Below are 112,574 nucleotides of genomic sequence, written 5' to 3' on the forward strand. Positions count from 1 at the left end.
CCGTCCTGGCCCTTTTCCCCCCTGCGCAACGCCTCCACTCGGCCTGCACAAGTCGCGTTCTGCGTCGCCTGCACCCTCGCGCATGAAAAGCAGAGCAAAAGCTGTTGCTGTTGCTGTTGCTGTTGCTGTTGATCTTCTACGCAAATATCACAGACGACACAGATCGCGACTTGGGCGCAGGCCGAGTGGAGGTGTCGCGGAATCGGGGAGCGAGGCAGGGATGCCGAGCCAGCGCCGCTGGGCCAGGGACGTGTTTACGCCCATTTTTGTCTGTTCGCGGCTGACCGGCTGGGCCGCNAGAGATGAATCAAAAACGGCATTATTAAATCGGCTGTCACGATCTGCTTTTACCATCGACCCCTTGCCCTTTGCTTTTCACGTATTCGCCATTGATTTAAGGACGAGCTCTTCTACGCAAATATCACAGACGACACAGATCGCGACTTGGGCGCAGGCCGAGTGGAGGTGTCGCGGAATCGGGGAGCGAGGCAGGGATGCCGAGCCAGCGCCGCTGGGCCAGGGACGGCCCATCGGCGCGGCCCGATGGAGTGGCGCCGGAAGGAGGGAACCCCGCAGGGGCCCAGCCAGGAGCAAACGGTTTGGTTACTTTGCCAAGACAAAGTAACCCGGCCCGAAGAGGGCCGGAACCCCTCTCACAGACCAACCCAGCCAGCCCAGACAACCCAGCCGCCAGCTACGGCTGCGGCTGTAATCAGACCTGACGCTGGTGCCGGTCGATCTGCTCGTGGCGTTCCTGGGCTTCGATGCAGTAGCGGGTAGTGGGGCTGATCAACAGGCGCTTGAGGCCGATCGGCTCGCCACTGTCATCGCACCAGCCAAACGTATCTTCAGTGATGCGCGTCAGGGCCATTTCCAGTTGCGGCAGCATGCGCTGGTCGCGCTCGATGGAATTCACCAGCCAGTGGCGCTCCTCCTCGACAGATGCGGCATCGGCTGGGTCGGCCGGGGTATCCAGGCTCTCGATGGCAATACGGCTCTTCTCGATACGCTCGTGGATCTCGACCTTCATGGACTGCAACAGCTTGACGAAGAAAGCTTGCTGCTCGGCGTTCATGTAGTCATCGGCCGGCATGGCCAGCAACTGTTCCTTTGTCATTGAGTTCTCTAATAAAAAACGTGCATTTAGCCGGTCAGGAGAGTGTCGCGGGCAGGCTTTGTCAGCCTCAGGGCTGCAGGGCGCTGCGGCGCACTCCGTTCACGAGGGGCGGCAGTCTAAGGCCGCCTTGCAGACTCGGCAACCCACTGGGGCGCCTAATGTCGAACAATTGCGGGAAAACCCCCAAAAACCGAGGGTCTTTCCCCATCAGAACGCAGGCCTCTGACCGGATCGATGCGATCCGGTTCCCGGTCCTGTTCTATAAATGAAAGCGTCCCAGCATCTCCTGCAAGGCGCTGACCGTGCCACGCAAGGCATTGACCGAACGACCGGTCTCAGTGGACGCCTCCGAAGTACGCACCGACAGGTCGCGAATATTGACCAGGTTACGGTCGATTTCCCGCGCCACCTGGGCCTGCTCTTCGGCAGCGCTGGCGATCACCAGGTTGCGCTCGTGAATAGACACGATGGACTGGTTGATCTCTTCCAGCGCCTGCCCGGTGGCCTGTGCGCTTTGCAGGGTGTCGTCGACCTGGCGGGTACCGCCCTGCATGGCCTGCACGGCCAGTTGGGTGCCGTTCTGGATGGTGGAGACCATCTGCTCGATTTCCAGCGTCGAGGTCTGGGTGCGTCCGGCCAGCGCCCGCACTTCATCGGCGACCACCGCAAAACCGCGTCCGGCGTCGCCGGCCCGGGCCGCTTCAATGGCGGCGTTGAGCGCCAGCAGGTTGGTCTGTTCGGCAATGGCGCGGATCACATCCAGCACCTTGCCGATCTTCTGCGATTCCTCGGCCAGCTCTCCGATATTGGTCGAGGCCTGCTGCATGCCCTGCCCCAGGGTACGGATGGTCGCCAGGGTGTGCTGCACCTGCCGGTTGCCACGTTCGGCAATGCGCTGGGAGTCATCGGACACCTGCGAGGTGGACACCGCATTGCTGGCCACCTCCTCCACCGCCGCGGTCATCTCGTTGACCGCCGTGGCGGCCTGTTCGATCTCGTCATGCTGCTGGGCCGTCTCTTTCAGGCTGCGCTGGGTAATCTGGCCAACGTCGTTGCTCGACTGGCCCAGTTGCACGGCGGTCTGGTTGATCAGGCCCAAGGCTTCGCGCAGGTTGTCCTGCATGCGCGCCAGGGCCTCGATCAGTTGCGCCGGCTCATCGGTGCCCTGTGCCTGCAAGCGGTGAGTCAGGTCACCATCCGCCACCGCACGCGCAAGCTCGATGGCTTCGCGCAGCGGCCTGACGATGCTGCGGATCAGGCCCCAGGCCAATACGCAGGTCAGCACAAGGGCCAGGACCAGCACCAGGATCGACCACAGCCGCGTGCTGTCATAACGCTCGGTGGCCTGGGCCGTGGACGCTGCGCTTTGCTCGATATTGATGCGCAGCAGTTCGGAAAACAGCTCGCCGGTCTTGTTCGACGCGTCCTGGATGCCACCATTGAGCAAGCCGCGCATCTCGTCGAGGCGGTTCTGGTTGGACAGGTTGCGGTACTCGTCCAGCAGGCGCCGGTAAGTGGCCAGGGTCGTCAGCATCTCGTTGAAGGCCGACTGGGCCTGGGGCGTAACCACCTTCTGGTAACTCTGCATCGAGGTGTCCAGTTGCCCGATCAGTACCTCCAGCCGTGCCAGGGTCGGGGTCAGCACCGCCGGCTCGCGGTTGAGCATCATGCGCAGGGTGATGACCCGGATGCCCAACTGGTTATCGCGAATCTGTGCCAGTGAACGGCTGCCGGCCAGCGTAACCTCTTCGGTCTGCACCAGCGCACCGCGAATGTTCGAGGCGTTGTACATGCCAAACAGGCCGAGAAACACGACCAGGGCGGCGATAAGCCCGAAACTCAGGCACGCCCGGGTGGCGATGTTCATGTGATTGAGGCGCATGGCAGATCCTTGTGAAGCACAGAGGGAGGATGCTTCTGTATCGGGAGCTGCCGTTCAGGCTTTAACAGCCAGCGGCCTCATAGTTGCGTTTGTGGGCGAATATCGCCCCGTTTGCAAGGGCCCCGCAGGCGCGGCCGGGGCGATACGCCTTGGCCGCGAAAAGGTCATGAACGTCAGGCCTCTTCGCGGCTGAAGCCGCTCCAACGTTTCAGCGCTTGGCCTTGCGCTTGTTGCGGTACTGGTCGACCACCACGGCCACGACAATGATCACCCCCTTGATGATGTCCTGGATGTACGCATCGACCCCGACAAAGGTAAAGCCGCTGGCCATTACGCCCAGGATCAGGGCGCCGATCACCGTGCCGGTGATGCGTCCCACGCCACCGGCCAGGCTGGTGCCGCCGATCACGGCCGCCGCAATGGCGTCCAGTTCATACGACATGCCCATGCCGGCCTGCCCGGTGGCGGCACGCGCCGAGGCCACGACACCGGCCAGGCCTGCCAGCAGACCGGCGAGACTGTAGACGATGACCAGGTGCCGCTTGACGTTGATGCCCGAGGTGCGCGCCGCCTGCATGTTGCCGCCGATGGCGTAGGTGTACTTGCCGTACTTGGTGTAGCGCAGGGCGATATGGAAGATCACCGCCACCACCAGGAAGATGATCACCGGCATGGCGCCCTGGCCAATGGCCGTATAGGAATCCGACAGCATGCTGACCGGCTGGCCTTCGGTGTAATAGCGGGCCAGGCCACGGGCCGAGACCATCATCCCCAGGGTCACGATAAAAGGCGGGATGCCGGTGATCGCAATCAGGCTGCCGTTGATTGCGCCGGCCAGCAGACCAACCCCCAGCCCCGCGGCCACCGGTATCCACACCGGCAGGTCGGTCAGCGATGGAAACACCGCCCGGGAAAAATCAGAGGTCTGCGCCAGGCTGGCCGCCACCATCGCCGACAGCGCCAGCACCGAGCCTGAGGACAGGTCGATACCGGTGGTGATGATCACCTGCGTCACCGCAATGGCCAGAAGACCAATGATCGACACCTGCAGGATCATCAGCACCAGGCGCTGGGAGTTGAGCAGAAAGCTCTGGTCGCGCACGATCCAGCCGAACACCTCGAACACCAGGCCGATGCCGATCAGCACCAGAAAGATACTGAGTTCCGTGGGAATCCGGCGCTTGGCCTTGGCCGGCGCCAGGGCCGGTTTGTTTTGTGAAATCACATTGCTCATCTGCTGTTCCTCTTGTTCTTGTAAGGCCTGTTCCTGTACGGATCAGCGCCTGGATGACTCAATGAACCGAATGGCCCGACGCCAGGTGCATGACTTTTTCCTGGGTGGCCTCGCTGCGTGCCAGCGTGCCCATCAGTTCGCCTTCATGCATGACCATGACCCGGTCGCTCATGCCCAGCACTTCAGGCAGTTCGGAAGAAATCATGATCACCGCCATGCCTTCGCCGGCCAGCAACGAGATCAGGCGATAGATCTCGGCCTTGGCGCCCACGTCGATGCCGCGGGTCGGCTCGTCGAGAATCAGAATGCGCGGGTTGGTCATCAGCCAGCGGGCCAGCAAGGCTTTCTGCTGGTTGCCGCCTGAGAGCGTGTCGATGCACTGCTCCAGCGACGGGGTCTTGACCCGCAGCTTCTTGCACATGTCTTCGCACAATGCCCGCAAGGCCTTCTGCTGGATGAAACCGCCGCCGGCGTAGTTCGACAGCACCACCATTTCCATGTTTTCCATCACCGACAGGCACGGAAACAGGCCGGTGAGCTTGCGGTCTTCGGTCAGCAGGGCAAAGCCTTTGCCGATCGCCTGTTGCGGGTCGCTGATGCGCACCGGCTGGCCGTCCAGGAAAATTTCGCCACTGCTGCTTGGGCTGATGCCAAACAGAGTTTCAGCGATGTTGGTACGGCCCGAGCCCATCAGGCCCGCGATGCCGAGAATCTCGCCGGCATGCAGCTCGAACGACACGTCCTTGAAAATGCCGTCCAGGGTCAGGTTGCGCACCGACAGCATCACCTCGCCGATGGGCTTTTCGCGCTCGGGGAACAACTGGGTCAGTTCGCGGCCGACCATCATCGAAATCAGGCTGTCGCCGTCCATCTGCTCGGCCCGCTGCAGGCCGACGTAGGTGCCGTCGCGAAAGATCGCGACTTCATCGGCGATCTGGAACACCTCGCTCATCTTGTGGGTGATATAGATGATGCCTTTGCCCTGGGCCTTGAGGTCGGCAATGATCGAGAACAGGTGCTCGACCTCGCTTTCGGTGATGGCCGAGGTCGGCTCGTCCATGATCAACACGTCCGAGTCGTACGACACGGCCTTGGCAATCTCGACCATCTGCCGCTCGGCGATGCTCAGGTTGCCCACCAGCTCTTCGGGGTCCAGGCGGATGCGCAGGCGCTCAAGCAGCTCGGCGGTGCAGCGGTGCATCTTGCCGTGGTCGACCATGTGCAGCCCGTTGAGCTGCTCGCGGCCGATCCAGATGTTCTCGGCGATGCTCATGAACGGCATCAGGTTGAGTTCCTGGTGAATCATGGCAATGCCCGATTGCAACGCGGCCAGGGGGGTGGCGAATACGACAGGCCGGCCGTGCAGACGGATCTCGCCCTCGTCGGGCTGGTAGATGCCGGCAATGATCTTCATCAGGGTCGACTTGCCGGCGCCGTTCTCGCCCATCAGGGCCAGCACGCTGCCGGGACGGACCCGCAGCTGCACATCATCGAGTGCCACGACACCCGGGAAGCGCTTGCTGATGTGGGCGATTTCCAGCAGGTATTCGCTCGAATCGGCGCTGAAGGCCGGCTGGCTGTCGCGCAAAGCATGACGGGCAGCGGTAGCGGAATCAGACATGATGACAAGCTCCTTATGCAACAGTCTGCGGGGGGGACTCAAGGGCACCTCTGGAAACGGACTGCGTGCAGCCCGGCCAACGCTCCAGAGGCGCCTTCCAGGCCAGAATCCCCCCGGCCTGTACGTTGTCGTTTTGGGTTTTATTTGAACGTATCGACGTTTTCGGCGGTGATCAGACGATACGGGATCACCATCATCTGCGTATCGATTTTCTCTTTCTTGACCATCTTCACGGCGGTCTCGATCGAGCCGTTGGCCTGACCCTTGGCGTCCTGGAACACCGACACGGTGAGCATCCCGGTCTTCACGGCGCGCAGGCCGTCCTGGGCACCATCGACACCTGCAATCACTACATCACCGGGCTTCTTGCCGGCCTGCTTGAGGGCCATGGCCGCACCGATGGCCATCTCGTCGTTATTGGAGACCACGGCATTGAATTCGCGGCCCTGGGTCAGCCAGTCGTTGGTGATGTCCATGCCGCGCTGGCGCTGCCAGATACCGGTCTGCTCCTGGTCGATCTTGATGTCCGGGTACTTGGCCAGGATCTCCTTGACCCCGTCGGTGCGGTTGCGGGTGGCGTTGTTGGCCAGGTCGCCCAGCAAGACCACGATCTTGCCCTTGCCGCCAAGCTTGTCGGCCACGTATTGCATCTGCAGGCGGCCAGCCTCTTTCTCGTCAGAGATGACGGTGGCTACGCCTTCGGGCAGCTTCGGATCATCGGGGCTGCGGTTGACGTACACCAGGGGAATGCCGGCGGCGAGCGCGGCCTTGGTGATGGCGGCCGTGGCGGCGGTGTCCACCGGGTTGACGATCAAGGCGTCGACCTTCTTGCCGATCAGGTCATGCACCTGGTCGAGCTGCTTGTTGACGTCGGTGCGTGCATCGACAAACTGCAGCTTCACCCCGTCGGGCATGCTCTTGGCCTTGGCTGCCATGTCCTCGCGCAGGTAGGTCAGCCAGATGTCATCGAACTGCGGCATGAGCACGCCGATATTGATGTCGGCCAGCGCCGTGCCGCTGCCGAGCATCAGGGTCAGGGCCAGGGAGGTGAACGTGGTCTTGATCTTCATGAAGGTCTGTCTCCGGATTCTTGTTGTTGTGTGCAGCGGGCACGCCAGAGGCATGGCGAGGCCGCCGGGCATGGGCAGGAACAATCAGCGTGGGATACGAATGCCGGCGGCGCCCGGCATGCTGAACAGCAGCCAGTTCTTGTGCTCGACGCACATGCCGCGACCGATCAGGGTCAGCAGGCGATCGGCAAGGGTGCTGCACAGTGACAAGGCAGTGGCGGTGACGCGAGTGGCCCGGGAGCCAGGCATGGAGGCTTTCATTGACGGTACCTATCTGAGTTTTGTTTTTGTTGGCTTTACCCTGGCGCTGTAGGAACAAACCTACAGCGAAGGTGATTCGATAGTCGGCAACCTGAAAACGACTTTATTGGAAATTTTTTTCCAATTCAACACATTTTAGAATTTTATTCCGTTTAATTTTCTGTTTCTTGACCGACGCAAAAAGGCCCGCTTCTCCCGGGGAGAAACGGGCCTTGCCTATGATTGAACGACCCATGAACGTCGCGATTCAGTCCGCCGCTCAGAGCGTCACGACACACCCCTTGCTGGCACTCTGCCGCGCCGCATCCAGCACCCTGGTGGTGTTCAAGGCCTCAAGCGGATCGACCGGATTGGCCGCACCGGTGTCAACTGCCATTTGCAACTGCTGGTAATAACGCAGCCAGCAACCACGCTCCGAAGGCACCCGTTCGCGGTGCTCGCCATGCTCGAACCAACCCCAGCGCCGGTGCTCTTCAACCCCCCAGTTGTCACCGATACTGAGCGGTGTGTGACCAGCCAGCGCCTGTTCTTCCTGAACGTCCAGCCCATCGACCGTGTAACAGCCGTTGCTGCCACTGATCCGGAACCTGGGCCTTGGGCAGTTCTGCAGGCAACTGCCGGACAGGTGCGACACCACCCCGCTGGCATGGGTCAGGGCGACAAAGAAGCTGTGATCGACCTCGTGGTGCGGCGTGGCGTATTGCAGCTCGGCATACACCTGCTGCACCGGCCCGAACAGCAGCTGCGCCTGGTCCACCAGATGGCTGCCAAGGTCGCGCAGCACCCCACCGCCGCTCAGCTTGCCCACCGAGGTCGGCGAATAGCGCTCCACACTGGACTCGAAACGCGCGACCCGGCCCAGGGCGCCGCTGTCAATCAGCTTGCGCACCGTCAGAAAATCCGAATCCCAGCGTCGGTTCTGGTAGACGCTGAGCAACACACCACGCTGCCGGGCGGCTTCGATCAGCTCGCGGGCCTGATCTTGATCCTGAGCAAAGGGCTTGTCGCTGACCACTGAAACGCCCAGCTCGATGGCTTCCAGAATCTGCCCATGCCGGGCCGCCAGCGGTGTGGAAATCGCCACGACATCGACCCCGGCGGCCACCAGTTCGCTCAGGCTGGCAAAAGCCTGCACCTGCGGGTAGTCACAGGCCAGTGCCTGGCGACGCTCCGGTGAACGGGTCACGACCCCGACAAAGGTCGCGTCGGTCAGACTGGCAATCAACGGCGCATGAAAGAAACGCCCTCCTTTTCCATAACCCACCAATCCGATGCGCATGGTGTTCTCCTTTGAGTCGATGGCGCGGGTCCATGATGGGTTATCTGAGCAGTTCGCGGCTCACCCGTTCCAGCATGAAGCGGCTGGACTCGTCGGCGCGCTCTTCCCAGGCGAACACCGCCACGGTGGCGATACCATCGAACTTGATGTCGCGCAGGGTCGAGAAGAACACCTCCCAGTTGACGTCACCCTGGCCGATGTCCAGATGCTGGTGCACGGTGGCGGTCACGCCTGGCGGGTTGACGATGTAGCGCAGGTTCGACGAGGCACGGTGATTGAAGGTGTCGGCGATGATCAGATGGGTCAGCTTGTCGCCGGCGTACTTGAGCATCGAGGCAATATCGCCCACGCCGTCGTCATAAAAGAAGGTGTGCGGTGCCGCGTACAGGTAATTGAGCCAATCACAGTCCAGGCCGCGAATGATGTCCACCGACTCGTTGTTGCGCTCGCAGAAATCATACGGGTGGGCCTGGATGTCGAGCTTGATGCCTTCGCGCTCGAAGTGCGGAATCAGCTCGTCCATCGACTTCATGAACTGGTTTTCACACACCAGGGCGTTGTCCGACTGGCCGCTGAATTCGGTGTTGATCAGGTCGCAGTCCATCTCCACGGCGACCTGGATGGCACGTTTCCAGTTGCGCACGGCAGCGATGCGCAGGTCTTCGTCGGGCGCGGCCCAGTGGTACAGCGGCAGCAACGACGACAGCTTGACCCCGGCATCGCTCAGGGCCTTGCGAAACTCCTTGATGCGCGCCCGGTCGACGCGCGGGTATTTATAGAACGGCATGAAATCTTCGCGCGGCGAAAGCTCGATGTACTCGTAGCCCAGCTCGGCGGTCTTGTCGACCATCTTGCCCAGGGGCAGATGGCGGTACATGTAGGGGTCAAGCGCAATTCGCATGGTGGTTTCCTTTTATAGTTGTCAGCCACGCAGGTCACAGTCGCGCCCTTGAGGCGCGACCTTCAGGCAAGCCGGTTATCAATCATAGAAAGCCGGGCGTGCGCCCAGGGCGACCTTCTCGATGGCGCCGCTCTGCTGCGCCGCCACACACACATCAGCCGTCACCGCAGCCGCATAGCCGTCCCAGGCCGACGGACCGCCGACCTTGCCGGCCGCGACGCCGTCGATAAAGGCTTGCAGCTCGACATCGTAGGCACCAATGAAGCGGTCCTTCCAGTCGGTAAGGATGGCATTGGACAGTTTGGCTTCGCTGCGCAGCTGCACCTGCGAAGGCTCCGGCAGGCGGGCAATGCCGCTCTCGCCCACCACTTCGCACTGGATGTCGTAGCCGTACTGGCAATTGACGAAGATCTCGACGTCGATACGCGTGCCACGGGCGGTCTCGAACAGGACGATCTGCGGGTCCTTGAGGTGAGCAAAGGCCTTGCCGGTCTTGCGCGGGAACACCACCTGCACCGACACGTAATCGTCATTGAGCAGCCAGCGCAGCACGTCGATCTCATGGATCAGTGTGTCGGTGATGGCCATGTCGGTCTTGTAGTTCTCGCCCACGGTCGGGTTGCGGTGGGCACAGTGCAGCATCAGCGGCTCGCCGATGGTGCCGGCGTCGATCACCGATTTGAGCGCACGGTAGCCTTCGTCATAGGAGCGCATGAAGCCCACCTGCACCAGGCGCCGGCCAAAAGCGATCTCGGCATCGACAATGCGCCGGCACCCCTCGGCCGTCACCGCCAGGGGTTTTTCGCAGAACACCGGCTTGCCGGCGGCAATCGCGGCCAGTACATATTCTTCGTGGGTCGGGCCCCAGGAGGTGACCAGGATCGCCTCCACCTCCGGCGCCTGGATCAGCGCGTGGCCGTCGGGATACACCTCGGCGGTCAGGCCAAGGTCACTGACCACCTGCGCAGCCTGTTGCAGATTGATATCAGTCACGGCCACCACCGTACTGCCCAGCAGGGTCTTGCTGCAGCGACGGATATGATCGCGGCCGATTGCACCGGTACCGATAACACCTAATTTCAACGCCATCTCAATGCTCCTTGAATGTGGGGGATTGCCGCTTGCACGCCGTTGAAACCGCAGGATCGGCCAGGCGGTGATCCGCTTTGTCCGGGTATAAAGGCACACCATGATTTCGTGGCGCGCCATTCGCGGCTCAAGCCGCTCCTACGGGTTCTGAGCGTGCGGCCTCAGTACTGGCGGGCCTTGGCCAGTTGTTTGTTGAGCTGTTCATGCACCTGCGCGGTGGTGCCGACGGTGGACACTTCGGCCACCCCGACGCGCCACCACGACAGGTACTTGTGGATCATGGTCTTGGGCAGCACCTTGATGTCGATCAGGGTCGCCACGCTTTGCCGGCGTGCATCGGCCAGCGCCTCGTGCAGTTGCTCGAGAGTGCTGACCTTGTAGGTCTTGCAGCCGTAGGCCGCCGCGCTCATGGCGAAATCCACCGGCACGAAGCCGCCGTCCAGACGCCCGGTTTCCGGGTTGCGATAGCGGAACTCGGTGCCGAAGCTGTTCATCCCGTGTTCCATCTGCAGGTTGTTGATGCAGCCGAAGGTCATGTTGTCGAGCAGGATGATGTTGATCTTGCGCCGCTCCTGAATGGCCGTGACCAGTTCGGAGTGCAGCATCAGGTACGAACCGTCACCGACCAGCGCATAGACCTCGCGCTCCGGTGCTGCCAGCTTGACTCCCAGCGCGGCATTGACCTCGTAGCCCATGCACGAATAGCCATACTCGACGTGGTAGGTGTCCACCCCGGTGCTGCGCCAGGCCCGCTGCAGGTCACCGGGCAGGCTGCCGGCGGCGGCGACAATCACCGCGTCCGTCGGCAGGCTCTCGTTGAGCACGCCCAGCACACGGCTCTGGGTCAGGCACGAACCGGTCAGCTCGATAAATTCGCGTAACACCGCAGGGTCGAGGTGGTCATTGATTTCCGGCACAAAGTCAGCGGCCTGGTAGTCGACGGCATAGACCCGGTCGACCTCGGCATCCAGCTCGGCCCGGGCCCGGGCCGGGTGTTCGCCCCAGGCGCTGGACCAGTCGCTGCCCTCAAGCGCGGACAGCAACGCCTCCAGCGCTTCCCTGGCATCGGCCAGAACCTGCACGCCGTCGAGTTTCTGTACATCGAAGGCGCCGACATTGAGGTTGAGAAACTGCACGTCGGGGTGCTGGAACAGCCATTTCGACGAGGTGGTGAAATCGCTGTAGCGGGTGCCGATACCAATGATCAGGTCGGCTTCCTTGGCCAGCTGGTTGGCCGCCAGGGTGCCGGTTTCACCCAGCCCGCCCATGTTCAGTGGATGCGCCGAGACCACCGCGCTCTTGCCGGCCTGGGTTTCGGCAAATGGAAGGCCGAAGCGCTCGGCCAGCGCCAGCAGCGCCTGGGCAGCGCCCGAGTAGCGCACTCCGCCGCCACAGACCAGCAACGGCTTGCGCTTGGCCTTGAACAGGGCCACGGCGTCGTCGAGCATGGCGCGGGTCGGCGGACGCCGGTCAATACGGTGCACACGGCGTTGCAGGAAGCTGTCGGGGTAATCGTAGGCTTCGGCCTGTACGTCCTGCGGCAGCGCCAGGGTCACCGCGCCGGTTTCGGCCGGGTCGGTCAGCACGCGCATGGCACTCAGCGCGGCGCTCATCAGTTGTTCGGGACGGTTGATACGGTCCCAGTATTTGCTCACGGCCTTGAACGCATCGTTGGTGCTGATGCTCAGGTCGTGGAACTGTTCGATCTGCTGCAACACCGGGTCCGGCTGGCGGCTGGCATAGACGTCGCCAGGCAACAGCAGCAACGGGATGCGGTTGGCCGAGGCGGTGGCTGCGGCGGTCAGCATGTTGGCCGCGCCCGGGCCGACCGAGGACGAGCAGGCGTAGATCTTGCGCCGCAGGTGCTGCTTGGCAAAGCCGATGGCGGCGTGGCACATGCCCTGCTCGTTGCGGCCCTGGTGCACCACCAGGTCGCCGCTGTCCTGCTCCAGCGCCTGGCCGATGCCCAGCACGTTACCGTGGCCGAAAATGGTGAAGATGCCTTCGACGAACTTGGTCTGTACGCCGTCGACTTCAACGTACTGGTTGTCCAGGAACCTGACCAGGGCCTGGGCCATGGTCAATCGTGTAGTAGTCATGCTCGCCCCTTGTGGTGGTGAGAAAACGGCCCGGTCGCCGGCCGGCTAGCCGAACGATTTCTGCAGATGGTCCATGCTGCTGACCAGCGCCTGCTGAATGTCGTCCAGGGCGTGTACGCTCTCGGCGAAGGGTTCGAACGACAGGTAGCCGGTGTAGCCGCTGGCCAACAGGCGCTCGATCTGTGGCGCATTGCCGAGAATGTCACCCTCGCCCACCAGTACCCGGTGACCGTCGCGAATGGTGTTGAGCGGCGCCTCGGCGTCCTCGACCCCGGAGATGTGCACCAGCCCGGTCAGCTCGGGAAACATTTCCACTTCACCGGCCAGGTGATGGTGGAAGGTGTCGTGCACCAGGCGGAAAACGTCCAGCCCGCCGACGGCCTTGATGGCCTCGACCGCCTGGCGCTTGAGGCGCAGCGAGCACTCTTCGAAGCCCAGCGGCTCGACGAAACCCAACAGGCCGTGCTCGCGCAGGATCGGGCCCAGGTGGGTCAGTGCGGTGCGCAGGCCGGCGGCGCGCTGCGCGGCATTGCGGGTGTCGCCGCGATCATTCAACGGGCACATCACCAGGCCTTCGGCGCCGCAGTCACGGGCATAACGGGCCAGGCGGGTGGCCTGCTCACGGCGTTCTTCGTTCCAGACATCAAAGGGATACAGGGCGTTGATCGACAGCACGCGAATGCCTTTGGCCTCGCACAGTTCACGCACCGTCTGCGGCGCGGTGCCATCCTCGATTTCAATGCCCTTGAGGTCGTTGCGAATCTCGATGGCATCGGCCCCCAGCTTGACCGCCAGTTCGATGAACTCAGGCAGCGGCAGGCGCGGGGCAACCATACGGTTAAGGGCAAAACGCAGGGGTTGACTCATTATTGTTCTCCGCAACGCATTGAATGATTGAATGTGGCTGTATGGGGGTGCATGAGCCGCCACCGTTCGGGCACAACCTATAACGTGCAGACACACCGCAGGAGCGACCAACGGTCGCGAATGCTGTATCTCAGGCAATCAACAGCCTGCCTGTTCCGCCCTTTCGCGACCGTTGGTCGCTCCTACACATGGTTTTTTTGCACAAAAGGGTTATTTGGCCGTAGGCATACTGAATTCAGCGCCCTTGGCGATGCTGTCCGGCCAGCGCTGCATGACGCTCTTGTAGCGGCTGTAGAAGCGCAGGCCTTCTTCGCCATAGGCGTGGTGATCACCGAACAGTGAGCGCTTCCAGCCGCCGAACGAGTGCCAGGCCATCGGCACCGGGATCGGCACGTTGATGCCGACCATGCCGACCTTGATCGAGCGGGCAAAGGCGCGGGCCACGCCCCCGTCGCTGGTGAAGCACGACACGCCGTTACCGAACTCATGGGCATTGATCAGCGCCACGGCACTGGCAAAGTCCGGTACATGCACCAGGCCCAGCACCGGGCCGAAGATTTCTTCCTTGTAGATCTGCATGTCGGTGGTGACATGATCGAACAGCGTGGCGCCCACGAAGAAGCCGTTCTCGGCGCCGGGCACCTTGAAGTGACGGCCATCGACAATCAGTTTTGCCCCTTCCTTGACGCCCTGGTCGATATAGCCTTCGACCTTGGCCTTGTGCACGGCCGTGACCAGCGGGCCCATGTCGCTGTCGGGCTGCATGCCGTTGCCGACCTTGAGCTGGTCGATGCGCGGCAGCAGCTTGTCGATCAGTTTCTGCCCGGTGTCACCGACCACCACAGCAATCGAGATGGCCATGCAGCGCTCGCCGGCCGAGCCGTAGGCGGCGCCGATCAAGGCATCGGCGGCCTGGTCGAGGTCGGCATCGGGCATCACGATCATGTGGTTCTTGGCGCCACCCAGGGCCTGCACACGCTTGCCGCGGGCGGTGCCTTCGCGGTGGATGTACTCGGCGATCGGCGTGGAGCCGACGAACGATACCGCTTCGATGTCCGGGTGCTGCAACAGGGTGTCGACCGCCAGCTTGTCGCCCTGCACCACGTTGAACACACCATCGGGCAGACCGGCTTGCTTGAGCAGGCGCGCCATCAGCAGGCTGGCCGACGGATCGCGCTCGGACGGCTTGAGGATGAAGCAGTTACCGGTGACCAGGGCCATCGGGATCATCCACAAAGGCACCATGACCGGGAAGTTGAACGGGGTGATGCCGGCGCACACGCCCAGGGGCTGGCGCAGGTTCCAGTTGTCGATGCCGCCACCGATGTTGTCGGAAAACTCGCTCTTGAGCAGGTTCGGCGCGCCGCAGGCGAATTCGACGATCTCGATGCCGCGCACCACCTCGCCCTTGGCGTCGGAAAACACCTTGCCGTGTTCGCGGCAGATGATTTCGGCCAGTTCGTCATGATGACGGTCCAGCAGTTCCTTGAACTTGAACATCACTCGCGCCCGGCGCAACGACGACTGCTCCGACCAGGCCGGGAACGCCGCGCGGGCAGCGGCAACGGCCTGCTCGACGGTCTGGGCGCTGGCCAGTGCCACACGCGCCTGGACATCGCCAGTGGCGGGGTTGAAGACATCGCTGTAGCGCTCGGCGGCGTCGTTCAGCTCGCCGTTGATGTAATGGCCGATGACCGGTGAATCACTCATGACACTGACTCCGTATTCTTGTTGGACGATTGTGGGTGGTCTGCAACACCCTGCGGGCTGGCGATACGGTTCACAGGTCCATCAACCAGCTGTGTTGCGGGTCGTTGTGAAATTGCCAGGCGCGCTTGGGGCCGGCCATCACGTTGAGGTAGTACGATTCGTAGCCATAAGGCACGCTGACCGGGTGATAGCCCCTGGGCACGGTCACCAGGTCGTTGTTTTCCACGGCCATGGCCTGGTCGATGCTGCGGTCGTCGGTGTAGACGCGCTGGAACACGAAGCCCTGCGGCGGGTTGACCTGGTGGTAGTAGGTCTCCTCCAGAAAGCTCTCATGCGGCAGGTTGTCCTGGTCATGCTTGTGCGGCGGATAGCTGGACGAATGCCCGGACGGCGTGCGCACCTCGACCACCAGCAGCGAGTGGGCCACCTCGGTGTCCGGCAGGATGTCGCACACATAACGGGTGTTGGCGCCCTTGCCGCGTACACTGCGCTTCATGCTTTCGGGCCGGATCAAGCGTGCCGGCAAACCCTGGGCACGGTCGCCAGGGGCCGCGCACACGGCCACATGGGCAGGTCCGCGAGCCGTGAACAGCGCCTGGCTGTCGGCCGGCAGGTAGATGGCAAAGGGTGACTGCTCTTCGAACACCGACTGGCGACCACCGATGTTGTCCCAATCAAAGGCCCCCTGCCCCGGTGCCTCGCCGCTGACACTGACGTGCCCGGCCAGCAGCACCACGCACAGCTCCTTGTCGCCAGCGGCCAGCGGCAGTTGTTCGCCCCCCTCCAGGCGGTAGGCGGCAAAGCCCACGTAGTCCAGAACGCCCTCTTGCAGCGCGACAATGTCACGGCCCTGGGGTTTGCTCTTGGTCAACAGATTCATGGTCCAGCCCTCCTTTCTCAGGCAACGCTATGGTTGTTATCGAACGTCGGCCAGCAATTGGCGCAACGTGTCGTAGCCCTTCTTGGCGTACGCATAGCTGGGCGCAACGGCCGGGTCCTGCTCGGCCTCGACCACCAGCCAGCCGTGGTAACCGGCCTGGCGCAAGACGTTCAGCAGGGCTGCAAAGTCGATGTCGCCGTCGCCCGGCACGGTGAAGGTGCCGTTGATGATGCAGTCCGGGAAGCTCCACAGGTTATTGCGCGCCAGTTGCACCACGGCCTTGCGCACATCCTTGAAGTGCACATGGCAGACCCGCCCGATGTGCTTGCTCAGCACCGCCAGTGGGTCGCCACCGCCCATGTAGCAGTGGCCTGAATCGAACAGTAGCCCGACTTCATTGCCGGTCAGGGCCATCAGTTGATCGATGTCGGCCGGCGACTCGACGTAGGCGCCCATGTGGTGGTGATAGGCCAGGCGCACGCCGCGTGACAGGGTGAAACGCGCAAGCTCTGTGAGTTTGTCGGCGTACTCGCGCCAGGCCGCCTCGGTATGAAAGCGCGGACGCTCGACCAGCGGGATGCGCAGGCCCTGGATCGAATCGGCGACCTCACCGTAGACCATCACCGTGGCGCCGTTCTGCGCCAGGATGTCCAGGTGCGGACCGATGGCTTCGATTTCCTCGGCCACCGAGCGCCGTGCCAGCTGGCTGGAGTACCAGCCCGAGACCAGCGCCAGGCCATAGGGGCGCAAGACATCGCCTACGCCCTTGGCGTCTCTGGGAAACTTGCCGTTGAGTTCAAAGCCTTCGTAGCCGATCTGCTGGCCCTCGCTTAACGCCGTGGCCAGCGGCGTCTCGCCGCCCAGCGCCGGCAGATCGTCGTTGCTCCAGGAAATCGGGTTGATGCCAATGCGAATAGAGGTGTCGGAAACAGACATGGCTGTACCTTTTTGTTGTTATCGCTGAATCATTCGTTAAGGGTGTGCTTCAGGCGCGGCTGGTGCGCCAGGACTCGATCAGGCCGCTGAAGATGTCCTGCACCCGGGCAATCAGGCCTTCATCGTCGATCTCGCCGTTGAGCCAGGCGCGGCTGGGCTCGCGAAAGATCGTGCGACCCACGGCAAAGCCGCGGCAGGTCTGACTGTCACGTGCCTGGGCAAAGCCTTCGGCCAGCGCCTGCACCGGTGCATTCAGGCCCAGCAGCACCACGCCACGGCAGTACGGGTCGCGTTCCTGGATCAGTTCATCGAGCTGGCGCCAGACGTCGGCGTCCTGCGCCTCGATCTTCCACCAGGCCGGGTAGATGCCCAGGTTATAGAGGCGCTTCAAGGCGCGGTACATGACATCGGGATGGGTGGACGGATGATCCTTGGGCGGGATGATTTCCAGCAGCAGTTCGTGGCCGCTGGCTTTGGACGCCTCGTACAAGCCCTTGATCTGCGCTTCCTGCTCCAGGCGCAGCAGTGGCTCGTCATCGGGGTGGTATTGCACCAGGCACTTGATGATCTGCTCGGCCGGCCAGTTGATCAGGTTGCTGCCGATCGAACGGCCATGCTCGAAGGCCAGCGGCCGCGAGCCTTGCACTTCCACGGGACGGGCCACCCACCAGCCACGCCCGGTGGCGGCATTGAGCGAGTCCTGGCCGAAACGCTGGTCGGCCAGCAGCCCGACATCAGCCTCGATGCCACGCCGGGCCAGGTCGGCTTCGACCCGGGCCACGGCCTGAATGAACAGTTGCTTGAGGTAAGGAATGCTGCTCAGTTCGCGGCCGGCCTGCTGCGCCAGCTCGACCAGTTGCCCGCGGTGGTCGAAGGCAAAGATGAACAGTTGCTTCCATTGCTTGCGCGGCACACTGACCTGATGCAGACGTTGCAAGGCCACGTCCTGGTCGGGCCGGGTAATCGGCACCGGGCTGTTGAACAGGTAATCGAGTTCGGCCGGGGTCGGCATCGCCGGGGCGCAGGCATGGCGCGACACCACCAGGCCGCCGCAGGCATTGGCCAGCTGGCAGCAGCGTTCATCATCGGCGTCCTTGAGCCAGCCACTGAGAAAGCCGGACATGAAGGCATCGCCGGCGCCCAGCACATTGAGCACCTCGACCCGAACGCCTGGATAGATCGCGCCGTCTTCCAGGCGCGCCGGAATGGCGCCGTGAATGACCGTGCAGCCTTGCGGACCAAGCTTGACCACCAGGGTCGCGGCGCTCAGTTCGCGCACCTTGCGCAAGGCCGTGAGCAAGTCGGTGCTGCCACCGGCAATCAGAAACTCTTCTTCGGTGCCGACGATCAGGTCGAAGCGCGGCAGGATGCGCTGTACATGCTGGCTGACCTTCTGGTCGGCCACAAAACGCGTCTCGCCATCAGCCTTGCCGGCCAGGCCCCACAGCACCGGACGGTAATCGATGTCCAGCACCCGCCGTACGTTGTGCTTTTCGGCATAGTCGAGCGCCTGGTTGCTGGCGCGGAACACCTGCTCGGTGGAGAAGTGCGTGCCGGTGATCAGCAGCGCCTTGCTGGAGGCGACCAGTTGCTCGTCGATGTCTTCGGCGCGCAGCGCCATGTCGGCGCAGTTCTCGCGGTAGAACACCAGCGGAAAGGTCTCGCGGTCTTTCAGGCCCAGCAGCACCATGGCGGTGAGGCGCTCGGGGTCGCAGCGGATACCGCTGACATCGCAGCCTTCGCGAGCCAGCGACTCGACCAGAAAGCGGCCCATGTGATCGTCGCCCACCCGGCTGAGCATGGCTGACTTCAGGCCCAGCCGGGCTGTGCCGAAGGCGATGTTGGCGGACGAGCCGCCCAGGTATTTGGCAAAGCTGGACACATCTTCAAGGCGTGCGCCGACCTGCTGCGCATAGAGATCGACGCCCAGGCGTCCGAGGCATATCAGATCCAACTGACGCCCAGTGGCAAAGCGAGTCTGGCCCATGGTGGCTCCTGTTATTTTTATCAGCCTGCATCACGCACAACTGCCGCGCGAAATGTTCTTGGTGTGGGCAGACTAGAACGTCTCGCCCCACCAATCAATATTTATTCTATAATTTTTTCTATTGGAAAATTTATTCCACAACCAGCCAGGCGCCCCGCTGCCCGTCGAGGTGGGTTAAAGTGGCCAGGGGCTTTGCCTGCCCACCGTGGTTGCCTGGGCCGTGATCGATCGGGTTTGCCTGACGAAACGCGCGCCATAGAAGAACAAGCAAGAAGGATTGAAGTCATGTCCAGCATCGAGCCGCCGTCCCAGCCAGACACCGTCGCTGCCGTTCCGATCAGCGCCGACGACCTGTTGCGCATGATCACCGAGCAGTACGAAGAATTGCCGCGCCAGCTCAAGCGCATTGCCAGCTACATGAGCCAGCAGAGCGGGCGGATCATGGTCGATCGCATCAGCGATATCGCCCGCGAGTGCGAGGTTCACCCTTCGGCCATCGTGCGGTTTTCGCAGCGCTTCGGTTTCAGTGGCTTCAGCGAAATGCAGGCACTGTTTCGCGATGCCTACACGCACAAGACCACGCCGGTGCAGAACTACCAGCAACGCATCCGCAGCATGATCGCCGACAAGGCGCACAAGGCCGGGGCCGGTGACCTGGCACGCGAATGTGTGAATGCAACCTTGTCTGGCCTGGAGCGCCTGAGCGACGACCTGGATGACGAAGCCTTCGAGAAAGCCGTCGACCTGGTGGTCAACGCTGAAAACATCTATGTGGTGGGGGTGCGCCGCTCGTTCGCCGTGGCGGATTATCTGGTCTACAACCTGCAGCACACCAACAAGCGCATCCATTTGATTTCCGGGCTGGGCGGCGGCTATCGCGAGCAGATGCGCAGCATCCGTTCCACCGACCTGCTGATCGCCATCAGCTTTACCCCGTACGGCAAGGAAACCCAGCACTGCCTGCGCATCGCCCAGCACAACCAGGCCAAGACCCTGATCATTACCGACAGCAACCTGTCGCCGCTGGCCAAGCGGGCCAATTCGGTGTTGCTGGTCAATGAAGGCAGCTCGTTCGCCTTCCGCTCGTTGAGTGCCACCTTGTGCCTGTGCCAGGCGCTTTTTATCGCCGTGGCGTACCGGCTGGAATTGAAGGTCGACGAGATTCACGAGCAGGTGGATCTGGAGGATTGAATGTCCGCGTCAGGCAGCAAGTGCCACTATTGCCCGAGGCCGCGTCGAACGCGGCCTTGGGCTTTCTGTACCGGGCCTTTCCCTTCTGTCGGCGGCTGACAAATGGGTTGTACAAAAATCAGGAATGCCATCTATAGTGCCATCACTGCACAGGACAGCATGTGTGCCTGCTCCCAGCCCCACCGGGCGCCCCAGGATCCGGGCCAGGTACATAGAAGACATGGACCGAAACCGTGTGCCATCTCTTTGCGAGTCATACCATGATGCTATTCAATTCCAATAAGAAAGTCCTCGCCGCCCTCCAGCAGACCATCGACCAGCAAGCGTGCCTGCTGGAAGCCATCAATCGCTCGATGGCCAGCGTCGAGTTCGACCTCAATGGCAACGTCCTGCACGCCAACGAAAACTTTCTCAAAGTCATGGGCTATCGCCTGGAAGACATCCTGGGCAAGCACCACCGGATCTTCTGCACCGCCGACGATGTACGCAGCCCCGAGTACGACAAGCTCTGGACCCGCCTGCGCGCCGGCGATTTCGTCAGCCAGACGTTTCACCGGGTCGGGCGCGAAGGCCGTACCGTCTGGCTCGAGGCCAGCTACAACCCGGTGCGCGACAGCACCGGCAAGGTGTTGAAGGTCGTGAAGTACGCCACCGATGTCACCGCCCGCATAGAGGAGGCCAATGAAGCGCGCAACAAGCTGCACGCCATTGACCGCGCGATGGCGATCGTCGAGTTCGACCTTGAGGGCCGCATTCTCAAGGTTAACGCCAACCTGAGCCAGACCATGGGCTACAGCGAGGCCGAACTGATCGGCAAGAATCACAGCATGCTGTGCCCGAGCGAGGTGGCCAACAGCAGCGAATACGCCGACTTCTGGCGGCGCCTGAACAAAGGCGAATTCTTCAGCGGGCAGTTCAAACGTGTAGGCCGCCATGGCCAGGTCCGCTGGATGGAGGCCACCTACAATCCGGTGTACGACGCTGATGGCAAACTGCATCGTATCGTCAAGTTTGCCTCCGACATCACTCCGCGGGTCGAGGAGCACGAACGCGATGCCAGCAGCGCCGCCCAGGCCTACCACATCTCGGTAGAGACCCGGAAAGTCACCGAGCACGGCACCGAGGTGATCCAGCAGGCGGCCAGTGAAATGCGCCAGATCTCGATGAACATCGAGGACTCTTCACGCATCGTTGCGCAACTGGGCGCCCGTTCCGAGCAGATCACCGCCATCGTCAACACCATTCGCAGCATTGCCGACCAGACCAACCTGCTGGCCCTCAATGCCGCCATCGAGGCCGCCCGCGCCGGCGATCAGGGCCGCGGTTTTGCAGTAGTGGCTGATGAAGTAAGGCAGCTGGCCGGTCGCACCAGCCGTTCGACGGCCGAGATCTCCGAAATGATCGGCATGATCCAGACCGAAACCCGCCAGGCCATCGACAGCATGGACAACACCCGCAGCAATGCGATCAAGGGTGTCGACCTGGCGGACCAGGCCGGCTCTGTGATCGTCAAAATCAGCGAAGGCACCAACAATGCGGTGGACGCCGTAAAGATGTTTGCCCGGCTGGGGCATTGATTCACCGCCGGGGGACTAGTCCCCCGACTGGCCTTGCGTTTTCTCGCGGTTTTTCGCACTGATGCGCTTGGCGCTCTTCTCCAGCACCAGGTACACCACCACGGCGAGCATCAACGGCAACAGGAAGTAGATCGCCCGGTAACCGATCAACGCGGCCAGCAAGGTGCCCTTGGAAAACTGGTGTGCCAAAAGCGTAATGAACACGGTTTCCAGCACACCGAGCCCGGCCGGAATATGGGTGATGACCCCGGCAATGCTGCTGATCAGCAGCACGCCCAGAATGGCCGGGTAAAAGGCTTTTTCCGGCAGCAGCGTGAAAATCACCATGGCCATCAGCGACCAGTTCAGCGCGCCAAGGCTGGCCTGGATCAGTGCCTGGGTGAGCGACGGCAGGGTCAGTTCCTGGCCACGGATCGTCCATGAACGCCGCTTGGAAAACCGGCAGGCCAGCAGGTACGCCAGACACACCGCCAGCAAGGCCACACCGATCAGTTGCAGGCTGCCGCTGCCAATGGACCACTCCGGTGGCAACTTCAGAAAGCCCATGGCAAACACAAACCCGGCCAGCAGCATGTAGCCCAGCCAGTTGGTGATCAGGCTCAGGCTCAGCACCCGCGTAATGGTCGGTACATCCAGCCCCAGTCGCGAATACAGCCGGTAGCGCAACGCGATACCGCCGACCCAGGAACTGAGGTTGAGGTTGAAGGCATAGCAGACGAACGTCACTGGAATGATCTGCGCGACGCTCAGCTTATGCCGGGTGTAATACCGCGCCAGAATGTCGAAGCCGCAGTAAGTCAGGTAGCTGGCCGCCGCCACCAGCGCCGCGATGGCCAGGGTACTGGCCTTGTAGGATTGCAGAGCCTTCTTGACCTCCTGCCAGTCGATGTTCTTGATCAGCATGAACAGCAGTATCGGCACGGCAATGAAGAAAAACAGCTTGAGCAGACGCTTGGCCCATACCCAACGTGGCGAAGCCTGACTGGAATCTTGCGTAGCGCTGGCCTGGCTCATGATGGTTTCTCCTGGCTGGGCATTTCCTGAACCGCATCCTGTTGCTCCTTGATGACCTTTGCCTCCGGCATGATGTCGGCCGCCCGCAAGGGCTTCAGGCGCAGGCCATGGACCGGGAACAGACCGGCAATCGCCGGAAAATGACGCAGGAAGTGAAAGCACAGAAAGATCATCGGCGCCCGCCACCATTGCCCGCGCGCCGCGCCCTTGAGCGTGATCGGCACACTGTGCGCAGCGGCCAGCCCCAGCAGGTGATCCTGCAGGTGCTGGTTCAGGGCCGCATCACGAATGAACAGGTTGGCTTCCAGGTTCAGGGCCAGGCTCAAGGGGTCCAGGTTGCTGGAGCCCACGGTGGACCATTCATGGTCGATCAGCGCCACCTTGCCGTGCAGGGCACGCTGCTTGTACTCGTGGATCACCACGCCGTCGCGCAGCAGGTAGGTGTAGGTCAGGCGCGAGCAGACCCGCACGAACGGCATGTCCGGCTTGCCTTGCAGAATCAGCGTGACCTTGACCCCGCGCCGGGCGGCATTGCGCAACTCACGCAAAAAACGGTAGCTGGGAAAGAAGTAGGCGTTGGCCAGGGTAATGCGCGATCTGGCCTGGCGAATGGCCTTGAGGTACTGCTCTTCGATGTCGGTAGTGTGCTGGCGGTTGTCGCGCTCGGCCAGCAGCATGCGCGCGGTGCCGGCACGCTCGAGGGTCAGCGGCACCGGCTTGAGCCCTTCGCGAACGGTCTGGCTGAGCATCTGCAGGGTGCTGCGGTGAATGTCAGCCAGGATCGGCCCACGCACCCGTACGGCATAGTCCTGCTTGGCAGTCAGCCCGGTGTCGGTCATGTGGTCGACGCTGTAGTTGATGCCGCCGATGAACGCCTGTTCGCCGTCGATCACCACCACCTTGCGGTGCAGGCGGCGAAACAGGTTGGTGCGCATGCCCATCAGCCGTGGCTGCGGGTCGAACAGCTGGATCTGGATGCCGGCATCGATCATCTGCTTGACGAACACCGAACTCAAATCGCAGGTGCCGTAGTCGTCGACCGTCACCACCACCTGCGCGCCGTTGTGCGCCGCCTGGATCAACGCCTGTTGCAGCGCTTCGCCGACGCGGTCTTCAAAAATGATGAACGTCTCCACCAGCACTTGTCGACGCGCCTGACGCATGGCGTCGAACACCGCACTGTAGAAATCCTCGCCATTGATCAGCAACTCCACCGAGTTACCGTCGCACCATTGTGCTTCACTCATAAAGTCACCTCCACCGCCAACGGTGCATGATCGGAAAGATGTGACCAGGGCCGGTTACTCAGCACGTGTGGTCTTCTGGATGTGGCATTGGCCACGTAGATACGGTCCAGCCGCAGCAAGGGCCAGCGGGCCGGAAAGCTTTTGGCCGGTGCCCCGGCATGACGCACGAACACCTCATGCAAGCCGGTGCCCTCAAGCAAGGCATCGGCGCGCTGGCGCCAGTCGTTGAAGTCGCCGGCCACGATCACAGGCTCCCCTTCGGGCAGACGCCTGACCAGTTGCGCCATCAGGCCGATCTGCTCTTCGCGGTGTTTTTCACGCAGGCCCAGGTGCACGCAGATCGCATGTACATGGCCGCAACCAGGCACATCCAGCACGCAATGCAGCAGCCCGCGCTGCTCGGTGCCATGAATCGAAACGTCAAGGTTTTCGTGGCGCACGATCGGGTATTTGGACAGCAGTGCATTGCCATGATCGCCGTCCGGGTACACGGCATTGCGCCCGTAGGCGAAGTCGCTCCACATGCTGTCGGCCAGAAACTCGTATTGCGACAGCGTCGGCCAGCCTTTGACGCGACTGGCATGGCGCTGGTGCTCACCATGCACTTCTTGGAGAAACACGATGTCGGCTGACACGCTGCGCACGGCATCGCGCAACTCCGGGAGGATGAAGCGGCGATTGAGAAAGCCAAAGCCCATGTGCATGTTCATGCTCAGTACATTGATCGAAAGGGCCGATACCGGCTGTGGGTGGCCGACAGGCGTATTGGCTCGGGTCAAGAACGCTCACTCCTTATCTCGTCCGGCGGCGGCAAACAGGCACCGGGCGCCACATTATTCAAAGCATATGAAGCCTGTCGAACGGGCAGGTTCCGTGCTGAATAACCAATGAATACAGGCAACCGCCGGTCAACCGGGACTGAACTTTTCGAGGCCGCCAGGGCTCAGCCGGATACGGGTCCGCAAGAGCGCAGACCCATCAGCGATTGAGGGATCGATCATGACTAGCGAGTCTGCGAGCAACGAACGCCTGACCAGTCGCGACCCCGGCCAAAACCCGCCAACCCTGTCTGGAGGGGCGAAGATCATTACCTTTACTACGACGTCGAACCGCAGGTCGGGACTTTGAGAGCAATCGAACAGCAGGCTCAGGTTCGAAGGGATTGTGAAAGCAACCGCGGCACTCTCAATCAATTGCTCAAGCCTGTGCAATCATCAGCCAGGACTCAGGCATGACGCTTGCTTGGGATTACACAACAATTCTTTTCATGGCGCTTTGCTGACCACAAGGACCCTGCCTTGGCTGATTTGCCGACTCACCATTATTCTCGCAGGGCTCGCTGGCTGCACTGGCTCATGGCCGGCCTGGTGGTCCTGGCCTATTGCCTGATCCTGAGCCGCATCCAGTTCACCCGGGGGTCGGAGTACCGCGTACTGGTGGTGCAGAGCCATTACTGGACCGGCCTGCTGCTGCTGGGCTTGGCTTTTTTCCGCCTGGCCGAGCGCCGCCGCCATGCACCACCGGCCATTACCCCGCCGCTGCAGGGCACCTTGCGCCGCGTGGCCACCCTGACGCATTACCTGATGTACGCTTTTCTGTTCGTCCAGCCGGTGCTGGGCCTGTTGACGGTGATGGTGGAAAAAGGCGCCCTGCCGATCCTGTTCACCGACGCCGCCATTCCCTGGCCGCTGCCGACGTCAGGGCGGACGGCGGAGTATTTCGAAGACCTGCACAAGCTGTTTGCCACCCTGTTCTATTATGTCGCCGGTCTGCATGCAGCAGCGGCGCTCTGGCATCACTTCATTCGCAAGGACGATACGCTCAAGCGAATGCTGTAAAGCGGGTGGGAATTTTCGACACATGCAGGCGCACGACTAAAACCGCAGGCTATGATGCGTGCCGACCTGTTTCACCTCTCTTTTATTCTGCCTTTGAATTCAAGGACATTTCATGCGCACGCGGTTGTTGACTGCCCTGATTGCCGGCTCCACCTTTGCCACCGGCGCTTACGCCAGCGGCGATGATTCATGCTACCCACGCTGGTCAATGATCAAGGAGGACCTGTCGATCTGCAGCAGCCTGGCCTTTCTCAGCCCAGGCAACGACAGCCAGGTCAACCTGCGCCTGCTGCTGGCCGACAAGGGCGCGCTGGCACTCAAGCCGCAGCCGTTGAATGCCACCGATCTTGAGCAAGGCTATGGCCCGGTGCCCTTCCCTGCTTCGCGGCTCTACCCGGTCGCACCCGCCGCCGATCAAGCCGCCGTCGAGCGCCCCGATCCTCTGGTCGCTCCTTTGCAACGCCTGGGCCTGACCGTACCGCAAAGCACCGCAGGCGCCGACCTGCTCAACGGTGAAGGCAGCCGCTGTCGCAGCAATGATCGCGACAGCGCCGCGGCATTCATCGGCCAGGTGCTGGACAGCACCGACACCTCGGACAGCGAGCGCAAGGCACTGGCCGACAGCCGCCTGCAAATGCTCGGCGCATGCCGCTGGACGCCTGAGCAACAGGCCAGCCTGATGCCGACACAGTTGTCATCGGCCAGCGCCCAGGCGTTCGCCACTTACCTGCGTGCGGCCAGCGATTTCTACAGTGGACGTTTTAACGAGGCGAGCCAGGGCTTTGCCAGCCTGGCCAACAGCCCCCAGCCCTGGCTGCAACAGACCGCCACCTACATGGGCGCGCGCACGGCACTCAATTATGTGCAGGAAACGGCCTTCAACGAATACAGCGAGCTTGACCTGGCGCGCGTGGACAAAACCCTGCTGCAACAGGCCGAACAGGGGTTTGCCCACTACCTGAGCACCTGGCCCGACGGGGCCTATGCGGTGTCGGCCAAGGGGCTGTTGCGCCGTGTGCACTGGCTGGGCGGCAACGACCCTGCGCTGGCCGACGATTACGCCTGGCAGCTGGCGCAGGCCGATGATCAACGGCGTAACCTGAGCCTGGATGAACTGGTCAACGAGGTCGATATCAAGCTGTTGATGCGCAGCACCGGCCCATTGCAGGACCCGATGCTGATGGCCGTCAGCGACCTGATGAAAATGCGCGAGCAGGCGACCCCGCCCTTGACCCTGGCCGACCTGCAGGCCCAGCGGGCGGTGTTTGCCGACCAGCCTGATTTGTACGAATACCTGCTGGCCGCCCATGCGCTGTATCGCCAGGACGACCCCGGGCAAGCCCTCAAGCACCTGCCGCCGGCCCCGACGCCGGACGAACGCCTGGATTACCTGGGCTTGAGCCGGCACATCCTGCGCGGCCTGGCGCTGGAGGCGCGCCAGGACTGGAAAGGCGCACAACAGACCTGGCTGGACCTGCTGCCCAAGGCGCAGGCGCCCTTGCAGCGCGAACAACTGGAACTGGCGCTGGCCATGAGCTTCGAGCGCGACGAACAACTGTCCCGCGTCTTCGCCAGTGACTCACCGATCACGTCGCGCCAGGTACGCAATATCCTGCTCAGCCACGTCGCCGATGCCGACCTGCTGCGCCAGCAGGCCAGCCAGGGCCTGGATGCCAGCGAGCGTAATCTGGCGCTGTTCGTGCTCCTTTATAAGGACCTGATGCGCGGTCGGTATGCAGACTTTGCCGAAGACCTCAAACGCCTGCCCTCGCCCCTGCCCGATGAAAAGCTCGGTTACGGCCTGGGCTACGTCTATCAACCCGGCCCGTCGCTGGCACTGTTTCAGTGGCAAGGCGACAAGGCCGAGTCGGGCTACACCTGCCCGGCCATCGTGCAAACGGCAGCGACATTGCAAACCGATGCGAAAAACCCGCAGGCGCTCAACTGCCTGGGTGAATTCATCCTGCGCAACCGCCTCGATGGCATGCCGCTGGACCAGCGTCGTGACGCCGACACACTGGGCGGCAGCGCACCGGGTTTCAACGGACCGGTGTTCTCGCGACTCGACGGCTACCGCCTGGTGATCGCCAACCCCAAGGCCGCCGCCGCTGACAAGGCCTATGCGCTGTTTCGCGCCATCAACTGCTACGGTCCGGCCGGCTACAACAGTTGCGGCGGCCAGGAGGTCGAACCGGCCGTGCGCAAGGCCTGGTTCAAGCAACTGAAAAGCAGCTACGCCACCACGCAGTGGGGCAAGACCCTGCAGTACTACTGGTGATCGCCTACAAGGCCTGGCGCTGGCTGGCCCTGTTCGGCCTGCTGGGCACGCTGCCCGCGCAGGCCACCGTCGATGCCCGCGACTACGATGCCTTCTGGCTGTGGGGCGGCGTCGCCTCCCAGCCGGTGCTGGCTAAGGCGCGCACGCTGTATGTGCTGCAAGGGCAGATCAGCCAGTCGCGCCGCGATCCGCAGGTGCGCTTCGTCGCCCAGGGCCCAAGCGTGGCGCGCCTGCCGCAGGCGCAACTATGGATGGTGTACCGCGCCCATACCCTGCGCTGGCCGGACTCGGTGTACCGCCAGCTGTTCGGCCAAGTCGAACGCTGGCGCCAGGCCGGCAACCCGGTGATGGGCATCCAGATCGACTTCGACGCCCGCACCCGTTACCTGGACGAATACGTGGCCTTCCTGCGTGACCTGCGCCAGCGCCTGCCGGCCGACTATCGCCTGAGCATCACCGGCCTGATGGACTGGAGCAGCAACGCCGACGCCAGCACCATCGGCCAGCTCAAGGGCGTGATTGACGAAGTGGTGGTGCAAACCTACCAGGGTCGCCACAGCATTCCCGACTACGGCGCCTACCTGCCGCGCCTGAGCCGACTGAGCCTGCCCTTCAAGGTCGGCCTGATCCAGGGCGGCCAATGGCAAGCCCCGGATTACCTACAAGACAGCCCGGGGTTCGAGGGCTATGTGGTGTTCCTGCAGAACCGCTGATCAGCGAAAACCGGTTTTCTGCTTAAGCACATGAAAAATCTGAAAAAAAGATTTGCATTGGCAAGGACCTTCGACTAAATTAGCGCGCCTCGGCAGACACAACATGTGACGCGAGATACGGTGAGATGTCCGAGTGGTTTAAGGAGCACGCCTGGAAAGTGTGTATACGAGAAATCGTATCGAGGGTTCGAATCCCTCTTTCACCGCCATATTAGGCAAACAAGAAAGCCCTGATTTCGATAAGATTTCAGGGCTTTTTTGTTTCTGGCGTTTGAGCCCAGGCTCCGTTCAAGGCCGAAATAGCGCCTTTGCACCGCGGCCTACCCACCTGCACCGCCCCCATCCCTAGGCTCTGCCAATACCTGATGAGCAGGCCGCCAGCCATCCCATCCTCCAGCCCCACCAAAAATCCGGAACACAGCCCATGAATGACAAGAAATTCGTAGACGCCCTGTTCTGCGAGCTGTTCGAAGCAAACTTCCTGCACTACAAGACGTCACTCACTCAACCTGCCGACAACCAGCAGGATGCCTATGGCAAGGCACGAAATGCGCTGGCGTCATTGAACGACTCGCAAAGAATGGAGGTCATTGATTTTCTCAAGATCGTGATGGCAGACAGTGCGTCCGTGATCCTGGGAACACTGGATGGCGTCCATTTCCCCAATGATCTGGAAGGTGAGTTCACGCTGAGCATGAATGGCGAGGCAATCGAGGGCGATTTGCAGGACCTGTTCATTGAAAAGGCCCAGAAGGACAATGTCTACGGCTGATTCGCCTCGCTTACGGTGGCGGATACAAACAATCCCTTGCTGCGCGAACGCTGCAAACAGCATCATCGCTCGGCTTTTTCTTCGTCCTGATGGGTGTACCGATGTCCCACAGCCCCGCCCCCTTCCCCTCGAACGAGGATGAAAGAGCCCTTTCGCTGGAACATTTGAGGGTCTTGGACTCGGCACCCGAGGCAGAATTCGACGATATCGTGATGCTCGCCAGCGCGCTGTGCGACACCCCTATCGCGCTGGTCTCGCTGGTGGACCGGGAGCGCCAGTGGTTCAAGGCGTGCGTTGGGCTGGACGCCAGGGAAACGCACCGTGACCTGGCGTTTTGCGCGCATGCCATTCTGGCGCCGACCGATGTCCTGATGGTCGAAGACGCACGGCTGGATGCACGCTTCCAGGAAAGTGCGCTGGTGCTCGGCCCGCCTTATATTCGTTTTTATGCCGGCGCTCCGGTTATCGACGACCGGGGCCATGCGCTGGGCACGGTCTGTGTCATCGATACCAGGCCCAGAACGCTGACGGACGCGCAGCAGAGCGCATTGCAGGCACTGGCTCGGCAGACCGCCTCGCTGTTGCAACTGCGCCTGCTTCGGGATCAACGAGAGCATCGGGCAGAGCGGCTGGAAAAGGAACTCGCTCAGGCCAAGGCCCTTAACCAATTGACCGAACAATCCCTGAATCATGCCAAACGTGTGTCCTCGCTGGGGATGGTGACGGCCAGCATTGCGCATGACTTCAACAATATCCTGCAGGCCCTGAGCGCCAGTTTGCAGATGATCCGTTTGCGGGCAAGGCGGCCGGAAGATGTCGAGCGCTTCAGCGACACCGGATTGCAAGCGGTCGACCAGGGCCGTCAGCTTGTGGGCCATCTGCTGGCCAGTGTCCGTCAGGACAGTCCCAATCTGGTCTGTATCGACGTCAGTGCCCATATCGATGCGATGCGTGGTGTGTTGTCGCGGGCGGCCACAGACAGAGTCAAGCTGACGTTCGATCTGCTGGCCCCCAACACGGTGGTACTCTGCGAAGAGGCGCAACTGAATGCCGCGATGCTGAATCTGCTGAGCAATGCACGCGATGCCATGGGCGCTGCAGGCCGTGTCCGTATCGCCACCCGCCTGGCGTTTGTCGAGGATGACGTTTCGCTGTCCGCAGGCGATTATCTGGCGCTCAGCGTTACCGACGACGGACCCGGCATGCCTGCTGATCTTGCCCATAAAATCTTCGAGCCTTTTTTCACCACCAAGGAACGAGGAAAAGGCACAGGTCTTGGCTTGTCCCAGGTGCGCGAGTTTGCCGAAACCGCAGGCGGTGCCGTCAGGCTGCGAACCGCAACTGGCGCAGGTACGACGGTCACCTTGTACCTCAAGGCGCTGGGGCACATCAAAGAATAGCCACGGCAGTGCCTGTCATTTCACGGTCTGGATCGATCCCGCATTCACTGAATAACGCCAATGAAGGCTATGTATTACCTTCATTCGGCTCCCGACAGGTTTTATTTCTGAACATTATTGGTCTGAAAACGGTCCATGCTCTGTAAGGCGAACGATCGCCGCAGGAACGGTACTGGCCAATGAGCAGCTCAGAACGATTATTGAAGTGGCATTCGCTTTGGCAGATCGACCGCGGCATCGTGATATGCAGGTCCTGTCGGGCCCAGCAGCTTGAAGCCGAGAAGACATCCTCTTTCATCCATATGAAGGGATGCCGGTGCGTAGAACCTTACACCTTGCCCTGGGGTGATCTGGACCGGATCGCGGCGGGATACAGCCCGGCATCAAGGACCTGAAACCAGACGCTTTTCAATGACCTTCAGGGCCTGCACGGCGCAGGCCATTCTCCTGTTCGTATGCCTGGGTTAGCATGCCCACCCGCCCCAACGTCTGATAAGTACCGATGAAGAACACCCTCTTGCTTGTGCTGACCCTGCTGTTGACCGGCACCGCCCATGGCGCGGGTGATGTCGAATCAGGACAGGCGGTGTACAAGCGACTGTGCTCGGGCTGCCACAAGATAGGCCCGGCCGCACGCGCAGCTTTCGGCCCTCAGCTCAATGGCGTCATAGACCGCAAGGCCGGGCAGACCGATGACTACAAGTACACCGATGCTTTGCACGCTTCAGGCATTGTCTGGAGCCGTGAAAACATCGCGCGCTTCGTCAAGGACCCGGATGGCGTCATTCCGGGCACCCGTATGAAGCTGTGGTGGATTGGCAATGATCAGCGCATGGAAGACCTGCTCGAGTATTTGCAGGCCAACCCATAAGGCTTATTTCTCTGGCTGGTCATAGGGCGGGTAATCACCCTTCGGTGACTCTTTCTCAGGGGTCTTCGCAGGTTCTGTCGGATCAACTTGCGGGTCCTCGAGATCCGGCGATTCAGGATCAAAGCCCACGTCACCCTTTTTCTGGTCCTGGGGTCTTGTAGCAGTCATATGCACCTCCGTGACAGGAATAAAACCTCTGTGCCAAATGGGAACCGTCCCAGAGACGAAGGTGCACCCGGACAGACGAACGGTGCCGGCGCCATCGTACAGCCACCACCTGCTCAACAGACTTGCCAGACGGCGCCGGTCATTGATAATGGCGCCTTTTCAATGCCTGCCGCGATTCGCGCCCGCGCATCCGGTCGCCTGTGAGGAGCCCCGCAATGAACCTGGATCAATGGCATCAAGCCGCCCTGAGCAAATACCTGGCGAACCATCCCACGCTCAAGGATGAGATCAGCCAGCTCAGTGCCAAGGAACAGCAACAGCAAGTGCAATGGGCGTTTGAAGACAGCGCTGAAGAACAGGGCATCGAGCCCTGGGAGCTGGCGCTTGAACTGATCGCAGAGTCTCCCGAGCAGCTCAAGAGCATGCGCCTGGAAGCGCACCGCCAGGTGGCCGAAGCCTTGGGCATGGAGTGGGAAGAGTATTGCGGCTTCAACGATATCGAACCTTAAGAGCGCCCTTGAGAACACCTTGCAGACATGGCTCGCCAGGCGGGTCATGACCGGTGAGTCAGTTCTTTACCTGCCTGCGCCGGATGGTTAACGTCTGCGCTCGCTCACGATCACAAGGAATTGCGCCATGACCGACCTGGTCTCGTATCACCTGCAAGACGGCATCGCCACGCTGACCCTGAACAACGGCAAGGTCAACGCCCTGTCACCGGCGGTGCTTGACGCCCTCGATGCAGCACTCGATCAGGCCGTGCAGGACCGCGCCGTGGTGATTCTCACCGGGCAGCCGGGCATCCTCTCGGGTGGCTATGACCTCAAGGTCATGACTTCAGGCCCCCAGGCCGCCATCGACCTGGTTGCACAGGGCTCGACCCTGGCACGGCGCATGCTGGCCCATCCCTTCCCCATCGTGGTCGCCTGCCCCGGGCATGCCATTGCCAAGGGCGCGTTCCTGCTGCTGTCGGCCGATTACCGGATCGGCGTCGAAGGGGCTTTCAATATCGGCCTCAACGAAGTCCAGATCGGCATGACCATGCATCACGCAGGCATCGAGCTGGCACGTGACCGGTTGCGCAAATCGGCCTTCAACCGGGCGGTCATCAACGCCGAACTGTTCAACCCGCAGCAGGCGCTGCAAGCTGGCTTTCTCGATCAGGTGGTCGACAGCCAGGCGCTGCACGAGACGGCCCGCCAGGTCGCTGCCCACCTGCAAAAGCTCAACATGAAGGCCCACGCGCAGACCAAGCTCAAGGTCCGTGACGCCTTGCTGCACACCCTGGATGCCGCCATCGAAAAAGACCGCCAGCGGCTGATATAAGGCCTGCCCTCACAGGGTGAACAGCTCCAGTATTTAGAGGTGCCCACCCGAACTCATGACCGGCGCCACAATCTGATCAACGAGCGCACAGACCTCCCTGGCGCCGAGACCCTCTGGAAGAAGCGATATACGTATGGGCCGAGTCGTGGCAGCAGCGGTTTACAGTGCAGGCCGCAAAGTCAGCAATATCACCCTGGATGAAGGTGCAGACTGGGCGGCCAAGCCCGGCCACTTTGTCTGGATCGGCCTGGAAAAGCCCGACCCGCACGAACTGGCCAGCCTGAAAAGGCAATTCAACCTGCATGAGCTGGCCATCGAGGACGCCCTGGAGGTGCACAGCCGGCCCAAGCTGGAAACCTTCGGTGACGCCCTGTTTATCGTCACGTACGCGCCCATCCGGGAAGAAGGCCGGCTGCTGTTCGTCGAAACCCATATCTTTGCCGGCAAGGGTTACGTCATCACTTCACGCAACGGCCACTCCAAGTCTTACAGCGTGGTCCGGCAACGCTGTGAGGCGCGGCCGCTGCTGCTCGAGCACGGTGAGGATTTCGTGCTGTACGCCTTGCTGGATTTCGTGACCGAGAACTACCAGCCGGTGACCGAGGCCATTCATACCGAGCTTGAAGCGCTGGAGCAAAGCGTGCTTGGGGGCGTCATGAGCGATTCGCACATTCATCGCATCCACAGCCTGCGGCGCGACCTGCTGCGCCTGTGGCGCTACCTGGCGCCAATGGTCGAGGTGGGCGAGGAGTTGCAAAAACTCGACTTCCCATTCATCGACAAAAATATGCGCCCCTACTTTCGCGATGTCGAAATCCACGTCAAACGGCAGATGGAAGACATCGCCAACCTGCGCGACATCGCCAGCCAGACCATCGAGATCGGTTTGTTGCTGGAGTCATCGCGGCAAAGCCTGGTGCAGCGCAAGTTCGCCGCCTGGGCGGCGATCCTGGCCTTCCCTACCGCCATCGCCGGTATCTACGGCATGAACTTCGAGAACATGCCGGAGCTGAAGTGGCATTACGGCTACTTCATGGTAATGGGCGTTATCGTTGGCGGCTGTGCGGCGCTGTTTGCAAGTTTCAAGCGCTCAGGCTGGCTATAGAGTCAACGGCCAGCTCAGGCTTGTAGGCCACAAAACGCATCATCCATTCGGCCACCGTGGTGCCATGGTGGTCATGCTCCAGGCTGGCCAGCGCCGTGCGGTACAACGCTTCGCCCAATGATTCCTGGCGAATGTGCATCAGCGCCCTTGAATAGTCATGGATGAATTCCGGGTGCCCCTGGAAGCACAGCACCTGGTCATTGATGTGGTAGGCCGCAAACGGGCAGAAGTCACTGGATGCGATGACAGTGGCGTTTTCCGGCAGGCGCGTAACCTGGTCCTGATGGCTGATCAGCAACGTCAGGTCATCCAGGTTCGGTGTCATCCAGGGCGCCGCGGCCTGCAGACGATAGTGGTGGATACCCACACCCCAGCCGCCATTGGCCCGTTCGGTCTGGCCACCGAGCAACAGGGCCAGCAACTGATGGCCGAAGCAGACGCCCAACAGTTTTTCACCACGCTCATAGAGCTTGAGCAGGTAGGCCTTGAGCACCTGAATCCAGGGATCGCTGCCAAACGAGTCGGCCTTGCTGCCGGTCACCAGCCAGGCGTCGAAGCGCTCGTCTTCAGCCGGATAATCCCCTTGCATGACGTTGTAGATAACGAACTGCGCTTCGATCGGCTGACTGGCAAACAGCCGCTCGAACATGCGGCCATAGCTCTGATACGGCTCGACCAGTTCTGGACGCAGCACATCGGTTTCCAGGATGCAGATACGTAACGACATGAAAAAGACCTGAAACGGTAAGGGAGGGTAAATGACGCGCCAAGCCTGCCCTGATAACCCTCGCAAATCAAGGTGCAGGGCATCGACCCCGGCTGCGCTCACAGACAAAGCACTGTCGCAGGCAAGCCTGTTTGCCTCTGGCTTTTGCGCCACCCTGTACACCCTGTGTAGCAAGTCACATTCTGACAATGCTGACTGACGAACGGTCAGGCAGGTGCACGTTGCAGTCAAGGCGTCTAGTCAAGGGGTCGGCAAGGCAAAAAGTACGCGCTGATAATTTTTTGAGATTAGCCAGCAGCTTTAGATACCAAAGGGTTCTAAGCCTTATGAAACAAGGCCTCTAAGGTTAAATCTGTATCTGGGCAGGGGCGCAATAATGATTTTCATAGCGCTGCCACAACCGGCCCGATCACCAGCCGTGCCACCTGCTGATGGCTTCACCCTTTGCCAGCCCGCCGATTCCAGACAGGAAGCCGGTTGGCTGATGTCGCTCGGGAATAACAACAAAAGGCAGTCAGCCATGCTCAATGATTCGAAATTTCGTCAGGCGGGGATTATCCTGTTTGCAACCATACTGGTGCTGATCGTACCGAACCTGAGTCGTCTGTTCGGTTGAGGCATGCAACGCGCCATGGCGCGCCACCAGTTCTTTGCAGGTGATCAAGGAGATCGGTGCATGCGTCAATGGATAGCGCTTGCCTTGCTAGGCTGCAGCGTGGTGGCACAGGCCGGCGTGGTCGACCAGGCCGGGGCCGTGATCGCGCTCAAGGAAGGCAAACTTGCCGTAGATGTACGCAGTCAGATCGAGTACGACGCCGGCACCGTATTGAATGCGGTGCGCGTCGATGATCGGCGGCTGGTCAACCAGATGAAACTGGTGCTCAACGATCGCAATTCGGCTTTCGTGATTTTTTCCAGCAGTGATGAAAAAGCCAGTCGCGCCCAGGACAAGTTGCGCAATGCCGGTTATTTCAGCGTGATCAACGGCGGTAACTACGAAGAGCTGCACAACGCCCTCTACGACACTACCGACGATCCTGCCGAATGACCTGCACCGCACGCGAACAAGGCTGAAAGGCCAGGGATCATGCCCCCGGCCTGCCCTGCGCTACTGATGCTGCTTCTGTGACTGTTTCTGCGCTGGAATCTGAACCTGGGTTTGCGACTGAGTCTGCTTTTGCACAGGGGCAGGCTCTGCCGGTTCGACCACGACCCGCGCATGCATCTGCTCGAAGCCGCCACCACGGCGCATACCGCGTACCGGACAAGCATCCAGGTAGTCCAGGCCGACGGCCACTTTCAGGTGGCGCTCCGGCATCGCCAATTGATTGGTCACATCGAAGCTGTACCAGGCATCATCGATCCAGGCTTCGGCCCAGGCATGGCTGGACAGATGGTCGCTGTCTTCACTGCACAGGTAACCCGACACATAACGCGCCGGAACCCCCAGGCTGCGCGCGCATGCCAGGAACGCGTGGGTATGGTCCTGACACACGCCACTGCGACCGGCAAAGGCCTTGGCAGCGGTGGTGTCGACCTCGGTGGCCCCCGGCGTGTAGATCATGTGCTGGTTCAGGGCGTGCATCAGGTCGATCAACCCGTCCCGGTTCGTGCGCTGCTGGCTCTGGCTGGCGGCAAACTCACGCAACGCGGCGTCCGCCTCGGTCAGGTGCGTGGTGCGCAGAAACGGCAACGGCGACTGGCTTTCGTGCTCGCACTCGCGGTCGGGGTCGATTTCGACCTGGCCGCGCGCACTGATCTTGATGGCTTCATGCGGCTCGTCCAGGGTCAGCACATGCAGGATGTTGCCATACGGGTCGATCTGGGCGCGCACCGGGCGCGGCAGGCTCAACTGCCAGCTGAGGATCGTCTGGCGCTCGCTGTCGTGAGGTGTCAGGCGCAAATACTGGATGCTGGCGCGGACCTGGGCTTCGTAGCAGTAGCTGGTCTCGTGGCTAATGGAAAGTCTCATGCAGCCTCCAGATAAGATGTGTGAATGGCATCGCCCAGTCGGGCCACCAGTGGCAGGAAGCCGTTCAACCATTCATGCAGCCCGGCATCGAGCACCTCGTCGATGCCGGTAAAACGCAAGCGCGCATGCAACTCTGCCGCCAGGCGCTGGGCCGGACGGCCGTTGTCGCCGGGCAGGCTGGTGAGGATCTCGTCGATCTCCTCCAGGCAAGCCAGCAACGAGCGTGGCGTATCGGCACGCAACAACAGCAGTTCGGACACATGCCGCGCATCCGGCGCGTCGCGGTACAGTTCGGTGTAGGCCTCGAAACAGGAAAGCGCACGCAGCAAGGCGCTCCACTGGTAATAGCCGGCGGCGGAGTTGTCGGCGGCGGCATTGGCATCCGAACCACGCAGCTCAAGCATGTCGTAGCGGGCATCAAGCATGCGCAGGGTGTTGTCGCTGCGCTCGATGAAGGTGCCCAGCCGAATGAAGCGGAAGGCATCGTTGCGCATGATGGTGCCGTAGGTGGCGCCGCGGAACAGGTGCGAGCGCTCCTTGACCCATTCACAGAAGCGACTCAACCCATAGCGGGTCAGCCCTTGCTGGGCAATGCCGCGAATCTCCAGCCAGGTGGAATTGATGTTCTCCCAGATGTCGGCGGTGATGCGCCCGCGCACCGCGTGAGCGCAACTGCGCGCCGCGCCCAGGCAGCTGTAGATGCTGGCCGGATTGCTGGCGTCCAGCGCAAAGAAATGCAGCATGCGCTCGGCATGCAAGGCGCCATGGCGCTCGACATAGGCGTCCAGGGTGCCGGTGATCAACAACGGCATGGCGATTTCATCCAGCCCGTCGCCGCGTCCATCCTGGGGCATCAACGACAGGGAATAACTCACGTCAAGCATCCGCGCGAGGTTCTCGACCCGCTCCAGGTAACGCGACATCCAGAACAGGTCTGAGGCAGTTCTACTAAGCATAGGCAGGCATCCTTAATCCTCGACCACCCAGGTGTCCTTGGTACCGCCACCCTGGGACGAGTTCACCACCAGCGAGCCTTCACGCAAGGCCACCCGGGTGAGCCCGCCGGGTACCACGCGGGTTTCGCGGCCGGACAGGACAAATGGACGGAGGTCGATGTGTCGCGGGGCGATGCCGTTCTCGACGAAGGTCGGACAGGTCGACAGGGACAACGTAGGTTGGGCAATGTAAGCGTGCGGCTTGGCAATCAGGCGCGCGCGGAAGGCTTCGATTTCGGCAGCCGTGGAAGCCGGACCGACCAGCATGCCGTAGCCGCCGGAGCCCTGGGTTTCCTTGACCACCAGGTCCTTGAGATTGGCCAGCACATGAGACAGCTCGGCCGGCTTGCGGCATTGCCAGGTCGGCACGTTCTTCAGGATCGGCTCTTCATCCAGGTAGAAGCGGATCATGTCGGTCACGAACGGATAGACCGATTTGTCGTCTGCCACGCCGGTGCCGATGGCGTTGGCCAGCACCACATTGCCGCTGCGGTAGGCCGATAGCAGGCCCGGCACCCCGAGCATCGAATCGGGCTTGAATGCCAGTGGGTCGAGGAAGGCATCGTCCAGGCGCCGGTAGATCACATCCACCGGCTTCGGGCCGGAGGTGGTGCGCATGAACACCCGGTCGTCACGCACGAACAGGTCAGCGCCTTCAACCAGCTCGACGCCCATTTCCCGCGCCAGAAAGGCATGCTCGAAAAACGCACTGTTGAAGCGTCCCGGCGTCAGCACCACGACACTGGGATTATCCAGCGGGCTCGAACTTTTCAGGGTGTCGAGCAGCAGGTTCGGGTAGTGGTCGATCGGCGCAATGCGCTGCGCGGCAAACAGCTCAGGGAACAGCCGCATCATCATCTTGCGGTCTTCGAGCATGTAGCTCACACCGCTGGGCGTGCGCAGGTTGTCTTCGAGCACGTAATAGGTGCCGTCGGCATCACGGACCAGGTCGACCCCGGAGATGTGCGAGTACAGGTCCCGGTGCAGGTCCAGGCCCTGCATGGCCAACTGATACTGATCATTGGCCAGCACCTGCTCGGCCGGAACGATACCGGCCTTGATGATGCGCTGGTCGTGGTACAGGTCAGCGAGAAACATGTTCAGCGCCTTGACGCGCTGAATGCAGCCGCGCTCGACAATCCGCCATTCACTGGCCGGAATGCTGCGCGGAATCGTATCGAAGGGAATCAACCTTTCGGTGCCCTGCTCGTCCCCATAGAGCGTGAAAGTAATACCGGCGCGATGAAACAACAAATCGGCCTCACGGCGCCGTTGAGCCAGCAGCTCTGGCGGCGCGTCCCCCAGCCAACGGGCAAATTCCCGGTAATGCGGGCGAACCAGGCCGCCAGCATCGTACATCTCATCATAAAAGGTGCGGATCATGCCGTACTCCTTGTCACCCAGGGCACACAGGCCTTCGCAAGCCTCGTGCCACCGGCATAAACCCTTTGTTATCAATTATTTACGAATGAGCAAGACATTTAACGCACCATCCCTGTGCACAAACCGGCCTGAAGATTCACGGACGCCTCATTCGCAGGCATTGCGCACGTAGAATCTATGACCCGCATAGAGAGAGTTGATTATCGGGGTGGCCATTAGTTCGCCATAATCGCCCTACGCAACTACAGAAGGCATCGGCCCTCCCCGACCGATTCTGTGTTGCACCCGATTGTTGACCGGATTCCCTTTTGAGCCACTGCTTGCAGTGGCTTTTTTTTGTCGCCTGGTTTTACCACTGCACCGTCAAGGTGCTTTGCCCTTGCCCGGGCATTGTGCCGGCCCCTGAGCGCTGGCAGGCCGGCCGCCATATTGCAATAGACCTCCTTGTTCAGTTCAGACGCCTGAGTTCGTGCTTGACACCCCAGCCCTCGACTTCGCCATCCAGCGGCAGGACCACGGTCTGCAGGTCTTGCTCGAAATCACCAATGCCGTCGTAGGTTGCGTACATGACCTTGCTGACCTGCAAGTGCCAGGCACCGTCTTCACGTTCGTTGATCTGGGTATTGAGCGATTCGCCGCGAAACTGCTGCGCAGCCTGGCGAGCCCGTTTTTCATCGGGGAACACAGCGTAGAACTCGATGGGATGGATGCGGGCGAAATCAAAACCGCCCTCTTTCATACAGCGCAGCACGTGGGTGCTGAGATCTTCCGAATGGGCTGTGCTCATGAAACGTCCTCCTATGCAACGATAGATAGAGTTTCAACGCTGGCGGTACGCCTTGGCGGGGCCTTGCGCACCGCTGGCAATCAAGCATGAAGCGTGGCGATTCCGGGCTGCACCAGACCGGACATCGACAGAAAGGGGCCTTGTAACCGGCCCCGCTTGCAGAGTAGTCCTATCGTGAGTCACCTGCCAAGAGGCATGTTTGATCAGATCACTCAGAGACTTCCTTGATGGAAATGATCTGGACGCTGTTATGGTCCTTGAGGGTCTTGAGCGTAGGTTCAGCCGTGCGCCCGTCCAGGTCGTTGAGGTCGAGCTCATCGGTCACCGGAAAGAGTTTATGGCGCAGCAATTGGGCAGCCTGCTCAGGTGTCGGGAGCTGCTGCGAATCGACATTCAAGCATTGCGCTACACCATCTTTATCGAAATACGAAACGGCCCATTGTTTCATCAATGCCTCCACAATCAGCCAGACGTTGGCTTACCAGATCTTGACCAAAAAGCACGCGGGTTCGTTCAAATCCAGTACCGAGGTTTTATACCGGCAAGGCACTGAAGTCGTGACCGGTCATTCTTGCACCGGCAAAAGGCAGGAATCTGCGCCTGACGGCGATCAGTCCGTGCCAGGCCACTTTGTCCTGGCAAAGCAAGCCCGCCTGAAGAGGGTCGGAACCTCTCTCCCGGAAACACCACCATCAGCCAGCACAACCCCGCCTGATGAAGAACAGTACAGACCTTGGGTGGCTGGCCTGAAGGAACGGATCAATCTTTTCTGAACGCCAATGAAAAAGGCCCCGAAGGGCCTTTTTCAACGCAAGGTCAAACGCCGGTCAGTTCTTGCTGGCTTCGACGCCTGCCGAGTTGTCCAGCAGGCTCTTGGTGGCAGTCTGCAGGAAGCTTTCAAGCTTGAGCTTGAGCGCTTCGGCATCCGCCGCATCGGGCACCAGCTCGGCGGACGGTTGCGCGCCCAGGCGGTAGGTCAGCACCTTGGCCGGCATGTCCACCGCCTCGATCAGGATCCGGTTGCCGCTGATGATACCGACCACCTGCTCGCTGCCCGACGGCTTGATCACACCAAAGCCCTTGTCGCCCTCAGGCAGGTTCAACAGATCGCGTCCCCAGCACTGGTGGCGCGTCGCACCACCCAGGCGGCCCATGATGGTCGGCACCACGTCGACCTGGGTGCCCACGGTGCTGCTGCGCTTGCCGAACTTGTCCTGAATGCCCGGGGCAATCAACAGCAGTGGCACGTTGAAGCGACCCAGGTCCATTTCAGTCAACTGGCGGTTGTTACCAAAGCCGTGGTCGCCCAGCACCACGAACAGGGTTTCGTTGTAGTAAGGCTCTTTCTTGGCTTTTTCGAAGAACTGGCCCAGGGCCCAGTCCGAGTAACGCATGGCGGTCAGGTGTTCATCCAGCGAACCATGGCCGGTCACGCGCTCGACCGGCAGTTGCTCGGGCAGCGCATACGGGGTGTGGTTGGACAGGGTCTGCAGCAAGGCATAGAACGGCTTGCCGCCCTGGCGGGCCTTGAGTTCCTGGGCGCCACGATCAAACATGTCCTGGTCGGAAACACCCCAGGTCGGATCGGAGAACACCGGGTTCACATAGTCGCCACGGCCAATGAAGTTGGTCATGCCCTGATTGCTGAAGAAGCCCGACTGGTTGTCCCAGGCGAAGTTGCCGTTATAGACGTACACGTCATCGTAGTTGCGACCGGCACTGAGCAACTGTGGCAGGCCGGACAGCTTGTGGCTGCCTTCGGGGGTCTGCATCAGGTATTCGAAGCCGGGCAGGTTCGGGAAGCAGGCCATGGTGGCGAACATGCCCTGGTGGGTGTGCGTGCCGTTGGAAAAGAAGTGGTCGAACAACAGGCCTTCCTGGGCCAGCTTGTCGAAGTACGGGGTGATATTGGCATTGCTGCCCAGCGCGCCCACCGAATGGCCGGCGAAGCTTTCCATCAGGATCACCACCACGTTGCGGATCGGCAGGGTGTTCTGCGCCGGTGGCGTGAAATCGCGACGTACGGCCGCCAGGCCGGGTTCGACCAGTTTTTCGTGGGGGGTCAGCAGCATGTCGCGTACGGTCTGCTGTGCCTGATCCTGCGCCAGCGTGGCTTTCCAGATATTGTCACGGTCCTCGGACATGCGGCTCTTGGCAGCGGTGATCAGCGTCAGGGTGCCGTTGAGGCCCAACTGGTTGGCGAAATTGGAATCAGTGGTATAAGCGTCGCCCCAGCGCAGCGGCGGGCCCTGACGCAAGGTGCCACGCGCAGCGACGACGGCGACCAGCAGAATCACGAAGAACACCATGGCCCGTGTATACCAGGGCGCGGCCGAACGACTGCCGACGCTGGAGAACGTGCTCTGGCTGGGACGCGTCAGACGGTCGATGCCCTTGAACACCAGGCTCAGCAACCAGGTGACGGCCACCCACGCCAGCAGGTAGCGCACCACCGGAAAACCGTACCAGAGCATGCTCAGGACGGTCTTGGGATCTTCCTTGATGTACTGGAAGACCAGGCCGTTGAGGCGCTGGTGGAATTCACGATAGAAGTCCATTTCCACCAGGCCCAGAAACAGCGTGATGCTGCCGACCAGGGTCAACCAGAAACGAAAGAACCCGCGCGCACTCATGGCCCGGACGCTGAACACCGCGAAAAACAACGGAATCAGCAGGTAGATGGTCAGACGCAGATCAAAACGCATGCCATTGAGCAGTGCTTCAAGGAACGTCGACATCGGCGTTTCGCCGATCATCTCGCGGTTGTAAACCAGCAGGCCGATGCGCAACAGGGTGTACATCAGCATCAAGGCCAGGCCGCTGAGCAGGGTGTAGACCAGATGGGCCTTTATTGTAGGTTTATGCAAGCGAGACAAGGCATGCCGAGCAGAGGCGTCCGTTTTGGCCATGGGTCGTAGGATCCGTAGGAATCAGGTTATTTGAAGTGAACAGGAAGTGTCGCGCGCAGCCATGAACAGGTTTCAGGCGCGCCACGCCACCCCTCCATGGTGTATTGCCGCCGCACTCGGGCGGGCGGCAATGATAGCCGGGGATGATGAGTCAGGCGATGTGAAAATTACGTGGAAACATAAAGGCTTACGGTAACGGGTCATTGCAACGCCGCTACAGGGGTTGCAAGGTGGGCGTGCGCGTGGCGCCGACCTTGCAACCAGCGGGTCATTTCAGTACCGCAAATGGCCCCGCGGACCGGCAATGGCCCAGATGATCAGGCCCAGCACCGGCAACAGTGCAATCAGCAACACCCAGAGGATTTTCATGCCGACCTCGGCACTGCTTTTGAGCACATGCAGGATCGCCCAGATATCCAGTGCCAGAATGATCAAGCCAACCAGGCTATTGAACGTCGCACCCATGATGCTGCTCCTGAAAAGTCGTTGATACAGGCGTCGGGATCGAGGTCTGCCGGAGGCCGTCGACCTGTTCCACTACAGAACCCGAAGGTGACAAAAGGTTTCCATTGAACCAAACAGGCCGCGCAAGGCTCCGAAATCGAGATTCCACGGGCTGCGCTTGCCCTCCTGATTCGTGAATTTGTGAAAGGTGTCTTTCATGCCTACACCCGCTCCATCGCGCACGCTGCGCTCGACCTGGTCTGCGCAGGTGCAGGCTGCCCCGTTGCTGAGCCTGGGCTTTGCGCTGATTCTTGTCATGCTGGTCGGCCTGGGCATCGCCAGTATTTACAATGCGTTCAATGGCACCAACCGCGTCAATCTGGAACATGCCCTGATCGGTGGCAGCGCCGGCTTTGTCGCCACGGCCCTGGGCGCGATCATGGCCGTGGTGTTTCGTGACATTGCCCAGCGTACCCAGGACATCATGCTTGGCTTTGCCGCCGGCATGATGCTGGCGGCCAGTTCGTTTTCATTGATCCTGCCCGGACTGGCCGCCGCCCGCGAGATTACCGACAGTGGCGCGCTGGCGGCGGCTACGGTGGTGGCCGGGCTGGCACTGGGCGTAATGCTGATGCTGGGCCTGGAAAAATTCACCCCCCACGAGCATGAAAGCGTCGGTCGCCAGGGTCCGCATGCCGAGCGTATCAACCGGGTCTGGCTGTTCGTACTGGCCATTACCCTGCACAACCTGCCCGAAGGCATGGCGATCGGCGTCAGCTTTGCCGGGGGCGACATGAACGTGGGCCTGCCCCTGACCAGCGCCATCGCGATCCAGGACATCCCTGAAGGGCTGGCCATTGCCCTGGCCTTGCGCACCATCGGGCTGTCGCCACTCAAGGCCATGGTGATTGCGGTGGGCTCCGGCATGATGGAACCCCTGGGCGCCATGGTCGGCCTGGGCATTTCCAGCGGCTTTGCCCTGGCCTACCCGCTCAGCCTGGGGCTGGCGGCCGGTGCCATGCTGTTCGTGGTGTCCCACGAGGTGATTCCGGAAACCCACCGCAACGGCCACCAGACCTCGGCCACGCTGGGGCTGATGGGCGGTTTTGCGGTGATGATGTTTCTGGACACGGCGCTGGGCTGAACTCAGGCGTTCTGCAAGGCCTTGAGCGCCGGCGCGGCATGGATGCCTGCGCTGGCGGCCAGTTCCACGACGCGTTGCTCGTCGCAACCGTATACCAGCACAGCCTGCAGTTCGTCATCCAGTGGCTGGCTGAAATTCATCAGTACATAGCCGCCCATTTCCTTGTTCATGCTGCTCAACTGGATCTGGATGCGGTTCAAGGCTGTCAGCGGCTCGGTCTTGGCCAACTGTTTGGGCTTGATGTTGAACGACACTTGCGGGCCGAACGAGGCCATGATCTGGCTGAACAGGTCCATGTAAGTGTCGGCCTGGAACAGCACGGTCTCTGGCAGGCTGCCGACCACCACCCACTCGCCCAAGGGAATGGGGAAGCTGTCGTCGTAGTTGATCTCGGGATTGGCCGCCAGGAAGGCCGCCGGGTCAGCGAAGGCCTGGGTGGCTTCGTCGGCGATCTGCAGGATTTCCTGTTCGCCCAGGCAGCCGGAGCTGACCTTGGTGATGAGTTCGACGAGTGAATCTTTCATGGGCGATCCTTGGACAAGCAAAAAGAGCCGCGCAGGATAGCGGGAAACCCGGCGCGGCTCTATCGTGCGTTGTCACCTCAGCGCTGCATCGCGGCCAATTGAGCGGCCGTATCTGCCGCCCCCATGGCCTGCGCGGCGCCCAGGGCCGTGACGCCACGGGCATCGCAGGCCTGTGGATTGGCGCCGCGCTCGATCAGGTAATCGACAATCGCCGTGCGATTGAACATCGCCGCCATCATCAAGGCCGTGCGACCGTCGACTGAAGCCCCTTCCACGTTGGCGCCGGCCTCGACCAGTGCCTGGACCACTGCCAGGTCACCCTTGAAGGCCGCGCCGGCAATCGGGCTCTGGCCGTTGTCGTTACGGATTTCAGGATCGGCCTGGTGCTTGAGCAACACCTGCACGGCCGACAGATGGCCATGATAACTGGCCAGCATCAGCAAGGTGTCACCCTTGTGGTTACGCAGGTTGACAGGCAAGCCCTTGTCCAGCAGACGCTCGAGCATCAGCGCATTGCCCTGGCGGGCGACGTCGAATACCTGTTCGGCAAACTCGGCGGTCTCCTCATCGGTCATTACTTGAGGGGGATTACGATGGGCATCGGTCATGAAACACTCCTGATAACTCGAACAAGCGAGGCGTAGCTGATAGTGACCGTCAGTCTCTCCAGCGGTTCGACGCCAGTCAAAGCAGCACGATCTATGACGTTGATAGATAAATAAACACGGCACTTTTTCTTGGGGACGGTGGTCCTACGACCGGCAAAATGCAGGATGCACGAGGGGCATTCATGCATTTTGCACGAGAATGAAAAATCGCCTTATTTATAAGTTATTGTTTTATAAGCTATTTTTTAAATACCTCATGCTGGCACAGACACTGCAATCACTAGGTCACGCTTGAAATACCATGACCTATGGAGCCGCCAGACATGACTTTTATCCAGGAAAAATTCGCCTCGGTCTTTTCCGACTATGTTGTTACCACTCAGGCCCGCCCTGATGGCGGCGTTCTGCTGACCCTGCGCGACCACGACGGCAACCAGACCCGTCGCTGTGTGTCCTACGCCCAACTGCACACCCCGGTACAACTGGAATGGCTGATCAGCGCCATCCGTCGCGACCTGGCTGCCCAGGCCAGTGAGCTGCCAGCGATCACCATGCTGCAAAGCCAGCACCGTTTCGACCTGCCGACCTACCACACCCGTTGAACCTGCATGGCCGTCAGTGACGGCGTTGCACTTCTGCACCCTGCTCCTTCGATCTCGCCGTGATCGCCCTGTGCTTTCACGGCATTTTTTTGCCTGCCAGAGCCTGTTGTCGCTGCACCGCAGCTGTGCTGAAACGGCTAGCCTATCAATCCGCGGCACAAGGCCTCGCCCACTGCCTGTGCCCGATTGGCGACGCCCAGCTTTCTGTAGATGGCCTTGAAGTGATACTTGATTGTTGCTTCGCCGACTTCACGCATCGCGGCGATTTCCCAACGAGTCTTGCCCTCTCGCGCCCAGCGCAGGATTTCCAGCTCGCGGTCGGTCAGTCCATGCGCACGCAATTGCGCGCCGTGCCCGACCATGTGCAACACCGGCACCAGGCTGCTCAGCAGGTATTTGTCTTCGCTGCCTGGATTTCGGTTCAGGCCGGCCAGGGTGCAGACCGAGACGACCCCGTTCATGCCCCGGCAATGGCTGGTATAGCCATAGGACTGCGCTGGCAGCAACGCGCAGCGCTGAGCCATGTCCTGGCAGGCGGTGGATGCCGGGTACTGGCGAAACGCATCACGCCAGTCGATGAAGCCCATCCGGTTGCGGTAACAACGGATGACCGGGTCTTCGGTCAGCATCTGGCCTTGCCGGTAGAAACGACTCCAGGCGTCATCGACGTTGGAGGTCACCAGGGTCAGTAATGACGCACTCTTGAACTGATAGAACAAGGCCCGTTCGCAACGGCATTCCTGCCGCAGCCACTGAAGTGCGTTTTCGATGGCCACGCGGCCATCACGTTCGGAGATGTTGCTCACCATTTGCTGTATCAGTAAGTTCATGTCGTGTCTGGCACTGCGTTGGGCTGCCATCGCGAATCACAGCGTCCGGGCAGCCTTGATGTAAGGGATGCGACTGGGTTACAGACATGAACCTACACCAATAAACACGCTGAAAACCCTGGCGCGCAACAAACAGGAAAGACTGACCTCCAGACAGATCAGGTCCTACCGGCGCATGGGATGTCACTGACATCCAGGCGCCTGGAGGCAGCAAAAAGTCAGTCGTCGAGACCTGCGAAGCGGCTGGCGATGTCATCGCCGGTCATGCGTGCCACACCCCCTGCCGAACTGAAGATCCGGATCACCACCAGATGCGGATGCTCCCCCAGATCGAACCAGTGGCGCAGGCCGGCCGGCACCGAGACCACATCGTTGCGCTCACACAGCAGCGCATACACATAGTCATCCACGTGCAGGCAGAACAGGCCACGACCGCTGACGAAAAAACGCACCTCGTCGGCCTCGTGAAACTGCTCTTGCAGCCACTGTTCGCGCAGCTCGGTCTTTTGCGGATGATCGCGGCCCACGCTGATAACCTGCGGCAACGCCTCATTGCCAGCGGCGCCCCTGAGCCCGTCGATCTGCGGCTGCAGCGCGGTGATCACGGCCTGCGCCTCGGTACCGGGGACGATCGGCACGGGCACCTGCAGGCGCGCAAAGGTCACGCCTCGCTCGGCCAGGGTGGCGGCGATGTCTTCCTGGTGATTGAGCACCTTTTGCGGCATCTCCGGGCAGTCGGTGTGGTAAACGAACAGGCTGCTCATAGGGGCAATTCCTTATAGGTTGCAGGCCGTGATCAGCAGGAACCGCTGCGGCTCTTAATGAAAGGTTGGAGGTTCGCCAGGCGGCGTCTTGCGCGCAGCAACAATCAGGCAGGCCGCCGCCAGGGCGGCCAGGCTGGCGATGGCAAAGGTCCAGGCCGGACCCAGGGTGTTCCAGCTGTAACCTGCATACAAGGCGCCCAGGGCACCGCCCGTACCAGACAGGGCCGCATACAACGCCTGTCCCTGACCTTGCTGGCGCGCTCCGAAACTGCGCTGCACGAAGTGAATCGCGGCGGCATGAAAGCTGCCAAAGGTGGCGGCGTGCAGCAACTGGGCAAACAGCAGCACACCCGGGTATTCGGGCCATTGGCCGAGCAGCAGCCAGCGCAATGCCGCCAGCATGAAGCTGACCGCCAGCACCTTGCGCACGGAAAAACGCTGCAGGATGCGGCCCATGACCATGAAGATCAGCACTTCGGCCACCACACCCAGCGCCCAGAGCAGGCCGATGGCGCCACGCCCATAGCCCAGGTGCTCAAGGTGCAGGGTCAGGAAGGTGTAGTAAGGCCCGTGGCTGAGCTGCATCAAGGCCACACAGACGTAAAAGGCCAGCACGCCAGGGCGGGTCAATTGTCGCCACAGGCCGCCTTCATCGATGCGTACGGGACCGGACACCGGCTGGGCATTGGGCACCAGCCAGCTGCTCAAGGCGATACCGGTGATGATCGCCAGCAATAGATAGGGGTACAGGTCCAGGCTGAAGTGCTGCAGCAGTGCGCCCAGCCCCACCACCGCCAGGGTAAAGCCGACCGAGCCCCAGACCCGCACCTGGCTGTAGCGCCAGGGCTGGTCACGCAGGTGCGCCAGGGTGATGACTTCGAACTGTGGCAGCACGGCATGCCAGAAGAACGCATGCAAGGCCATGACCATGGCCAGCCAGACATAGGTTTTGTCGACCAGGATCAGGGCGAAGGTCACTAACGTGCAAGCCGCGCCGAAACGCACGATTGCCAGCCGACGCCCGGTGACGTCCCCCAGCCAGCCCCATAGATTGGGGGCAATGCAGCGCATCAGCATCGGAATGGCGACCAGTTCGCCGATGCGCGCACTGGAAAACCCCAGGTGACTGAAATACAGCGCCATGAAGGGCGCCGTAGAGCCCAGCAAGGCGAAATAGAACAGGTAGAACCCGGACAGCCGCCAGTAAGGCAGCTGTCCGCTGGCAACCGGCGTCACGCCGTGGCTCTTGGGCCGGCGGGTGTCACAGCTGGCCCAGCACCGGGGTGGTGACCTGCACATCGGCGTTCTGACCGCGATGGCGCAGCAGGTGATCCAGCAGCACGATGGCCATCATCGCCTCGGCGATCGGCGTGGCACGGATGCCGACGCACGGATCGTGGCGCCCCTTGGTCACCACTTCGGTCGACTGGCCGTCCACATCGATGGAGCGACCCGGCGTGGTGATGCTGGAGGTCGGCTTGAGCGCCAGGTGGGCGACAATCGGCTGGCCCGAAGAAATGCCGCCGATGATGCCGCCGGACTGGTTGGACACGAAGCCTTCGGGGGTCAGTTCATCGCGATGCTCGGTGCCGCGCTGGGCCACGCAGGCGAAGCCGGCGCCGATTTCCACGCCCTTGACCGCATTGATGCTCATCAGCGCATGGGCCAGCTCGGCGTCCAGACGGTCGAAGATCGGCTCGCCCAGGCCGGGCATCACGCCTTCGGCCACGACGGTGATGCGCGCGCCGACCGAATCCTGGTCGCGGCGCAACTGGTCCATGTAGGCTTCCAGTTCCGGCACCTTGTCCGGGTCGGGCGAGAAAAAGGCATTCTGCTCGACGCTGTCCCAGGTCTTGAACGCGATGGGGATCGGGCCCAACTGGCTCATGTAGCCGCGCACGGTGATGCCCAGGCTGGCCAGGTATTTCTTGGCAATGGCGCCGGCCGCCACGCGCATGGCGGTCTCGCGCGCTGAACTGCGACCACCGCCACGGTAGTCGCGGATACCGTACTTGTGATGGTAGGTGTAATCGGCGTGTGCCGGGCGGAACTGGTCCTTGATTGCCGAGTAGTCCTTGGACTTCTGGTCGGTGTTGCGAATCAACAGGCCGATCGAGGTGCCGGTGGTCTTGCCTTCGAAGACGCCGGAGAGGATCTCCACTTCGTCGGCTTCCTGACGCTGGGTGGTGTGCCGGCTGGTGCCAGGCTTGCGCCGGTCCAGGTCGCGCTGCAGGTCGTCCAGCGACAGCTCGATACCCGGCGGGCAGCCATCGACGATAGCGACCAGCGCCGGGCCGTGGCTTTCACCGGCGGTGGTGACAGTGAACAGCTTGCCGAAAGTGTTGCCGGACATGCGAGGGCTCCGAGAAAAACCAGTTCGAGAAAAGCAGGCGCGCAGTATACGCAGGCTCGTCGTACAGTTCACCCACGAACCTTCGCAGGCGCCGCGCGTCCAAGCGATACCTCCCTCATGATGGCCTTGTGATGCACCCTGGAATTTCCCTGAATCGCTCCTTGCCCGCCCTGCTCTGCCTGGCCCTGACGTTTCTGGCCGGCCTGGCCCAGGCCGCCGCGCCCAGCGTGCTGCAACGCCCCATCAGCCTGCAGACCGGCAATGGCACGCTGTATGGCACCTTGCTGCTGCCACGCTCGGACCAGCCTGTGCCGGTGGTGCTGATCATCGCCGGCTCCGGGCCGACCGACCGCAATGGCAACAACCCCGAAGGCGGTCGCAACGACAGCCTCAAGCAACTGGCCATCACCCTGTCGCGGTACAACATCGCCAGCGTGCGCTATGACAAGCGTGGCGTGGCCGCGAGCAAGGCAGCCACGCCCGACGAACGCAACCTCAGCGTCGAAGGTTATGTTGACGACGTGCTGGCCTGGTCGCGCCAGCTCAAGCAGGATTCGCGCCTGGGCCCGCTGATTCTGCTGGGGCACAGTGAAGGCGCACTGATTGCCTCACTGGCGGCCAGCCGGTCGCAAGCCGCGGCGATCATCACCGTGGGCGGCACCGGGCGCCCCGTGGATCAGGTGCTGCGCGAGCAGTTGCAGGAGCGCCTGCCGGAAAACCTGCGCCAACGCAGCGATGAATTGCTCGACACACTCAAGGCCGGGCGCACCGACCCGCAGGTGCCTGATGACCTGAAGGTGGTGTTTCGCCCCAGCGTGCAGCCTTATCTGATATCGCTGTTGCGCCAGGACCCGGCCGCCGCGTTTGCCAGCATTCAAGTGCCGGCGCTGATCGTGCAGGGCCGCAACGACATCCAGGTCAGCGTCGAGGACGCGCAGCTGTTACAACAGGCACGGCCTGAGGCGCAATTGGCGCTGATCGACGGGATGAATCACGTACTGCGCATCGTGCCCAATGACCTGGAGCAGCAACTGCGTTCCTACCGCAACCCCAAGCTGCCCCTGGCCAGCGAACTGACCCGGCATATCCTGGCCTTCATCGCAGAGGTGACGTCAATGCAACAGAATGTTGGCGTCAATCCGACCAACGCCCCTTAAGAGTCGGGCGAACCGGCCGATAGCGAGGCACTGGCTGTGTGTGCGCTGTGCACGGCCGTGGACAGGATTGCCGTGAATGACCCAAGCCACTGAAACCGCTGAAAAACCCGCCACTGAAGAGCCCGCCGCACCGCCGCAGCCCTGGGAAGACGTGCTGCCCGAGCATTTCCAGATGCTGCGCCTGGCCCCCTTGCCCACCGATCGCGCCACCGGCGGGCGTCCTCTGCGCTTCGTGCAGTTCGGCCGCGCCGAACGCCACAGTCGGGAACTGAGCCTGCTGCGCCTGAATATCCAGCTGCCGGGGCAACGCGTGCGCCGTGAGCAAAACCACCTGGACGTGTGGGCTGATCACCAATTGCGCGTGGTGCGATTCGGGCCTGAATCCGGTCTGCAGGTCGAGCCGTGGAACCGGGGGCTGGGACGCTTTCTGATCGCCCACGCCATTCACTGGGCGCAAAAGCGCTGGTCGACCTACAGGCTCGAAGGCGTCGAACTGGCCAGCAAGGACGGTTTGAACCCGGACACCCGCAATCGCCGCGACCATTTCCTGCGCACCCAGGGCTTTGAAGTCGTCTACGAAGACACTCAGCACATGAAGGGCAGCATCAAGGCGGTGCAGGTCGGCAACCTGCAGAACACCTGGAACAATGACAAGGTGCAGATCGTCGAGGTTATCGACGCCGCGCACATGCTGGAAAAGGCCGAGCAGAACCTGGCGGCGCAGGAAGCCGAAATCCGCAAGCATGAACAGAGGGTCAACAAATACAAGCGTGACGACAGCAGCCTGCGCTTCACCATTGCCTGCCTGGTCACCTTTGCGGTGTTCCAGGCCGGGCTGTTGATCTGGATCGCGACACACCGGTAGCACCCGGTGCGCCGGGCCGGCTTAAACCTGCGACTTGAACAAGGCCTGGTGCGTGCGGCACTGCTCGGCACTGAGCATGAACACACCATGGCCACCGCGCGTGAAGTCCAGCCAGGTGAAGTCGACCTGCGGGTACAAGGCCTGCACGTGCACCTGGCTGTTGCCGACCTCGATGATCAGCAAGCCTTTTTCGGTCAGGTGGTCGGCCGCCTCGCCAAGCATGCGCCGCACCAGGTTCAGGCCGTCGTCGCCGCAGGCCAGGGCCAGCTCCGGCTCGTGCTGGTACTCGTCGGGCATGTCGGCAAAGTCTTCGGCATCGACATACGGCGGGTTGGACACGATCAGGTCGAAGCGCTGACCAGGCAAACCTGCGAAGCCATCGCCCTGCACCGTATAGACACGCTCGTCCAGTCCATGGCGCTCGATGTTCTGGTTGGCCACTTCAAGGGCGTCGAACGACAGGTCGGACAGAACGACCTCGGCTTGCGGGAAGACCTCGGCGCAGGCAATGCCGATGCAACCGGAGCCGGTGCACAGGTCGAGGATGCGCGCAGGTTCCTGGGCCAGCCAGGGCGCGAAGCGTTCTTCGATCAGTTCGGCGATGGGTGAGCGCGGGATCAGCACGCGCTCATCGACGATGAACGACATGCCGCAGAACCAGGCCTCGCCCAGCAGGTAAGGCGTGGGCACGCGCTCGTCGATACGGCGCTTGATCAGGCGCTGCAATTCGCAGACTTCATCGACTTCCAGCCGGCAGTCCAGGTAGCTGTCGGCGATCTCCCAAGGCAGGTGCAAGGCACCCAGCACCAGTTGCCGGGCTTCGTCCCAGGCATTGTCGGTCCCGTGACCGAAAAACACATCTTCCTCATGAAACCGACTGACAGCCCAGCGGATATGATCGCGCACGGTGCGCAAGCGGGAAGTGATCATGGGCAAGCTCCTGAGAAAACGACGCCAGATTCTAACAGCAGTGAGTGACGGAAAGCTGCAGAGTGTCTACCATTGCACCCCTTCCATCAAGGCAAACAGCCATCATCCAGTGCTTGTTCCCCTGTCCTGCAGGCCGCTAAAACCGCGGCTTTCAATTGTGGCGATTCACAGAACCGCTCGACCAGAGGACAATGTGACAAAAGCCCCACTTGAAGGAGCCCCTGATGCCCTCTCTTAAGACCATGTTTCAACTCAGCGGACGGGTGCATGCCCGGGCCAGCCTGAGCAATGCCACGCTGATCATCATCGACGCCCAGAAAGAGTACCTCAGCGGTCCTCTGGCGCTGAGCGGCATGCAGGAGGCACTGGCCAATATCGGCAAGCTGGTCGAAAAGGCCCGTGCGGCCAAATGCCCCATCGTGCACATTCGCCACCTCGGCACGGTAGGCGGCCTGTTCGACCCGCAGGGCGAACGCGGCAAACTGATTCCGGAGCTGCTGCCACTTGAAGGTGAGCATGTGATCGAGAAGCGCCTGCCCAACGCCTTCAATGGCACCGGCCTGCACGAGCTGTTGCAGAGCCTTGGCCATCTGGACCTGATTGTCTGCGGCTTCATGAGCCACTCGAGCATCAGCACCACGGTGCGCGCCACCAAGGACTACGGCTACCGCTGCACCCTGGTGGACGACGCCTGCGCCACCCGCGACCTGCCAGGCCCCGACGGTGTCGTCAGTGCACAAGTGGTACACCGCACCGAGATGGCCATCATGGCTGACAACTTCGCCACTGTGGTCGTGACCCAGGACCTGATCTGATCCCTTCGGGCTGTTGACGCTGCAACAGCCCGCCCAAGGCCCCTTATGCCAGACGATGACTTTTCCCTCTTTCACAACGAAATGCGCGGTGTGAAACCGATCCGGCATGCACATGCCGACCTTGGCAAGCCCAAGGCCGACCGCCGTCAACTGGACAGACTGCGCCAGTCGGCCGTGGCCAGCACGCAGACCCTGACCATTGACGGCCTGTCCGACCAGTTCGTCATCGATGTGGGCCCCGAAGATGTGCTGCACTGGGCGCGTGATGGCGTTCAGGAAGGGCAGATGCGCAAGCTCAAGCTGGGTCAGATTGCCTTCGAGGGCAGCCTGGACCTGCATGGCATGAACGTGGAGATGGCGCGCGAAACCCTCTGGGCGTTTCTTGCCGAAGCCACGAAACTGGAAGTGCGCTGCGTGCGCGTGACCCACGGCAAGGCGCAGCGCCTGGACGGCAAGCGGCCGATGATCAAGAGCCACGTCAACACCTGGCTACGCCAGCACCCGCAAGTGCTGGGCTTCTGCTCATGCCAGGCCCGGCACGGGGGTGCCGGTGCCCTGTATGTGCTGCTCAAGCGCACCATGCTTGAGGGGCGCGACGAATAACACACCCCTTGCCAGGCTCAGCGCGGCCCCGGGCCACCACCGCCTGGGCCACCGCCAGGACCGCCCTGATGGTGACCGCCGCCCCCGCCACCCTGCCCACCATGACCGCCCGGCCCCCAGAATGGCCAGCAACCGGACATTGACGACAACACGACGACAAACAGGGCTGTTTTTGCGACTCGACTCAACATGGGCTTTCCACTCTCCGGCAATAATCAGGATGATCTGCACCTGAGACTGCCCGAGCAGGCAAAAGTAGGTAGCGTTCTGGTCGCTGCATGGTAAGCAAACCGATACAAACCCGGCGTTTCACAAGCGGCCATACACCTGCCCGCATGGGTCGGGTAGTATGTGCGCCTGATCGCTCTCCATACGGAAACACATTCCCGTGACACTGGAACACAACTACACCGCCATCCTTGGCCAACTGGGCGAAGACGTTGCCCGTGAAGGCCTGCGCGACACGCCCAAGCGGGCGGCCAAAGCCATGCAGTACCTGTGCCGTGGCTACCAGCAGACGCTCGAAGAAGTCACCAATGACGCGCTGTTCAGCTCCGACGCCAGTGAAATGGTCATGGTCAAGGACATCGAGTTGTACTCGCTGTGCGAACACCACCTGCTGCCCTTCATCGGCAAGGCCCATGTGGCCTACATCCCCAATGGCAAGGTGCTGGGGTTGTCCAAGGTTGCACGCATTGTCGACATGTACGCCCGCCGGCTGCAGATCCAGGAAAACCTCAGCCGCCAGATTGCCGAAGCCGTGCAACAGGTGACCGGTGCACTGGGCGTGGCCGTGGTGATCGAAGCCAAGCACATGTGCATGATGATGCGCGGTGTGGAAAAACAGAATTCCTCGATGATCACCTCGGTGATGCTCGGCGAGTTCCGCGACAATGCCGCGACACGCAGTGAATTTCTCAGCCTGATCAAATGACAGGCACCGGTGCCGGGCGCTCTGCCCTGGCGCCGGCCCCGCCCCAAAGAGGTACGCCCGTGCTCATGAAAGCCCTTCGGGTTGGTCTTGGCCAACTCATCGTTCTTGGCGATGCCGTTTCCCGTCCGGCCCGCAAGAAACGCAGCGCCGAGGCCCAGGCCGAGGTCGACAAGGCCGCCCGGGACCTGACCCTGTATCAGTTCCATGCCTGCCCGTTCTGCGTCAAGACCCGCCGCACCCTGCACCGCCTCAATGTGCCGGTGGCCCTGCGTGATGCCAAGAACAACGAGACCGACCGCCAGACCCTGCTCACCGAGGGCGGCCGGGTCAAGGTGCCCTGCCTGCGTATCCAGGAAGGCGACAAGGTCACCTGGATGTACGAATCCAAGGTCATCATCGCCTACCTCGACCAGCGCTTCGGCGCCGTCTGATCCACGCGTTCAGTCGCCCCTGCCGGCGTTGCGCCGCCAGGGCGGCTGGTACTGTCCGCGACTAATGCACCGCACGAATGACCGCCGCCAGGCGTCTGAGACCTTCATCCAGGCGCGCCGGATCGATATGGCTGAAATTGAGCCGCAAGTGGCCATGATGGGCCTGCGGATCGGCAAAGAACGGCTCGCCCGGCATGAACGCCACGTCCTGCGCCAGTGCCGCGTCAAGCAAGGTGCGGGTATCGAGCGGCCGCTTGAGGGTCAGCCAGAAAAACAGCCCGCCCTGCGGCGTGTTCCAGTTCGCAAGGTCGGCAAAATGCGTTTGCAGGGCCACCTCGAACGCATCGCGGCGCTCACGGTAGAACTGGCGCAGCACGCCCAGATGGTCGTTGTAACGTGCGCTGCCGATCCACTGCAGGGCCTGCCACTGGCCGATACGGTTGGTGTGCAGGTCGGCCGATTGCTTCAGGCGCAGCAGGTGCGGGAACAGGTCGGGGCTGGCGATCAGGTAACCGACGCGCAGGCCCGGCAGCAGGGTCTTGGACACCGTGCCGGTATAGATCCAGCTTGAACGACGCAGCCGCGCCACGATCGGCCGCGCGCTGGCACCATCGAATGTCAGCTCGCGGTAGGGTTCATCTTCGATCAGGGTCACGCCGAATTCATCAAGCAAAGCGGCCACCGCCTCGCGCCGCGCCTCGCTGTAGCGCACCCCGGACGGGTTCTGAAAGGTCGGAATCAGGTAGGCGAAGGCCGGCGAGTGCTGTTCGAGGCGCTGGCGCAACGCCGCCAGGTCGGGACCTTCGGACGCTACCGGTACAGTCAGGCAATCGGCCCCAAACAACTGGAAAATCTGCAGGGCGGCCAGGTAAGTCGGGCCTTCCATGAGGATTTCGGTGCCTTGATCGATGTACAGCTTGGCGGCCAGGTCCAGTGTCTGCTGCGAACCGCTGACCACCAGCACCTGGCTGGCCTGGCAAGCGATGCCCAGCGCCCGGGCTTCGGCAGCCAGCGCTTCGCGCAGCGCCGGCTCGCCTTCGCTCATGCCGTATTGACCAAGACTGACCGGCATGGCCGACCAGTCCATCGCCGGCAGCATCGACTCGGCAGGCAGGCCACCGGCAAAGGACATGACCTCCGGGCGCTGGGCAGCGGCCAGGATCTCGCGGATCAAAGAACTTTTGAGGCGTGACACTCGTTCAGAAAAAGCCATGACAGTTCACCGGTAGCCGAGCAGAAGGAAAATACGTCAAACTCGTTGACCAAACTACGTGGCCAGCGGTAGATACGTCAATATGCTTGACCTTAAAAACTGTTCCAGCCAACAACTGGCCATGGAGGCTTTCTTCTTCGGCTACCAGGCATTCACGGCCAAGGCCGACGAGATGCTGGCCCGCCGGGGCTTCAGCCGCGTGCACCAGCGCATCCTGTTTTTCATCGCCCGCCACCCGGACCTGAGCGTCAAGGAATTGCTCGGCGTACTGGGCGTCAGCAAGCAGGCGTTGAACATGCCGTTGCGCCAGTTGCTGGCCATGGACATGGTGCACAGCACCGCGCCCGAGACCGACAAGCGCAAGCGCCTGCTGAGCCTGAGCGCTGAAGGGCAGACGTTCGAGCAAGCCTTGCGCCGTGAACAGGTCAAGCTGTTGCAGCGCGTGTTCGCCGAAGCCGGGCAAGAGGCGGTCGAGGGCTGGTTGAGTGTCAACCAGGCGCTGGGCAAGACCCTGCAGCCGGGCGCGGCCGGCAAATGAGTGAACAACTGTACGGCCCAATACGCCCTTCGCTGTATCGTAACGCCGTGTAACTGCCGGGTTTAGGCTGGGCGCCTTCGTCATTCGTATGTTGCAAGGAAAGCCCCGCATGCCCCAGACCGCCCTGAAAACGCCCCTGCGCCCGTTGGCAGATTCTTCGCTGTCATCGGTGGTGGCCGGCTTCATTGCCATGATGACCGGCTGCACCAGCTCGCTGGTGCTGATGTTTCAGGCAGGACAAGCCGCCGGTTTGAGCGGTGGGCAGATTTCTTCGTGGTTGTGGGCCTTGTTCATGGGCATGGCGCTGTGCAGCATCGGCCTGTCGCTGCGCTACCGTACGCCGATCACCGTGGCCTGGTCGACGCCGGGGGCGGCGCTGCTGGTCACCAGCCTGGGCGGGGTCAGTTACCCCGAGGCCATTGGCGCCTTTATCACCTGCGCGGTCATGGTCACCCTGTGCGGCCTGACCGGCAGTTTCGAGCGCTTGGTGCGCCGCCTACCGGCATCGCTGGCCGCCGCCCTGCTGGCCGGCATTCTGTTCAAGATCGGCAGTGAAATCTTCATTGCCGCCCAGCATCGCACCGGCCTGGTGCTGGGCATGTTCTTCACCTACCTGATCATCAAGCGAATCTCGCCCCGTTATTGCGTACTGGCCGCCTTGCTGGTCGGCATCGGCCTGTCTGCCGCGCTGGGCCTGCTGAACTTCAGTGGCTTTGCGCTGGAACTGGCCACACCGGTCTGGACCACGCCGAGCTTCTCGCTGGCCGCGACCATCAGCATCGGCATTCCGCTGTTCGTGGTGGCCATGGCCTCGCAGAACATGCCGGGAGTGGCAGTGTTGCGGGCCGACGGCTACGACACGCCCTCCTCGCCCCTGATCAGCGTGACCGGCCTGGTTTCGCTACTGGCGGCCCCCTTTGGTTCGCACGGCATCAACCTGGCGGCCATCAGCGCCGCGATCTGTACCGGCCCGCATGCGCATGAAGACAAGAGCAAGCGCTATACCGCTGCTATCTGGTGCGGGGTGTTCTACGCCGTTGCCGGCCTGTATGGCGCCACCCTGGCGGCGCTGTTCGCGGCCTTTCCCAAGGAGCTGGTGCTGTCGATTGCCGCGCTGGCGCTGTTTGGCTCGATCATGAACGGCCTGACCGTGGCCATGCAGGAACCCGGCGAGCGGGAGGCGGCGCTGATCACCTTTATGGTTACCGCCTCGGGCCTGACGCTGTTTTCGGTAGGATCGGCGTTCTGGGGGATCGTGGCGGGCGTGCTGACACTGCTGATCCTCAATGCTCGAGGACGGTAGGAGCGCGCTCTGCCCGCGACCGAGTGCGCAGCGCTCGCAAAATCTGCGAAACGCCACAAATTTACGACTGCTAACGCAGCCGGTCGCGGTGGTCCGGCATTCCGGCAAGCGCGCTTGCCGGCGACAGCGTGCCGCCTTGGCGCGGCGCCAAGGCGGCGGGTAATCGCCTACAACCGGAAATGCCCGACCATGCCCTTGAGCTGGGCGCCCAGGGCGGCCAGCTCGACGCTTGAGGTGGCGTTGCCCTGCATCGCCAGGGCCGACTGGTCGGCACTGCTGCGAATGCTGGTGACGCTGCGGTTGATCTCTTCGGCCACCGAGCTCTGTTGTTCGGCGGCCGCCGCGATCTGCTGGTTCATCTGCTCGATGGTCGAAACCGCCGTGGCAATGCTTCCCAAGGCGCTTTCGGCCTGCCGCGCATCGCCGACGGCCAGCCTGACCAGTTCGCTGCTGCTCTGGATCTGCTCCACCGACGTGCGCGCACCGTTGCGCAGGCTGGCCACCAGTTGCTCGATCTCGGCCGTGGACTGCTGGGTACGACGCGCCAGGGCCCGGACCTCATCGGCCACCACGGCAAAGCCACGCCCCTGCTCGCCGGCGCGGGCCGCCTCGATGGCGGCGTTGAGGGCCAGCAGGTTGGTCTGCTCGGCCACACTCTTGATCACGCCCAATACCTGATCGATGTCCTGTACCTGGGCGCTGAGGTTTTCAATGCTCTGGCTGGCAGCCGAGGAGGCATTGGCCAACTGCTCGATACGCTGCAGGCTCTGGCGCACCACCGCCTGGCCGGTGCCGACTTTCTCATCGGCACTTTGGGCCGCCAGCGCGGCCTGTTCGGCATTGCGCGCCACATCGTGCACAGTGGCGGTCATCTGGTTCATGGCCGTGGCCACCTGCTCGGTTTCTTCTTTCTGGCTGTTGACTTCCAGGTTGGTGTGCTCGGTCACCGTCGACAAATCGTGGGCCGAGCTGGCCAGTTGTTCAATTCCTGCCTGCAGGCCACTGACGATCCGGCTCAGGCCGTTGCTCATCTGCTGCATGGCCTGCATCAGTTGGCCAATCTCGTCCCGGCGCTCCACCTGGACACTGCCGCTCAAATCGCCGGCAGCAATGCGCTGTGCCTGGCCGATCACCTGGCGCAGGGGCCCCACGATCAGACGGGTGATCAGCCAGGCCGCCATCAGGCCGACCAGCAACGCCAGCACCGAGCCGGCGAGTATCTGCCAACTGCCAAGATTGATCTGTGCCTGCATCGACTGGTCTTCGGCGGCATACACCTGGCGCACCTGTTCCACCACCTGGCGGGCATTGGCGGCCAGTTGCCCGGCCACTTCGGCCTGCCGGGCCAGCAGGTCGGTGTATTGCTTGAGCTGGTCGTTGAAATTGGCAATGTGGCCACTGACTTCGTTGATCACCGTCTGGTAACCAGGGTCGCTGATCGCGCCCTTGAGCTCGTCGGCCAGGGCACGGGCCTGTTCGGCCTGTTCGATAGTGCCGGTGCGTACCTCCTCGCCCGCGCCGGTGCGGCGGCTCTTGTCCAGGCGCACACGGGCTTCGTCCATGGCCTGCAGCATCAAGCGGGAGACCTGGCTGACCTTGCCGGCCTGCTCGATGAACGCTGCACCCTCCTTGCCCTGAGTGTCCTTGAGCGTCCAGGCGCCATCGTCGGCCAGGCCGTTCTGCAGCACTTCAAGGTTGTTGGCGACGCTGGAGACCGACCAGTTGGCCATTTCCAGCGCCAGGTCCTTGCTCTGGTTGATGTCGACAAAGGCATCGAACGAGCGGCGATAGTCGACCAGCCCCTGACGCACCTGGCCCATTACTACCGCATTGGCCGGGGACGCGGCCGCGAGTGCCTCGGCACGCGCAGTGAGTGCATCGACCTCGACCCGCAGGCGCTCGGCGACCTTGGGGTCGTTATGCAGGGCATAGTCCTGCTCAAGCAGGCGCACGTCAAGCAGGCTGCTGTTGAGCGCTGACATCTGCTTGAGCCCGTCGAAATGCTGGTTGACGCGTTGCAGGGACCACACGCCCAGGCTCGCAACCAGTGCCGTCAGCAGCAACACCAGGCCAAAACCCAGGCCCAGTTTTTTTGCCATGCCCAGATGAGTAAATCCGGTCGACCTCATAGCATCCCGTTCCCATTAGAAAGATGTGCTACAGCAACATTCAATATCCGTGCAGGGTCGCAACGGACAAGCAGCCATACAAGCAGGGAATGCAGGAGTAGTAGCAATAAGCTATATGGAGGTCGTTTCCAGAATGTTTCAGGCCGGTGGCGGGCCCCGAAAACGGCTCGCCACCTTATTACGGTCTGTTCAGGCGCGGGTGCCGGCACTGACCCATAAGGTGCCAGCATCGGCATCCAGCACCGCTTCGGTGCCCAGCGGCAGGGCCACATTGACGCTGCCGTGCCCGACAGGCAAGCCGCCAAGTACCGGAATGCCCAGCTCGCCCAGCCGCTCGAGCAGCACCTGTGCCGGGGTGATGCTGCCGGCAGCCTGCTCCGGCACACTGAAATCACCGAGCGCCACGCCGGCCAGCCCTTGCAGCACGCCGCAGTTGCCCAGGTGGGTCATGAGCCGATCGACCCGATAGGCCGCTTCGCCAACGTCTTCGAGCAGCAGGATGGCGCCGCTCAAGTCGGGCATGAACGGGGTGCCGATGCAGGTGCTGAGCATGCTCAGGTTGCCCCCCAGCAGCAGGCCCCGGGCGCTGCCGGCAGTGCACACGCTGCCGGTGCCGGCGCGTGGATCCGCCTTGAGCTGCACAGGCTCGGTGCTCATCAGGGCCTGCCGCAGGCCGGCGGCGAGTGTCGGGCTGTCGCCAATCTGATTGGCCACCGGGCCATGTACACAGGCCAGCCGTGCCTGGGCCCAGAGCAATCCGTGCAAAGCGGTGATGTCGGAGAAGCCACTGACCAACTTCGGATCGCGGCGCACGGCCGACAGGTCGACGCCTGTCAGAATACGCTGCACGCCATAGCCGCCCCGGTTGCAGATCACGGCACGAATCTCGGGGTCGTTCAGGGCCTGGTTGAGGTCGGCCAGACGGTTGGCATCGGTGCCGGCATGGAACGAATGCCGGTCCAGCGCATGCGGGTAGATACGCGGCCTGAGCCCCCAGCCTTCGAGCACAGCGGCGGCGGCCTCGATTCTCTGGGCCTGCACCGGGCCGGCCGGCGATACCAGGGCCACGGCATCGCCGGGACGAAGCGCTTGCGGATACAGCGTTGGAATCGACATGGGTCCATCCGAACAATCAATGAGCCGTCAATCTAAAGCAGCCGGGCCTGCCCGCTCAAGTCAGCTTTCTCGGCGGAACTGAAGGGAAAAGGCTCATTGGTCTGTCAGGCGCGTCCTTGCGTTGCAGGAACGGCCGAGTGCGAAGCGCTCGCAGAAATCTCGGAGCGCTGCAAATTTACGACTGCTGCGCAGCTTGTAAAAATAGTGGCGTTCAATCAACTTCTGCGAGCGCTTGCGCACTCGGTCGCCGGCAAGCGGGCTCCTACCGGGTTGCAGCGGTCGGGGGCAGCCTAATGGGTCTTACGCCAGTTCGGCGACCACCGCTTGCAGCGCCTGGGCCGGATCGGCGGCCTGGCTGATCGGGCGGCCGATGACCAGGTAGTCGGAGCCGGCTTCCAGCGCCTGGCGCGGGGTCAGGATGCGGCGCTGATCGTCCAGCGCACTGCCGGCCGGGCGAATGCCGGGCGTCACCAGTTGCAAGGCCGGATGCGCGGCCTTGAGCGCACGGGCTTCCTGGGCCGAACACACCAGGCCATCCAGGCCGGCCTGCTGGGCCAGGCCTGCCAGGCGCAGCACCTGCTCTTGCGGCTCGATGTCCAGGCCAATGCCGGCCAGGTCTTCACGTGCCATGCTGGTCAGCACGGTGACACCGATCAGCAAGGGCTGCGGGCCGCTGCGCTGGTCGAGCACTTCACGACAGGCCTGCATCATGCGCAGGCCACCGGAGCAATGCACGTTGACCATCCACACGCCCATCTCGGCGGCGGCCTTGACCGCCATGGCGGTGGTGTTGGGAATGTCGTGGAATTTCAGGTCCAGGAACACCTCGAAGCCGCGTTCGCGCAGGGTTTCGACGATGCCCGATGCGCTGCTGGTGAACAGCTCCTTGCCGACCTTGACCCGGCACAGCTTGGGATCGAGCTGATCGGCCAGCTTGAGGGCGGCGTCACGGGTCGGAAAATCCAGGGCAACGATGACTGGGGTCTGGCAGGCGGACATTAGCGGGTTCTCAGGCTGGTCGAAATCGGCGCGTATTGTAGCCGAACATCAGCGGCGACGGGACCCGATGATCAGCTTTTGCCATTGTCGGGGATCTGTCGCCATCAAGGCTGCCATGCGAAGCGCAAGGCCAGCCTACACTGGGAACCATCGGACACCGCGATGGCTCAAACCGACATGAACAAGAAGGAGTGCGCGTTATGCCCTGGTATGCCTGGTTAATTCTGATCGTTGCAATCGGCTCGATCGTTGGCGGGCTCATGTTGTTGCGCGACACGGCGCAAAAACTGCCACTGACCGAAGATCAACTCAAACGCGTGCGCGAGCGCAACGCCGAAATGGATGCCAAGGAGGCCAAGGATCGCTGACACTGCCTGGGCATCGCCGCCTCGCTCAGGGCTTGACGGTCACCCGAGCCTTGTTGCCCATAGGCCCCTCGACCGGCAGGGGGCGGGGTTCTGTCACCACGCGAATGCCGTAGGGCTCGAAAATCCTGGCCATTTCACCGCTGTCGCGCACCTCGCGCAGCAACCCGGAGAACGCCTCGGCGGTTATCGCGCCGCCCGGGCGTATCAACGCAAAGTGCCGGTACACCTGATCCACACGCTCGGACACCAGTAACTGATCGGCCGAAAGAATATGGCGCACCTGTGCATCGTTAAGAAACGAACGGGTGACGGGCGCAATGTCCACCCGCCCACGCGCCACCATCAGCAGATTGCTCTCGTGCGAATAGGTCAGCGTTGCATTGAACGTGGACGTCAGATAGCCGGGGTCGGCGTTGTAACGCGCAAATCCGTAGTGGTAGCCGCTGAACAACGCCAGGTGCTTGTCGCTCAGGTTGGCAAAATAATCCTGCTGCCGGCCCGGTACCCGCCGGGCCACGAACACCTCAGTGTCCTCAAGGCCCATGTCGACGCTGACATGGGCAATGCCCTGCCAGTCCCACTGTGGATTCTCGAAAACCACCATGTCGACCCGCCCCTGGGCCAGATCGCGGTAACGCCGGGTGACCGAAGCCGGCACCACGACGAACGTATAAGCCTGCTGGCGGCGATTCAACGCGGCCACCAGTTCAGCGAGCAGATCCTGGCCCTGGCCATTTTCCGGCCGCACGACATAAGGCGGAAAATGCACGGCACCGATGCGCACGACCTGCGCAGCCTCGACCTGTACGCCAGCCGGCAACAGGGTCGCCAAGGCCAGCGCCAGAACAGCAAGAAACGAGCGTAGAGGCTTCATGATTCAAGGCGCGTGGAAAACTGTACACGCTATGCGGTTTTGACCGGTTAGACAACTCCGGCTACATCGGCGACGGCCGGTGGCAGCACCTTTGATACGCTTGAGAGTCGATGTAACACATACCTGCGCACACAGACGCGAATCTGGCTACGCTGGACGCACATGTTGCGTATAGAACCGATGGATGGGAGCTTGAACATGCCACATTGGCTGGTGATCGACCTGGAAGCCACCACCGAGGAAGGGGGTTGGCCGGTCGCAGAAATGGAAATCATCGAAATCGGTGCCACCCTGGTCAATCAGGATGGACGCGAACTGGATCACTTCGAGCGTTTCGTTCGCCCGGTCAGAAGGCCGCTGCTGACGCACTTCTGCCGCGAGCTGACTCACATCAGCCAGGGCGACATTGACAGCGCCGCCTCGCTGCCCGCTGTCTGGCTGCAATTCGAACGCTGGCTGGGTCACCACCGGGCCCGCGTCGTGGGCTGGGCCAGTTGGGGCGACTACGACCACAAGCAATTGCAGGAAGAATGGCGTAACCACCAGTTGAGCAGCGCCTTGCAGCAACTGCCCTATGTCAACCTCAAGCAGCGTTTTGCCCAGGCCCGGCAACTGCACCGCCCGGTGGGCCTCAACAGCGCCTTGCAACTGGCCGGCATGCAGTTCAGCGGCCAGCAGCACCGCGCTCTGGTCGATGCGCGCAATACGGCCAGGCTGATGCCACTGATCCTGCCTAACTAGCGCCCTGCAAGACCTTTGCAGCGGATGACGTAAAGAATCGGGTTGGGCATACTGGCCGCCCTTTTCCAGCCATTCTTCAAGGATCCGCCATGTTCAAGGTCAACGAGTATTTCGACGGCACCGTCAAATCCATCGCCTTCAGCCAGGCCGAAGGCCAGGCCACCATCGGTGTGATGGCCGCAGGCGAATATGAGTTCGGCACCGCCCAGGCCGAAATCATGCACGTCATTTCCGGTGAACTGGTCGTCAAGCTGCCTGACAGCAGCGACTGGCAGACCTTTGCCACTGGCAGCCGCTTCAACGTACCGGCCAACAGCAAGTTCCAGTTGAAAGTCAGCGTCGACACCGCCTACCTGTGCGAATACCGTTAAGGCCTCGAGCGGCAAGCTGAACCGCGAACCGACTGCTACGGTTCGCGCATCCGTCACACCTCGGCATTGAACTGCAACGCCGCCAGCCGTGCATACAGCGGGTTGCTGGCGATCAGTTGCCGATGCGTGCCCACGGCCACCAGGCGCCCCTGATCGATCACCGCAATGCGATCGGCGTTCTGTACGGTGGCCAGGCGGTGCGCGATCACCAACGTGGTGCGGTCCTTCATCAGGCTCGGCAGGGCCTGTTGAATCAGGTGCTCGCTTTGCGCATCCAGCGCACTGGTGGCCTCGTCCAACAGCAGGATCGGTGCATCGACCAGCAAGGCCCGGGCAATCGCCAGGCGTTGCCGTTGACCGCCGGACAAGCCCAGCCCATCCTCTCCCAGATGCGTGCGATAGCCGTTTTTCATCTGCTGGATGAATTCATGCGCATGCGCAATACGCGCAGCCGCCTCGACCTGCTCGTCGCTGGCCTGGGGCCTGCCGTAGCGAAGGTTGTCCTCGATACTGCCAAAAAAAAGCGCAGGGTTCTGTGATACCAGTGCAAAGCAACGGCGCAACTCATGTGGATCAAGCTGCTTGAGCGGTACGCCCTCGATGCGAATCTCGCCGTGCTGCGGGTCATAGAAACGCAGCAACAGGTCGAACAGCGTGGATTTGCCCGCCCCGGAAGGCCCGACCAAGGCCAGGGTCTCGCCGGCCTCGATGGTCAGGCTCAGCGCGTCAAGCACCTTGCGCTCCGGCCGTGAAGGATAGGCAAAGCCAATATTTTCAAGCGCCAGGCGACCACTGACCCGCGCCGGCAAACGGTCGGTGACCGTCAGCGGTGCTTGTATCTCATTGCGTGCCTGCAGCAATTCGCCAATGCGCTGTGCGGCGCCGGCAGCCCGCTGCAGTTCGCCGATCACCTCGCTGATGGTGCCGAACGAGGTGCCGACAATCAGTGCGTAGAACACAAAGGCGGCCAGTTCGCCGCTGGTGATGCGTCCGTGAATGACATCCATGCCGCCGACCCACAGCATCACCGCCACGGCCCCCAGCACCAGGCCGATCACCAGGGTGAACAGCAAGGCGCGTTGCAGGATATGCCGGCGGGCAGCCTCGAAAGCCTGCTCGACCGTGCCGGCAAAGCGCTCGCGGTCCTGCGGCTGGTGGTTGTAGGCCTGCACGGTCTTGATCTGCCCCAGGGCCTCGGCCACGTAGCTGCCGACCTCGGCGACCCGGTCCTGGTTCTGCCGCGACAGGCGTCGTACCCGGCGGCCGAAGATCACGATCGGCGCCAGCACCAGCGGCAGGAAGGCCACGACAATGCTGGTCAGGCGCGGGTTGGTGATGAACAGCAGCACGATGCCACCGATGACCATCAGCGAACTGCGCAGGAACATTGACAGTGAGGCGCCGATCACCGATTGCAACAAGGCTGTGTCGGCGGTGAGCCGCGACTGGATCTCTGAACCACGGTTGGATTCATAAAAGCCGGGGTGCAAATCGACCAGATGGTTGAAAACCGCCTTGCGCACGTCGGCCACCACGCGCTCACCGGTCCATGACACCAGGTAGGAGCGCACGAACGTCCCCCCGGCCAGGCCCAGGATCAGGCACACGAACAGCACAATCGACTCGTTGAGCGATTCGGTCGAGCGGGTCATGAATCCTTGATCGACCACCAGTTTGATGCCCTGGCCCATGAACAAGGTGATGCCGGCGGTCACCACCAGGGCCAGCAAGGCGGCGCCAATGCGCCAGCGGTAAGGTGAAATAAAACGCCAGGCCAGGCTCAGGGCCTGACGCGAATCACCGGAAAACGCAAAAACCATGAACTCAATTCCATCTGTCATATCACATATAAGGGCAAGGCTAGACTACTGGCACTTGCGCACCTGCGTCAGCCACCCTACGTGGTTATGACGACATTGCAGAGACACCGGAACCGATCGGTCTAAGCAGGCACTGGATGTTTACAGCCTGTTCTGCTGCACTACCGCACTTGAATGATCGCGGCGTCACGGCGCGTTCATCAAGCGTGATTACCTTGACTGCGACATCTGATGAAGGAGAAAGACCATGAGCTTGCAAACCAGCGGCAATCAAGTTGAGGTCATTCGGGCCACCCCCAGCCTTCCCGTGGGTGGCGCAATTGTCGACGAGCACGGCCGCGAGGTCCTGATCACCGAAGCCATGGTGCAGGCCGCCTGCCAGGAATGCGACAAGCACTGGGTAACACCCGACAAAGAAGACTGATGCTATACCCAAGCTTATGACCCGGCCCTTGTGTCGGGTTTTTTATGCGCCAGACGAAGGCTCAGCGCGCGTGCCTGTCGCGGAAAAACATCCGCCGATAATCGGACGGCGAAGTGCCCAGGTGTGCACGCAACTGCTGGCGCAAGGACAGCGACGTACCAAACCCGGCCTCCTGAGCAATGCATTCGACCGACAGGTCCGTGGTTTCCAGCAGCTGTTGCGCCCGTGCCACACGCTCGGCATTCACCCAGCGCGACACGGTACTGCCTGTGGCCTCGCGAAACCGGCGCGTGAAGGTGCGCCGGCTCATGCGCGCCACCCCGGCCAGGTCATCAAGCGACAGCGGACCGGACAGGTTGGCGCGGGCCCAGGCCAGCACCTCGGACAAGCGCGTTTCGGACGCCAGTTCAGGCACCGGCTGCTCCACATACTGGGCCTGGCCGCCCGGCCGGTGCGCCGGCGTCACCAGCAGCCTGGCGGTGCGATTGGCGGCATCGGCACCGTGGCGCTGGCGAATCAGGTGCAGGCAGCAGTCGATGGCGGCCACGGTGCCGGCCGAGGTCATGATGTTGCTGGCATTGACATAGAGCACCTCCGGCCGAAAACGGGCCTTGGGGAAGCGCCGGGCAAAAGCATCGCGGGCGATCCAGTGCGTGGTGGCTTCCTTGTCGTCGAGCAGGCCGGCATCACCCAGCACGAAGGCGCCCAGGCACAGGCCGACGATCAGCCTGCCCTGCGCGTTCGCCTGCTGCAGCGCCTGCACCAACGCTGCTGAAGCCGCTACGTCGGGGTCGCTCCAGGCCGGAATGATGATCACCTCACAGGTTTGCATCAGCTCAAGCCCATGCACGACATCGATGCCGACATCCTGGTCGCTCACCACCCTGCCCGGCGTCTCGGCACAGTACATCACCTCGTAGTGGGCCACGCCGGGAGTCAGCTCGACCGCCCCGAGCACGATGCCGGGAATGGACAGGTGAAACAGGCTCACACCGTCATAGGCAAGCACGGCAACGCGAACGGCAGGCATGGGCGGCACTCCGGATCATCCAATCGTGGCCCGAACCTATCGCCTGGCAGCGTATGGGTCAAACCCTGTATGGCCCGATTACATCGATATATGTCATTCAGGCCACTGTTGTCGATCTGCATATCCCACAACAATAGGCACTTCGAACAGCCTGCGGCCTTGAGATTGCCCGTCGTGCACTCTTGGTCTGGCAGGCCAGCCCACGAGCACTACTTTCTATGCTGCTCATTCATCAGGAGCCTCAAACATGCAACAGGGCCTTATCGTTGTGGATCTGCAAAACGAATACCTGCCCACCGGCAAGCTGCCGTTGTCGGGCATAGAAGCCGCGGCAGCCAAAGCGGCACGCGTGATTGCCCACGCACGGGAAACGGGCGTGCCGGTGTTTCATATCCAGCATGAATTTGTCGGTGATGAGGCGCCGCTGTTCGTCAAAGGCTCCGACGGCGTGCAGATTCAGCCTGGCGTGGCGCCGGTCGGCGACGAGCCGGTGATCGTCAAGCACCACATCAATGCCTTTCGTGAAACGGACCTTGCACAGCAACTGCACGCACAGGGTGTCGAAAGCCTGATGGTGGTCGGCGCCATGAGCCACATGTGCATCGATGCCATCGTGCGGGCCGCCGCCGACATGGGCTACCCGGTGACTGTGCTGCACGATGCCTGCGCCACGCTCGACCTGACGTTCAACGACGTGACCGTGCCGGCTGCCCATGTGCATGCCGCCATGATGGCGGCCTTCGAGTTCGGCTACGGCACGGTCAAATCGGTGGATGACCACCTCAAGGCCTGAGGCCAGGCGTCACACCAATCGGGCACCCAGCGCCTGCACCACCTGCGCCAGCGCCTGGATGCCTTCGCCTTCGAGCCTGACCTTCAGTGCATCGATTTCGCGGCGCGGCGGGTAGTGTTTGCGCAAGGCGTCGAACGCCTGGCGCTGGCTGTCGGTGTCACCTTCCAGGGTGCGGCGAAAGTCGGCGTCATCGCGGCGCGGGTCATAGACGCCGCGGCACAGCATGGCCAGGGCCCAGGCCGGGTCGGCCTCGCGGTCCAGGCCGACATGCGCCAGCCATTGGCGCGGCAGCAGGTCCTGCAACTGGATGCTGGCCGGCTGTTGCAGAAAGGTGCACAGCGCCTGGTAGATCTGCGCCGTGCCACGCTGGCGGCCGTCGAGGCTGTAGCCGGCAATGTGCGGGGTCGCCAGGGTGCACAGCTCGGCCAGCGGTACATGAACCTGCGGCTCGCCCTCCCAGACATCCAGCACCGCCTGCAAGTCCTCGCGGTCAAGCATCACCTCGTACAGTGCCTGATTGTCGACCACCGCGCCCCGGCTGGCGTTGATCAGCCAGGTGCCCGGGCGCAGGCGCTCCAGGCGCGGGCGGTCGAACAGGTGCCAGCTGGGGTGGGCGCCGGCCCGGTCCAGCGGCGTGTGCAGGCTGATCACATCGCAACGCTGGATGATCTCGTCCAGGCTCACATAGTCGCCGCCCTCGGCCTGCTGGCGCGGCGGATCACACACCAGCACGTTCCAGCCCAGGCCACGCAGCACCTCGATCAACCGCCCCCCGACCTGCCCGGCCCCGACCACGCCATAAGTGCGCAGGGGCAACTCGACGCCTTCGATTTCGGCCAGGGTCAGCAGGCTGCCCAGCACGTAGTCGACCACGCCCCGGGCATTGCAGCCCGGCGCGCTGGACCACTGGATACCGGCCTCGCTGAAGTAGTCGAGGTCCAGGTGATCGGTGCCGATGGTGCAGGTGCCGACAAAGCGCACCGGGCTGCCTTCGAGCAGGGCGCGGTCGACCGGGGTCACCGAGCGCACCAGCAGGATATCGGCATCGGCCACGGCCGCCCGGTCAATGGCGCGGCCCGGCAGGCGGCGGATCGTGCCCAACCCGGCAAAGAATGCGTCGAGCAGCGGAATGTTTTCGTCAGCAACGATGTGCATGGGTGGCTCCGTGGGTACGACGTGGGAACGGGAACAGGCCTTCAGGCAGGTGGCCGGGCCTGTCAATCAGCCTTCTTGCGAATCCAGTACAGAAACGTGGTGCCTTCGACCTGCTGGTCCACCAGCTCATGGCCCAGAAATACGCAGAACTTGGGAATGTCGCGGCGGGTCGAGGGATCAGTGGCGATCACCTTGAGCAAACCGCCGGCGGCCAGGTCACGGACTTTCTGGTGCAGCATCATCACAGGTTCCGGGCAGTTCAGGCCGGTGGCATCGAGGATGGCATCGGCGATGGGGGTTTCGATCGGGTCAGGCATCGTTTACTCCGAAAAGCAGGTGAGCGGTGTGGCGCCTCGTCTGAGGGCAGGTCAAGCCTTGCGCAGATCCAGGCGACGCAGATGGCAAGTGACCTCTTCACGGTCGTGGTACAGCTGCTTGCAGCCGATGGACACCTTGACGCCGCGGGCCTTGAAGCCGTCCTCGATGCGCTCCAGCAGGCGGCGCACTTCAGCGTAGCGTTGTTTCATCGGCAGCTTGAGGTTGACCACTGCCTCGCGGCACAAGCCCTCGCCCAGCCAGGTTTCCAGCAAGGCGGCATTGCGTGCCGGCTTTTCGACGATGTCGCAGACCATCCAGTCCACGGTCTGGCGCGGCTTCCAGGTGAATCCGTCGGTCATCAGGTGCTGCACCAGGCCGGTGTCCATCAGGCTTTCGGCCATCGGGCCATTGTCGATGGCGGTCACCAGCATACCGCGACGCACCAGCTGGTAGGTCCAGCCACCGGGTGCGGCGCCCAGGTCGACGCCGGTCATGTCGCCGGACAGACGCTCATCCCACTGGTCGCGCGGGATAAAGTGATGCCAGGCCTCCTCAAGCTTGAGGGTCGAACGGCTGGGTGCCTCGCGGGGGAACTTCAGGCGCGGGATGCCCATCGGCCACATCGCATTGTTATCGGCCTCGGCCAGGCCCAGAAAGACCTCGCGGCCACTCTTGAAGGTCAGCAGCAAACGCGGCAGCGCGGGGTCTTCACGCAGCTTGCCGGCCTTGAGCAAGGCCTTGCGCAGCGGCACCTCGAACTTGCGGCAAAAAGTTGAAAGCTCCTTGCCATCGTTGGTGTCGAGCACTTCCAGCCACAGGCTGCCACACACCGGAAACGCGTTCAGGTGTTCGAGCAATACGCTGATACGGTCGGTTTCCGGCAGTTCGACAAATTCGCCCCGTGCCCACTGGCGCGGGAAGATCAGGCGGTCAAAACGCTGGCCCTGCATCAGGCGCTGGGCGCCGCCTTGTTCAAGGCAGATGAACTCGGCGCAGGCGGTGTCGGCCTTGGCCCTGGCATAACCGGCCACGTTCAGGCGGGCGGCGATGTCGGCTATTTCCGAGCAGACCTCGCCTTCAAAGCCGGGCCGGCAATGCATAAACAGCGTATTCATGGACGGCTCCAGGGCCTGTGGCAATCAAAGCCGCGCATGATAGCCCAAACCGGAACCTCTGACGCAGCTCAAGGGTCCACACCCTCAGTACGGGAATTGGCGCACTGACCGTGTTGCGCCGCCGCTCAGGTCCTGATGCTCACAAGGGCGTCAACGAACGCCCTTCGGCCAGGACGCCTGCCTACTGTTCAAGGAGCCTCCAATGCCCTCCCTCGATAGCCTGAAAAGCCGGAAAACCCTGGCGATCCAAGACAAGACCTACCATTACTTCAGCTTGCCCGAAGCCGCCCGCACCCTGGGTGACCTGGACCGCCTGCCGATGTCGCTCAAGGTGCTGCTGGAAAACCTGCTGCGCTGGGAAGATGACAAGACTGTCAGCGGCGATGATTTCAAGGCACTGGCCGACTGGCTGAAAGAACGCCGCTCGGACCGCGAGATCCAGTACCGACCGGCCCGCGTCCTGATGCAGGACTTTACCGGCGTACCCGCCGTGGTCGACCTGGCCGCCATGCGCGCCGCCGTCGCCAAGGCCGGCGGCGACCCGCAGCGTATCAACCCGCTGTCGCCGGTGGACCTGGTGATCGACCATTCGGTGATGGTCGACCATTACGCTTCCGACGGCGCCTTCGAGCAGAACGTCGACATCGAGATGCAGCGCAACGGTGAACGGTATGCGTTCCTGCGCTGGGGCCAGAGCGCCTTCGACAATTTCAGCGTGGTGCCGCCGGGCACCGGCATCTGCCACCAGGTCAACCTGGAGTACCTGGGCCGCACCGTGTGGACCAAAGAAGAAGACGGCCACACCTATGCGTTCCCTGACACCTTGGTGGGCACCGACTCGCACACCACCATGATCAATGGCCTGGGCGTGCTGGGCTGGGGCGTGGGCGGCATCGAGGCCGAGGCCGCCATGCTCGGCCAGCCGGTGTCGATGCTGATTCCGGAGGTGATCGGCTTCAAGCTGACCGGCAAGCTCAAGGAAGGCATCACCGCCACCGACCTGGTGCTGACCGTCACCCAGATGCTGCGCAAGAAAGGCGTGGTCGGCAAGTTCGTCGAATTCTATGGCGACGGCCTGGCCGACCTGCCGTTGGCCGACCGCGCCACCATTGCCAACATGGCCCCGGAATACGGCGCCACCTGCGGCTTTTTCCCGGTCGATGACGTCACCCTGGACTACCTGCGCCTGTCGGGGCGCCCTGCCGCAACCGTCGAACTGGTCGAGGCCTATTGCAAGGCCCAGGGCCTGTGGCGCCAGCCCGGCCAGGAACCTGCTTTCACCGACACCCTGGCGCTGGACATGGGCGAAGTGCAAGCCAGCCTCGCCGGCCCCAAGCGCCCGCAAGACCGCGTGCCATTGCCCGCGGTGGCGCAGGCCTTCGATGACTTCCTGGGCCTGCAACTCAAGCCGGCCAAGGTCGAGGAAGGCCGCCTGGAAAGCGAAGGCGGCGGTGGCGTGGCGGTCGGCAATGCCGAACAGGTGACCGATGGCATCGCTTATGAATACAACGGCCAGCGCTATCACTTGAACAACGGCGCGGTGGTCATCGCCGCCATCACCTCCTGCACCAATACCTCCAACCCCAGCGTGATGATGGCCGCCGGCCTGCTGGCCAAGAAGGCCGTCGAGAAAGGCCTGCAGCGCAAGCCGTGGGTCAAGAGTTCGCTGGCACCCGGCTCCAAGGTGGTGACCGACTACTACGCAGCCGCCGGCCTGACCCCGTACCTCGACCAGTTGGGCTTTGACCTGGTGGGCTATGGCTGCACCACCTGCATCGGCAACTCCGGCCCGCTGCTGGAGCCTATCGAGAAAGCCATCCAGCAATCGGACCTGACCGTGGCTTCGGTGCTGTCCGGCAACCGCAATTTCGAGGGCCGCGTGCATCCACTGGTCAAGACCAACTGGCTGGCCTCACCGCCGCTGGTGGTGGCCTACGCCTTGGCCGGCAACGTGCGCATCGACATCAGCCGCGAACCCTTGGGCCAGGGCAGCGACGGGCAACCGGTGTACCTGCGCGACATCTGGCCCAGCCAGCAGGAAATCGCCGAGGCCGTGCAAAAGGTCGACACCGCCATGTTCCACAAGGAATACGCCCAGGTGTTCGAAGGCGACGCGCAGTGGCAGGCGATCGAAGTGCCACAGGCGGCCACGTATGTGTGGCAGGCCGACTCCACTTACATCCAGCATCCGCCATTCTTCGAAGACATCGCCGGCCCCCTGCCGGTCGTCGAGGACGTGCGCGACGCGCGTATCCTGGCGCTGCTGGGCGACTCGGTGACCACCGACCACATCTCCCCGGCCGGCAATATCAAGACCGACAGCCCGGCAGGTCGCTACTTGCGTGAGCAAGGTGTCGAGCCCAGGGATTTCAACTCCTACGGTTCGCGGCGCGGCAACCACGAAGTGATGATGCGCGGCACCTTCGCCAATATCCGCATTCGCAACGAAATGCTCGGCGGCGAAGAAGGCGGCTACACCCTGCATGTGCCCACAGGCGAAAAGCTGCCAATCTTCGATGCTGCCCTGCGCTACCAACAGGAAGGCACGCCACTGGTGATCGTGGCCGGGCAGGAATACGGCACCGGCTCCAGCCGCGACTGGGCGGCCAAGGGCACCAACCTGCTGGGAGTCAAGGCGGTGATTGCCGAGAGCTTCGAGCGCATCCACCGCTCCAACCTGGTGGGCATGGGTGTGCTGCCGTTGCAGTTCAAGGCGCCACACACGCGCAAGAGCCTGGGCCTGACCGGTCGCGAAACCCTGGCCATCAGCGGCCTGACCGAGGCCGAACTGCGCCCCGGCATGAACCTGCAACTGGACATCGCCTTCGAGGACGGCCGCCGGAAAACCCTCGAACTGCTGTGCCGCATCGACACCCTCAATGAGGTGGAGTACTTCAAGGCCGGCGGCATTCTGCATTACGTACTGCGTCAGCTGATCGCTGCCTGAGTCCAAGGGCTCGTTATCACCAAGTGGTAACGAGCCTTTTCCCAACTGTTGACCCAACGCCGCGTGTGGCTAGAATCGCCCGCTTTTATTCGGGTGGTTCATATGATCGCATCGCGCTGGACGGCACTGATCCTGCTGGGCCTGGGTTACAGCCTGGCCCTGTCCCATGGTGGGCTTGAACCACCGGTTCTGGGCGTCCTGTTGATCCTGTGTCTCGCCGCGTTTGCGGTTCGATCCACGCACCCCGCTGCCCTGCGCGGCGCCGGGCATGCCGTGTTCATCGCCACCGGGCTGGGCCTGGCATTGCACTGGCTGCCCGGTTTCGACAATGCGCCGCTCATGGCCATGAACCGCTCCAGCCCGCAAGCGTTTCCCTTCACCACCTACTGGAACCTGGACAAGCCCTTGATCGGCTTCTGGATCCTGCTGGCCTGCCCGTGGATCTGGCAGCCGGTCGATGCGCGCCGCACGCTGAAAGTGGCCTTGTGGGCGGCGCTGGCAATCACCGGCCTGTGCCTGCTGCTGGCCTGCGTCACGGGCGTCACGGCATGGGCGCCCAAATGGCCACCCTATAGCCTTTTATGGTTGCTCAATAACCTGCTGCTGGTCTGCCTGACCGAAGAGCTGTTGTTTCGCGGCTACCTGCAAGGCGCCTTGCAGCGTGCACTGCAATCCTGCACCCGACGCTGGCCAAGCGCAGTCGTTTTTACACGGCCTGGGTCGGCTGCTGCCCTGTTGCCCATTGTGGGGGTAGCGGTGCTGTTCGGCCTGACGCATGTCGGCGGCGGCTGGGCCTGGACAATACTGGCCACGCTGGCGGGCATCGGCTATGGCATTGCCTGGCGTTACGGAGGACTATGGGCGGCGGTGAGTGCGCACTTTTGCCTCAACCTTGTGCATTTCACGCTCTTCGCCTACCCGATGCTGGAACGGTGAATACTGACCCCTGGCAAGCATTTGCATGATCGACGCCTCAATTTTCTGCAGGGGGTGCCGATAACTCGCCAAAGCCTTATTGGATCGAAGGATCGAATACCCATGCGTAACAATCAGCCCATCACGCAGCGTGAGCGGACATTTGCAGCCCAACAACGGTTGATCTCCACCACCGATACCAAAGGCGTGATTACCTACTGCAACGACGCCTTCGAGCAGATCAGCGGCTTCAGCCAGCTGGAACTGCTCAAGTCTTCACACAATCTGGTGCGCCACCCCGACGTGCCGCCCGCGGTGTTCGAGCACATGTGGGCCACGCTCAAGACCGGCCAGCCCTGGATGGGGATCGTCAAGAACCGCTGCAAGAACGGCGACCACTACTGGGTCAATGCTTATGTGACGCCGATCCTGGAAAACGGCAAGGTGATCGGCTACGAATCGGTGCGCGTCAAGCCGACCGCCGAGCAGATCCGCCGCGCCCAGGCGTTGTATGCACGCCTCAACGCCGGCAAGTCCGCCGTACCGGGTCGTGACAAGTGGCTGCCGGTGCTGCAGGACTGGGTGCCCTTCATCCTGATCAGCCAGATCGGCTTCGTGATCGGCGTGCTGCTCAACTCCTGGTGGGGCTTTATCCTTGCCGCCGCCCTGTCGGTGCCGCTGGGCCTGATCGGCCTGAGCTGGCAGCAACGGGGCATCAAGCGCCTGCTGCGCCTGGCCGAACAGACCACTTCCGACCCGCTGATCGCGCAGATGTACACCGACAGCCGCGGCCCGCAGGCGCGCCTGGAAATGTCGATCCTCAGCCAGGATGCCCGTCTGAAAACCTGCCTGACCCGCTTGCAGGACACCGCCGAGCACCTGAACCTGCAGGCTGAGCAATCCAATGCCCTGGCCAACGCCAGCTCCGCAGGCCTGGAACGCCAGCGCGTCGAGACCGAACAGGTCGCCGCCGCCATCAACCAGATGGCAGCCACCACCCAGCAAGTGGCCAGCCATGTGCAAAGCACCGCCACTGCCACGCAGCAGGCCAATGACCTGACCCGTCGGGGCCGTGACATCGCCGGCGAAACCCGTGAGGCGATCCAGCGCCTGTCCACCGCCGTCGGCGAAACCGGCCTGACCGTGACCCAACTGGCCAGGGACAGCGACGAAATCGGTGGTGTGGTCGATGTGATCAAGGGCATTGCCGACCAGACCAACCTGCTAGCCCTCAACGCCGCCATCGAAGCGGCACGCGCCGGCGAAATGGGCCGCGGCTTTGCGGTGGTGGCCGACGAAGTGCGCCAGCTGGCCCAGCGCACCACCGAGTCCACCGGACAAATCCATGGCCTGATCGCCAAGCTGCAACAGACCGCCAACAACGCCGTGCAAACCATGAACAGCGGCCACCGCCAGGCCGAAGAAGGCGTGGCCCGCGTGCTGGAAGCCGACCAGGCATTGGTAGGCATCAGCGAGGCTGTGGCCAATATCACCGACATGGCCACCCAGATCGCCGCCGCCACCGAACAACAAAGCTCGGTGGCCGACGAGATCAGCCGCAACATCTCCAATATCGCCGACCTGGCCGACCAGACCTCCGACGGCGCCCAGCGCTCGGCCGTTCTCAGTGCCGAACTGACCCATACCGCGCATTCGCAGTATTCGTTGGTGGAACGGTTCAACCGGTAGGGTGCCTCTAAAAACGTAGGCGAGGCAGCCAGCGCAAGGCAAAAACAGGCGAGAAAGCGGAGTTTACGAGTTGTAAATGAGCATTTTGAGCCTGTTTTTAACGCAGCGATGGCAACGCAGGTAGTTTTTAGAGGTGCCCGGTAGGCTCTACGGTTGTAAAAGACCCCCTCAGGTGTACGCCTGGCGGGGTTTTTTATTGCGCAGGTTTAATGAATGGCCTTCAAGAATGCAGGCAGTTCCTACATCGCCATAAAAAAACAAACCCCGGTTCTTGCAGGACATTTCCCAAATGCTTTCAAAGAGGGTGCTGTTTCACTCAGGCGGGTTGACAGGTGACTGACGAGGCGATTAGTTCGAAATCAGGCCAGCGACACAGGGCCTGACTTCACATCTACTTAATTCGTAACTCAGGTCATGTTGATTTGAGATTGCATGAGGAATATCCATGAGCCTTACTCGTAACCCACACATCAAAGCCCCTGTCATTCCCGCAGCACAAACAGATGGACTTATCAAACTTTCGGAACTGACGCATGACTTGGTTGTGCAGTTCCCCGTCTGGGAAGGCGCAGAACCCAATGACTCATATCAACTTTTATTTGACGGCTTTCCTGTTGGAAACCGAGTGATCTTTCCTGATCCTGTTCCTGAGGGTTTACTGACCTTGGGTATTCCTTTGCCGTTACTTGATGTGGAAGGCGTGCATACAGTGGCTTACCGTATCGTCGGGTTTCCTGGAGGCGTGCCCTTTGACACGCCTCCAGCCATTATCCGAATCGACCGCACCGCTCCAGGCGCCGCCCTTCTGGCACCGCTGATTTTTCCATACCCCTTCGAAACACTCATCGCGCATATCCCCGGTTATGCCGGCATGGCCGTGGGCGATACGCTTCAGAGCTTTTGCAATGGCGTGCCAGGACCTGTGCACCTCATCGGTGATGACGACCTGAGCACCCGATTGATGCAGATCCACTTCAGCCGAGAGTTTCTGCAAGGCCTGAACAGTGCCGAAATCGAATTCACCTATCACGTCACTGACCGTGCCGGTAATCAGTCGCGACTGGCCCAGCCTGTGAACTTGGCGATGTAAAAAAGCCTTTTTATCCCGTTTACCAAGGTCTTTAGCAGTTTCAGCACGAGCCGTGGTGAAACGGCAACAGATCCTGGTATCCGATAAAACGTACCGTCACTTCAGTCATGCGGGCCTTCAGCGATTCATGGCAGCCACTCTAACCGCATGGCTTTTCGTACAAAATCTAATGAACCAACGTTGAGCACGCGGGCAATTCCTACATTGCCATAAAAACAAACCCTGGCATCTGCAGGACATTTCCTAAAACTTGTTAAACAGGGTGCAATTTCACTCAACCAGGTTGACAGGTGACTGACAAGACGATTAGTTCGAAATCAGGCCAGACAAGCAAGACCTAAATTCAAACCTACTCAATTAGCAAATTAAGCCATATGGATTTGATATCACATAAGGAGCAGCACATGAAAATCACTCACCACTTTCTCACTCCCCCTGTCATTCCTGTCGCAGAAGCAGACGGTCTTATCAAGCTATCGAATCTGAAAGATGATGTGATCGTGCAGTTTCCCGTATGGGAATATGCACAACCCACCGACGCTTATCAGCTTGTCTTCAACGGCTTATCGGTGGGAAAGCGAGCTGCACTCCCTCATCCTGTTCCTGAAGGCTTACTGACCCTAACTATTCCCTTGGCATTACTCGATGTGGAGGGCGTGCATACGGTAGCTTACAGTACGATCAGATTTCCTGGTGGAAACATTGATAATTCTCCTTCAACCACTATCAGAATCGACCGTACTGCCCCAGGCGCTGCGCTTCTGGCGCCTCTGATCTTTTCAAACACTCATGAACCCTTCAGCGCGCATATCCCCGGTTATGCGGGCATGGCCGTGGGCGATACGCTGCAGACCATTTGCAATGGTGTATCAGGTCCCACCTACATTACCAGCAGCGACGATCTTAACACCCAGCTGATGAAAATCGACTTCAGCCGCGAATTTCTGCAAAGCCTGAACAGTGCCGAAATCGAACTCACCTATCACGTCACTGACCGCGCCGGCAATCAGTCCCGATTGGCCTGGCCTGTGAACCTGACGGTTTAATAACAGGCATTTCCAATGCACTTACTGACCACTTAAAAACCAAGAGAACAGCATATGAAAACCTTTGAACTCCCCTCACCGCTTGTCCCGGCAACAGCATTTCCTGACGGACTATTACCCGTCGCAGCATTGGATAAACCCTTGGAGGTAGACATTGTAATTTGGGAACACATGCAAACAGGCTACTTCGTTCAGTTGATATTGAATGGCCAGCTAGTAGGTGAGCGGCGTGCCAAGACCGAGCAAGAACATCCCGGCGATGTCATGACCCTGGAGCTTGCGATTAAGCACCTTGAGCATGATGGCACCTACGCTCTTGGTTATCGGGCCACCAATGACAAAAGCCTGCAACATACGGACGCGCCGTCCGTGCAGATCAAAGTGGATCGAGCCGCTCCTGGCGCCACGCTGCTGGCACCCTTGATGTTCCTGGGCATCAATTTCGGCGACGTACTGACAGCCCAGGTGCCGGGCTATGCCGACATGGCCGAGGGTGACACGGTGCAGACGCTGTGCAATGGGACTCAAGGCCCTGCACACAGGGTCAGCCATGACGACCTGAATACCCGGCCGATGCAGATCGACTTCAGCCGAGAGTTTCTGCAAGGCCTGAACAGTGCCGAAATCGAATTCACCTATCACGTCACTGACCGTGCCGGTAATCAGTCGCGACTGGCCCGGCCTGCAAGGGTTACAGCGAAGTTCGAGAATATTCCTACACTCACTTGAATACAGCTTTATAGACTCCCGCACTCTTTTGAGTGCGGGACATTGCGTAAACTGCCTGTACGAATTCTCTGGTATTTCAGCAGCGTCAACCACAGAGGATTTTCCAATTTAAACTAAGCCTGCCTGCGACCCCGCAGGTGACACGCCTTAAATTCAGCGATTGACAGGAGCATTATGCTTTTGACCGAAAAACACCTTTACACGGGCCTGCCTGCATTCAAGCCACCCGACGCTCAAGCCAGCACACTTAAAAGCATTGACTGACGTTTTTGCACGAATAATCACTTTAATGAAAAAGTCTTTGATAGTTACAAGGTGAGCCAACCATGGAAGAAACACCCCCGGCAGACGAGCCAACCAACAATCCAAAACCTGAAATAAAACCCGAAAACGAAAACGAAGGTAAAGAAGAGGAAGAAGCGAAAGGTGAAGGTGAAGGTGAAGGTGAAGGTGAAGGTGAAGAAAAGCAGACATTTGAATATGAGGACGAGGACGAGGAAGAAGAAAAACCCGTCGACCTCTACCTTCAGCGCTATCTGGACGCCCCTCGCTCACTGCTGAATCTACCGGAGATCTCTATCAGCCTCAAGCCACCACGTCTCGCTAACGCCAATCCCGAATCGGTCAGCCAGGCGCAGGTCCAGGCCGGCGTCACCGTATTGATTCCCGGCTCGCCGATGATGCGCCGCGAAGATGTCATCGTCATGCATTGGGGCGCTCACACGTGCTCGAACACCCTGTTTCATGACACGATCGCTCACCACGCCGTCTGGTCACCCTGTATTGACTACAGAGCCATCGGCCTTGAGCAGTACGGCCGGCTGGAAATGTACTATGAGGTCTGGCGTGCCGAAGAGCTGATCGGTACATCGCCCTTTGTGCAGGTGCTTGTCGAACCCTAAAAGACCCCCTAAAGGCATCTGTTAAACCCATAAAAAGCCCCCGGTGATCGCTCGCCGGGGGCTTTTTTCACTCAGTCACCTCAGAAAGCCAGGCGCAGCCCGACATTGGTCCCCCAAGGCTGCTTCACCTGCTTGCCATTCATGTAGTCGAAATCGGCATGCAGTTGCAGACGCTCGGACAGCGAGACCGACACGCCAGCCCCCACCTCAGCCCGCGTGCCGGACAGGTCATTGTCAAAGCGGCTGTCATTGACCCTGACATCGTTGTGGCGCGAGAACTCCTGAGCCAGCGCCACGCGCACATAAGGCTGCAACACCCCGCCGTCCTTGAGCGCAATGTCGCGACCCACCGACGTACCCACCTTGCCCAGGATCGAACGCGTCTGGCTGTTGCTGGCTTGCAGGCCATTGTCCATCCGATAGCGCTCGCCCTTGAGGGTTACGGCGGCCAGTTGCGCATAAGGCTCGACAAACCAGTCGTCCGCCAGCTTGATATGCCGCCCCAGCTCTACCGAGCCACCAAAACCGGTGTTGTCATAGTCGCCCTTGGCCTTGGTGCTGTCGCTCATCGCCACTTTGGCCTTGTTGCGCAAGCGGTTGAGCTTGAGCACCGCATCCAGGTAATACCCCTGATCCGACAGCCAGGTGGCATAGGTGCCGACATAGACGCTGCCCACCTCACCACGGGTGCCAGCGCTCAGGTCCAGATCCGATTGACTGTGACCGACCATGACCCCCAGCGACAGTTGCCCGTTGCTGACCGGCACCGGTGCATCCGCCCCCAGGCTGAAGCCCTGTTGCTTCTGCTTGTAATCGATGCCGTCGCCGGTGGTGGCCTGAAAGCGATTGCCATAGCTGCGCATCCAGCCGCCGCCCAGACCTGTGGTGCGCACCTCGCCCATGCGGCTGCGCAAAGTCGAAAGTTCGCTCATCCAGATAGTCGGCCCGGCATTGAACAGCGCCAGCGCGCTGGCCGTCGAGGGGCTGATCGTGCGGTTTTCACCCACGATGAACCAGTCATTGCCTTGTTGCTCCAGCTGGTAGGAATAGGTGCCCAGGTCCACCCGGCCGCCGACCAGGTTGAATTGCGCATTTCCGCCTTCGGTGTGCACCAGCAGCAATGGCTCCAGTTCCGGCGAGATGACTTCCGTACCGGTATTGCGCACGCGCAGCCCGAACTGACCGTAGGCCTGCCCCTGTACATCAAGCAGGTCGCCATCGCCCTGGTCCAGGTCGATGCGCATGGCAAAGGTGCCGCTGCCGGTCAGGTGATCCAGCGATAAGGTCTTAAAGTCCCCGCCGCCAAAATCCACGGTTCCCCGGTCCAGGGTCAAAGACTTGATGGCATTGTCATCCACCATTGTCCAATGCCCCCCGGAATGGATGGAAAGCTCGTTGCCGTTGACGATATTGCCTGTCAGACGCGCCTGGTTCTGCAGCGTGACATTCAGGGTGCTGGTGTCATCGGCGACCAGGTGGCCGGTGAGAAGGCTGTTGTCGACCCTGAACTGGGTCGTAGTATTGCTCAGACTCTCCAGCAGGTTGCCATTGCCCGTCAGCAGTGTTGACTGGTTCTGAATATCTATCTCGGCGCTATGCGTAAACCCGCCTCGACCTTCAACCCTGATCGTTGCACCGCCCAGGGCTTCAAGACGAGAAGCATCGACAAGCAGATGGCTGTCAGCTTTCGCAGGATCACTAGTAGGCTGTGTAATATGCACGCTGTAGGTATCACCCAGAATATGGCTGCCCGACCTGACCTCTACATTTGCACCAATCACTCCCAGCCCCCAGCCTAACCAGTTGACGTCATTGACTTTATGACCAGTCGCTTCGACATTCACCAGTACTGCTGAACTTTTATCAAGCGTCACCCCTGCCCCAACTGCCGTAAATTGACTGTCGGAGATATTTACCTTATCGGCATCACGAACAGACAACGCTACTAGATTCTTACCCCCTTGAAGAGAAGACCTTACCACCTGCACTTCACCCGCACGGTTTATGACCGCACCTTGTCGAACGACTGTCCCGTCAGTCAGCAAGACCGTTGAATCAGTGGCAGCCAATATATCTATCGTCGCATGATCAGCCAAAAAACGAGAGTTATTCATCACCGTATAAGAATCGGGCGCATAAGAACTATCAATGACCACCTTTTCATTATCAATAACCGTACTCGCCAACAAGGGGGTGCACACCAAGCTTACTACAGCACCCACCCCCATTTTATTTCTCAAGAAAAAACAACTTCCACGCCCCAACATGCAATCACCTCCACGCTAACGAGGCGCTCATTGTGCACATCAGAAACGCCCTACAGACCGTCCTACAAAATCGAAATATGTAGTCCATTTCCTAAGACCGTGCATTAAGCGTCCTACAGCCAAAATGCCTTTGGCACAGACCCACCCACAGAGCACTTCATTTCTATAAAAATTCTATGAATTTTATCCTCACCCCCATTGACACCGCGCAAACCATACGATTACTTAAGTAGCAGATGAGAGCCAACGCCCTTATCGCTTACAACAAAAAATTCTTCACCTGCTCGTCGCATTACTCGACGACGGCTTCTTTTGCACTTAGCATTTATTTATCAAGGAACCCCAATGAAATCTTTGCCAACCTCAAGAATTGCTCGACGCCCGCATGTAAAAAAACGGAGCAACTATGCCCCCCCTGTTGTACCTGTCGCCGATGAAGTCGACGGCCTGATCAAAACGGCTGATCTTGAAAAAGATATTCTTGTCGAGTTTCCGATGTGGACAGGCGGCCAACCCCGGGATGCCTATCAACTGAACCTTAATGGCAAGGCAGTCGGTGAAAAAATCACTTTCGACATCGTTCCGCCTGTAGGCACGATCTTGCAACTGTCGATCCCTGTAGCCAACGTGCCAACAGAAGATGGTGCTTATCAAGTTGGCTACACCGTCACTTTATTCCCTGGCGGTAACCTTGATCCTTCACCCACCACAACCATTGTTGTAGACCGCACACCGCCAGGGACTCACCAACTCGGGTACATGGACTTCCCTGAGCAGGCGAAAGACGGTCTGACCGCTGAAGAACTGCGTGATATGGGAGACGTTCTGACAGGGCGTATTTTCGGCTATTCCGGCCTGCGAAAAGGCGACACGATCAAGACTTATTGGGGCAGCGTGGCAGGACCTGAAACCGTTCTTAGCGGAGAGGAAGACGAGGAGCAGTCGATCGACGTCGCCTTTACCAAAGACTTTCTGACCCGCCTTCCCAGCCCGGCAGGCGCCACCTACTACACCGTGACTGATCGAGCCGGCAATACCTCTGCAGACTCCGGAAAAGTGACTATTCCGCTGTTTCTGACTGAAATCACTCCTGACTTGCCACCCCCTGTAATCGACAATTACGACGGCCTCATCGACCATGCCGATGCCCGTGTCGGCGTCGAGGTCAAGATTCCTGTCTCCGCTCTGGTGACAGAGGGCGACCAGATTCTGCTGCACTGGGGAACGGAATCTCTTGGTCCGGTGCCGGTCGCAACAGAAGATTTGGGAGAGCCCTTCATTCTTATTTTCGATGTGCAATACGCCACCATCGAAGCAGCCAGAGACGGTGTCCGTCAGCTCAAGTATGAAGTTATCCGAAGCGGGCAGATTGTCGGTATTTCCAGCGATCTTGAAGTCAATGTGAAAATTGAGCTTCCTGTACCTGGCACGCCGGACAAACCCACTGTCCGAGGCGGCAGTAGTCTCCCTAGCAATGAAGACAACTTCATCGATGACAATGATTTCGAGCTGAATGCAACAATCCTGATCAATTGGAACCCTGCCTTTAAGGCTTCGCAGATCCTTACCGTTTACTGGGGGGGCGCCGAAGTACTTGAGCAGCCCTACGTCATCACCAATACCGATGTGATCGCAGGCCGACCACTGCTGCTGACCGCTTTGAATAGCCGATTCAAACCAGTGGGCACCGGCAATGACATTCGTGTTTATTACACGGTCACGGCCACTGACAACCCGAATATTTCCACTTCATTTGAGCAAGGAATTATTGTCCAATCCAAGGATGAACTACCGGGCGGACCGGAGGGGCCTGACGCGCCTGAATTCACTTCACTCAATGAAAACGGTGTTATTGAGCGGATTGGCAGTGCCCACGGCGCAACGATCTTTATCAAGCCCTACATCAACATTGCTGTCGGCCAGGTTATTGTTTTCACTTATGAGGCTTATGATCAATTGGTCGGTGGCGACAAAAAATTCGAATGGTCTCATACCTCGGCGAACCTGACCCCGAATGAAGTGGATAACGGTTACCATTTGACCGTTCCCGTCGACACCCTGAAAAGACATTGCCACGGCCATGTCGAAGCAACTTTCCAGGTTAAAAGCGATAAAGGCCAAGGAAACTCGAAACGCGCAAATGTATTCATTGATATGCGCTACGAGAGCGTCTGCAGCTTCTAAGCCTCTGTAAGAGGTGAGTCATATCTCACCTCTTATCTTTACTCAAGGATAGACATAATGAACAACTTGCTGATTTCATCCTCGCTGCCGGCACCCCACATCCTGAGCCACTATGCCGAAGGCATTGGAGATGTTGATGTTGCAGATCCTGCAAAACCCCTTGAAGTTCTGATTGGCCCTTTGCTTCTAAGTCAACGAGATCGTCTCGATCTCTATTGGGGTGACAATGGCGAAATCATTGATTCCTATACGCACTCTCCGGATGCTCCAGACACCAACGGTATGTTCTCGCTCTATGTCGATACCCGCTGGCTAAAACCAGGCGCACCTGCTGTTCGGTATGTCTATACCCCTTTCCCGAGCGGCAATCCTGACCACTCCCCCAGCACCACCGTCACCGTCAAACTCTCCATCCCCGGTGGCCGTGACCCTGACCCGGGCACGCCTTATGAAAACGAAAACCTGGCGCTGCCCATCGTTAACCCTCCAGGCCTGATCACCTCTGCGGAGGGTGTCTCGGTCACGGTTCAGGCTTACGAGAATATGGTCGAAGGCGATGTGCTTTCGGTGTACTGGCATGGCATCAAAATCGAGGTGCCACCCTTGCGCGCCGAACAGGTCGGGCGCGCGGTGGTGGTTGATATCCCGAGGGAAACGGTGATCGAAGCCGGCGACTCGGAAAACATCGTGGTGCGTTATGACCTGCGCGATGTGGTCAACAACTGGTCGCGGTTTTCCTTCCCGACGTATGTCGAGGTCGAGGCCGGCAACTCCACCCTGCCGGCGCCGATTGCACCGCAAGCGCCCAATATGGAGCTGGACCTGGACAAACTGGCCGGTGCCGATGTGCAGACCCTGGTGCTGTCGCATCGCGATATCGAGATCGGCGACACCATCAACTTCATTGCCGAACGCAATACAGCCGAGGGGATACCGCTGGCGCCTTATACAGCGTCGAAAGTCGTCAGCATTCCTGGCAGCTTTGTCGAGTTTCTGATTCCAAACGCACAGTTTCAACCCATCGCACAGGGCCGCGCCCGTTTCAAGTACATCGTCAGCAAGGCCTCGGGCGTACAACTGCGTTCCAAGAGCCTGCCGCTGAATATTCTGGGCGAAGTGCAGCAACTGGCATTGCCGATTGTGCCTGCAGCAGTGGACGGTTTGCTCGACCCGACCGAGCGCAATGTCCAGGTGCAAATACCGCCTTACTACTTCATGGCCGACGGGCATGACGTCACGCTGGTGTGGATGGGCAAGAGCGCCAGCGGCGCCACGGTCATGCATGAAGAGGTCAAGAACCTCAACCAGGACGATGTCGGCAAGCCCCTGGCCTTTGTGGTACCCGATGACAAGGTGGCAGCCCTGGCCGGCGGCACGCTGGAAGTCCACTACACGGTGATCACCTACGAGCGCGATTTCTTCAAGTCGCCGGTACTCAATCTGCTGGTGGATATCGACAGTAATAATCCCTTGCCAGCCCCGAACGTGGACAAGGTCGATGAAAACGGCGTACTGGACCCGGGCGATGTAGTGCTTGAAGCCGTGGTGCGCGTGCTGCCTTACCCGGCCATGGCCGTGGGCGACAAGGTCACCGTGCGCTGGGATGGACGCACCGCCCAAGGCTCCTACAGCACCTATACCGTGATCAATGGCGGTACGGTCAACAAAGAGGTGATTTTCAGGGTCCCGAAAAACTTTGTAGTAGCCAATCTCAATGGCACGGTCGAGGTCTGGTACGACGTGCAACGCGAGGGTCGTACAGCGGTGTCTATCAAAAAGACCCTCACTGTCAGGTCAAAGGCCTTGCCGCCGCTCCCACCCCCCCGCATCAAGGAAGCCCAGGGCAACGTCCTCGACCCCGCCCAGGCCACCCGTGGCGCCACCGGCGTAGTCGACGCCAGTGCCCAGTTGCGCGCCGGCGATCGGGTCACCTTGCAGTGGGAAGGCCCCAAGGGCAGTGACCGTCAGGAAAAACTGATCACCGAGGCCGAGGCCGGCAAGGCGCTGGAGCTGGTGTTCGCGTATGCACTGGTGATTGCCAATGCCGGGCAGACGGTGGCGATCAGCTATACGGTCAACCGGGTCGACGGCCAGGTCCAGACCTCGGACACCTTGCAGTTGCAGATCCGTCAGGGCCTGGACAGTCTGCCGGCCCCCGGCATGGACACCGTCGGTGCCGACGGGGTGCTGGTGCCTGCGCAGATCCCCGAGTCCGGCGCAACGGTCCGCGTACGCTACCCCGGCATGGGCCCGCAAGACCGAGTGGTGGTGAAATGGCGTGGCGCGTCGAACCACGACACGGTGGAACAAGTGGTGGGCAGCGCTGCCGAGTTGCTGTTCAACGTGCCCAAGGCCCTGATCGTGGCCAGCAGTGGCCAGTCTGCCACCGTGCTCTACACCGTGTCGCGCGCAGGCCGGCAGGTCGAGTCGGCGCCCTTGTGGTTGTCGGTGTATCAGGGGCTGATCCTGAATACCACGCCTGTGACCCTGAGCGGCAAGGTGTATCTGATCCCGGGTCACCCGGACCTGCTACCGACCCTGCCGGCCGGAACCACAGTGCAACGCATTGCTCAAGGAGGCCAGGCGCCTTACACCTATCGAGCCCTGGACACCCAGGTGGCCAGGGTCGATGGCAACGGGCTGGTCACGGTGCGCGGCAAAGGCACGACCCGTATCGAGGTCAGTGACAGCCGTGGCGAAACCCTGAGCTACGAGGTCAGCGTCACCGGTGTTATCCATTGCATAGGCCTGGGCAGCGGCAGCTTTACCGCCATGGCGAATGCGGCAGCCAGTCAAGGTGCGCGCCTGTGCTCGCTTGCCGAGTTGCGTGAAATCCACGCCGCCTACGGCAATCGCTGGCCAATGGGCAATGCCATCTACTGGTCTTCGACCGTGGCCATGCAGAATCTGGTCGGCTGGAAATGGTATTCGGTCAAAAACCTGGTCGTTGGCGCAGAATCCAAGCTGCTGCACAGCAAAGCCACTCTGGGTGTCGCGATCCGCTAGAAACAGCACGTTGGCCCATGATTTCAGGGGCGCTGCCATTGCGGCAGTGCCTTTCTCACCACTGCAACCATTCAAGATTTACGCCATGTCAGATCTCGTTCCCACCTCAGGCCAAGCGCTACCCACCCCACAGGCGGGTGATCATTTTCGCGCCTTCATCAATGGCCAGCCCCTGCAGGTCAGCACCCTGACTGGACGGTTGATGCTGCGACCCGAGCTTTCGCAGGTTGCCGACCACTGGATCTGGAAAATCATCGCCGAAGGCAAGGTCGGCCAACGGCGCACCAGTATCGGTCTGTTCTTTGATCGCGACCTTGCGCCGGGCACCTACCCGCTGGTGGGCGACTCACCGATCAGGGTGGTCTATAACGAGGCACCGCATTCGAAAAGCGTGATTTACCATTCAGCCCACTTGCAGAGCGGCAGCTTGACCTTGCTGGTGGTCGATCCGCGGCATGGGCGCGTGCAAGGCCGCTTCGACTTCGGCATTTCGGCGGTTGACTTCGAGGTCAACCGGGGTCGTTTTTCGGTGCAGTGCGAATCATGACGCTTCAAGGCTGCAAACAGTGAGCGATGCACTCAGCGGCCTGCGCCAGGCATTGCTCATGGCTCAGGCCGGAAGCCTTCAACGGTTTGAGATCATGGTCGGCGGTGGGCAGCCAGTGCAGTTCGATGCAGGGCGACAGCGTGTAGCCCTGCACCGTCTCTCGGTTGCCCAGCGCGTCACGCTCACCCTGCACGATCAATGTCCTGCACTGCAGCCCGGCCAGGTGCGCCACCCGGGGCTTTTCCGGTTTGCCGGCGGCATAGAATGGATACCCCAGGCACACCAGCGCATCGACCAAAAGCTCATCAGCCAGCAAGCTGGCCATGCGTCCGCCCATCGACTTGCCACCGATGGCCAGCCGTCCCGGCACATGGGCGCGCACCAACGCATGCACCTGACGCCAGTGCTCAAGCAACTGGGCCTGCGGATTGGGCGGGCGCTTGCTGCCTCCGGTGCGCCGCTGCGCCATGTAGGGAAACTCGAAACGCAGCACGTTGATGCCCTGTTGCGCCAGCAGGTCGGCCATGGTGTTCATGAATCCGCTGTCCATCGGCGCACCGGCGCCGTGTGCCAGGATCAGGGTCACGGGTGACTGCGCCTGCGGCGCGACGGCTGCCGTCCATAGCCAGCCGTTGGCGTGCGCCCATGCGGTGTGTTGGCTGTTACTCATGCCTGCCTCTTTATTGATGATGACTCGTCTGGCCTATCGCCTTGCCGATCGGCACAGCCTGACAGCAAGACAACGGCTCGCCCATCGTTCGCGCACAAAAAAGCCCGCATCGCTGCGGGCAAGGTCTCGCATGAAGCCTGGGGGTCAGTCGTTCAGCAACGGCCAGAGGTTGAGGCCGCGCACTTGATGAACGAGCTGGGTGGTCCTGAAGACCGATTTCATTTCCATCGCCTGCAGACTGAAGGTCCGTAATGATTTATCGAGCGTGTCGTGCGTACGCCGGGTACGCAGTAACGTGAAGGTGTTCTTGCGCATGGCAGGCTCCTTATAAAGACTCGTCCGGGGTCTTGCCCTGTACCAGGCCACTGCCCAGTTCGGCGCCGGTCAGCGGCAGGCTGGCCGGGTCGGATCGGGTGCGCAGCTTCATGTTCATCAGCGTCTGTTCGTCTTCGACACTCAGGTTCACGGTGGCCAGGCCATCGCCGCCGTCGACCGCCGGCTGTGGATTCTCGACATAGTCGAACTCCTCGCCGTTCCAGGGGCCGCGCACAGTGGGCTCGCCCTGGGAAAGATTGAAATAGGTGCGGCTGAATTCCGGCTTGCCGGGCAACTTGCCCTGCGGGAAGTTCGGCTGGATGGCGTGCAGGGCTTTTTCGAACGACAACTGGTGGGCGATTTCCCGTGTCATCAGAAAGCCCAGTGCATCCTTGATGCCCGGATCTTCAGTCACGTTCATCAGCCGCTCATAGACAATCTTGGCCCGCGCTTCGGCGGCGATGTTGGAGCGAAAATCCGCCGTAGGCTCGCCAATGGTGTCGATGTACGCTGCAGTCCAGGGCACGCCGGCCGAGTTGACCAGCGGCGCCCCACCGCCATACAGCAGGGTGGTGATATGGGAGTCGTTACCGGCGCCATTGAGCGAGCGATACAGCTCGCCTTCCTGCTCGACGCCTTCGGCGATCTTGCCCTTGGCTCCGCGATTGAGCATCACGATGATCGAGCCGATGACTTCCAGGTGGCTCAGTTCTTAGGTGGCAATGTCGAGCAGCAGATCCTTGCGGCCCGGATCTTCTTCGCTCAGGCCCTGGGTAAAGTAGCGGGCGGCAGCCGCCAGCTCGCCCTGGGCACCGCCGAACTGTTCGAGCAGCAAATTGGCCAGGCCCGGATTGGGTTCAGCCACGCGAACCGTGTATTGCAGACGCTTGTTATGAATGAACATGCTCTTTCCTCATTCTCGTCATCAGGTATCGGTCAGTGTTCAAGCGTGGCCGGGAATCACCGCCTGGTTGCCGCGTTGCCCGGTGCTGTGGACATTCAAAAGTGTGTGAATGAAAAGACCGTGAAGCGGGGTGCGCGGTGACGTGGCCATGCTTGATTTCTCCATGAAAAGCGTGGATTTCAAATCGTCCTGCGTGCAATGGACGCAATAGTTGAGGGGCAGAAGCGCGATGATGTTCAGCAATCTTTCATCAAAAGCCGACGAACGTAACAGGTGGCTATTAGCTGCCATCGCCTGACAACGACGGCGAAAAGCACGCTACCGCTTCGCTTGTAAGCGCTGTGGCGCTATGTCACTGGCCGATAACTTCCCTCGCCGAGGGTTCGGCATTAAGCTTGCGTGCCCCAGGCAATGAGTCCACTGTCTGCACCCGACCCAGAGGGGGAAAAACCTGCTGCGCCTGGCCATCGGCGTTGAAAAAAGCCCGGGCCGGGCGCGAGCAAAATTTCCATAGCGCCCATTCGTCACTGTCGGGTGCGGGGGCCACCGAGCGGCAAGCACACCCCATCACCTGCCAAGAAGTCCGGAACCGGTATCAATGACTACAGCAATCAGCCCGACTGCCTACAACTACAAGGTGGTCCGCCAGTTCGTCATCATGACGGTGGTCTGGGGCATCGTGGGCATGGGGCTTGGCGTGTTCATCGCCGCGCAGCTGGTGTGGCCCGAACTGAACTTCGGCCTGGAGTGGACCACCTTCGGCCGCCTGCGCCCGCTGCACACCAACCTGGTGATCTTCGCCTTCGGCGGCTGTGCCTTGATGGCCACTTCTTATTACGTGGTGCAGCGCACCTGCCAGGTGCGACTGTTCAGCGACCGGCTGGCCGCGTTCACCTTCTGGGGCTGGCAGGCGGTGATCGCCTCGGCCATTGTCAGCCTGCCGCTGGGCTACACCACCACCAAGGAATACGCCGAGCTGGAATGGCCCATCGCAATCTGGCTGGCCATCGTCTGGGTCGCCTATGCCACGGTGTTCTTCGGCACCCTGGCGCAACGGCGCACCTCGCACATCTATGTCGCCAACTGGTTCTACGGTGCGTTCATCCTGGTCACCGGCATGCTGCATGTGGTCAATCACCTGGCGCTGCCGGTCAGCCTGTTCAAGTCCTATTCGATCTACGCCGGTGCCACCGACGCGATGGTGCAGTGGTGGTACGGGCACAATGCCGTGGGCTTTTTCCTGACCACAGGTTTTCTGGGCATGATGTATTACTTCGTGCCCAAGCAGGCCGAGCGGCCGGTGTACTCCTATCGTCTGTCGATCGTGCATTTCTGGGCACTGATCACCCTGTACATCTGGGCCGGCCCCCACCACTTGCACTACACCGCGCTGCCGGACTGGGCGCAGTCGCTGGGCATGGTGATGTCGATCATTCTGCTGGTGCCCAGCTGGGGCGGAATGATCAACGGCATGATGACCCTGTCGGGCGCCTGGCATAAATTGCGCAGCGACCCGATCCTGCGCTTTCTGGTGGTGGCCCTGGCGTTCTACGGCATGTCGACCTTCGAAGGCCCGATGATGGCGATCAAGACGGTCAATGCCCTGTCGCACTACACCGACTGGACCATCGGCCACGTGCATGCCGGCGCCCTGGGCTGGGTGGCGATGATCACCATTGGCGCCACCTACCACATGATCCCGCCGCTGTTCGGCCGCCAGGCCATGCACAGCATCACGCTGATCCATGCGCATTTCTGGTTGGCGACCGTCGGCACGGTGCTGTACATCGCCGCCATGTGGGTCAACGGCATTACCCAAGGGTTGATGTGGCGGGCGGTGGATGCCGACGGCACCCTCACCTACAGCTTCGTCGCCACCCTGGTGGCCAGCCACAACGGTTATGTGGTGCGGCTGATCGGCGGCGCTTTATTTGCCAGCGGCATGCTGCTGATGGCCTGGAATACCTGGCGCACGATTCGCGTTGGCGACCCGCACGTGGCGGCGCAAACGGCGCTTATCAGCGTGCCGGGAGCGCCGCGATGAGGCACGACATCGTCGAGAAGAATATCGGCCTGCTGACCCTGCTGATGGTCGTGGCGGTGAGCATCGGCGGGCTGACGCAGATCGTGCCGCTGTTTTTCCAGGACGTTGCCCACACGCCGGTCGAGGGCATGAAGCCCTACACCGCGCTGCAACTCGAAGGCCGCGACGTGTACATCGCCAACGGCTGTGTCGGCTGCCACTCGCAGATGATCCGCCCGTTCCGGGCCGAGACCGAGCGTTACGGCCATTATTCGGTGGCCGGCGAAAGCGTCTGGGATCATCCATTCCTGTGGGGTTCCAAACGCACCGGACCCGACCTCGCACGCATCGGCGGGCGCTACTCGGATGAATGGCACCGCATCCACCTGATCAACCCCCGGGACCTGGTGCGCGAATCGAAGATGCCGGCCTACCCCTTCCTGGCCCACAAGCCCGTCGACGCCACCCAGACCGCGACCAAGATGCAGGCGTTGCGCACACTGGGCGTGCCCTACACCGATGCCGACATTACCGGCGCCGAGAAGGCCGTGCAGGGCAAGACCGAACTGGATGCGCTGGTGGCCTACCTGCAAGGCCTGGGCGTGCACATCAAGAGCAAACGGTGACGAACATGGACATCGGAACGATTCGCGGCCTGGGCACGCTGGTGGTGCTGCTGGCTTTCGTGGGCCTGGCGCTGTGGGTGTTCAGCCCGAGGCGCAAACAGGCATTCGACGAGGCCACCCTGCTGCCGTTTGCCGATGAGCCGGCACCAGCGCGCAAACCGCAAGGCCCGCAGGCACCCGACGCATGAGCAGCGGCTGGAGCCTGTACATCACCGTCCTGACCCTGGGCACGCTGGCGGGCCTGACCTGGCTGTTGCTGGCCACTCGCAAGGGCGAGCGCAAGGAGCCCGGCGAGCAGACCACCGGCCATGTCTACGACGGCATCGAGGAATACGACAATCCGCTGCCGGCATGGTGGTTCAAGCTGTTCATTGCAACGATTGTGTTCTCGCTGGGGTATCTGTTGCTGTACCCGGGGCTGGGCAACTGGCGCGGCCTGCTCCCAGGTTATGCCTGGCTCGACGCCGGCAGCCAGACACGCTTTGCCGATGGCCAGCAGGGCTGGAGCGCTGTGCATGAATGGGAAAAGGAAATGGCCCGTAGCGACGCACAGTACGCACCGATCTTTGCGCGCTTTGCAGCCATGCCGGTGGAGGCTGTGGCCCGGGACCCTGAAGCCTTGCAGATGGGCGCCCGGTTGTTTGCTGCCAATTGTTCGGTGTGCCACGGCTCGGATGCCAAGGGCGCCTACGGTTTTCCGAACCTGACCGACGAGCATTGGCGCTGGGGCGGCGATGCCCAGTCGATCAAGACCAGCATTCTCAATGGGCGCCGCGCCGTGATGCCCGGCTGGGGGCCGGTGCTGGGCGAGCAAGGCGTCAACGACGTCGCCGCCTGGCTGCTCACCCGCCTCGGCCGGCCGCTGCCCGAGGGCCTCAAGCTCGACCCGGTGGCCGGCCAGCAACGCTACGCCGCCACCTGCATCGCCTGCCACGGCGCCGAAGGCAAGGGCAATCCGCTGCTCGGCGCCCCCGACCTGACCCAGCCCGGGGCCTATATGTACGGCACCGGCTTTGCGCAATTGCAGGAAAGCATCGCCAAGGGCCGCATGGGCCAGATGCCGGCGCAAAAAGCCATTCAGGGCGATGACCGCGTGCATGTGCTGGCCGGCTATATCTACAGCCTGTCGCGCCAGGACAAGACGGTTGAAGTGCCGTGATCATTAAACCGTGTGAAAGGCACTGATCCCATCACGCGACCCCGTGTCGCAGGTCAATCCTACAGGCCCGGCGTATCCTTGCTGTCACCGGGCCTTTTCGAACAGCCGCAGGACGTTGCGATGAGCCGTCGGATCCCGCTACATGACATCACCCCGCCAGCCGCTGTCGACCCTGGCAGCGTCGACCTGTATGCGGCCCGCCAGAAAATCCACACCAAGGCCTTCAATGGTTTTTTCCGCAACGTGCGCGTGATCGGCGGGGCGCTGCTGTTGCTGCTGTACTTCGGCACCGTGTGGCTGGACTGGAACAGCCGCCAGGCGGTGTGGTGGAACCTGCCCGAGCGCCAGTTTCATGTTTTCGGCGCCACGTTCTGGCCGCAGGACTTCATCCTGCTGTCGGGCCTGTTGATCGTGGCCGCCTTTGGCCTGTTCTTTATCACCGTGTATGCCGGTCGCGTATGGTGCGGCTACACCTGCCCGCAAAGCGTGTGGACGTGGATCTTCATGTGGTGCGAGAAAATCACCGAAGGTGATCGCCACCAGCGCATCCGGCTCGACAACGCCTCCGCCAGCGCCAACAAGCTGCTGCGCAAGACCGCCAAACACAGCCTGTGGCTGCTGATCGGACTGGTCACCGGCATCACCTTCGTCGGCTACTTTTCACCCATTCGCGAGTTGTGCCTGGCGCTGGTCACCGGTGCGGCCGATGGCTGGGCGTATTTCTGGGTCGGCTTCTTTACCCTGGCCACCTACGTCAATGCCGGCTGGCTGCGTGAACAGGTGTGCGTGTACATGTGCCCGTATGCGCGCTTTCAGAGCGTGATGTTCGACCAGGACACCTTGATCGTCTCCTACGATCCGCGCCGGGGCGAACCACGCGGGGCGCGGCGCAAGGACACTGACAGGGCTGTTCAGGACCTGGGCGACTGCATCGACTGCACCCTGTGCGTGCAGGTCTGCCCCACCGGCATCGACATTCGCGACGGCTTGCAGATCGAATGCATCGGCTGCGCGGCGTGCATCGATGCCTGCGACAGCGTGATGGACAAGATGGACTACCCGCGCGGCTTGATCAGCTACACCACCGAACACAACCTGGCCGGGCACACTACCCGGACCTTGCGCCCGCGCCTGATCGGCTATGCCGCCGTGCTGTTGCTGATGATCGGCCTGCTGGCCAGTGCCTTCGTGCTGCGCCCGCTGACCGACCTGGATGTCAGCAAGGACCGCATGCTGTACCGTGAAACCCTCCAGGGGCACATCGAGAACGTCTACAGCCTCAAAGTGCTGAACAAGGATCAGGTGGCCCACACCTATCTATTGCAGGCCACTGGCCTGCCGGCCCTGGACTGGCACGGCACGCGAGAACTCCATGTACCGGCCGGCGCCAGCCAGACCCTGGTGGTCAGCCTGTCCAGCGCCCCGCAGGCCGTGCCGGCCAGCAGCAACGAGGTGACCTTTGTTGCCCGGGACATCGATGACTCCACGCAGCGTGTCGAGGTCCGCAGTCGCTTCACCGGCCCCCAGGTTCGTCAGTAAGGATCGTGCATGAGTGTTTCTCCCTGGTATCGGCATCGCTGGCCCTGGTTCATCCTCGGTCTGCTGGGCGGCTCGGTGACCCTGAGCCTGAGCCTGGTGGTGATTGCCGTGAACAACCCGGTCAATCTGGTCAGCGACAACTATTACGAGGCCGGCAAGGGCATCAACCGCTCGCTGGAGCGCGAACTGCTGGCCCGTCGATTGAACCTTCAGGCCCGCCTGCATCTGGATGAGCTGACCGGCGAGGTCGAGCTGCGCCTGAGCGGCGACAGCCTGCCGCCCCAGGTCGACCTGAACCTGCTGTCGCCGACCCAGCCGGCCAGGGACCGGCGCCTGGTGCTCAACCGCAGCCTCGGTGATACCGGGCGGTATGTCGGCCAGCTCGACGACCGCCTGGCAGGGCGGCGTTTTGTCGAAGTGCTGGGCCAGGACGCTCAAGGCACCTGGCGGCTGTTCGAGGAAGAGATGATCGAACCGGGACAGGCGTTGATCCTGGGCGACGAACCGTTGCAGGCTGCTCCTTGATTGCCAGGTCTGTCGCAGGAGCGACCCTCGGTCGCGAAGGCTGCACGTCGAACCCGACGGATGGTTCGATCATGCCGGCCCTTTCGCGACCGCGTAGCATCGAGGCAGGGGCTTCATGATCTCGTCCTGTTATCACTGCGCCCTGCCCGTTTCGTCAGGCAGCCGCTTTAGGGCGGCGGTCCTTGGTGAACCCCGCCTGTTCTGCTGCCCCGGCTGCCAGGCGGTGGCCGAGGCTATCGTCGCCGGCGGGCTGGAGGCCTATTACCGCCACCGCAGTATCGCCTCGAGCAACCCGCAGGACCTGCCCGCGCCGTTACCCGACGAGCTGCCACTCTATGACCGCCCCGACGTCCAGCGGGGTTTCGTGCGTCAGGACGGCACACTCAGTGACACCACCCTGCTGATCGAAGGCATCAGTTGCGCCGCGTGTGGCTGGCTGATCGAACGCCAACTGCGCGCCCTGCCCGAGGTGATCGAAGCGCGCCTGAACCTCAGCACCCATCGCCTGCACGTGCGCTGGCAGGCCGGGGCGTTGCCGCTGAGCCAGGTGATCGAACGGCTACGGCGCATCGGCTATGTCGCCCATCCGTGGCAGCCGGACCCGGCGTGCGAGCAACTGGAGCGGGAAAACCGCCAGGCCCTGCGGCGCCTCGGGGTCGCCGGGTTGCTGTGGTTCCAGGCCATGATGGCAACCATGGCCACCTGGCCCGAATTCAACCGTGACCTGAGCCCGGAGCTGCATACCATCCTGCGCTGGGTGGCGATGTTCCTGACCACCCCCATCGTCTTCTACAGCTGCGCGCCCTTGTTTCGCGGCGCCTGGCGCGACCTGCGCCACCGGCGGCCGGGCATGGACGTCTCGGTGTCGCTGGCCATCGGCGCCGCCTATGGCGCCGGGGTCTGGACGGCGGTGACCGGCAGTGGCGAGCTGTATTTCGATGCCGTGGGCATGTTTGCCCTGCTGCTGCTCAGCGGTCGCTACCTGGAGCGTCGGGCCCGGCAGCGCACGGCCACCGCCACCCAACGCTTGATCAAGCTGCTGCCAGTCTCCTGCCTGCGCCTGGACCGCGACGGCCAGCCGCAACGCATCCTGCTCAGCGAACTGCACCTCAACGATCGCGTCCTGGTGCTGCCCGGCGCGGTCGTGCCCGCCGACGGGCAGATTATCGCAGGCCATTCCAGCCTCGATGAATCGCTGCTGACCGGCGAATACCTGCCACAACCCCGCAGCCCCTCGGATGCCGTCACCGCCGGCACACTGAATGGCGACAGCCCGCTGACCGTCGAGGTACAGGCCCTGGGGGGCGAAACGCGGCTGTCGGCCATCGTACGCCTGCTCGAACGCGCCCAGACCGACAAGCCGCGCCTGGCCTTGCTGGCTGACCGCGCCGCGCAACAGTTTCTGCTGGTGTCGTTGCTGGCCACCGTCTTGATCGGCGCGCTCTGGTGGCAGCTTGATGCCAGCCGCGCCTTCTGGATCGTCCTGGCCATGCTGGTCGCCACCTGCCCCTGCGCCCTGTCGCTGGCCACGCCCACGGCCCTGACCACTGCCACCGGCAGCCTGCACAGCCTGGGCCTGTTGCTGACCCGTGGCCATGTACTCGAAGGCCTGGCGCAGATCGACACAGTGATCTTCGACAAGACCGGCACGCTCACCGAAGGTCGCCTGCAATTGCGCCGTATCCTGCCGCTGGCCGACGTCGACGCCGAGGCCTGCCTGGCGCTGGCCGCCGCGCTGGAAAATCGCTCCGAGCACCCCATCGCCCGCGCGTTCGGCCCGGCACCGCAGGCCGCCGAACAGGTCGACAGTCATCCAGGCCTTGGCCTGCAAGGTTTTGTCGACGGCCACTGCCTGCGCATCGGCCAGCCGGCCTTTGTCTGCGCCTTGAGTGCCAGCAGGCTGCCGGCGCCACCCGAAACCGGTGGGCAATGGCTGCTGTTGGGCAATCAGCAAGGGCCGCTGGCCTGGCTGGTGCTCGATGACCGTCTGCGCAGCGATGCCCACGCCCTGCTTGCGGCCTGCCGCGCACGCGGCTGGCACACGCTGTTATTGTCTGGCGACAGCTCGCCGAGGGTGACCGAGGTCGCTGCCGAACTGGGCATCGACCAGTCCTTGGGCGGCCTGAGCCCGAGCGAAAAACTGGCAAAACTGCAACAGTTGCAGCAGGCCGGGCGCAAGGTGCTGATGCTGGGCGACGGGGTCAACGATGTACCGGTGCTGGCCGCTGCCGATATCAGCGTGGCCATGGGCTCGGCCACCGACCTGGCCAAGACCTGCGCCGACGCCGTGCTGCTCTCCAACCGCCTGCAGACACTGGTCGACGCCCTGGCGCTGGCCCGGCGCACGCGGCGGGTCATCCTGCAGAACCTGCTCTGGGCCGGGCTGTACAACGGCCTGATGCTGCCCTTTGCCGCGCTCGGCTGGATCACCCCGGTGTGGGCCGCCCTCGGCATGTCGGCCAGCTCCCTGGCCGTGGTGCTCAATGCCCTGCGCCTGGGCCGCGTGCCGGCCGCTGCCCCATCAACGTCTGTCACGGAGCCGACATGCCTGCGCTCTACATCATGATTCCCGCCGCCTTGCTGCTGGTGGCCATCGCCATTTACGTGTTTTTCTGGGCCGTCGACAGCGGTCAGTACGATGACCTGGACAGCCCGGCGCACAGCATTCTGTTCGACGACCAGGACCCCGGGCACCAGGCCGCGCTGCAGGAAACACCGCCATCCAAGGAGCCGGACTCTTATGCCTGAACTGCTGGCCCTGCTGGGCTCGGCCGTGATGTTCGGCCTGTTGGGCGGCGGGCATTGCATCGGCATGTGCGGTGGCCTGATGGGCGCCATGAGCCTGGGCATCCAGGCGCCGGCCCGGCGCACCCGCTTGCTGCTGGCCTATAACCTGGGCCGGGTGACCAGCTATGGTGTCGCCGGCCTGCTCACCGGCCTGCTCGGCCATGCGGTGACCAACGGCCCGGGCGCCACGGTGCTACGGATCATCGCCGCGCTGCTGCTGATCGCCATGGGCCTGTACCTGGCCGGCTGGTGGCACGGCCTGACCCATATCGAACGCTTGGGCCGCGGCCTGTGGCGTCACATCCAGCCGCTGGCCGGTCGCCTGCTGCCGATCACCAGCGTGCCCCGCGCCTTGCTGGTCGGGGCGCTCTGGGGCTGGCTGCCGTGCGGGCTGGTGTACAGCATCCTGTTATGGGCGGCCCTGCAGGGCAATGCACTGATCAGCGCCACACTGATGCTGGCCTTCGGCCTGGGCACGATGCCGGTGCTGTTATTGACCGGGCTAGGCGCCGAACGCGCCCGCAGCCTGCTGCGCCAGCGTGGCCTGCGGGTGGCCGGTGGCGTGCTGGTGATGCTGTTCGGGGTGTGGAGCCTGCCGGGGCCGCATCAGCGATGGCTGATGGGGCATTGAGACGTGCCGGTTCAGCGCGACTCGCTTCGGTAGGCACTCGGGGTGATGCCCATCTGCTTCTTGAACGTCTTGGAGAAATGCGCCGAGTCGGCAAACCCCCAATAGGTGCCGATGTCGGTGATCGAGCGGTTTGCGCACGCCGGATCGCGCAGGTCCTGGGCGGCCTTCAGCAGCCGCTCACGCAGGATGTAGCGGCAGACACTGTCACCGCGCGCCTCGAACAACCGGTACAACTGGCGGCTGGAAATACCCAGTTCCTCAGCCAGTGACGCCGGGGTCAGGCGCGGTGAGTCGAGCCGTTGCAGGATGATCGATTGCACTTCATGCAGTTGCAGGCCCGGCGAGTGATCACTGACCCGATACTCCAGCACCGACTCGAGCAACGACACCAGCGCCCCTTGCAGGCCATCGCCGTCTTGCGGGCAAGACCAGTGCGCCAGCTCCCCGGCGGCCACCTGGCGCACCAGGGTGCCCAGCAACTGACCACAGACGCCCGCGGTCGACAGCTTGCCATAGCGCGGGCGGTCCAGCCCCTTGAACAGCTCGCGCGGCAGGTGAATCGAGACGTGCGAGAACAAGCCCTTGGGCATCATTTTCACAGCCTGGGCCGAGTCGAGCAGGGCCAGGTCGCCGGCGCGCAGGTCCAGGAAACGGTCGCCCGTTTCGATGGTCATTTCGCCCTGCCGCTGTAGCACAAGGAAACAGTTTTCGGCCGAGTCGCAGGCGGTTGTTCCGCCCGCCTTGGCGATCACATTGGCGTTGCTGCGAATGTGGGCGACCGGCGTGCTACCCACCCGCGTGGTGCTTATTTCACCGATGAAAAGGCTCTGGCAGTGGTCATAGCGGGTTTCGAAACGCCCACAGGCCGCATGCACATTTTCGTTCCAGGCCGACAGCACTTGACCACTCATGCATCTTTTCTCCAGAACATGCCCTTAAAAAAGGCAATTATTCACGTGAATAGGTAACAAAATTACCTGTGCAGAATGGACAAGCATGGAGCGCGCCAACTCGCGGATGGGCCGGTCAGAAACAGTCATCATTACTGCAACGTACGTCAAAACCTCGACAGCACGGCCGCTTCAGGATCTTGCGCATGCTTTAGCGTGCGCTGAACTTTCAACACCGCAACGCCATAGACCGCCAGCACCACTACCGAACAGGCGCCGGAGAACACCAGCACCGCCGGATAGCCGAACTGCTCGATCAGGAAGCCGCCGATGGCCGGACCGAATGCCGCGCCCAGCGACAGGCACAGCGCGCCCAGTGCGACCAGCTTGCCCGAGAGGTCGAACTCGGCCATGACCCCGAAGGTGTAGGCCAGCACGAAACTGATCGAGAACAAAAAGCACAGTGCCCCGACCACATAGGCCGTAAGGGACGAAAACTGGGCGAGCGCCACCAGGCCCAGAAGTTCGGCCAGGACGACGACCGCCACTGGCATGAAGCGCCCGGCCTTGAGCCCCAGCGCCGAGGCAATGAAGCCACCGCCGGCGTTGATCAGAAAGCCCAGCGCCAGCACCGCCCCGATGGTGTCGGCCGACAGCCCGGTCTTTTTGCCCATCAACTCAAGAAAGGCCCATACCGACATGATCCCGGTCAAAAAGACCAGGCTGGCCACCAGGCTCAACCACACGATGGCGCGGCTTTGCGGACAGTCGACGGGGGCAGCACCACTCTCGACCTCACGTTGCCGTTCGCTGCGACGCGGCACCCAGGGCAGCGGCACGATGCCCATCACCACCATGGCCAGCGCGATGGTGATCAACATGCCCTCGAAGCCCCAGACAGGCGCAATCGCCACGGGCAGGACAATGAGCAAAAAAGCCCCCGGAATGGTTTCGATACCCAGCTTGAAGCCGAACGCCCGCTCGGGCTGCGAGCTGTCGCCGAAGATCGTCATGGCCAGCGCGTACAAGGCCCCTGTGCCGGCCCCCGCCAGGGCCATGATCACCAACAGCGCTTCATAAGACGGATCACGCAGCACAGACAGGACCGCGCCAATCACCAGGACCGATGAAAGCACCGAGATGATTCGCCAGCTGAGCCGGTGAATCCACAGCAACGACGCCAGGCCCAGCGCACCAAAGCCCAGGTTCATGGCCAGGGCAAGATTGCCAAGCTGGTGCTCGCCCAGCCCAAAGCGCTCGGCAAAGGCGCCGAACAGCACCGGCAGCACGTTGAGCAACAGTGCACCGGCGCCCGAGACCAGGCCGGCACAGACATAAACGGAGGTTTTATCGATCGGGTTGGATTTTATAGTTTTCATTCAGGTATCCCGGCTTGTTAGACAAAGGCTTGCCAGCAACCAGTGTGCAGCGGCCTGACCTGAGCGGCATGTGCAGCATTGCCGGGCTTTTGGTCGAGGCTGCCAAGGTGTGCCACTGGTCAAGCGACAGGCCGCATGCCGGCGCCTTGACCCATATCAACACCTTGCGCACGCCCCGCCCCTACACTCGCGCCTTGCCAGCTCTCCAGGGGAATGCCCGCATGCTCGATGTCATTCGTTGGGATTCTGACCTGATCCGTCGTTACGATCTGGCCGGCCCGCGCTACACCTCCTACCCCACGGCCGTGCAGTTCGACACCCGGACCGGCGCCTTCGACCTGTTGCATGCGCTGCGCGACAGCCGCAAGGCGCACCGACCCTTGTCGCTGTATGTGCACATTCCGTTCTGCGCCAACATTTGCTACTACTGCGCCTGCAACAAGGTCATCACCAAGGATCGCAGCCGGGCGCAGGCCTACCTGCAGCGCCTGGGCAATGAGATCGAGATGCTCGGCTGTCACCTGGCGCCCGACCAGGTGGTCGAGCAGTTGCACCTGGGCGGCGGCACACCGACCTTCCTCAACCATGATGAGCTGCGCCAGCTGATGACCCGCCTGCGGGCCAATTTCCACCTGCTCGATGACGACTCGGGTGACTACGGCATCGAAATCGACCCACGCGAGGCCGACTGGTCGTCCATGGGCCTGCTCCGCGAACTGGGATTCAATCGGGTCAGCCTGGGGGTGCAGGACCTGGACCCGGCGGTGCAACGAGCGGTCAATCGCCTGCAAAGCCTGGAGCAGACCCGCGCCATCGTCGAAGCGGCGCGCACCCTGCAGTTTCGCTCGGTCAACATCGACTTGATCTACGGCCTGCCCTTGCAGACGCCGCAAGGCTTTGCCCGCACCGTGGACGAGATCATCGCCTTGCAGCCGGATCGGCTGTCGGTGTTCAACTACGCTCACCTGCCGGAGCGCTTCATGCCCCAGCGGCGCATCGAACAACACGACCTGCCGGCCCCCGAGCAGAAGCTGCACATGCTGCAGGGCACCATCGAACAACTGACCCGCGCCGGTTACCGTTACATCGGCATGGACCACTTTGCCCTGCTCGACGACGAGCTGGCCATCGCCCAGGAAGAAGGCACACTGCAGCGCAACTTCCAGGGCTACACCACCCACGGGCATTGCGACCTGCTGGGCCTGGGGGTGTCGGCCATCAGCCAGATCGGTGACCTGTACTGCCAGAACAGCAGCGACCTGAACGACTACCAGACCTTACTGGCCAGCGACCAACTGGCCACCAAGCGCGGGCTGGTCTGCCACGAAGACGACCGCATCCGCCAGGCTGTCATTCAGCAACTGATCTGCCATTTCGAGCTGGATTTCAGCCAGATCGAAGCGGCCTTCATGATCGAGTTTCGCGGGTATTTCAGCGAGGCCTGGCCGCGCCTGGTCGAGATGCACCACGATGGCCTGATCGTGCTGGATGACCGGGGAATACGGGTGTTGCCTGCGGGGCGACTGCTGGTGCGCGCGGTGTGCATGCTGTTTGACCGCTACCTCAGCCCACAGACCCTTCAACGCTTTTCCCGGGTCATTTGAGAACGACAGGTCACTTGCATGACATTTCCTACGCTGGTCGAAGCTACTAACCCTGAGTTACCCTACATCCTGTGTGTGCTTATCCCACAAGGAATAGAGTGATGTCCGAGCCAGTCAAATTGCGTGCTCATAATCAGGCTCATTGCAAGGATTGCAGTCTGGCGCCGTTGTGCCTGCCCCTGTCGCTGAACCTGGAAGACATGGACGCGCTGGACCAGATCGTCAAGCGTGGCCGCCCCCTGAGGAAAGGCGAGTTTCTGTTTCGCCAGGGCGATACCTTCGAATCGGTGTACGCCGTGCGCTCCGGCGCCCTGAAGACTTTCAATATCAGCGACGGTGGCACCGAGCAGCTCACCGGTTTCCACCTGCCCAGCGAGCTGGTCGGCATGTCCGGGATGGACGCCGAAGCCTATCCGGTTTCGGCCCAGGCGCTGGAAACCACGTCGGTATGCGAGATTCCGTTCGAGCGCCTGGACGAACTGTCGGTGCAACTACCCCAGTTGCGGCGCCAGTTGATGCGCGTCATGAGCCGTGAGATCCGCGACGATCAGCAGATGATGCTGTTGCTGTCGAAGAAAACCGCCGACGAGCGTATCGCGACCTTTCTGGTCAATCTGTCGGCGCGTTTTCGGGCGCGGGGCTTTTCAGCCAATCATTTCCGCCTGAGCATGTCGCGCAACGAGATCGGCAATCACCTGGGCCTGGCGGTCGAGACGGTGTCACGGGTGTTCACCCGCTTCCAGCAGAACGCGCTGATTGCCGCCGAGGGCAAGGACATCCAGATCCTTGACCCGATCCAGCTCTGCGCCTTGGCGGGCGGTGCCATGGAAAGCTGAAACGTGCGATCCAGGGCTGGCCGGCCTACACTGTCGGCCTACCTTGCCCTGGATTGCCCGTATGACTTTTGACGACATCCACATCAAATCCCTGATCCGCCCTGTCGTGGACTTTCCCAAGCCTGGCGTAGTGTTTCGCGACATCACCCCGCTGTTTCAGTCGCCCAAGGCCATGCGTCAGGTCATCGACCATTTCGTGCATCGCTATATCGACGCCGACTTCAACCAGATCGGCGTGATGGACGCGCGCGGTTTCCTGATCGGTTCGGTGGTGGCCTATGAGCTGAACAAGCCGCTGGTACTGTTTCGCAAACAGGGCAAGCTGCCCGCCGACGTCCTGTCGCAGGCGTACCAGACCGAATATGGCCAGGCGTTTCTGGAAGTGCATTCCGACAGCCTGTGCGATGGCGACAGCGTGGTGCTGTTCGATGACCTGATCGCCACCGGCGGTACGCTGATTGCGGCGGTCAACCTGATTCGCCGCATGGGCGCCCGGGTGCATGAGGCAGCGGCCATTATCGACCTGCCGGAACTGGGCGGTTCCAGGCGGCTTGAAGACCTGCAAGTACCGACCTTCAGCCTGACCCGCTTTGCCCTGGATGAGCTGTAGGAGCGCGCTCTGCCCGCGACCGAGTGCGCAGCGCTCGCAAAAATCGATTGAACGCTGAAAATTTACGACTGAAATATCTGCGAAACGCCACAAATTTACGACTGCTAACGCAGCCGGTCGCGGGCAAGCGCGCTCCTACAGCGCGATAGCCTTGCGGCCGGTAAGGGCGTTACAGCGCAATAGTCTTGCGGTCGGTAAGGGCGTTACAGCGCGATAGCCTTGCGGCCGGTAAGGGAGTTAAGCGCGATAGCCTTGCGGTCGGCAAGGGCGTTACAGCGCGATAGGCTTGCGGCCGGCAAACGAGTGCGCCAGGGTGCCGCCGTCGACCAGGTCCAGCTCGCCACCCAGTGGAATGCCGTGGGCAATGCGCGAAGCGATCAGGCCTTTATCGTGCAGCAACTGGGCAATGTAGTGCGCGGTGGCTTCGCCTTCCACGGTCGGGTTGGTGGCCAGGATCACTTCCGTGAAGCTGCCTTGCGCGGCAATGCGCTCCAGCAACTGCGGAATGCCAATGGCCTCCGGGCCCAAGCCGTCCAGCGGCGACAGGTGCCCCTTGAGTACGAAGTAACGTCCACGATAGCCAGTCTGCTCGACCGCATAGACGTCGGTGGGCCCTTCGACCACACACAACAAGGTGTCGTCGCGGCGCGGGTCGGCGCATTGCGGGCACAGTTCTTCTTCGGTCAGTGTGCGGCAACTCTTGCAGTGGCCGACACCGTCCATGGCCTGGCTCAGTGCCAGGGCCAGCCGCGAGCCACCGCTGCGATCACGCTCCAGCAACTGCAAGGCCATGCGCTGGGCGGTCTTTTGCCCGACGCCGGGCAGCACCCGGAAGGCATCGATCAGTTGGCGAATCAGGGGGCTGAAGCTCATGAAGAAAAGTCCCACATAATCGAAAGACGCGGTTTATACCCGCGCCTTGTCGTCAGCGTCAATCAAAGCGTCGAAACCTCGACCACCAGCTTGCCGAAATTGCGCCCTTCCAGCAGCCCGATAAAGGCCTCGGGTGCCGCCTCCAGGCCCTGTACCACATCTTCGCGGAATTTGACCTGTCCGGAGGTGACCAGCGGGGTCATGGCGTCGATGAATTCCTGGCGGCGCGAGCCATATTCCTCGAACACGATAAAGCCCTGGATACGGGCCCGCTTGGTCAGCAAGGTGCGCATCAACAACGGCAGTTTGTCCGGCCCTTGCGACTCACCCTGGGCGTTGTACTGGGCGATCACGCCACACAGCGGGATACGCGCCCGGGCATTGAGCAGCGGCACCACGGCTTCGAACACCTTGCCGCCCACCAGTTCGTAATAGATGTCGATGCCCTTGGGGCAGGCCTCGGCCAGTTCGGCAGCAAAGTTGTCGCCGCGATGGTCAATGCAGGCATCGAAACCCAGTTCTTCGACCACGTAGCGGCACTTTTCCGGGCCACCCGCCACACCGACCACTCGCAGGCCGTGCAGCTTGGCGACCTGACCGACCACCGAGCCGACCGCGCCGGAAGCGGCAGCCACCACCAGGGTTTCACCGGCCTTGGGCTTGCCGATGTCCATCAGGCCCATATAGGCCGTCATGCCGGGCATGCCCAGCACACCCACGGCCATCGACGGGCTGGGCAGGTCCTTGGGCAGCTTCACCAGGCCTGAGCCATCATGGATGCTGTGAGTCTGCCAGCCGGTCTGGCCCACGACCAGATCGCCAGGCTCGAAATTGGAATTGAGCGATTGCTCGACCACGCTGACCGCCCCGCCTTCCATCACCGCATCGATTTCCACCGGGTCGGCATAGGACGGCGCGTCACTCATGCGCCCGCGCATGTAAGGATCAAGCGACAGGTACAGGGTGCGCAATTGCACCTGGCCACCCTTGAGTTCCGGCAAGGCCTCGCGTTCCAGGCGGAAGTTCTCCGGGGTCGGCCGGCCTTTTGGGCGTGAGGCCAGAACGATGCGCTGGTTGAGGATCATCTCTTGAGTCATGACGCGCTCTCTTGAAGGTTAAGGTCTATAAGGCAGACCCTGCCTGAGCGCTGGCGTTCGATCCCGCTCAATCAAAGTGCCCGCATTTGTGGCAGGCAAAAAAATGCCAGGACATTCGCCTGGCATTTTCAACCGCACAAAAAGCGCCGTCAGAACGGCAGCTTCATGCCCGGTGGCAGCTGCATGCCAGCGGTCATGCTGGCAGTCTTTTCCGAGCTGGCCTGTTCGATCTTGCGCACGGCATCGTTGACGGCGGCGGCAATCAGGTCTTCCAGCACTTCCTTGTCTTCCTGCATCAGGCTGTCATCCAGCGAGATGCGCTTGACGTCGTGACGACCGGTCATCACCACGCTCACCAGGCCTGCGCCCGATTGACCGGTGACTTCCGCGTTGGCCAGTTCTTCCTGCATCTTGGCCATTTTTTCCTGCATTTGCTGGGCCTGCTTCATCAGGCCAGCCATGCCACCTTTCATCATGGGGTGTCTCCTTCAAGGGATGGTAAGTATGCGCACCCGTTCAGTGCGCACGCTCTGTCAGTGAGATTGCGCCTCGGCATCGACAGGCTTGATCGTATCCTCGCGGATCACGGCGCCAAACTGCTGCATCATCTGCTGGACGAACGGATCGCCCTGGATCGACGCTATCGCCTGGCGCTGGCGTTCGGCCCGCAAGCGGGAAGCTGCCTGGGCCGGGGTTTCCTGCTCGGGGCGGATCAGCTCGATAGTCAGTTGGATCGGGCGTTCATGGTACTGGTTCAATGCGTCACTGAGGCGACGTTGCTGGGTGGCGTTGAACAGTGCACTGTGCGCCGGGTCCAGGTGCAGCAGCCAGCGGTCGCCCTCGACGCTGATCAGGGTGCAGTTGGCGGCAATGCTGCCGGTCATGCCCGAGATCTGCAGCTTCGGGAAAATCTCCAGCCATTGCAGCGCCAGCCCCGTGGCGGGCATCGCGGCCGGCTCCGGTTCGGGCTCCGGGGCTTCCTGGTGCTGCACGCTTTCGTGGGCCAGCTCATCGAGGTAGCTGAACGAGGCCGGGTCGATGTCGACCTCGGGCTCGACATAATCGTCGTCCGGTGGCGGCTCGTCATCGTGCGCCATGGCCGAAGACAGGTAGGCGCTGTCCGGAATGTCTTCAAGGCCGCCGGCGCCCCGGTCCGGGGTCGGGGCTGCCACCGCAGCCGGCTCGACCACCTGGGGTGCATCGGGCACCGGGCTGGCAGGCGTCGGGGCCGGCATCGGGGTCAGCTCGGGCGGCTCGGCGACGGTTTCCAGCACCGGCTCCGCTGCCACTGGCGCGGCGACTGGTGCGGGAGCAGGAGCCTTGGGCTCGTTCCACGGCAGGTCGACGTCCTCGACCGGCTCGGGTTCAGGCGCCGGTGCAGGCCGGGGTTCAGCCGCCGCCACCGGGGCCGGCTGCAGCGCGGGGGCAACGGGCTGGGCAGTGTTGTCTTGTGTTGCAGCGTGGTTCTGTGCCGGGGCTACCGCTGGGCGGGAATCAGCCTTGGCCTGGCTGATCCCCACTGGCTTTAGTGGCTGGCTCGGGGCATCGCTGCTGTCGGCCGGGCGGAACGCCAGCATGCGCAGCAGGACCATTTCGAACCCGCCGCGCGGGTCGGGCGCCAGCGGCAGGTCGCGGCGGCCGATCAGGCCCATCTGGTAGTAGAACTGCACGTCTTCGCCGGGCAGCGCCTGGGCCAGGGCCAGCACCCGCTCGCGGTCGCCATGGCCGTTGTCGAGCGCTTCGGGCAAGGCCTGGGCGATTGCCACGCGGTGCAACACGTTGAGGATTTCAGCCAGCACACCACTCCAGTCCGGGCCTTGCTCGGCCAGGTGGCGCACCGCTTCGAGCACACCGCGGGCGTCGCCTTCGAGCAAGGCGGTCAGCACATCGAACACCTGCCCGTGATCCAGCGTCCCGAGCATGGCGCGTACATCGGCGGCCATGACCTTGCCTTCGCCAAAGGCAATGGCCTGGTCGGTCAGGCTCATGGCGTCGCGCATCGAGCCATCGGCGGCGCGGCCCAGCAGCCACAGGGCATCGTCTTCGAACGGAATGTTCTCGGCACCCAGCACATGGCTCAAGTGCTCGACCACCCGCTCGGGGGTCATGTTCTTCAGCGAGAATTGCAGGCAGCGCGACAGGATGGTCGCCGGCAGCTTCTGCGGGTCGGTGGTCGCCAGGATGAACTTGACGTAGGGCGGTGGCTCCTCGAGGGTCTTGAGCAGGGCATTGAACGAGTGACTGGAGAGCATGTGCACTTCGTCGATCAGGTAGACCTTGAAGCGTCCACGGCTGGGCGCGTATTGCACGTTGTCCAGCAGCTCGCGGGTGTCCTCGACCTTGGTGCGGCTCGCGGCGTCGATCTCGATCAGATCAACGAAGCGGCCTTCGTCGATCTCCTGGCACACCGAACAGGTGCCGCACGGCGTCGAGGTGATGCCGGTCTCGCAGTTCAGGCACTTGGCGATGATGCGCGCAATAGTGGTCTTGCCGACCCCGCGCGTGCCGGTAAACAGGTAGGCATGGTGCAGCCGCTGGCTGTCCAGGGCATTGATCAGAGCCTTGAGCACATGGGTCTGGCCGACCATTTCGCGGAACGAGCGCGGACGCCATTTACGTGCAAGAACCTGATAACTCATCGAAAACCGTCGCGAAGGGGGAGACAAAGACCGCTAATGCTAGCGGAGCAAGGCTGAAATTGCATCTGCTGGACACTCAAGCTGCGTCCGTGCACGATTCTGCCTTTACAGGAACAGGTACGCACATGCGCTTTAATCCCCTGCACACAGGCGTCATAGCGCTGAAAAGCCTGCTGCTGAGCCTGTTGCTGGCAGGTCTGCCCGTCCGTGCCGCCAACGAGCCGCCGCTGCGGTTTTCGGTGTCCGAGAGTTGGTCGATGCCGTTGATCCACATCGAGGGCCATCAGCCGACTACCGGCATCCTGTTCGACATCATGCACAGCCTGGCGCGCCAGGTCGGGCGCACGCCTGAGTTTCATGTGCTGCCACGCCTGCGTGTACAGACTGCCCTGGCACTGGGAGAGATCGACATACGCTGCTACACCTCGCCTGCCTGGCTGAGCAGCCTGTCGGGCGACTATTTCTGGAGCCTGCCGATCCTGACCCAGCGCGACATGCTGCTGGCCTCGCCGGAAACTGCAGGCCCTTACCCCGAGCAGTTCGACAATGAAGTGGTCGGCACCGTGCTGGGCTACACCTACCCGGAACTGCAGCACCTGTTCGACAACCATAACCTGCTGCGTGAAGACGCCCGCAATGAAGAGCAAGTGCTGAGAAAACTGGTAGCCGGGCGCTACAACTATGCGGTGGGCAGCCAGTTGGCGATGGACTGGATCAACCGTGAGCTGCCGGCCAGGCGGCGCCTGAAGATCGTGTCGCTGATCAGTGAACAACCGGCCGGCTGCATGATCCGCAACGACCCGGCCCTGCCGGCACAGAAAATCCTGCGCACCTTGTTGCGGATGAAGATGTCCGGAGAACTCCAGCAGATCGTCGACCGCTACACCGCCCTGCCGGGCAATGAGACGCCGTAGACGCAAGGCCGATCAGGCTGGCGTCGCGGACAGAGCCCGCCCTCATCAAAAAAATAACTGACTCATTATATTGAGTTTAAAAAATTACTTGTGCTTGCTGCGCGACAGCGTGCCGGCTTGGCGCGGTGCCCCTTTGGCACGCCAAGGCTGGGGATGATCTCCTTTGGTAATCGTTTCGCCCTTTATTGCAGAATTGCCTGACAGACACAGGCTCAGGCTTTCTATTCAGTCAGGGCTTCCTCTCACTCCAAGGAAGCCCGTTCATGACCTTTCCAACCTTTACCACACCGCTCGACACCCCGCGCCTGCCAGACCGCGAAGGCACCGACCTGCTGGTCGTGCACTGCTCGGCCACTGCCCCGACACTCGATATCGGCGTAGCAGACATTGATCGCTGGCACCGGCAACGCGGCTTTGATGCGGTGGGTTATCACTATGTCGTCTGCCGCGATGGCCGCCTGCAACAGGGCCGGCGCGAAAGCGAGACCGGCGCCCATGTCAAAGGCTATAACAGCCGCTCCATCGGCATCTGCCTGGCCGGTGGCGTGGATGCTGCCAACCGGCCGCAAAACAATTTCACGGCCTTGCAGTTCGACACGCTGGCCCGATTGCTCAGCGCCTTGCAGGCCCGCTACCCGCAGGCACGCCTGCTTGGCCATCGCGACCTGTCGCCGGACCGCAATGGCGACGGGCAGATTACGCCCGACGAGTTCA

General features: G+C 61.8%; 105 protein-coding genes, 1 tRNA gene and 5 pseudogenes (1 of these 111 cut by a window edge). 54 read left to right on the plus strand and 57 right to left on the minus strand.

Going from position 1 to position 112,574, the window contains the following annotated elements:
* Window positions 1-712 precede the first annotated feature (712 nt).
* The 16 genes and pseudogenes from ASF84_RS17875 to ASF84_RS17940 all read right to left on the minus strand — a co-directional run bounded on the left by ASF84_RS17875 (window position 713) and on the right by ASF84_RS17940 (window position 18,933).
* A complete protein-coding gene (locus ASF84_RS17875) occupies window positions 713-1,117 on the minus strand; it encodes a TraR/DksA family transcriptional regulator (RefSeq protein ID WP_056840196.1) in 405 nt (134 codons plus the stop codon).
* Window positions 1,118-1,376: 259 nt separating this feature from the next.
* Entirely contained in the window at window positions 1,377-2,240 is an 864-nt protein-coding gene (locus ASF84_RS30245) for a methyl-accepting chemotaxis protein (protein WP_421957959.1), read from the minus strand.
* Window positions 2,232-2,999 (minus strand): annotated as a pseudogene (locus ASF84_RS30250) (MCP four helix bundle domain-containing protein); the annotation flags it as partial. The pseudogene ASF84_RS30250 and the gene ASF84_RS30245, both read right to left, overlap by 9 nt.
* Window positions 3,000-3,207: 208 nt before the next feature.
* Window positions 3,208-4,233: an ABC transporter permease gene (locus tag ASF84_RS17885; RefSeq protein WP_056840198.1), complete on the minus strand. Its 1,026-nt coding sequence runs from the start codon at window positions 4,231-4,233 to the stop codon at window positions 3,208-3,210.
* Between the two features lie 58 nt (window positions 4,234-4,291).
* Entirely contained in the window at window positions 4,292-5,854 is a 1,563-nt protein-coding gene (locus ASF84_RS17890) for a sugar ABC transporter ATP-binding protein (protein ID WP_056840199.1), read from the minus strand.
* A gap of 140 nt (window positions 5,855-5,994) precedes the next feature.
* Window positions 5,995-6,924 (minus strand): substrate-binding domain-containing protein, encoded by a 930-nt coding sequence (locus ASF84_RS17895; RefSeq protein ID WP_056840200.1) that lies wholly within the window; start codon window positions 6,922-6,924, stop codon window positions 5,995-5,997.
* An 84-nt stretch (window positions 6,925-7,008) separates the two neighbouring features.
* The gene (locus ASF84_RS29165) at window positions 7,009-7,173 is read right to left on the minus strand and encodes a hypothetical protein (protein ID WP_156684286.1); all 165 of its coding nucleotides are present in this window, start codon (window positions 7,171-7,173) and stop codon (window positions 7,009-7,011) included.
* 271 nt (window positions 7,174-7,444) lie between these two features.
* Complete coding sequence (locus ASF84_RS17900; RefSeq protein ID WP_056840201.1) at window positions 7,445-8,464, minus strand: Gfo/Idh/MocA family protein; 1,020 nt, start codon at window positions 8,462-8,464, stop codon at window positions 7,445-7,447.
* 40 nt (window positions 8,465-8,504) lie between these two features.
* Entirely contained in the window at window positions 8,505-9,365 is an 861-nt protein-coding gene (locus ASF84_RS17905; RefSeq protein WP_056840202.1) for a sugar phosphate isomerase/epimerase family protein, read from the minus strand.
* 78 nt (window positions 9,366-9,443) lie between these two features.
* On the minus strand, window positions 9,444-10,454 hold the full coding sequence (locus ASF84_RS17910) for a Gfo/Idh/MocA family oxidoreductase (protein ID WP_056840203.1): 1,011 nt from the start codon (window positions 10,452-10,454) through the stop codon (window positions 9,444-9,446).
* 161 nt (window positions 10,455-10,615) lie between these two features.
* Window positions 10,616-12,553, minus strand: a complete 1,938-nt coding sequence (iolD, locus tag ASF84_RS17915) for a 3D-(3,5/4)-trihydroxycyclohexane-1,2-dione acylhydrolase (decyclizing) (protein WP_056840204.1) — start codon at window positions 12,551-12,553, stop codon at window positions 10,616-10,618.
* A gap of 45 nt (window positions 12,554-12,598) precedes the next feature.
* Window positions 12,599-13,420 (minus strand): TIM barrel protein, encoded by an 822-nt coding sequence (locus ASF84_RS17920; protein WP_056840205.1) that lies wholly within the window; start codon window positions 13,418-13,420, stop codon window positions 12,599-12,601.
* 210 nt (window positions 13,421-13,630) lie between these two features.
* Window positions 13,631-15,130 carry a CoA-acylating methylmalonate-semialdehyde dehydrogenase gene (locus tag ASF84_RS17925; RefSeq protein WP_056840206.1) on the minus strand — a complete coding sequence of 500 codons (1,500 nt, stop codon included), beginning with the start codon at window positions 15,128-15,130 and terminating at the stop codon, window positions 13,631-13,633.
* A gap of 70 nt (window positions 15,131-15,200) precedes the next feature.
* Window positions 15,201-16,010 (minus strand): 5-deoxy-glucuronate isomerase, encoded by an 810-nt coding sequence (gene iolB, locus ASF84_RS17930; protein ID WP_056840207.1) that lies wholly within the window; start codon window positions 16,008-16,010, stop codon window positions 15,201-15,203.
* 36 nt (window positions 16,011-16,046) lie between these two features.
* Entirely contained in the window at window positions 16,047-16,946 is a 900-nt protein-coding gene (iolE, locus tag ASF84_RS17935; protein WP_056840208.1) for a myo-inosose-2 dehydratase, read from the minus strand.
* A gap of 49 nt (window positions 16,947-16,995) precedes the next feature.
* Entirely contained in the window at window positions 16,996-18,933 is a 1,938-nt protein-coding gene (locus ASF84_RS17940) for a bifunctional 5-dehydro-2-deoxygluconokinase/5-dehydro-2-deoxyphosphogluconate aldolase (RefSeq protein ID WP_056840209.1), read from the minus strand.
* A 285-nt stretch (window positions 18,934-19,218) separates the two neighbouring features.
* Between ASF84_RS17940 and ASF84_RS17945 the strand changes: the two genes are divergently transcribed.
* The 3 genes and pseudogenes from ASF84_RS17945 to ASF84_RS30260 form a co-directional block, all read left to right on the plus strand.
* Window positions 19,219-20,124 (plus strand): MurR/RpiR family transcriptional regulator, encoded by a 906-nt coding sequence (locus tag ASF84_RS17945; RefSeq protein ID WP_056840210.1) that lies wholly within the window; start codon window positions 19,219-19,221, stop codon window positions 20,122-20,124.
* Between the two features lie 263 nt (window positions 20,125-20,387).
* Window positions 20,388-21,161: pseudogene (locus ASF84_RS30255) on the plus strand (PAS domain-containing protein); the annotation flags it as partial.
* 108 nt (window positions 21,162-21,269) lie between these two features.
* Window positions 21,270-21,701, plus strand: a pseudogene (locus ASF84_RS30260) (methyl-accepting chemotaxis protein); the annotation flags it as partial.
* Window positions 21,702-21,716: 15 nt separating this feature from the next.
* On the opposite strand, the gene ASF84_RS17955 reads toward ASF84_RS30260, so the two are convergent.
* From ASF84_RS17955 to ASF84_RS17965, 3 genes are read right to left on the minus strand one after another with little or no spacing between them, the layout of a single operon-like run.
* Window positions 21,717-22,715 carry a lysylphosphatidylglycerol synthase domain-containing protein gene (locus tag ASF84_RS17955; protein WP_056840211.1) on the minus strand — a complete coding sequence of 333 codons (999 nt, stop codon included), beginning with the start codon at window positions 22,713-22,715 and terminating at the stop codon, window positions 21,717-21,719.
* Window positions 22,712-23,962, minus strand: coding sequence for a cardiolipin synthase ClsB (gene clsB / locus ASF84_RS17960; protein ID WP_056840212.1), 1,251 nt, complete (start codon window positions 23,960-23,962; stop codon window positions 22,712-22,714). The genes ASF84_RS17955 and clsB overlap by 4 nt, the downstream gene beginning before the upstream one ends.
* The gene (locus ASF84_RS17965; protein ID WP_056840213.1) at window positions 23,959-24,741 is read right to left on the minus strand and encodes an endonuclease/exonuclease/phosphatase family protein; all 783 of its coding nucleotides are present in this window, start codon (window positions 24,739-24,741) and stop codon (window positions 23,959-23,961) included. Before ASF84_RS17965 ends, clsB begins: the two co-directional genes overlap by 4 nt.
* 519 nt (window positions 24,742-25,260) lie before the next feature.
* Between ASF84_RS17965 and ASF84_RS17975 the strand changes: the two genes are divergently transcribed.
* The 7 genes from ASF84_RS17975 to ASF84_RS18005 all read left to right on the plus strand — a co-directional run bounded on the left by ASF84_RS17975 (window position 25,261) and on the right by ASF84_RS18005 (window position 31,834).
* The gene (locus tag ASF84_RS17975) at window positions 25,261-25,800 is read left to right on the plus strand and encodes a cytochrome b (protein ID WP_269084922.1); all 540 of its coding nucleotides are present in this window, start codon (window positions 25,261-25,263) and stop codon (window positions 25,798-25,800) included.
* A 112-nt stretch (window positions 25,801-25,912) separates the two neighbouring features.
* Window positions 25,913-28,078: a hypothetical protein gene (locus tag ASF84_RS17980; protein WP_056840216.1), complete on the plus strand. Its 2,166-nt coding sequence runs from the start codon at window positions 25,913-25,915 to the stop codon at window positions 28,076-28,078.
* Window positions 28,075-28,791, plus strand: coding sequence for a DUF3142 domain-containing protein (locus ASF84_RS17985; RefSeq protein ID WP_236709448.1), 717 nt, complete (start codon window positions 28,075-28,077; stop codon window positions 28,789-28,791). Before ASF84_RS17980 ends, ASF84_RS17985 begins: the two co-directional genes overlap by 4 nt.
* A 119-nt stretch (window positions 28,792-28,910) precedes the next feature.
* A tRNA-Ser gene (locus ASF84_RS17990) sits at window positions 28,911-29,000 on the plus strand.
* 215 nt (window positions 29,001-29,215) lie between these two features.
* Window positions 29,216-29,563: a hypothetical protein gene (locus tag ASF84_RS17995; protein WP_056840217.1), complete on the plus strand. Its 348-nt coding sequence runs from the start codon at window positions 29,216-29,218 to the stop codon at window positions 29,561-29,563.
* Window positions 29,564-29,664: 101 nt separating this feature from the next.
* Complete coding sequence (locus ASF84_RS18000; RefSeq protein WP_056840218.1) at window positions 29,665-30,963, plus strand: sensor histidine kinase; 1,299 nt, start codon at window positions 29,665-29,667, stop codon at window positions 30,961-30,963.
* Between the two features lie 502 nt (window positions 30,964-31,465).
* The gene (locus ASF84_RS18005; protein ID WP_056840219.1) at window positions 31,466-31,834 is read left to right on the plus strand and encodes a c-type cytochrome; all 369 of its coding nucleotides are present in this window, start codon (window positions 31,466-31,468) and stop codon (window positions 31,832-31,834) included.
* Between the two features lie 3 nt (window positions 31,835-31,837).
* Here the strand turns inward: ASF84_RS18005 and ASF84_RS29790 are convergent, their stop codons facing one another.
* Entirely contained in the window at window positions 31,838-32,002 is a 165-nt protein-coding gene (locus ASF84_RS29790; protein WP_193551499.1) for a DUF6021 family protein, read from the minus strand.
* A 215-nt stretch (window positions 32,003-32,217) separates the two neighbouring features.
* Between ASF84_RS29790 and ASF84_RS18010 the strand changes: the two genes are divergently transcribed.
* The 3 genes from ASF84_RS18010 (at window position 32,218) to ASF84_RS18020 (ending at window position 34,433) form a co-directional block, all read left to right on the plus strand.
* Entirely contained in the window at window positions 32,218-32,511 is a 294-nt protein-coding gene (locus tag ASF84_RS18010) for a DUF6388 family protein (RefSeq protein WP_056840220.1), read from the plus strand.
* A gap of 127 nt (window positions 32,512-32,638) precedes the next feature.
* A complete protein-coding gene (locus ASF84_RS18015) occupies window positions 32,639-33,328 on the plus strand; it encodes a crotonase/enoyl-CoA hydratase family protein (protein WP_056840221.1) in 690 nt (229 codons plus the stop codon).
* Window positions 33,329-33,461: 133 nt separating this feature from the next.
* Entirely contained in the window at window positions 33,462-34,433 is a 972-nt protein-coding gene (locus ASF84_RS18020; protein ID WP_056840222.1) for a magnesium and cobalt transport protein CorA, read from the plus strand.
* Here ASF84_RS18020 and ASF84_RS18025 read toward each other — a convergent pair.
* On the minus strand, window positions 34,411-35,160 hold the full coding sequence (locus ASF84_RS18025; protein WP_056840223.1) for an amidotransferase: 750 nt from the start codon (window positions 35,158-35,160) through the stop codon (window positions 34,411-34,413). The two genes, ASF84_RS18020 and ASF84_RS18025, sit on opposite strands and share 23 nt — an antisense overlap.
* A gap of 376 nt (window positions 35,161-35,536) precedes the next feature.
* Here ASF84_RS18025 and ASF84_RS29395 point away from each other — a divergent pair, with 376 nt between their 5' ends.
* Window positions 35,537-35,776, plus strand: a complete 240-nt coding sequence (locus ASF84_RS29395; protein ID WP_162241267.1) for a hypothetical protein — start codon at window positions 35,537-35,539, stop codon at window positions 35,774-35,776.
* Between the two features lie 60 nt (window positions 35,777-35,836).
* A complete protein-coding gene (locus ASF84_RS18030) occupies window positions 35,837-36,208 on the plus strand; it encodes a rhodanese-like domain-containing protein (RefSeq protein ID WP_056840224.1) in 372 nt (123 codons plus the stop codon).
* Window positions 36,209-36,268: 60 nt separating this feature from the next.
* Here the strand turns inward: ASF84_RS18030 and ASF84_RS18035 are convergent, their stop codons facing one another.
* The 7 genes from ASF84_RS18035 to ASF84_RS18065 form a co-directional block, all read right to left on the minus strand.
* A complete protein-coding gene (locus ASF84_RS18035) occupies window positions 36,269-37,132 on the minus strand; it encodes a transglutaminase family protein (RefSeq protein ID WP_056840225.1) in 864 nt (287 codons plus the stop codon).
* Window positions 37,129-38,088 carry an alpha-E domain-containing protein gene (locus ASF84_RS18040; protein WP_056840226.1) on the minus strand — a complete coding sequence of 320 codons (960 nt, stop codon included), beginning with the start codon at window positions 38,086-38,088 and terminating at the stop codon, window positions 37,129-37,131. Before ASF84_RS18040 ends, ASF84_RS18035 begins: the two co-directional genes overlap by 4 nt.
* Before the next feature lie 12 nt (window positions 38,089-38,100).
* A complete protein-coding gene (locus tag ASF84_RS18045) occupies window positions 38,101-39,510 on the minus strand; it encodes a circularly permuted type 2 ATP-grasp protein (protein WP_056840227.1) in 1,410 nt (469 codons plus the stop codon).
* Window positions 39,511-39,958: 448 nt separating this feature from the next.
* A complete protein-coding gene (locus tag ASF84_RS18050; RefSeq protein WP_056840228.1) occupies window positions 39,959-40,297 on the minus strand; it encodes a ribonuclease E inhibitor RraB in 339 nt (112 codons plus the stop codon).
* Between the two features lie 208 nt (window positions 40,298-40,505).
* Entirely contained in the window at window positions 40,506-40,745 is a 240-nt protein-coding gene (locus ASF84_RS18055) for a hypothetical protein (protein ID WP_056840229.1), read from the minus strand.
* Between the two features lie 379 nt (window positions 40,746-41,124).
* Window positions 41,125-43,206, minus strand: a complete 2,082-nt coding sequence (locus ASF84_RS18060) for an LTA synthase family protein (RefSeq protein ID WP_056840230.1) — start codon at window positions 43,204-43,206, stop codon at window positions 41,125-41,127.
* A 273-nt stretch (window positions 43,207-43,479) separates the two neighbouring features.
* The gene (locus ASF84_RS18065) at window positions 43,480-43,671 is read right to left on the minus strand and encodes a PLD nuclease N-terminal domain-containing protein (RefSeq protein WP_056840231.1); all 192 of its coding nucleotides are present in this window, start codon (window positions 43,669-43,671) and stop codon (window positions 43,480-43,482) included.
* A gap of 196 nt (window positions 43,672-43,867) precedes the next feature.
* On the opposite strand from ASF84_RS18065, the gene ASF84_RS18070 reads away from it, so the two are divergent.
* Window positions 43,868-44,794 carry a ZIP family metal transporter gene (locus ASF84_RS18070; RefSeq protein ID WP_056840232.1) on the plus strand — a complete coding sequence of 309 codons (927 nt, stop codon included), beginning with the start codon at window positions 43,868-43,870 and terminating at the stop codon, window positions 44,792-44,794.
* Between the two features lie 2 nt (window positions 44,795-44,796).
* On the opposite strand, the gene ASF84_RS18075 is transcribed toward ASF84_RS18070, so the two are convergent.
* Together ASF84_RS18075 and ASF84_RS18080 are read right to left on the minus strand one after the other, a co-directional pair.
* Window positions 44,797-45,318 carry a hypothetical protein gene (locus tag ASF84_RS18075; protein WP_056840233.1) on the minus strand — a complete coding sequence of 174 codons (522 nt, stop codon included), beginning with the start codon at window positions 45,316-45,318 and terminating at the stop codon, window positions 44,797-44,799.
* Between the two features lie 77 nt (window positions 45,319-45,395).
* Window positions 45,396-45,926: an ankyrin repeat domain-containing protein gene (locus ASF84_RS18080; protein ID WP_056840234.1), complete on the minus strand. Its 531-nt coding sequence runs from the start codon at window positions 45,924-45,926 to the stop codon at window positions 45,396-45,398.
* 323 nt (window positions 45,927-46,249) lie between these two features.
* Between ASF84_RS18080 and ASF84_RS18085 the strand changes: the two genes are divergently transcribed.
* Window positions 46,250-46,528, plus strand: coding sequence for a DUF3509 domain-containing protein (locus ASF84_RS18085; protein WP_056840235.1), 279 nt, complete (start codon window positions 46,250-46,252; stop codon window positions 46,526-46,528).
* Window positions 46,529-46,665: 137 nt separating this feature from the next.
* On the opposite strand, the gene ASF84_RS18090 is transcribed toward ASF84_RS18085, so the two are convergent.
* The 4 genes from ASF84_RS18090 to aroC form a co-directional block, all read right to left on the minus strand.
* Window positions 46,666-47,388, minus strand: coding sequence for a helix-turn-helix transcriptional regulator (locus ASF84_RS18090; RefSeq protein WP_056840236.1), 723 nt, complete (start codon window positions 47,386-47,388; stop codon window positions 46,666-46,668).
* A gap of 188 nt (window positions 47,389-47,576) precedes the next feature.
* A complete protein-coding gene (locus tag ASF84_RS18095) occupies window positions 47,577-48,122 on the minus strand; it encodes an acireductone dioxygenase (protein WP_056840237.1) in 546 nt (181 codons plus the stop codon).
* A gap of 54 nt (window positions 48,123-48,176) precedes the next feature.
* A complete protein-coding gene (locus tag ASF84_RS18100; RefSeq protein ID WP_056840238.1) occupies window positions 48,177-49,358 on the minus strand; it encodes an MFS transporter in 1,182 nt (393 codons plus the stop codon).
* Window positions 49,359-49,383: 25 nt separating this feature from the next.
* A complete protein-coding gene (aroC, locus tag ASF84_RS18105) occupies window positions 49,384-50,475 on the minus strand; it encodes a chorismate synthase (protein WP_056840239.1) in 1,092 nt (363 codons plus the stop codon).
* Window positions 50,476-50,606: 131 nt separating this feature from the next.
* Here aroC and ASF84_RS18110 point away from each other — a divergent pair, with 131 nt between their 5' ends.
* Both ASF84_RS18110 and ASF84_RS18115 read left to right on the plus strand, forming a co-directional pair.
* Complete coding sequence (locus tag ASF84_RS18110) at window positions 50,607-51,632, plus strand: alpha/beta hydrolase (RefSeq protein ID WP_056840240.1); 1,026 nt, start codon at window positions 50,607-50,609, stop codon at window positions 51,630-51,632.
* A 76-nt stretch (window positions 51,633-51,708) separates the two neighbouring features.
* On the plus strand, window positions 51,709-52,497 hold the full coding sequence (locus ASF84_RS18115) for an N-acetyltransferase (RefSeq protein WP_056840241.1): 789 nt from the start codon (window positions 51,709-51,711) through the stop codon (window positions 52,495-52,497).
* Between the two features lie 21 nt (window positions 52,498-52,518).
* Here the strand turns inward: ASF84_RS18115 and prmB are convergent, their stop codons facing one another.
* A complete protein-coding gene (gene prmB, locus ASF84_RS18120; protein ID WP_056840242.1) occupies window positions 52,519-53,427 on the minus strand; it encodes a 50S ribosomal protein L3 N(5)-glutamine methyltransferase in 909 nt (302 codons plus the stop codon).
* Between the two features lie 224 nt (window positions 53,428-53,651).
* Between prmB and ASF84_RS18125 the strand changes: the two genes are divergently transcribed.
* The 4 genes from ASF84_RS18125 to ASF84_RS18140 all read left to right on the plus strand — a co-directional run bounded on the left by ASF84_RS18125 (window position 53,652) and on the right by ASF84_RS18140 (window position 56,210).
* Window positions 53,652-54,242 carry a cysteine hydrolase family protein gene (locus ASF84_RS18125; protein ID WP_056840243.1) on the plus strand — a complete coding sequence of 197 codons (591 nt, stop codon included), beginning with the start codon at window positions 53,652-53,654 and terminating at the stop codon, window positions 54,240-54,242.
* 45 nt (window positions 54,243-54,287) lie between these two features.
* Window positions 54,288-54,845, plus strand: a complete 558-nt coding sequence (locus tag ASF84_RS18130) for a Smr/MutS family protein (protein ID WP_056840244.1) — start codon at window positions 54,288-54,290, stop codon at window positions 54,843-54,845.
* A gap of 388 nt (window positions 54,846-55,233) precedes the next feature.
* Window positions 55,234-55,779: a GTP cyclohydrolase I FolE gene (gene folE, locus ASF84_RS18135; RefSeq protein ID WP_056840245.1), complete on the plus strand. Its 546-nt coding sequence runs from the start codon at window positions 55,234-55,236 to the stop codon at window positions 55,777-55,779.
* Window positions 55,780-55,838: 59 nt separating this feature from the next.
* Complete coding sequence (locus ASF84_RS18140) at window positions 55,839-56,210, plus strand: glutaredoxin family protein (protein WP_056840246.1); 372 nt, start codon at window positions 55,839-55,841, stop codon at window positions 56,208-56,210.
* 61 nt (window positions 56,211-56,271) lie between these two features.
* Here ASF84_RS18140 and ASF84_RS18145 read toward each other — a convergent pair whose 3' ends face one another.
* Complete coding sequence (locus tag ASF84_RS18145; protein ID WP_056840247.1) at window positions 56,272-57,423, minus strand: aminotransferase-like domain-containing protein; 1,152 nt, start codon at window positions 57,421-57,423, stop codon at window positions 56,272-56,274.
* A gap of 82 nt (window positions 57,424-57,505) precedes the next feature.
* On the opposite strand from ASF84_RS18145, the gene ASF84_RS18150 reads away from it, so the two are divergent.
* Entirely contained in the window at window positions 57,506-57,961 is a 456-nt protein-coding gene (locus tag ASF84_RS18150) for a MarR family winged helix-turn-helix transcriptional regulator (RefSeq protein WP_056840248.1), read from the plus strand.
* Window positions 57,962-58,070: 109 nt separating this feature from the next.
* Window positions 58,071-59,264: a benzoate/H(+) symporter BenE family transporter gene (locus ASF84_RS18155; RefSeq protein ID WP_056840249.1), complete on the plus strand. Its 1,194-nt coding sequence runs from the start codon at window positions 58,071-58,073 to the stop codon at window positions 59,262-59,264.
* A gap of 167 nt (window positions 59,265-59,431) precedes the next feature.
* On the opposite strand, the gene ASF84_RS30265 is transcribed toward ASF84_RS18155, so the two are convergent.
* The 4 genes and pseudogenes from ASF84_RS30265 to pyrF form a co-directional block, all read right to left on the minus strand.
* The gene (locus ASF84_RS30265; protein ID WP_442963078.1) at window positions 59,432-60,313 is read right to left on the minus strand and encodes a methyl-accepting chemotaxis protein; all 882 of its coding nucleotides are present in this window, start codon (window positions 60,311-60,313) and stop codon (window positions 59,432-59,434) included.
* Window positions 60,290-61,393: pseudogene (locus tag ASF84_RS30270) on the minus strand (HAMP domain-containing protein); the annotation flags it as partial. The pseudogene ASF84_RS30270 and the gene ASF84_RS30265, both read right to left, overlap by 24 nt.
* Window positions 61,394-61,582: 189 nt before the next feature.
* Window positions 61,583-62,509, minus strand: a complete 927-nt coding sequence (locus ASF84_RS18165) for a S66 peptidase family protein (protein ID WP_056840251.1) — start codon at window positions 62,507-62,509, stop codon at window positions 61,583-61,585.
* A 300-nt stretch (window positions 62,510-62,809) separates the two neighbouring features.
* Window positions 62,810-63,508 (minus strand): orotidine-5'-phosphate decarboxylase, encoded by a 699-nt coding sequence (pyrF, locus tag ASF84_RS18170; RefSeq protein WP_056840252.1) that lies wholly within the window; start codon window positions 63,506-63,508, stop codon window positions 62,810-62,812.
* Window positions 63,509-63,708: 200 nt separating this feature from the next.
* Here pyrF and ASF84_RS28610 point away from each other — a divergent pair, with 200 nt between their 5' ends.
* The gene (locus tag ASF84_RS28610) at window positions 63,709-63,876 is read left to right on the plus strand and encodes a DUF2897 family protein (RefSeq protein ID WP_082481693.1); all 168 of its coding nucleotides are present in this window, start codon (window positions 63,709-63,711) and stop codon (window positions 63,874-63,876) included.
* A gap of 25 nt (window positions 63,877-63,901) precedes the next feature.
* Here the strand turns inward: ASF84_RS28610 and ASF84_RS18175 are convergent, their stop codons facing one another.
* Window positions 63,902-64,750: a substrate-binding periplasmic protein gene (locus ASF84_RS18175; protein WP_056840253.1), complete on the minus strand. Its 849-nt coding sequence runs from the start codon at window positions 64,748-64,750 to the stop codon at window positions 63,902-63,904.
* 198 nt (window positions 64,751-64,948) lie between these two features.
* Between ASF84_RS18175 and ASF84_RS18180 the strand changes: the two genes are divergently transcribed.
* Window positions 64,949-65,491 (plus strand): exonuclease domain-containing protein, encoded by a 543-nt coding sequence (locus ASF84_RS18180; protein ID WP_056840789.1) that lies wholly within the window; start codon window positions 64,949-64,951, stop codon window positions 65,489-65,491.
* An 89-nt stretch (window positions 65,492-65,580) separates the two neighbouring features.
* Window positions 65,581-65,862 carry a pyrimidine/purine nucleoside phosphorylase gene (ppnP, locus tag ASF84_RS18185; RefSeq protein ID WP_056840254.1) on the plus strand — a complete coding sequence of 94 codons (282 nt, stop codon included), beginning with the start codon at window positions 65,581-65,583 and terminating at the stop codon, window positions 65,860-65,862.
* A 53-nt stretch (window positions 65,863-65,915) separates the two neighbouring features.
* Here the strand turns inward: ppnP and ASF84_RS18190 are convergent, their stop codons facing one another.
* On the minus strand, window positions 65,916-67,682 hold the full coding sequence (locus ASF84_RS18190) for an ABC transporter transmembrane domain-containing protein (RefSeq protein ID WP_056840255.1): 1,767 nt from the start codon (window positions 67,680-67,682) through the stop codon (window positions 65,916-65,918).
* Between the two features lie 247 nt (window positions 67,683-67,929).
* On the opposite strand from ASF84_RS18190, the gene ASF84_RS29495 reads away from it, so the two are divergent.
* Window positions 67,930-68,106, plus strand: coding sequence for a PA1571 family protein (locus tag ASF84_RS29495; RefSeq protein WP_056840256.1), 177 nt, complete (start codon window positions 67,930-67,932; stop codon window positions 68,104-68,106).
* 61 nt (window positions 68,107-68,167) lie between these two features.
* On the opposite strand, the gene ASF84_RS18200 is transcribed toward ASF84_RS29495, so the two are convergent.
* Complete coding sequence (locus tag ASF84_RS18200) at window positions 68,168-69,136, minus strand: GlxA family transcriptional regulator (protein ID WP_056840257.1); 969 nt, start codon at window positions 69,134-69,136, stop codon at window positions 68,168-68,170.
* A gap of 247 nt (window positions 69,137-69,383) precedes the next feature.
* Between ASF84_RS18200 and ASF84_RS18205 the strand changes: the two genes are divergently transcribed.
* Complete coding sequence (locus ASF84_RS18205; protein WP_056840258.1) at window positions 69,384-69,929, plus strand: cysteine hydrolase family protein; 546 nt, start codon at window positions 69,384-69,386, stop codon at window positions 69,927-69,929.
* A 9-nt stretch (window positions 69,930-69,938) separates the two neighbouring features.
* Here the strand turns inward: ASF84_RS18205 and pdxB are convergent, their stop codons facing one another.
* The 3 genes from pdxB to rlmM form a co-directional block, all read right to left on the minus strand.
* Entirely contained in the window at window positions 69,939-71,084 is a 1,146-nt protein-coding gene (gene pdxB / locus ASF84_RS18210) for a 4-phosphoerythronate dehydrogenase PdxB (protein WP_056840259.1), read from the minus strand.
* A 62-nt stretch (window positions 71,085-71,146) separates the two neighbouring features.
* Window positions 71,147-71,401 carry a sulfurtransferase TusA gene (tusA, locus tag ASF84_RS18215; RefSeq protein WP_056840260.1) on the minus strand — a complete coding sequence of 85 codons (255 nt, stop codon included), beginning with the start codon at window positions 71,399-71,401 and terminating at the stop codon, window positions 71,147-71,149.
* A gap of 51 nt (window positions 71,402-71,452) precedes the next feature.
* The gene (rlmM, locus tag ASF84_RS18220) at window positions 71,453-72,517 is read right to left on the minus strand and encodes a 23S rRNA (cytidine(2498)-2'-O)-methyltransferase RlmM (RefSeq protein ID WP_056840261.1); all 1,065 of its coding nucleotides are present in this window, start codon (window positions 72,515-72,517) and stop codon (window positions 71,453-71,455) included.
* Window positions 72,518-72,719: 202 nt separating this feature from the next.
* Between rlmM and acnA the strand changes: the two genes are divergently transcribed.
* From acnA to ASF84_RS18255, 7 genes are all read left to right on the plus strand, one after another.
* Window positions 72,720-75,464, plus strand: coding sequence for an aconitate hydratase AcnA (gene acnA, locus ASF84_RS18225; RefSeq protein ID WP_056840262.1), 2,745 nt, complete (start codon window positions 72,720-72,722; stop codon window positions 75,462-75,464).
* Window positions 75,465-75,566: 102 nt separating this feature from the next.
* On the plus strand, window positions 75,567-76,400 hold the full coding sequence (locus tag ASF84_RS18230; protein ID WP_056840263.1) for a CPBP family intramembrane glutamic endopeptidase: 834 nt from the start codon (window positions 75,567-75,569) through the stop codon (window positions 76,398-76,400).
* A 102-nt stretch (window positions 76,401-76,502) separates the two neighbouring features.
* Window positions 76,503-78,068 carry a methyl-accepting chemotaxis protein gene (locus ASF84_RS18235; protein WP_056840264.1) on the plus strand — a complete coding sequence of 522 codons (1,566 nt, stop codon included), beginning with the start codon at window positions 76,503-76,505 and terminating at the stop codon, window positions 78,066-78,068.
* A 445-nt stretch (window positions 78,069-78,513) separates the two neighbouring features.
* Window positions 78,514-79,158, plus strand: coding sequence for a hypothetical protein (locus ASF84_RS29180; protein ID WP_056840265.1), 645 nt, complete (start codon window positions 78,514-78,516; stop codon window positions 79,156-79,158).
* Between the two features lie 404 nt (window positions 79,159-79,562).
* Window positions 79,563-80,204 (plus strand): hypothetical protein, encoded by a 642-nt coding sequence (locus ASF84_RS29185; RefSeq protein ID WP_156684290.1) that lies wholly within the window; start codon window positions 79,563-79,565, stop codon window positions 80,202-80,204.
* A gap of 54 nt (window positions 80,205-80,258) precedes the next feature.
* The gene (locus tag ASF84_RS18250) at window positions 80,259-80,933 is read left to right on the plus strand and encodes a hypothetical protein (RefSeq protein ID WP_056840267.1); all 675 of its coding nucleotides are present in this window, start codon (window positions 80,259-80,261) and stop codon (window positions 80,931-80,933) included.
* A gap of 326 nt (window positions 80,934-81,259) precedes the next feature.
* Window positions 81,260-81,835: a hypothetical protein gene (locus tag ASF84_RS18255; RefSeq protein ID WP_056840268.1), complete on the plus strand. Its 576-nt coding sequence runs from the start codon at window positions 81,260-81,262 to the stop codon at window positions 81,833-81,835.
* A gap of 80 nt (window positions 81,836-81,915) precedes the next feature.
* Here ASF84_RS18255 and ASF84_RS18260 read toward each other — a convergent pair whose 3' ends face one another.
* The gene (locus ASF84_RS18260) at window positions 81,916-84,102 is read right to left on the minus strand and encodes an autotransporter outer membrane beta-barrel domain-containing protein (RefSeq protein WP_236709450.1); all 2,187 of its coding nucleotides are present in this window, start codon (window positions 84,100-84,102) and stop codon (window positions 81,916-81,918) included.
* A 345-nt stretch (window positions 84,103-84,447) separates the two neighbouring features.
* On the opposite strand from ASF84_RS18260, the gene ASF84_RS18265 reads away from it, so the two are divergent.
* From ASF84_RS18265 to ASF84_RS18275, 3 genes are all read left to right on the plus strand, one after another.
* Complete coding sequence (locus ASF84_RS18265) at window positions 84,448-86,286, plus strand: hypothetical protein (RefSeq protein WP_236709451.1); 1,839 nt, start codon at window positions 84,448-84,450, stop codon at window positions 86,284-86,286.
* 57 nt (window positions 86,287-86,343) lie between these two features.
* Window positions 86,344-89,292 (plus strand): hypothetical protein, encoded by a 2,949-nt coding sequence (locus ASF84_RS18270; RefSeq protein ID WP_056840269.1) that lies wholly within the window; start codon window positions 86,344-86,346, stop codon window positions 89,290-89,292.
* Between the two features lie 85 nt (window positions 89,293-89,377).
* Window positions 89,378-89,839, plus strand: coding sequence for a hypothetical protein (locus tag ASF84_RS18275; RefSeq protein WP_056840792.1), 462 nt, complete (start codon window positions 89,378-89,380; stop codon window positions 89,837-89,839).
* Between the two features lie 4 nt (window positions 89,840-89,843).
* Here ASF84_RS18275 and ASF84_RS18280 read toward each other — a convergent pair whose 3' ends face one another.
* From ASF84_RS18280 to ASF84_RS18290, 4 genes and pseudogenes are all read right to left on the minus strand, one after another.
* Window positions 89,844-90,509, minus strand: a complete 666-nt coding sequence (locus ASF84_RS18280) for an alpha/beta family hydrolase (RefSeq protein WP_056840270.1) — start codon at window positions 90,507-90,509, stop codon at window positions 89,844-89,846.
* Between the two features lie 144 nt (window positions 90,510-90,653).
* Window positions 90,654-90,824, minus strand: coding sequence for a hypothetical protein (locus ASF84_RS29190; RefSeq protein WP_153811673.1), 171 nt, complete (start codon window positions 90,822-90,824; stop codon window positions 90,654-90,656).
* Between the two features lie 10 nt (window positions 90,825-90,834).
* A pseudogene (locus ASF84_RS18285) lies at window positions 90,835-91,728 on the minus strand (manganese catalase family protein).
* Between the two features lie 39 nt (window positions 91,729-91,767).
* A complete protein-coding gene (locus tag ASF84_RS18290; protein ID WP_156684292.1) occupies window positions 91,768-91,971 on the minus strand; it encodes a hypothetical protein in 204 nt (67 codons plus the stop codon).
* 355 nt (window positions 91,972-92,326) lie between these two features.
* Here ASF84_RS18290 and ccoN point away from each other — a divergent pair, with 355 nt between their 5' ends.
* The 9 genes from ccoN to ASF84_RS18335 all read left to right on the plus strand — a co-directional run bounded on the left by ccoN (window position 92,327) and on the right by ASF84_RS18335 (window position 101,018).
* Entirely contained in the window at window positions 92,327-93,772 is a 1,446-nt protein-coding gene (gene ccoN, locus ASF84_RS18295) for a cytochrome-c oxidase, cbb3-type subunit I (RefSeq protein ID WP_056840272.1), read from the plus strand.
* Window positions 93,769-94,377: a cytochrome-c oxidase, cbb3-type subunit II gene (gene ccoO / locus ASF84_RS18300; protein ID WP_056840273.1), complete on the plus strand. Its 609-nt coding sequence runs from the start codon at window positions 93,769-93,771 to the stop codon at window positions 94,375-94,377. Before ccoN ends, ccoO begins: the two co-directional genes overlap by 4 nt.
* 5 nt (window positions 94,378-94,382) lie before the next feature.
* Complete coding sequence (locus ASF84_RS18305) at window positions 94,383-94,565, plus strand: CcoQ/FixQ family Cbb3-type cytochrome c oxidase assembly chaperone (protein ID WP_056840793.1); 183 nt, start codon at window positions 94,383-94,385, stop codon at window positions 94,563-94,565.
* Entirely contained in the window at window positions 94,562-95,536 is a 975-nt protein-coding gene (gene ccoP / locus ASF84_RS18310; RefSeq protein ID WP_056840274.1) for a cytochrome-c oxidase, cbb3-type subunit III, read from the plus strand. The genes ASF84_RS18305 and ccoP overlap by 4 nt, the downstream gene beginning before the upstream one ends.
* Window positions 95,537-95,656: 120 nt before the next feature.
* Entirely contained in the window at window positions 95,657-97,075 is a 1,419-nt protein-coding gene (gene ccoG, locus ASF84_RS18315) for a cytochrome c oxidase accessory protein CcoG (RefSeq protein WP_056840275.1), read from the plus strand.
* A gap of 9 nt (window positions 97,076-97,084) precedes the next feature.
* Window positions 97,085-97,600, plus strand: coding sequence for a FixH family protein (locus ASF84_RS18320; RefSeq protein WP_056840276.1), 516 nt, complete (start codon window positions 97,085-97,087; stop codon window positions 97,598-97,600).
* Window positions 97,601-97,715: 115 nt separating this feature from the next.
* Complete coding sequence (locus tag ASF84_RS18325) at window positions 97,716-100,166, plus strand: heavy metal translocating P-type ATPase (protein ID WP_056840277.1); 2,451 nt, start codon at window positions 97,716-97,718, stop codon at window positions 100,164-100,166.
* A complete protein-coding gene (ccoS, locus tag ASF84_RS18330) occupies window positions 100,145-100,348 on the plus strand; it encodes a cbb3-type cytochrome oxidase assembly protein CcoS (protein WP_056840278.1) in 204 nt (67 codons plus the stop codon). The genes ASF84_RS18325 and ccoS overlap by 22 nt, the downstream gene beginning before the upstream one ends.
* Window positions 100,341-101,018: a sulfite exporter TauE/SafE family protein gene (locus ASF84_RS18335; protein WP_056840279.1), complete on the plus strand. Its 678-nt coding sequence runs from the start codon at window positions 100,341-100,343 to the stop codon at window positions 101,016-101,018. The genes ccoS and ASF84_RS18335 overlap by 8 nt, the downstream gene beginning before the upstream one ends.
* Before the next feature lie 11 nt (window positions 101,019-101,029).
* On the opposite strand, the gene feaR is transcribed toward ASF84_RS18335, so the two are convergent.
* Together feaR and ASF84_RS18345 are read right to left on the minus strand one after the other, a co-directional pair.
* Complete coding sequence (feaR, locus tag ASF84_RS18340; protein WP_056840280.1) at window positions 101,030-101,929, minus strand: transcriptional regulator FeaR; 900 nt, start codon at window positions 101,927-101,929, stop codon at window positions 101,030-101,032.
* 146 nt (window positions 101,930-102,075) lie between these two features.
* Window positions 102,076-103,287, minus strand: a complete 1,212-nt coding sequence (locus tag ASF84_RS18345) for an MFS transporter (RefSeq protein ID WP_056840281.1) — start codon at window positions 103,285-103,287, stop codon at window positions 102,076-102,078.
* Window positions 103,288-103,508: 221 nt separating this feature from the next.
* Between ASF84_RS18345 and hemN the strand changes: the two genes are divergently transcribed.
* From hemN to ASF84_RS18360, 3 genes are all read left to right on the plus strand, one after another.
* Window positions 103,509-104,891: an oxygen-independent coproporphyrinogen III oxidase gene (gene hemN, locus ASF84_RS18350; protein ID WP_056840794.1), complete on the plus strand. Its 1,383-nt coding sequence runs from the start codon at window positions 103,509-103,511 to the stop codon at window positions 104,889-104,891.
* 101 nt (window positions 104,892-104,992) lie between these two features.
* Window positions 104,993-105,727: a fumarate/nitrate reduction transcriptional regulator Fnr gene (gene fnr / locus ASF84_RS18355; protein WP_056840282.1), complete on the plus strand. Its 735-nt coding sequence runs from the start codon at window positions 104,993-104,995 to the stop codon at window positions 105,725-105,727.
* A gap of 61 nt (window positions 105,728-105,788) precedes the next feature.
* Window positions 105,789-106,337: an adenine phosphoribosyltransferase gene (locus ASF84_RS18360; protein WP_056840283.1), complete on the plus strand. Its 549-nt coding sequence runs from the start codon at window positions 105,789-105,791 to the stop codon at window positions 106,335-106,337.
* A gap of 270 nt (window positions 106,338-106,607) precedes the next feature.
* Here the strand turns inward: ASF84_RS18360 and recR are convergent, their stop codons facing one another.
* The 4 genes from recR to dnaX form a co-directional block, all read right to left on the minus strand.
* Entirely contained in the window at window positions 106,608-107,210 is a 603-nt protein-coding gene (recR, locus tag ASF84_RS18365; protein WP_056840795.1) for a recombination mediator RecR, read from the minus strand.
* Window positions 107,211-107,272: 62 nt separating this feature from the next.
* Complete coding sequence (locus ASF84_RS18370) at window positions 107,273-108,307, minus strand: NADP-dependent oxidoreductase (protein WP_056840284.1); 1,035 nt, start codon at window positions 108,305-108,307, stop codon at window positions 107,273-107,275.
* Between the two features lie 149 nt (window positions 108,308-108,456).
* Complete coding sequence (locus ASF84_RS18375) at window positions 108,457-108,783, minus strand: YbaB/EbfC family nucleoid-associated protein (protein WP_056840285.1); 327 nt, start codon at window positions 108,781-108,783, stop codon at window positions 108,457-108,459.
* Window positions 108,784-108,840: 57 nt separating this feature from the next.
* A complete protein-coding gene (gene dnaX, locus ASF84_RS18380) occupies window positions 108,841-110,946 on the minus strand; it encodes a DNA polymerase III subunit gamma/tau (RefSeq protein ID WP_056840286.1) in 2,106 nt (701 codons plus the stop codon).
* A gap of 125 nt (window positions 110,947-111,071) precedes the next feature.
* Between dnaX and ASF84_RS18385 the strand changes: the two genes are divergently transcribed.
* Window positions 111,072-111,860: a substrate-binding periplasmic protein gene (locus ASF84_RS18385; RefSeq protein ID WP_056840287.1), complete on the plus strand. Its 789-nt coding sequence runs from the start codon at window positions 111,072-111,074 to the stop codon at window positions 111,858-111,860.
* 263 nt (window positions 111,861-112,123) lie between these two features.
* Window positions 112,124-112,574, plus strand: the 5' portion of a protein-coding gene (locus ASF84_RS18390) for an N-acetylmuramoyl-L-alanine amidase (RefSeq protein WP_082481699.1). It continues 62 nt past the right edge of the window; only the first 451 of its 513 coding nucleotides appear in the window; it begins with the start codon at window positions 112,124-112,126; its stop codon lies beyond the right edge, outside the window.

Source organism: Pseudomonas sp. Leaf127 (assembly GCF_001423155.1).
GTDB classification, from domain to species: Bacteria; Pseudomonadota; Gammaproteobacteria; order Pseudomonadales; family Pseudomonadaceae; genus Aquipseudomonas; species Aquipseudomonas ovata.

Bases quoted from the DNA above. Each gene is read 5' to 3' on its own strand.
- ASF84_RS17875 (WP_056840196.1), bottom strand. From the start codon at position 1,117: ATGACAAAGGAACAGTTGCTGGCCATGCCGGCCGATGACTACATGAAC.
- ASF84_RS30245 (WP_421957959.1), bottom strand. From the start codon at position 2,240: ATGCAGGACAACCTGCGCGAAGCCTTGGGCCTGATCAACCAGACCGCC.
- ASF84_RS17885 (WP_056840198.1), bottom strand. From the start codon at position 4,233: ATGAGCAATGTGATTTCACAAAACAAACCGGCCCTGGCGCCGGCCAAG.
- ASF84_RS17890 (WP_056840199.1), bottom strand. From the start codon at position 5,854: ATGTCTGATTCCGCTACCGCTGCCCGTCATGCTTTGCGCGACAGCCAG.
- ASF84_RS17895 (WP_056840200.1), bottom strand. From the start codon at position 6,924: ATGAAGATCAAGACCACGTTCACCTCCCTGGCCCTGACCCTGATGCTC.
- ASF84_RS29165 (WP_156684286.1), bottom strand. From the start codon at position 7,173: ATGCCTGGCTCCCGGGCCACTCGCGTCACCGCCACTGCCTTGTCACTG.
- ASF84_RS17900 (WP_056840201.1), bottom strand. From the start codon at position 8,464: ATGCGCATCGGATTGGTGGGTTATGGAAAAGGAGGGCGTTTCTTTCAT.
- ASF84_RS17905 (WP_056840202.1), bottom strand. From the start codon at position 9,365: ATGCGAATTGCGCTTGACCCCTACATGTACCGCCATCTGCCCCTGGGC.
- ASF84_RS17910 (WP_056840203.1), bottom strand. From the start codon at position 10,454: ATGGCGTTGAAATTAGGTGTTATCGGTACCGGTGCAATCGGCCGCGAT.
- iolD (WP_056840204.1), bottom strand. From the start codon at position 12,553: ATGACTACTACACGATTGACCATGGCCCAGGCCCTGGTCAGGTTCCTG.
- ASF84_RS17920 (WP_056840205.1), bottom strand. From the start codon at position 13,420: ATGAGTCAACCCCTGCGTTTTGCCCTTAACCGTATGGTTGCCCCGCGC.
- ASF84_RS17925 (WP_056840206.1), bottom strand. From the start codon at position 15,130: ATGAGTGATTCACCGGTCATCGGCCATTACATCAACGGCGAGCTGAAC.
- iolB (WP_056840207.1), bottom strand. From the start codon at position 16,010: ATGAATCTGTTGACCAAGAGCAAACCCCAGGGCCGTGACATTGTCGCG.
- iolE (WP_056840208.1), bottom strand. From the start codon at position 16,946: ATGTCTGTTTCCGACACCTCTATTCGCATTGGCATCAACCCGATTTCC.
- ASF84_RS17940 (WP_056840209.1), bottom strand. From the start codon at position 18,933: ATGGGCCAGACTCGCTTTGCCACTGGGCGTCAGTTGGATCTGATATGC.
- ASF84_RS17945 (WP_056840210.1), top strand. From the start codon at position 19,219: ATGTCCAGCATCGAGCCGCCGTCCCAGCCAGACACCGTCGCTGCCGTT.
- ASF84_RS17955 (WP_056840211.1), bottom strand. From the start codon at position 22,715: ATGAGCCAGGCCAGCGCTACGCAAGATTCCAGTCAGGCTTCGCCACGT.
- clsB (WP_056840212.1), bottom strand. From the start codon at position 23,962: ATGAGTGAAGCACAATGGTGCGACGGTAACTCGGTGGAGTTGCTGATC.
- ASF84_RS17980 (WP_056840216.1), top strand. From the start codon at position 25,913: ATGCGCACGCGGTTGTTGACTGCCCTGATTGCCGGCTCCACCTTTGCC.
- ASF84_RS17995 (WP_056840217.1), top strand. From the start codon at position 29,216: ATGAATGACAAGAAATTCGTAGACGCCCTGTTCTGCGAGCTGTTCGAA.
- ASF84_RS18000 (WP_056840218.1), top strand. From the start codon at position 29,665: ATGTCCCACAGCCCCGCCCCCTTCCCCTCGAACGAGGATGAAAGAGCC.
- ASF84_RS18005 (WP_056840219.1), top strand. From the start codon at position 31,466: ATGAAGAACACCCTCTTGCTTGTGCTGACCCTGCTGTTGACCGGCACC.
- ASF84_RS29790 (WP_193551499.1), bottom strand. From the start codon at position 32,002: ATGACTGCTACAAGACCCCAGGACCAGAAAAAGGGTGACGTGGGCTTT.
- ASF84_RS18010 (WP_056840220.1), top strand. From the start codon at position 32,218: ATGAACCTGGATCAATGGCATCAAGCCGCCCTGAGCAAATACCTGGCG.
- ASF84_RS18015 (WP_056840221.1), top strand. From the start codon at position 32,639: ATGACCGACCTGGTCTCGTATCACCTGCAAGACGGCATCGCCACGCTG.
- ASF84_RS18020 (WP_056840222.1), top strand. From the start codon at position 33,462: ATGGGCCGAGTCGTGGCAGCAGCGGTTTACAGTGCAGGCCGCAAAGTC.
- ASF84_RS18025 (WP_056840223.1), bottom strand. From the start codon at position 35,160: ATGTCGTTACGTATCTGCATCCTGGAAACCGATGTGCTGCGTCCAGAA.
- ASF84_RS29395 (WP_162241267.1), top strand. From the start codon at position 35,537: ATGATTTTCATAGCGCTGCCACAACCGGCCCGATCACCAGCCGTGCCA.
- ASF84_RS18030 (WP_056840224.1), top strand. From the start codon at position 35,837: ATGCGTCAATGGATAGCGCTTGCCTTGCTAGGCTGCAGCGTGGTGGCA.
- ASF84_RS18035 (WP_056840225.1), bottom strand. From the start codon at position 37,132: ATGAGACTTTCCATTAGCCACGAGACCAGCTACTGCTACGAAGCCCAG.
- ASF84_RS18040 (WP_056840226.1), bottom strand. From the start codon at position 38,088: ATGCTTAGTAGAACTGCCTCAGACCTGTTCTGGATGTCGCGTTACCTG.
- ASF84_RS18045 (WP_056840227.1), bottom strand. From the start codon at position 39,510: ATGATCCGCACCTTTTATGATGAGATGTACGATGCTGGCGGCCTGGTT.
- ASF84_RS18050 (WP_056840228.1), bottom strand. From the start codon at position 40,297: ATGAGCACAGCCCATTCGGAAGATCTCAGCACCCACGTGCTGCGCTGT.
- ASF84_RS18055 (WP_056840229.1), bottom strand. From the start codon at position 40,745: ATGAAACAATGGGCCGTTTCGTATTTCGATAAAGATGGTGTAGCGCAA.
- ASF84_RS18060 (WP_056840230.1), bottom strand. From the start codon at position 43,206: ATGGCCAAAACGGACGCCTCTGCTCGGCATGCCTTGTCTCGCTTGCAT.
- ASF84_RS18065 (WP_056840231.1), bottom strand. From the start codon at position 43,671: ATGGGTGCGACGTTCAATAGCCTGGTTGGCTTGATCATTCTGGCACTG.
- ASF84_RS18070 (WP_056840232.1), top strand. From the start codon at position 43,868: ATGCCTACACCCGCTCCATCGCGCACGCTGCGCTCGACCTGGTCTGCG.
- ASF84_RS18075 (WP_056840233.1), bottom strand. From the start codon at position 45,318: ATGAAAGATTCACTCGTCGAACTCATCACCAAGGTCAGCTCCGGCTGC.
- ASF84_RS18080 (WP_056840234.1), bottom strand. From the start codon at position 45,926: ATGACCGATGCCCATCGTAATCCCCCTCAAGTAATGACCGATGAGGAG.
- ASF84_RS18085 (WP_056840235.1), top strand. From the start codon at position 46,250: ATGACTTTTATCCAGGAAAAATTCGCCTCGGTCTTTTCCGACTATGTT.
- ASF84_RS18090 (WP_056840236.1), bottom strand. From the start codon at position 47,388: ATGGCAGCCCAACGCAGTGCCAGACACGACATGAACTTACTGATACAG.
- ASF84_RS18095 (WP_056840237.1), bottom strand. From the start codon at position 48,122: ATGAGCAGCCTGTTCGTTTACCACACCGACTGCCCGGAGATGCCGCAA.
- aroC (WP_056840239.1), bottom strand. From the start codon at position 50,475: ATGTCCGGCAACACTTTCGGCAAGCTGTTCACTGTCACCACCGCCGGT.
- ASF84_RS18110 (WP_056840240.1), top strand. From the start codon at position 50,607: ATGCACCCTGGAATTTCCCTGAATCGCTCCTTGCCCGCCCTGCTCTGC.
- ASF84_RS18115 (WP_056840241.1), top strand. From the start codon at position 51,709: ATGACCCAAGCCACTGAAACCGCTGAAAAACCCGCCACTGAAGAGCCC.
- prmB (WP_056840242.1), bottom strand. From the start codon at position 53,427: ATGATCACTTCCCGCTTGCGCACCGTGCGCGATCATATCCGCTGGGCT.
- ASF84_RS18125 (WP_056840243.1), top strand. From the start codon at position 53,652: ATGCCCTCTCTTAAGACCATGTTTCAACTCAGCGGACGGGTGCATGCC.
- ASF84_RS18130 (WP_056840244.1), top strand. From the start codon at position 54,288: ATGCCAGACGATGACTTTTCCCTCTTTCACAACGAAATGCGCGGTGTG.
- ASF84_RS18145 (WP_056840247.1), bottom strand. From the start codon at position 57,423: ATGGCTTTTTCTGAACGAGTGTCACGCCTCAAAAGTTCTTTGATCCGC.
- ASF84_RS18150 (WP_056840248.1), top strand. From the start codon at position 57,506: ATGCTTGACCTTAAAAACTGTTCCAGCCAACAACTGGCCATGGAGGCT.
- ASF84_RS18155 (WP_056840249.1), top strand. From the start codon at position 58,071: ATGCCCCAGACCGCCCTGAAAACGCCCCTGCGCCCGTTGGCAGATTCT.
- ASF84_RS30265 (WP_442963078.1), bottom strand. From the start codon at position 60,313: ATGCAGGCCATGCAGCAGATGAGCAACGGCCTGAGCCGGATCGTCAGT.
- ASF84_RS18165 (WP_056840251.1), bottom strand. From the start codon at position 62,509: ATGTCGATTCCAACGCTGTATCCGCAAGCGCTTCGTCCCGGCGATGCC.
- pyrF (WP_056840252.1), bottom strand. From the start codon at position 63,508: ATGTCCGCCTGCCAGACCCCAGTCATCGTTGCCCTGGATTTTCCGACC.
- ASF84_RS28610 (WP_082481693.1), top strand. From the start codon at position 63,709: ATGCCCTGGTATGCCTGGTTAATTCTGATCGTTGCAATCGGCTCGATC.
- ASF84_RS18175 (WP_056840253.1), bottom strand. From the start codon at position 64,750: ATGAAGCCTCTACGCTCGTTTCTTGCTGTTCTGGCGCTGGCCTTGGCG.
- ASF84_RS18180 (WP_056840789.1), top strand. From the start codon at position 64,949: ATGCCACATTGGCTGGTGATCGACCTGGAAGCCACCACCGAGGAAGGG.
- ppnP (WP_056840254.1), top strand. From the start codon at position 65,581: ATGTTCAAGGTCAACGAGTATTTCGACGGCACCGTCAAATCCATCGCC.
- ASF84_RS18190 (WP_056840255.1), bottom strand. From the start codon at position 67,682: ATGGTTTTTGCGTTTTCCGGTGATTCGCGTCAGGCCCTGAGCCTGGCC.
- ASF84_RS29495 (WP_056840256.1), top strand. From the start codon at position 67,930: ATGAGCTTGCAAACCAGCGGCAATCAAGTTGAGGTCATTCGGGCCACC.
- ASF84_RS18200 (WP_056840257.1), bottom strand. From the start codon at position 69,136: ATGCCTGCCGTTCGCGTTGCCGTGCTTGCCTATGACGGTGTGAGCCTG.
- ASF84_RS18205 (WP_056840258.1), top strand. From the start codon at position 69,384: ATGCAACAGGGCCTTATCGTTGTGGATCTGCAAAACGAATACCTGCCC.
- pdxB (WP_056840259.1), bottom strand. From the start codon at position 71,084: ATGCACATCGTTGCTGACGAAAACATTCCGCTGCTCGACGCATTCTTT.
- tusA (WP_056840260.1), bottom strand. From the start codon at position 71,401: ATGCCTGACCCGATCGAAACCCCCATCGCCGATGCCATCCTCGATGCC.
- rlmM (WP_056840261.1), bottom strand. From the start codon at position 72,517: ATGAATACGCTGTTTATGCATTGCCGGCCCGGCTTTGAAGGCGAGGTC.
- acnA (WP_056840262.1), top strand. From the start codon at position 72,720: ATGCCCTCCCTCGATAGCCTGAAAAGCCGGAAAACCCTGGCGATCCAA.
- ASF84_RS18230 (WP_056840263.1), top strand. From the start codon at position 75,567: ATGATCGCATCGCGCTGGACGGCACTGATCCTGCTGGGCCTGGGTTAC.
- ASF84_RS18235 (WP_056840264.1), top strand. From the start codon at position 76,503: ATGCGTAACAATCAGCCCATCACGCAGCGTGAGCGGACATTTGCAGCC.
- ASF84_RS29180 (WP_056840265.1), top strand. From the start codon at position 78,514: ATGAGCCTTACTCGTAACCCACACATCAAAGCCCCTGTCATTCCCGCA.
- ASF84_RS29185 (WP_156684290.1), top strand. From the start codon at position 79,563: ATGAAAATCACTCACCACTTTCTCACTCCCCCTGTCATTCCTGTCGCA.
- ASF84_RS18250 (WP_056840267.1), top strand. From the start codon at position 80,259: ATGAAAACCTTTGAACTCCCCTCACCGCTTGTCCCGGCAACAGCATTT.
- ASF84_RS18255 (WP_056840268.1), top strand. From the start codon at position 81,260: ATGGAAGAAACACCCCCGGCAGACGAGCCAACCAACAATCCAAAACCT.
- ASF84_RS18260 (WP_236709450.1), bottom strand. From the start codon at position 84,102: ATGTTGGGGCGTGGAAGTTGTTTTTTCTTGAGAAATAAAATGGGGGTG.
- ASF84_RS18265 (WP_236709451.1), top strand. From the start codon at position 84,448: ATGAAATCTTTGCCAACCTCAAGAATTGCTCGACGCCCGCATGTAAAA.
- ASF84_RS18270 (WP_056840269.1), top strand. From the start codon at position 86,344: ATGAACAACTTGCTGATTTCATCCTCGCTGCCGGCACCCCACATCCTG.
- ASF84_RS18275 (WP_056840792.1), top strand. From the start codon at position 89,378: ATGTCAGATCTCGTTCCCACCTCAGGCCAAGCGCTACCCACCCCACAG.
- ASF84_RS18280 (WP_056840270.1), bottom strand. From the start codon at position 90,509: ATGAGTAACAGCCAACACACCGCATGGGCGCACGCCAACGGCTGGCTA.
- ASF84_RS29190 (WP_153811673.1), bottom strand. From the start codon at position 90,824: ATGCGCAAGAACACCTTCACGTTACTGCGTACCCGGCGTACGCACGAC.
- ccoN (WP_056840272.1), top strand. From the start codon at position 92,327: ATGACTACAGCAATCAGCCCGACTGCCTACAACTACAAGGTGGTCCGC.
- ccoO (WP_056840273.1), top strand. From the start codon at position 93,769: ATGAGGCACGACATCGTCGAGAAGAATATCGGCCTGCTGACCCTGCTG.
- ASF84_RS18305 (WP_056840793.1), top strand. From the start codon at position 94,383: ATGGACATCGGAACGATTCGCGGCCTGGGCACGCTGGTGGTGCTGCTG.
- ccoP (WP_056840274.1), top strand. From the start codon at position 94,562: ATGAGCAGCGGCTGGAGCCTGTACATCACCGTCCTGACCCTGGGCACG.
- ccoG (WP_056840275.1), top strand. From the start codon at position 95,657: ATGAGCCGTCGGATCCCGCTACATGACATCACCCCGCCAGCCGCTGTC.
- ASF84_RS18320 (WP_056840276.1), top strand. From the start codon at position 97,085: ATGAGTGTTTCTCCCTGGTATCGGCATCGCTGGCCCTGGTTCATCCTC.
- ASF84_RS18325 (WP_056840277.1), top strand. From the start codon at position 97,716: ATGATCTCGTCCTGTTATCACTGCGCCCTGCCCGTTTCGTCAGGCAGC.
- ccoS (WP_056840278.1), top strand. From the start codon at position 100,145: ATGCCTGCGCTCTACATCATGATTCCCGCCGCCTTGCTGCTGGTGGCC.
- ASF84_RS18335 (WP_056840279.1), top strand. From the start codon at position 100,341: ATGCCTGAACTGCTGGCCCTGCTGGGCTCGGCCGTGATGTTCGGCCTG.
- feaR (WP_056840280.1), bottom strand. From the start codon at position 101,929: ATGAGTGGTCAAGTGCTGTCGGCCTGGAACGAAAATGTGCATGCGGCC.
- ASF84_RS18345 (WP_056840281.1), bottom strand. From the start codon at position 103,287: ATGAAAACTATAAAATCCAACCCGATCGATAAAACCTCCGTTTATGTC.
- hemN (WP_056840794.1), top strand. From the start codon at position 103,509: ATGCTCGATGTCATTCGTTGGGATTCTGACCTGATCCGTCGTTACGAT.
- fnr (WP_056840282.1), top strand. From the start codon at position 104,993: ATGTCCGAGCCAGTCAAATTGCGTGCTCATAATCAGGCTCATTGCAAG.
- ASF84_RS18360 (WP_056840283.1), top strand. From the start codon at position 105,789: ATGACTTTTGACGACATCCACATCAAATCCCTGATCCGCCCTGTCGTG.
- recR (WP_056840795.1), bottom strand. From the start codon at position 107,210: ATGAGCTTCAGCCCCCTGATTCGCCAACTGATCGATGCCTTCCGGGTG.
- ASF84_RS18370 (WP_056840284.1), bottom strand. From the start codon at position 108,307: ATGACTCAAGAGATGATCCTCAACCAGCGCATCGTTCTGGCCTCACGC.
- ASF84_RS18375 (WP_056840285.1), bottom strand. From the start codon at position 108,783: ATGATGAAAGGTGGCATGGCTGGCCTGATGAAGCAGGCCCAGCAAATG.
- dnaX (WP_056840286.1), bottom strand. From the start codon at position 110,946: ATGAGTTATCAGGTTCTTGCACGTAAATGGCGTCCGCGCTCGTTCCGC.
- ASF84_RS18385 (WP_056840287.1), top strand. From the start codon at position 111,072: ATGCGCTTTAATCCCCTGCACACAGGCGTCATAGCGCTGAAAAGCCTG.